Raw genomic sequence first — 113,132 nt, 5'->3', positions numbered from 1 at the left:
CGAGTCCACTGCCCAACCCGGTGGTCTTCGGCCCGGGCGCCCGAACCGCCACCGGGTCGCTCACCGGCTGCTTGTTGATGCCGGTGACCCCGACCGACTTGGCGCTGTTCGGTTCCGGAACGGCCAGATTGACCGAGAGAATCATCCCCATAAATCCGACCTTACTCGCGGCCACCACCGATATTCCCGCCGCCGGCTCCGCCCGCCCCAAGCTCCCACCCCCGTGGTTAGCAAGGGGCCCTTGTACTACCGAAAGCGATAACAAGGGGCCCTTCCTTCCACGGGGGGCGGTGGGGACGGTTGAATGTGCGCCATGGCTGTGCGAATCGACGTGGACGCGGTGCGGGGCGCGGTGGACCCGGAGGTCTACCAGGAGGCGGAGGCACTGTTGGCCGCCGACAGGCTGGGCCGGATTGTCGAGGTGAACGGCGGTGCGGTCGCGGCCGTACACACCGACAGCGGCGCGACCGCGTACGAGGTGTGGGTCGGGGTGGTTGACGGGGCGTTCAGCAGCGAGTGCGACTGCGCCGAGCCGGAGACCGATCCGGAGGAACTCTGCGCGCACGCGGTGGCGGTGACGCTCGCCGCCCTCGGTGACGGTTTCCACTGGTCGCCGACCGCGACTCCACCCTCGACGGTACGGGTCGACCCGGGAGTCCGCCGGCTCGCCGACGTCGCCGCGACCCTCCCGGTCCGCCGGTTGGCCCTGCTCGTCGCCGAGCACGCGGTCACCGACCGTCGGCTGGAGGCCCGGCTGTTGACGTACGCCGGGGAACTGGGCGTGCCGACGGAGGACGAACTGGCCGACGTACGCAAGGTGGTGGAGAGCCTGGCGGCCGAGGCGACCACCGGCCACTGGGACCTGTACGACGTGGCCAAGGCCGGTCAGCACGTCGTCGAGGAGTTGGAGGTGCTCGCCCAACGACCGCCGACCGAGGCGACCCTGCTGACGGTCGAGTACGCCGCCCGGCGCTGGGACGCGCTGCTCGGCCCGCTCGGCGAAGCCGCCGACGACGAGGAGTTCGACGAGATCGGGTCGGCGCTGCGCGCGGTCCACGTCCGGCTCTGCCTGGAGTTGCGGGCAGAGCCGGAACCGCTGGTCGAACGGTTGCTCGACATCATCGAGGCGGCCGAATCCGTCGCCTCGTGTCTCGACCGTCCGACCGACTACCTGCCGGTCCTCGGCCCCGACGGTGTGGCCGCCCTGACCGACTGACCGATCCGTGGGGCCGACTGACCGATCCGTGGGGCCGACCGACCAGCGGGGCCGATCAGGCGTCGGCGCCGGGGTTGCGCCACTTCCGGCCACTGCGGCCGATCAGGCGGTCGGCGTCGGTCGGTCCCCACGAGGCGGCCTCGTACGTGGGGATCGGGGAGTGGTCCTTGGCCCAGTGCTCGATGATCGGGTCGACGATCCGCCAGCACTGCTCGACCTCGTCGGTACGGATGAACAGCGTCGGGTCGCCGAGCAGGGCGTCCAACAGCAGCCGCTCGTACGCCTCCGGGGACTCCTCGCGGAACGTCTTGTCGTACGAGAAGTCCATGCTGGCCGTGCGGACCCGGAACGAGTGGCCGGGCACCTTCGCGCCGAAGCGCAGCGAGATGCCCTCGTCGGGCTGGATGCGCAGGATCAGCGCGTCGGCGTCCAGTTCGGTGAGCTGGTCGGTGGGGATCGGCAGGTGCGGGGGGCGCTGGAACTGCAACGCGACCTCGGTGACCCGGGCCGGCAGCCGTTTGCCCGTACGCACGTAGAACGGCACCCCGGCCCAGCGCCAGTTGTCGACGTTGAGCCGCATCGCGGCGTACGTCTCCGTACGCGACAACGGGTCAACGCCGGGCTCGTCCCGGTAGCCGGGCATCAGGTCGTTCCGGGTGCCGCCGCGGGTGTACTGACCACGTACGGCCAGGTCGGCGATGTCGCGGTCGGTGGGGAGCCGGATCGCCTGGAGCAGCTTCACCTTCTCGTTACGCAGCCCTTCGGCGTCGAACGAGGCCGGTGGCTCCATCAGGGCGAGCGCGAGCACCTGGAGCACGTGGTTCTGCACGATGTCGCGCATCGCGCCGGCGCTCTCGTAGAAGCCGCCGCGGGTGCCGACGCCGAGGGTCTCGGCGACCGTGATCTGCACATGGTCGACCCAGCTACGGTCCCAGATCGGCTGGAAGATCGAGTTCGCGAAGCGGAGCGCGAGCACGTTCTGGACGGTGTCCTTGCCCAGGTAGTGGTCGATCCGGAAGACCTGCGGCTCGTCGAAGCTGGAGTGCACGATCGCGTCGAGTTCGCGGGCCGTGGCCAGGTCACGGCCGTACGGCTTCTCGATCACCAGCCGGGAGAACGAGCCCGGCCGGGCGTGGTTGAGCCCGGCGCCGGCGAGCCCGTTGATCACCGGTTCGAACGCCTCGGCCGGGGTCGAGAGGTAGAACAGGCGGTTGCCGGCGGTGCCGCGTTCGGCGTCGAGGCTGTCGAGCGTCTCGGCGAGGCGCTTGTAGGTCTCCGGATCGTCGTAGCCGCCGGAGACGTACCTGATTCCGCCGTTGAGCTGAGGGTGGTCGCGCAGCCCTCGGCCGTTGATCGCGGAGTCAGCGAACTGCTCGTCGCTCATCGCCGTCCGCGCGACGCCGACCAGGGCGAATTCGTTCGGCAGGCGGTGGTGGCGGGCCAGGCTCGCCACCGCGGGGATCAGCTTGCGTCGGGTGAGGTCGCCCGAAGCGCCGAAGATAACCAGCGTGGCGGGTGGCGCGCTGCGTTCCTGAATGAGCTGAGGGGCCTTGTCCATGGTCCGTAAGTCCTCCGACCGCGCGAGACGGTTCGACCGCGCGACTGCCTGGATGATGTTGTGGAGAACGCTACCCACACGGCGTTAACGGATGCCGACCGCCGGTACTCCGGAAGGCCATCAGGTGACCACTGCCACAGCGGCGGTGGGCGCTCAGGTGACCGCAGCCACAGCAACAGGCTCGACCGGGGTCAGTCGATGGACGGGCGCCACTGGAACCAGCGCTGCCCGTCGCGGAAGCCGGAGCGGAGATAGAGCGAGACGGCCCGCTCACCGGAGTGCACCGTGACGTGTTCCAACTCACGGTCGCGCGCCTGCGTCAGTACGGCGTCGAGCAGCGCCGCACCGATCCCGTCTCCACGCAGCTCCGGCACGACGTACACCGACTGGATGTCACCGGTGCGCCGGTCCATCCGGGTCGGGGTGGGCACCCGCGACGCCAACATCAGCCAGGCCATGCCGGCCAACCGGTCCTCGACCTCCGCGACGAACGCCAGGTGGGTGCTGCGGTGGTCGGCCATCCAGGTGCTGAAGAAGTCCAGGAAGCTGGCCCGGTCCGGGCCGGGTTGGCCGCGTTCCTCGACCCGCCAGCGCCAGTTCAGCCGGGCCAGTGCCGGCGCGTCCTGCATCGTTGCCTGTCGCACGGTCAGCCGCATGATCCGATTTTCGCCCGACGGTGGCTGCGGATGTAAGGAAGGGCCCCTTGTTATCGCTTTTTGTATAGGAAGGGGCCCTTCCTAACGCCTGTGGGTTGACCTCACGTCGGGTGGAGATTGCACGCTGGGCGCCACCGGAAGCAGAACGCACGACGTGTTGATACTCGGCTGGCGGGACGCGTCATGGCACCTGGAGTTGGTCGGCGGGGCGAACCTCACGATGCCGCCCGCACCGCCCGCCGAGGACCCGTTGGTGCTCTATCTGGCCGGGCCGGTCGACGAGACACTGGTGGCCCGGGTGGAGCGGGCCGGTGGCCGGCGGGTGTCGCAGGGGCCTACTGGGACCGGTGGGGTGTCACGGTCGAGGACCCGACGGCTACCGGCAGGTGCTCTCCACCCGATCGTGGTCCAGTTCCTGACCCACCGTGCGGACCGACCGCGTCCACGATGGAGGAAAGTTGCGGTGCCGCACCGATGTGCACGGCTACCGGCACCAACGGATCTGTTGAAGGTCGGTGTCGTCGACCGGTTCGTCGTCCCTCCGACGCCGCTGGACATGTCCTAGTCTCGTCGACCATGACCGAGGGATCCTTCCTGACGAGCGCCCGGGCCGGCTACGACACCATTGCCGTCCCGTACGCCCAACTGTTCGCGGCCGAACTGGAGGCGAAGCCGCTGGACCGGTCAACGCTCACCGCGTTCGCCGAGATGGTTGGTGGTGCGGGTCCGGTGGTCGAGGTCGGCTCCGGACCCGGTCGGGTGGCCGCGTACCTGGCGAAGCAGGGGCTGGACGTCTCCGGTGTGGACCTGTCGCCGGAGATGGTCGCGCTGGCCCGTCGGACGTACCCCGGGTTGCGTTTCGAAGAGGGCTCGATGACCGCGCTGGACCGGGCGGACGGTGCGCTCGCCGGGCTGGTGGCCTGGTATTCGATCATCCACATTCCGCCGGCGCTGCTGCCGGAGGTGTTCGCCGAGTTCCGGCGGGTGCTCGCTCCCGGCGGCCGGCTGCTGCTCGCCTTCCAGGTTGGCGACGAGTCGTTGCACCGTACGGAGGGGTTCGGCCACACGTTCTCGCTCACCTTCCACCGGCTGTTGCCGGAGCGGATCACCGAGTTGCTGGAGCGGGCCGGTTTTGTGGTGGATGCTCAGCTCGTGCGGGCGCCGGACGAGCGCGAGAAGGTGCCGCAGGCCCACCTGCTGGCGCACAAGCCGGCGTAACCCGGCCCTCCACCGGGGTGCGGTGTCAGCGGGGTGCGGCGGCGGGGTGCGGCGTCAGCGGGGGAGCTTCGACGAAGTGCGGCAGCCGGTCGGTGGGGGTTCCACCGACCGGTGCCCTCTGTTGCGAGTACCCATCGGGCACCCGCTCGCCGTTCATGATCGCCTCCCCGGTGGCCACGTCGGGCGGTGTACCCGCAGCCCTGAGCGGTACACGCCGATCGGACGACGACGCTCGTCGGGCGGGTTGTACGAACCCCACCAACGTAAGGAAGGGGCCCTTGTTATCGCTTTTTGTATAGGAAGGGGCCCTTCCTAACGTCCGTGGGGCGGGAGGGCTGCCCCGTGAAACAGGGTTTAGTTTTCGCCGATCGGGGATCCGGGAGGAGCCGACCCAGGGGGAACGGGAGGAGTCGACCCAGGGGGAAATTGCCGCCGAGCCGGCCGAGCCCGAGGAGTGCAGCGATGGCGCAGGTCGTACCCGACTATTTCGAGCCCGAGGGCGGGGCCGTGCTCACCACCCTGCTGATTGTCCGGGACGTCGACAGGTCGCGGGAGTTCTACGAGCGGGTCCTCGGCGCGACCTGCATCCGGGAACGTGAGCCGTGCATCCTGCGCTTCCGTAACAGCTACATCGTGATCAATACGGAGGGCGGGCCGACCGACGACAAGCCGACCGTACGTGCCCAGGCGCCGGCTGACTCGCAGATCCTGAGCTGTGCGATGAACATCCGGGTCAACGACGTCCACGCCGTGTACGACCAGTGGAGGTCACGCGGCGGCGAGTTCCTCACCGAGCCGAAGGACCATGGCGTCGAGATCCGCTGCTACCTGCGCGACCCGGACGGCTACCTGATCGAGGTGGGCCAGGGGACCGGGATCCTGGAGACGATCGGCCGCGCCCCGCGCCCCGCCCCCGCACCGATCTAGGAAGACCACCTGTCCCGCGCGACGACGCGGAAGGTGGAGTAGGCGACCTGCCACCCGTCCTTGAGCAGGGACCGGCGGGCTATCTCGGTGGCGGTGAACCCCGTCTCGTCGATCAGGTGGCGCAGGTAGGCCAGGTCGCCGGAGCTGCCGAAGAAGATGAGCATCCGGCCGTTGGGCGCCAGGTGCCGCCCAGCCGCTCGGAAGAACGTGGTCATCGCCCGGTAGTTCTCGTCCGTACTGGCGGCATCAAGTTCGTCGCGCGGGGCGAACCAGCGGAACGGCGGATCGAAGACGATCAGGTCGAAGGCGCCATCGACGGCGCCATCGACGGCGCTGAAGACGTCACTGCGGCGCACCTCGACCCGGTCGGCCACCCCGTTCCGCTCGGCGTTGCGGGTGGCCGCCTGGACCGCGTACGGATTGATGTCGACCGCCACCACCCGGGTCGACCGCGACGCCGCCAGGATGGCGTTGACCCCGCTGCCGGTCCCCATGTCCAGCACCCGATCGGTGTCGCGCACCTCGGCCAGCACCGCCTCACCGAGCAGGTGGGACACGCCGGTGATCGGTTGCACCTGTGGCGGGACGACCAGCGTCCGGCCGAGATAGTCGAATGTCTGGCCCGGCCCAGACGAGGAGCCCGCCTCGGCCCGCGCCTGCGCGTACGCGCTCTCGTGCCACTCACGGACACGTTCGGCGTATGCGGTCGACATCATCGGCACGTGTACGGGGGAATCGGACGAGGGCGAGGACGGCTCGGCCATGTCCCGCACTCTAGGCATGACCCCACGCGTCCGTACACCGCCAATCGGCCGCGCGGTCAGGTGACGGCGGCGAGCTCGCGGACGACCGGGCGCGTCAGGGTGTGGCGCAGGGGCGGGTGTCGATGGTGCACGCGGTGGGGGCGGAGTCCAGGCCGACACCGTCGACCCGGAACTGGAAGCTGACCGAACCACCGGCCGGCGTCGGCCCGGCGTCGGCGGTCGGCACGAAGGTCCAGGTGGTGCCCGCCTGCGTGGCCTCGGCGCCGGTCACGTCGCGCACGCTCATCGGTGCCCGGGGCAGGGTGATCGTGACCGTCCACCGGGCCACCGGGGCACGCCCCGGATTGTCGACGGTCACCGTCATCCGGTAGCCGAGCAGGGCCGGATCCTCGATCGTGTAGCTCGCGGTCAGCGGAACCGCCGGTGGTGGTGCGATGGGTGTGGCGCCGGACGCCGGAGCGCCCGGCGTGTCCGCACCGGCCGGCGGCACGGGTGGTGCCGGCTGCGCCTCGGGCTGCCCGGTCCGTACCGCCGCCGGGCTCGCGTCGCTGCCGGGGGTTCCGGGGCCGGCGGTGCCGCCCACACCCTGCTCGGCCGGGGGTGCCACGTGCAACGGCGTCGCCCGTTCCGGCGTACGGAGGACGAGCGCGATGAGCAGCACCAGGGCGCCGAGCACCGCCGCCGCCCCGGCGACGAAGCCCACCCCGATCGGCCAGCGCCCGAGCGGTGAACCCGGTGCCTTCCGGGCCGCCTCGCCGGTGCGGTCGGCCGCAGGGGTGAACAGGTGACGCACGGCCGCCGCCGCGTCGAGCACGGTGTCGAGGATCGCCACCGCCACGGTCCGGGGTGGACCTTTCCGGACCGGCTGCGGCGGTTCGGTGAGTCGTGTCTCGACACCACCTGGTGGACGGTCCGGCGACCCGAGTCGAAGGTCACCGGTCTGCTCGTCCGGATTCACGGTCCGTACCCCATCTCGATCTTCGGATCCCCAGTTCACCCTGCGGCTGGGTGCGGCGGCGCGGGTTCGAGGTAGACCGGCAGGTGGTGATGTGCCTGCCCGGCGAAGAGCGCCACCTCGTACGCGACGTCGCCGACCTCCACCTCACCGTCGAACCGTACGGTGAGGATGGCGCCACCGCGAGTCGTGGCGATGAACAGGTACGCCCGCCGCATCTGCACGATGATCTGCCGCACGGTTCCGGTCTCGGTCTGCCGCCCGGTCGCCACGGCGAGCGCGTGCAGCCCGGCCGTCACGCTCGCGACCTGGTCACCGAGTTCGTCGTCGACCTGGTGGGAGGCGGCGAGCGGTAGGCCGTCGGGGGAGAGCACCATCGCCAAATCCGCCCCGTCGACCCGGGTGACCAGGTCGTCCAGGAGCCGGGTCAGGTTGTCGGTCGAGACCATCGGGGAAAGCACTCGTCGTTGTCCTCTCACTGCCGTCACCGGCATCGGTTTTCTGTCGTCCGTACGTCGGGTCGCTCAGGGGATCGGTCGTTTCGGCCAGGGTGGGGTTGCCGACCCGTCGCCGGCCCTATCGGCGGCCAGCATCCGGAGTCGGTTGAGCAGCTCGCTGCGGTTGGCGCAGTTGAGGCGCTGGCGCATCCGGGCCACATGGTGTTCGACGGTCTTGGCTGAGATGAAAAGCCTGTCGCCGATCTGCTTGTAGGTCAGGCCGGCCAACACCAGGTCGGCCACCTCCTGCTCGCGGTCGCTGAGTCGGCTCTCGATCGGTGCGGTGACGGCGTCCGCGACGCCGGCCGTCGAGCCGCCGGCCGAGGCGGATCCCTTGGCTCCGGTCGGTCGGCCCTGCAACATCCGGGCACAGTCGAGCAGTGCCGTCATCGCCCGCCGGTCCGCCGTCCGGATTGCCGCCTGGCCAGCCAGACGCGCGCCGTCCCAGCCCAGTCCGGCATCGTGCAGACCACGTGCCGCTCCCTCGACGCGGGCAGGATCGACCGTCCCACGCAGCACCTCCACCCAGCTCTCGGCAGCGGCAGCCATCACGGCAGCGTACCGGCTGTGACCCGCGTTCGCGGTGAGCGCCGCGACGTGTTCGTCGGCCGTACCGGGAAGTTCCGCGATGATCGCCGCGTGTAGGCCGTTCCACCGCAACGGGGTCGCCCAGAGCGGCGGCGAGCCGAGTCGGTCGAGCAACGTGTACGCCTCCCGCAGGTACGGGTCGAGCCGGTTGAGTTCACCCAGCCGGGCCGCCGCCGTCGTGATCTCGCCCAGCGGGAGGAAGCTGTACAGGTCCACCGGGTGGCGTACCAGGGCCTCGCGTGCCTGTCCCCAGGCGCGTTGCACCGCCGGCAGGTCACTGTCGCGTCGGGCGATGCCCATTTCCAGGGCACTGGCGAAGAGCAGGTCCCGTGGTTCGAGCGGGCCGGAGATCTGTCGCAGCGCCTCGGTCGCCATCGCGGTCCGGCCCCGGACCATCAGGATCCACGCCTGGAGCAGCCGGTGCCGGCGGGACATCAGCGGACCGCCCAGGCCGGCGGCGATGGCCCGGTCGAGCACCCGCTCACCGATCTCCAACTCGCCGCAGTGCAGTGCCACCAGTGCCGCGAGCGCGGCCGGGCTGTCCGGCAGGAGCACCGTACGTCCGGCCGGTTCCAGCAGCGCGGCGGCCTGCACCAGGGTGGAGAGCGCGGCGGTCGGCGGTCCGGTGAGGGTTTCGCGTACGCCCCGGGCGGTGAGCAGCGCCGCGCCGGTGAGTAGCGTCGGGGGGCCACCCGGGGCCGGGCTGACGGGACCCGGGGACCCGGCCTCGGACTCGCCGGTCCCGATCGCGCCGATCGCCGCGAACGCGGCCGACGACGGCGCGTCGGACCAGCGGTAGAGCTCCGCCCCGCGACCGAGTTGGCCCCGGTGGGCGAGGGCGGTCGCGGCCACCGTCGCCCCGTCCCGCCGGTCGCTCGGGTCGTCGGCGCCGACCAGTCGGTCGGCCAGCCGTAGGGCCGAGTCGAGGTCGCCGGCGAGCGCCGCCGCGTACGCCTGGCGTCCGGTGGTCGGACGTCCGGCCGCCGCTGCGGCGGCGAACAGGTCGGCGGCGACCAACGGCTGTTCGGTCAGCGCCTCCTCGGCAGCGGCCTCGATGGTGGCGGGGTCGCACTCGCCGCCGACGCCGGGGGTGAGCAGGGCGCGGACCAGGGGCAGGACCGGTCCACCCCGGGCGCGTTGCAGGTCGGCCAGGCGCTGCCAGACGGCGATCCGCTGGCTGGCCGGGCTGAGTGTGGTGACCGCCCGCTCGACGATCGGGGGCAGCCGGTCGTCCGGGCCGAGCAGGCCGGTGGCTCGGGCTGCGGCGAGTGTCTCGTCGACCCCGTCCGGGTCCTGGTCGAGCAGGGCGCCGAGCAGGTCGACGGGGAGGGAGAGTCCGGTCGCGACGGCGAGCAGCAGGCGTCGTACGTCGGTCGTGAGGTCGGTGATGTCGTTTCCGAAGGTCGCCACGGCGGACCGGGGCAGCCGGTGACCGGCCCCGCCCCCGTCGCCTTTGACCGGTGCCGGGGCTGGGCGGAGTTCGGCGGCCAGCCGTTCGACGAAGCGGGGTACGCCTCCGGTCTGCGCGTGTACGAAGCTCACCAGGGCGGCGTCGGGCACCTGGCCGTACAGGTCGGTGAGCCGGGTCGCGGTCCGATGTTCGGTGTAGGGCGGGAGCAGCAGCGTCGGCCGGTCCCGGCAGAGCAGTTCGGTCAGCTCGACCAGGGCGGCCGGCCGGGGCCATGGTCGGTGGGCGAGCGCGACCCGGACGGGACCGGCGGTCAGCCAGCGGCGCAGTTCGGCCAGCCGGTCGGGGTCGAGCAGGTGCGCGTCGTCGACGAGCAGTACGGCGTCGGGGTCGGGGGTCGGTCCCTGTGCCGGCCAGCCTTCGACCACCGGCTGCCCGGTCCGCCGGTAGATCTCGGCCAGTTCGTGCAGCAGGGCGCTCTTGCCGTGGCCGCCGGGGGCGGTGACGGCGACCGTGATCGGGGCGTGGGGTGCGTCGCCGACCGCGTCGAGCAGTGCTGAACCGGCTCCGTCCAGCACGAGTTCCGGGCGGATGGCGGTGTGCGAACTCAACGGTGTCCTCTCGAGGAACTACGGCCGGGGTGCTGGTCGGCCAGGTCGCGTCCGGTGCCGGACGGCTCGCCGCGTCCGGTGGCGCGCAGCCCCGTGACCCGGGGTTTCGGCAGTTTCAGCGGGGTGATCCGGATCGGCGGGCGGGGCGGCGGTTCGGGGCTGGGGTCGGCCCGGACCAGGTCGCGGCCGGGGGGTCGGCCGGCGGTGGGGCCGGTGTGGGTCCACTCGGGGTCGGGGTGGGCCGTGGTGGGACCCGGTCGGCCGGGCGCGGTGTCGTCCCGGTTCGGGCGGTGGTCGGGGGCGCGGGGTGCCGGGTGGGTCGGCAGCAGGATCTGTCCGGCGGCGACCGCGGCTCCGGTGGCGGCGCTGGATTCGGGTTCGGTGGCGACCGTGACCAGGCCGGGAAAGTGCGCCTCGACCAGTTCGGCGACGAGCGGGGTACGGGCCCAGTCACCGACGAGGAGCACACCGTCGAGCTGTTCCGTGGGCAGTCCGCTGGTCCGGACCGTCTCGACCAGGGTTTCCACGGTCAGTTGCACGGCGGGTCGGACGAGTTCGGTGAAGAGGTCCCGGGTGACCGGCACCCGGATCGGCCCGTTCGGCAGGTGCAGGCGTACGTCGGTGTCGGTTGCCACGGCGAGTCGTTCCCGGGCTCGCGCGCACTCCCGGGGCAGGTCGAGCAGCGCGGCCCGCACCTGCGGGTTGTCGAGGTGGCGGGGGCCGAGCTGTCGGCCGAGTTCGGCCCGGACGTGGTCGTCGAGCCCCCGGCCGAGGTCGAGTTCCGGTCCGCCGTACGCCTCGCCCTCGCCGGCCGTGCCGAGCACGGTGAAGCCGCCGGTGCGGGCCCGACCGACCACGGTGCTGGTGCAGCCCCGTTCGCCCAGCGTGTGCACGGCGAGGGTACGTCCGGTGAAGCCGGCCGCGACGTGGCTCTCCGCGGCGGTGACCGCCTCGGGTAGCAGGGTGACGTCGCCGTGTCCGATCTCCCAGAGGGCCGCGTGCAGCAGGCTCCGGCGGTGGTTGCCCCAGCCGGCGGGGTGGCTGACCACGGTCCGGTCGGGCGGCGTGCCTTCGCGGACGGTGACCTGGTCGATCACCCAGCCGACGAGTCCGGCGGCGAGGGTCGGCGCGGCGCAGCTCTCCCCACCGACGAGCAGCGGAACGGGGTCACCGACGCGGGCGACGAACTCCCGGGCGATCTGGCCGGGGTCGATCGGGGTGCCGCCCTCGGCCGGGTCACCGACGGTGAGTGCGCCGTTGGCGCCGAGGTGCAGCACGGCGGGGACGGTGGGGGAGTGCGGGCTGAGCCAGGTGACCTCGGCTGGGCTCCAGGTGTTGTCCCAGAGCCGGGTGACGGCGGCGGTGGTGCGGCTGCCGCCGATGTCGATCCCGAGGACGTACGCCATTGCACCTGTTTCCTTTACCCGGTTGCCCCGGAGGGCTCGTGTCGGCCGCGCGGGGGCTCGTACGGTCCACCCCGAGAGGGCCCGTACGGACTCCTCCTTTCGTACCAGAGATCCCTCCACCAATGGGACCCTAAATCTGACGGGACGGACTCCCTAAGCCCCTAATCGTAGGGGTGGCCTCCGCCCTAGTTCTGGTCGCGGCAGGACGGGGATGCGTCCCCGATGTCCGGTACGTCACCCGGTGCCTACTGTCGTTGTCAGGTCCGGTGCCCCCGTTCGCCGGACCGTCCGGCCCCGCCCACCCGAGGAGAACGCTCCATAATGGACGCCACCCAGAACCTGCACGACTTCGTACTTCGCCTGCTCACCGACGTCGACGCCCGTTCGGCCTTCGAACTCGACCCCGAGGCCACCCTGGCCGACGCCGGGCTGGGTGACCTCACCCCGGCCGACGTGCAGGACGTCATCCCGTTCGTGGTGGACACCGTCCCGCTCCAGGGCATCACCGCGCTCGCCCCGGTCAGTGACCTCGGACTGGGTGCGCTCGACGGCGGCCCGCTCGGCGTCGTCGGCCAGCTCCACGCCGTCGCCGACCAGATCACCTCCGCCGGCTACGGCAACACCGTCGACGTCAACGCCTCGGTGCTCGGCGCGATCACGGTCGACCCGACCGGCCTCGGTGCCGCCGCCTCGGTGATCCCCGGCATCGGTGCCGCGGTCAGCCCCCAGGGCCTGGCCACCGACCTCTCCGGTGTGAACGACGTGGCGGACAGCCTGGACGTGGGCGTGGTCAGCACCTCCGGCGTCACCGGCGTGGTCGGCACCGCCGAGAGCGTGGTCAACGACCCGACCGGCGCGGTCCTCGACGGCACCGCCACCGACGGCCTGCTCGGCACCGCCGACTTCGCGGTCAACACGGTCACCGGCCTCACCCACTCCCTCGGCGTGGTCGACTCGCTCGACGTCGGTGGGCTGACCGACGGCCTCACCGGTGGTCTCACCGGCGGCCTCGGTGGCGTCCCGGTCGTCGGCGACGTGGTCGACCCGCACGGCGTGGTCGGCGGCGTCACCTCGACCGTCGGCAACACCCTGGACGGCGTCGGACTCACCGGCGACCTGGGGCTCGGTGGCGACGCGCACGCCACCACCGACGCCCACTCCACGGGCGGACTGCTCGGCCTCACCGACGGTCTGCTCTGACCAGTCGCGCCGCGGCCCGGGGGTGGGCGCGGCGCGACGACCGGCCGGAGTCCGGGCCCCGCTGCGGTGGGCCCGGCCTCCGGCCCCCCTGCGACACTGCGGGTGGCCACCCCTTTCACCGGGTGTGGTCGCCCGCGGTACCGGTGGTACGACCCCTTGATAATCGCGTCGAAATCGGCACACTTGGTGCGTGATGACGCGGATTTGGCTTGACGTACTCGACGAGACCAGCCGGCTCTGCGCGGCACACGGCCGTACCGACCTGGTCGACTCGGTACGCCGCAAACGGGTGCAACTCCTCGACCCGGGGTTGCGGGTCCTCGTCGTCGGCGAGCCCAAACAGGGCAAGAGTCAACTGGTCAACGCACTGATCAACGCCCCGGTCTGCCCGGTGGGAGACGGCCGGACCACCGTGGTCCCGACGGTGGTCCGGCACTCCCCACAACCGACGGCCGCCCTGGTCCAGGCCGCCGCACCGGCACCCGGTCGACCCGCCACCGAGGCGCCGGTCCCGGCACAGCGACTGCCGCTGCCGATCGAGCAGGCCGTCGCCCGGATCAGCACCGCGGTCGCCCCCGGCGCCGGTGCCGCCGGCAGCACCCACGTCGAGATCGGAGTCCCGCGTGGACTGCTCGCCGGCGGGCTCACCCTGGTCGACACCCCCGGCGCTGACGGCCCCGACCAGGCCAGGGTCACCAACGCGTACGCCGCCATGGCCCGCCCGGACGCGGTGCTCCTGGTCTCGGACGCGACCCGGGAACTCTCCGTCGCCGAGGTGAACCTGCTGCTCCAGATCGCCCAGTCGCACCCGAACGTGATCGTGGTCCAGACAAAGATCGACCTGGTACCGGACTGGCGTACGGTGGCCGACCGCAACCGGCAGCACCTGGCCAGCGCCGGGGTGCCGGCGGTGCTGATCCCGGTCTCCGCCGCGCTGCGACTACAGGCCGCCAAGACCGACGACAAGGAGGTCAACGCCGAGTCCCGGTTCCCCGACCTGATCGGCCGGCTGCTGCGCGACCAGAACAGCAAGTCCGAGGTGCTGGCCCGGTCGGCGGTGGCGCTGCTCAGCCGTACGGTGATCGAACAGCTCGCCGCGCCGCTGCGGGCCGAGCTGGCCTCCGCCCAGTCCGGGGACAACACCGCCGCCATGGGTCGGCTGCGCGCCGCCCAGCGGGAGGTCGACGAGCTGCGCCGGTGCAGCACCCGCTGGCAGAACACGCTCAACGACGAGATGGCCGACCTGCTCTCCGACATCGAGTACGACCTGCGTGACCGCACCCGCAAGATCCTGCGCCAGGTGGACGAGGCGTTCGAGACGGCCGACCCGCAGACCGGCTGGGAACCGTTCCAGCAGTGGCTGGAGGAGAACCTGGTCGAGGCGGCGGAGGCGAACTTCGTCTGGCTCGCCCAGCGTTGCGACTGGATCGCCGGACAGGTCGCCGCCCAGTTCGCCCGCTACGGGCAGGACGCGCTGCCGGACTGGTCGGTCCAGGTTCCGGCCGACCTCGCGCAACGGCTGCCGGTGCTGGAACAGCCCCCGATCGAGCGTTTCACCCCCACCCAGAAGGTGGTCACCGCGTTGCGCGGCTCGTACGGCGGGGTGCTGATGTTCGGCCTCGCCACCAGCCTCGCCGGCATGCCGCTGATCAACTTCGTCTCGATCGGCGCCGGTGCCCTCTTCGGTGGCAAAAGCATCCGGGACGAGAGCAAGTCGCTGCTCAAACGCCGGCAGACGGCGGTACGCGTGGCCGCCCAGCGCCACGTCGACGACTTCTTCCTCCGGCTCAACAAGGACTGCCGCGACACCGCCCGACGGGTCCAGCGGATGCTGCGCGACCACTTCGCCGCGCTCACCGAAGACCTCCAGGAGGCGATCGTCGGGTCGCTGCGTACCGCCAAGCAGTCCGCCGACGCCGACGCGGCCGTACGCGACCAGCGGCACCGCCAGATCGAACAGGAGATGCGGCGGCTGGCGGTCCTCTACGAGCAGGCCCAGCGGCTGGTCTCCGGCCGCAGTGCCACCGGGGCGTCACCGCTGGGCGGGCAGCCGTGACCGCTGCCCCCCGGCTGGACGAGTCCGTACCGGCGCTGCTGCACGAGGCGCTGGCGCTCTACTGGGACAACCCGCGCGCCACCGAACGGCTCCGGCACTACCTGGACCGGTTCGCCGAACCGCTGCGGATCGCGGTCGTCGGCCCCTGGCGCTCCGGCAAGTCGACGCTGATCAACGCCTTCCTCGGCGAGGAGGTGGCGCCGGTCGAGCCGGCCGACGGCGGACCGCTGCACACGTGGTACGAGGACGGCCCGGAACCGGGCGCGACCGCGTACTCGGCCGAGGGGTCGGCCTGGGAACTGCCGGTGGTCCGCTCCACCGGGGCACTCCGGGTGGAACTGGGCGGCTGGCGGTCGACGCAGGTCAGCGAGGTGGTGGTCCGCTGGCCGACCCGGGTGCTGCGCCACACCACGCTGATGGAGATGCCACCCGTGCCGGCCGGCGGCGAGGAGGGGGACGCGCCGGCCGCGATGAAGGTGGTCCGGGACGCCGACGCGGTGCTCTACCTGACCCGGGACGGGCGCGGCACCGACCTGCGGTTCCTGCGCGCGTTGCGCGACGGGGTGGTGGGCCGTTCGGCGCCGGTGAACACGCTCCTGGTGCTCGCCCGCGCCGACGAGCTGGGCGGCGGCCGGGTCGACGCCCTGGTCACCGCGAAGCAACTGGCCCGGCGTCAGTCCCAGGACCCGGGGGTGCGCCCGCTCTGCATGGGCACCGTGCCGGTCGCCGGCCTGGTCGCGCTCGCCGGCCGGGTGCTCAGCGAGACCGAGTTCGTCGCGCTGGCCCAACTGGCCGAGCTGCCCCGCGACGAACTCGCCGCCGCGCTGCTCTCCGCCGACCGGTTCGTCGAAACCCACTTCGCCGCCGGCCGGGCCACCGGCGGATCGCACGCCGCCGCCGAGTACACGCCGGTGCCGGACGCGACCGTACGTCGGGCGCTGCTGGACCGGTTCGGGGTCTTCGGGCTGCGGTTGGCGACCACGCTCATCCGTACCGGTGCCACCACCCGGGCCGGGCTCGCCGCCGAACTGGTCCGGCGCAGCGGGCTGACCGAGCTGCGCGAGTCGATCGCCCGGTACTTCACCGACCGGCGGGAGGTGCTCAAGGCCCGGTCCGCGCTCGCCGCGCTGGAACGGGTGCTGCGGACCGACCCCCGACCGGGGACGGCGGAACTGCACGCCCGGATCGAGCAGGTGCTCGCCGCCGCGCACGACTTCCGGGAGCTGCGCCTGCTGGCCACTCTCCGCGACCCGCGTACGAAGCTCGACGGCGACCTTGCCGCCGAGGCGCACCGGCTGGTCGGCGGGAACGGCACCAGCCTGGCGGTACGGCTGGAGCTGGAGCTGGACGCCGACGGTGGGCAGCTCTGGGAGCGGGGTGTCGACGCGCTGTACCGGTGGCAGGCGCAGGCCGAGGACCCGTTGCTCCGGCCGGATCAGCGGCAACTCGCCCGGGTGGTGTTGCGTAGTGTCGAGGGGATGCTCGCCGACCTGCGCGCGGGCCGGTCACTACACTGAGCGAGCCCTGGCGCCGCCGCAGCGCCTGCCTGCCAGGGGTCGCCTCGGACGGAGTTTTCCATGCTGACCATGCAAGATGCCCTGGCGCGCCTGACGGCGTACTGGTCGGGGCAGGGCTGCCTCGTGGTGCAACCGATGAACACGGAGGTCGGTGCCGGAACCCTCAACCCGGCGACCTTCCTGCGGGTTCTCGGCCCGGAGCCGTGGCGGACGGTGTACGTCGAGCCGTCGGTCCGCCCGGACGACTCCCGGTACGGCGAGAACCCCAACCGGCTCCAGACGCACACCCAGCTCCAGGTGATCCTCAAGCCTGAGCCGGGCAACCCGCAGGAGCTCTACCTGGGCAGCCTGAGCGCGCTCGGCATCGACGTGGCCGCGCACGACGTCCGGTTCGTCGAGGACAACTGGACCTCCCCGGCGCTCGGCGCCTGGGGGCTGGGCTGGGAGGTCTGGCTCGACGGGCTGGAGATCACCCAGTTCACGTACTTCCAGCAGGCCGGCGGGGTGAACCTCGATCCGCCCGCCGTGGAGATCACGTACGGCATCGAGCGGATCATCATGGCGTTGCAGAACGTACGCCACTTCAAGGAGATCGCGTACGCCCCGGGCGTCAGCTACGGCGAGGTCTTCGGCCAGTCCGAGTATGAGATGTCCCGTTACTACCTCGACGACGCCGACGTGGCGGCCAACCGCCAACTGTTGGAGCTGTACGCGACCGAGGCGCAGCGGATGATCGACGCCGGCCTGCCGGTGCCCGCGCACACGTACGTGCTCAAGTGCTCGCACGCGTTCAACGTGCTCGACTCCCGGGGCGCGGTCTCCACCTCCGAGCGGGCCGCCGAGTTCGCCCGGATGCGGCGAATGGCCGGCGAGGTCGCCCGTCTCTGGGTGGCCCGGCGCGAAGAGCTCGGGCACCCGCTCGGTGTGGTCGAAGCGACCCCGACGGCGACCGCCCCGACGGTCACGCCGACCGGTGAGTCCGCGCCCCGGCAGCTCGTCTTCGAGATCGGCACCGAGGAGATGCCGCCGGCCGAGGCCCGTACCGCCCGGGAGCAGGTCCGGCGGGAGCTGACCGAGCGGTTGGCGGCGACGAGGCTGGCGCACGGCACGATCCGGGTGCTGGCCAACCCGCGCCGGTTGGTCGCCGTCGTGGACGCTGTCGCCGCCCGCGAAGAAGACCACGTCCGTACGGTGAAGGGCCCCAAGGCCGGCGCCGCGTTCACGGCCGACGGCCAGCCCACGCCCGCCCTGATCGGCTTCGCCCGATCGCAGAAGGTCGAGGTCGACGCCCTGGAGCGGGTCGACTTCAACGGTGTCGAGCACCTGGCGGTGCTCCGCCCCGAGGCCGGCCGGGACGCCACCGAGGTCCTCGGCGACGTGCTCGCCAAGGTGGTGACGTCGCTCCGTTCGGCGAAGAACATGCGCTGGAACGACCCGAACCTCGCCTTCACCCGCCCGGTCCGCTGGCTGCTCGCCCTCTGGGGCGACCAGGTGGTGCCGGTGGCGGTGTCGTCGCTCGCCTCCGACCGGCAGACCCGGGTGCACCGCAACGCGCCCGCGCCGACCTTCCCGGTCGCCTCGGCCGAGGCCCACCTGGGCATCCTGGCCGACGCCGGCATCGTGGTCGATCCGGACGAGCGTCGCCGGCTGATCGTCGCCGGTGCCGAGCGGCTCGCCGCCGAGGTCGGCGGGCGGCTCGACGTCGACGCCGAACGGTCGCTCATCGACCAGATCCTCTACCTGGTGGAACAGCCGACACCGCTGCTCGGCCGGTTCGACGAGAGCTACCTCCGGCTGCCGGAGGCGATCCTGGTCAACGTCATGCGCAAGCACCAGCGTTACCTGCCGGTGCGCGACGCGCAGGGCGGGCTGATGCCGTACTTCGTCGCCGTCGCCAACGGTGCCGTCGACGCCGACCTGGTCCGCGCCGGCAACGAGGCGGTGCTGCGCGCCCGGTACGAGGACGCGGCCTTCTTCTACCGCGCCGACCTGAAGGTTCCGCTGGTCGAGATGCGGGAACGGATCAGCCGGCTCACCTTCACCGACAAGCTCGGCTCGATGGCCGACCGCTCCGACCGGATCGCCGAACTGGGCCGCGTTCTGGCCGCCGCCCTGGACCTCGGCCCGGCCGACACGGCGACCCTGCACCGGGCCGCCGCGCTGGTGAAGTTCGACCTCGGCTCGCAGCTCGTCACCGAGATGACCAGCCTCGCCGGGGTGATGGCCCGCGACTACGCCCTGCACGCGGGGGAGTCGGAGGCGGTCGCCCAGGCGGTGTACGAGTCCGAGTTGCCGCGCAGTGCCGGTGACGCGCTGCCCCGAACGCTGCCCGGGGCGCTGCTCTCCCTGGCGGACCGGCTGGACCTGGTCGCCGGCCTCGCCGCCACCGTCGGGTTGCCGACCGGCAGCAGCGACCCGTTCGCCGTACGCCGGGCCTTCCTCGGTCTGCTGGCCGTGCACCGCGCCCACCCGGAAATCGCCGGTCTGAGCCTGACCGAGGCGCTCGCCGCGGCGGCCCGGCGACAGCCGGTGCCGGTCGCGGAGTCGGTGCTCGCCGGTGCGGCCGAGTTCCTGACCCGTCGGCTGGAGCAGTTGCTCACCGAGGAGGGGCAACCGGTCGACCGGGTGCGGGCGGTCCTGCCCCACGCCGCCCGGCCCGGACTCGCCGACCGTCTGCTCGCCCAGATCGACGCCCTGGTCAAGGAGGAGCAGTTCCGGGCCCTGGCCGAGGCGATCCAGCGGGCCCGGCGGATCGTCCCCGCCGGCACGGCCGCCGGCTACCGCCCGGAGGCGCTGGTGGAGCCGGCAGAGCTGCGGCTGCACGAGGTGCTGACCCAGGTACGCGACGCGTTGCCGGCCGAGCCAGACCTGGAGCGCTTCAACGAGGTCGCCGGTGCGATCACCGGTCCGGTGAACTCCTTCTTCGACGAGGTGTTCGTGATGACCGACGACCTCGACCTACGCGCTGCCCGGCTCGGACTGCTGGCGACCGTACGTGACCTCGGCGCCGACCTGCTCGACTGGGAACACCTGCGGATGTAGTCCGCCGAAGGTTGTGTTTCCCGTACCGGCGACCGGCTGGTGATGCCTGGCCGCCGGTACGGGAACCGGTTTCGCCGCCCCGGCGCGGCTGGCCGGTCTTGTCGCCCGCGAAATCCTCTTCCCGCCGTCCGGGGAGCGTGTCCTATGTGGAGGAACGCTTGGCCAGGCCGCGCGGCGGGGCCTTCATGCCGACCACGATGTCGACGATCTCGATGTACCGGGCCTTCGCACCCATCCGGAAGTCGGTCGCCGCCGCGTGGATCTCCTCCAGAGAGTCCGCCTCGACCATGGTGACCTGGTCGTAGCGCGCGTCCACCCCGCTGCACACGATGTGGGTGAGCTGTTTGGTGTACTTGCCCATCTCGCGGGCGTGGCCGGCGGAGACCTCGTGGATGCCCTCACGACCGAGGGCGAAGTACTCAGGGCTGATCTTCATGAACAGGAACGCGACGTACTTGTTCTTGTCCGCCAATTCGTGCATGGCACTCCCAACCGACGCAATCGCTGGGTAGCTACGAAATCACCGTGAGTTTATGGTTTCGTGCAGATCGTCGGTGAAAACTGTCCGCTGGCCGACTCAACCGGCACGCTGGCCAGCGGAAACATGATCCAGCGCCGCCCCGCAGCCCGCCGCGCCCCCTCGCATCGCGCCGCGCCCGCCGCGTCCCCTCACGCCGCCCCGCGCCGGCCGCGTCCCCTCACGCCGCTGGCGTGTTAGGAAGGGGCCCTTCCTATACAAAAAGCGATAACAAGGGGCCCTTCCCTACCCCTTGAGGGTGTGGCCGGCGATGGCGGAGGCGGAGATGGCGGCGGGGAAGCCGGCGTAGAAGGCGACGTGGGTGATCAGGGCGGCGATCTCGTCCCGGGTCACGCCGTTGGTGATCGCCCGGTGCAGGTGCTCGGGCAACTCCTCCGGGCGATACAGCGCGGTGAGTACGGCAACTGTTACGAGGCTGCGGTCCCTCGGACTCAACGCCGGGTCCGCCCACACCCGCGAGTAGAGCGGGTCGTCGACGAGTTCCATCAGCCGGGGAGTGAAGGCGTGGGCCGTGGCGAAGGGCGACGGGTCGGGCGTACTCACGGTTCTTCCTCTCCCGGCGCTTCGGTCGGCGTTGTCCGGCCCTGGGCCCGGCGTTCGATGCTCTGGGCGAAGAGCGGGGTCTCGCGGCTGTTGTGGTCGGCGGAGGCGACCTGACGGGTGGCGGCGGCCTGCTGGAGTGTGATGCTGTGCAGGTCGATGAAGTCCAGGAACTCGGCGGTGGTGAACGCGACCACGCTGTTGGTGTACTCGCAGCGACCCTCGTCGATCGGCTTGACGCTGAGATCCCAGATGACCTTGACCTTGGTACGCCCCTGAGTCGTGTAGACGTCGGAGAGCGACACCATCCGGCAGTGGTGGGGGCCGACGATCTCGCCGACGTAGTGCTGGACGAGGAGCCCGTCGCCGATCTGCTCCACGTTGATCGACATGGGGCGGCCGTCGTCGGTGGTGGTGTAGCCCGCGGCGATGTGGTCCGGTGGTGCGCAACGCTGGTATTCGGCGTCGGGGAGGTTGAACAACCAGTCCGCGATGTCGATCCGCTCCATCGGCGCGTTGATCACCGCGTGGTAGGTGGATTCGGACAGGACCTGCTCGTCGGGCATCGCACCTCTCCTGCGCCAGCGTGAGCGGGGAGAACGTCCCCCGTCGTCTCTGGCGATGATGGCAGCCGGGGCGTGGGCCGGGGGCGGGATCGGGGGATGCCGGTCCGGGCGGCCGGGGCCGCAGCGCGCGGCGCGCCGCCGGGCCGCAGTTGTCGGCAGGCTGGCCAGCCCAACCGCCGGGGCCGCGCCCATCGGACGGTCGGGCGGCTCAGTCGATGAGGCGGCGTTCCCACGCCCAGGCCGCGATCTCCACCCGGTTGCGGGCGCCGAGCTTCGTCTGCACGCTGCCCAGGTGTGTCTTGACCGTTCCGATGGCGATGTACAGCCGGGCGGCGATCTCGGCGTTCGTTAGGCCCCGGGCGGCGAGCTTCACCACGTCGAGTTCCCGGGGCGACAGACCCGCGTCGTCCCGGGCCGGCGCCGGGGGACTGAGGTGCTCCAGCAGCCGTACCGTGATCGACGGGCTGATCAGCGCGTCCCCGGAGACCGCCGCCCGGACCGCCTCCACCAGCAGCGCCGGTCCGGAGTCCTTGAGCAGGAAACCGCAGGCGCCGTTGCGGAGCGCCGTGTGGACGTACTCGTCGAGATCGAACGTGGTGACCACGACCACCCGGATCGGGTCGACCACACCCGGCCCGGCGAGCAGCCGCAGCGCCTCCAGGCCGTCCATCCGGGGCATCCGGATGTCCAGCAGCGCCACGTCCGGCCGTACCTGCCGGGCCAACGCCACCGCCTCGACCCCGTCGGCCGCCTCGCCGACCAGTTCCATGTCCGGCTGCGCGCCGAGGATCATGCCGAAGCCGGTCCGGACCATCGCCTGGTCGTCCGCGATCATCACCCGGATCACCGGTCCACCTCCTGCCGTATCGGCAGCAGCGCGTCGACCACCCAGCCGCCGTCGATGCCGGGGCCGGCGGAGAACTGCCCACCGATCGCCCGCACCCGTTCGGTCAGGCCGACCAGACCGTACCCGTGCTGTCCGCGCGGCCCCGGGACCCGGGGTGCCGGACCGTCGTCGCTCACCCGGACCACCAACCAGTCCGGCGTACGGCGGACCGCCACATCCACGATCGTGGCACCGGAAGCGTGCTGGCGTACGTTCGTCAGCGCCTCCATGACCACCCGGTAACCGGAGGTCGAGACCTCGACGGGTATCCCGTCCAGCTTCCCGTCCAGGTGCAGCCGGGCGGTCGGCTCCGCCGAAGTGTTGAAGCGGGCCAGCAGCGGGGTAAGGTCCGCGACCCCGGCCAGCGGTGCCAGCGGCGCGTCAGGTGCGGCGTCGGGGTCACGCAGAATTCCCACCATCCGCCGCATCGAGGTCATCGTCTCCGCGCCGGCCCGCTCGATCTGTTCCAACGCGAGCAGCACCCGCTGCGGGTCCTGCTCGGCGACAAACCGCGCGCCCTGTGCCTGGACCACGATCCCGGTCACGTGGTGGGCGATGAAGTCGTGCAGGTCCCGGGCGAACTCGGCGCGCTGCTCGGCCCGGACCGCGGCGACCGCCCGGTCCCGCCCGTTGGCCAGCAACCGCAGGTACACCCCGCCCGCGGCCGAGGCACCGGCGCAGAGCGCCAGGAACAGGACGGCGATGACAAAGGTGCTACCGCTCGTGCTGCGCATCGGCAGCGCGACGATGGCCGCGCCGAGGCCCAGCACCGCGCCGAGCGCCCAGGCGGCGGCCCCGCGCCGGGCCACCATGAAGAGCACTCCGAGCAGGCCGCAGGTTTCGGCGAGCCCCCAACTGGCGGCGCTGGGGATCGGTGGTCCGACCACCCTGGGTACCAGGGAGACGACGAGCGACGCACCGGCGAGCACCAGCGCCGCCCGAGGCAGGCGACGCGAGTTCCGCGGATGTGCGGGCAGCCACACCAGTACGGTCGCCACCGCCAGCACCACCCCGACCAGGGCCGGTGCGGCGGCGTCCGCCCGGATCAGACCGATCCGTAGGTCGAGGAGGCCGAGCACGGCCATCACCCCGAGCGCCGCGCACTGGCCCAGACGGAACCACAGGTGTTTGAATCGAGGGGTCGTCATCGTGACCCAGCGTAGCCAGCGGACGGCGGAACCCAGATCGGCCGAAAGTTAGAGCCGGGCGAGGCGGAACCCGGCTGCGGACCGATGTGCCGCCGGTCACCGGAAGGCGAAGCTTCCTGCGGAGTTGTAGAGCATCCGCTGGAGGATCGATGAGTTCGCGAAACCATGCCGTCACACCCGCACGGGAGGACCGGTCCCAGGCCGCCGTGGCTGCGGTCGACCTGGTCAAGGTGTACGGCAGCGGTGACACCGCCGTACGGGCACTGGACGGCGTCACGGTGGGCTTCGGCCGGGCCGAGTTCACCGCGATCATGGGTCCCTCCGGCTCGGGCAAGTCCACCCTGATGCACTGCCTCGCCGGCCTGGACACCGCCACCTCGGGACAGGCGCTGCTCGGCGGCACCGACCTGACCAAGCAGTCCGACCGGGCGTTGACCGCCGTACGGCGGGAGCGGATCGGGTTCGTCTTCCAGTCGTTCAACCTGCTGCCGCAGCTCACCGCCGAACAGAACATCACCCTGCCGATGGACCTGGCCGGCCAGCGCCCGGACCGTGAACTCCTCGCCCACCTGGTGCGGGTGCTCGGCATCGGCGACCGTCTGGGGCACCGGCCGAGCGAACTCTCCGGCGGGCAGCAGCAGCGGGTGGCGCTCGCGCGGGCGCTCGCGTCCCGCCCCGAGGTCGTCTTCGCCGACGAGCCGACCGGCAACCTCGACTCCCGCTCCGGCGCCGAGGTGCTCAGCTTCCTGCGCGAGTCGGTGCGCGACCTCGGCCAGACCGTGGTCATGGTGACCCACGACCCGTCGGCCGCCGCGTACGCCGACCGCGCGGTGCTGCTCGCCGACGGCAGGATCGCCGGCGACCTCCCCCGCCCCGACCACGCCTCGGTGACCGAGGCCCTGCACGCCCTGGCGGCGAACCGATGAGGGCGCTGCTGCGGACCCAGTTGGGCGGTGTGGCCCGCCGCCCGAGTCGACTGCTCCTGACCGGCCTGGCCGTCCTGGTCGCGTCGTTTGTCGTCTTCGCCGGGGTGCTGACCCAGCAGATCGTGGCCCGGACCGTGGAGGCGACCGCCGCCACCACACCGGCCGCGGCTGATCTGGTGGTGGGCGATGCCGAGGGGAACGCCACCACCGCGTCGGTCCTCCGGCAGGTGCGCGAACTTCCCGGGGTCGCCGAGGCGGCCGGCCGGATCGACACGGGCCTACAGATCGGTGGTTCGGGCGGTAGCTGGATCGGGTTGAGCGGCGACCCGGGGAGTGGCCCATTGGCGTTGGCCCGGGTGATCCAGGGCAGCTATCCGGACGCGGCGAACGAGATCGCCGTCACGCCCCGTACCGCCGAACGGATGGGGCTCGCTGTCGGCGCGGTCACCACCGCCCGGATCGAGCAGCAGGCCCCTCAGATCACGTTGACCGTCACCGGCGTGGTCGAGGCCGATCGTGACTTCGGGCAGGACGCGTACGCCCCGGACAGCTTCGTGTCGGCGCTCGGCGCCCAGGACTACGTACGGCAGATCGACCTGCGCCTGGCGCCCGGTGCCAGCCTGACGGCCGTACGCGAGCAGGTGAACGGCATCGTGGCGGCGGCCGGCGGGGATCGTCGCCCGCCGGTGCGTACCGGTGCCGAGGTGCGGATCGCCGAGGCCAAGGGGGCGGTCGACCGGCTGAAAGTGGTCTTCGTCCTGGTCGGCATGTTCATCGCGATCGCGGTGGCCGCCGCGGCGCTGGTGGCGACCTCGACCTTCCGGATCGTCTTCGCCCAGCGGATGCGGCAACTCGCGCTGCTGCGGGCGATCGGCGCGGGCCAGGGTGGCCTGGCCCGAGCACTCGCCGCCGAGGGGGCGCTCACCGGCCTGGTCACCGGTACGGTCGGCGTGGCGCTCGCGCTCGCGTTCGGGCACCTCCTGCCGCTGGTCCTGCGGGCGTTCGGCCTGACTGTGGCGTCGCCGGGAATTCCGCTGCTCCCCGCCCTGGCGGTGGTGGCCGGCGCGACCCTCATCACCCTGCTCGCGGTGCTGGCACCGGCGTTCTCCGCGGCCCGGGTCGCCCCGTTGGAGGCGCTGCGGGCGGCGAGCACTACCTCGGGTCGGCGTGACGTCGGCGTGGCCCGCTTGGTGATCGGTCTGCTGCTGGCAGCCGTCGCCGGGTTGTTGGCGTTCTGGGTGTTCAGCCACCGACCGGGGCCGAACCCGGAAAACTACAACCCCGTTTCGCTCCTGTCTCAGTTGGTCCTTTCCGGCACCCTTGCCTACTTTGCCCTGGTGGCACTGGGGCCGCTGCTGGTCCGGCCGGTGCTCTGGGTGGTGGGCTGGCCGTTGCGTCAGTTTGGTCCGGTCGGTCGGCTGGCGGTCGGCGGGATCGGCGGGGCACCCCGGCGGGCGGCGGCGGTCTCCGTGGTGGTCGCCCTCGGCGTGACGCTGATCGCCGGTGTCCTGGTCAACGGCGCGTCATTGCGGGCGCTCAGCGACCGGGACATGGCCATCTCGGCTCCGGCGGACTTCGAGGTCGTGGCCGGTACGAACGCGACCCTCCCGAACACGGTGGTCGAGGGTGCGCGCCAGCGTCCCGAGATCACGCACCTGACGCCATACCGCCGGCTCAACGGGCTGATAATCACCCGGGCCGACAGCAACGAGCCGGTGCCGGTCCCGCGCCCCGGCATGCCGACCTCCGACGCCAACGACCTCGACCTGGGCGCGTTGCCGGAGTTGCGCAAGCTCGACGTCCGATCGGGGAGCCTTGCCGACCTCGGACCGGGGCAGGTGGTGTTGACCAGGTTCGCCGCCAGTGACGTCAACGTGCGTGCCGGTGACCGGATCGTGCTGACCCGGGAGCAGCACACGGTCGAGGTACGGGTCGCCGCGGTTCTGCCCGGTATGACCCCGCTGGGCTCCAGAGTCGTGGTCGATCCCACTGACCTGGACCGGCTCGGTGCCCCGGCTGGTTACTCCGGGCTGCTGGCCGACGCGTCCGGCGCGGGCGAGGACGGTCGGACGGCGGCTCAGAAGGCGCTGCGGGAGTTGGCCGGGGGGAACGACGGGGTCGGCCTGACCGTGTTGGCCGACCAGCGGGACGAGATCAACGGGCAGATCAACGCGTTGCTCGGGGTGGCGGTTGGGCTGGTCGGGCTGACCGTGCTGATCGCCGTGGTCGGCGTCGGTGCCACCACCGCGCTTTCGGTGGTTGAACGGGTACGCGAGTCCGGCCTGCTCCGGGCCGTCGGCCTCTCCCGGGCCGGTCTGCGGATCATGCTTACCGCCGAGGCGGGGCTCTACGGTCTGATCGGCGCGACTCTCGGTTTGCTGCTCGGCCTCCCGTACTCCTGGTTGACAATCGAGGCGCTCGGCGCGAACGCGCCGCTGGAGATGCCGGTGCTACCGCTGATCGGGGTCTTCGTGGCGTTGGTCGTGCTGACCGCCGTCGCCGGGGTGCTGCCGGCCCGCCGTGCCTCCCGGGTCAGCCCCGTCACCGCCCTCGCTGCCGACGCCTGATCCGCCGTCCGGGTCCGCCCGGCTTCCATGAGCGTCAGGTGCTCAGCCCTCGACACATCGCGTGAAGGGTGGCTGAGCACCTGACGATCACGGCCTTCCGGGTGTCTGTCAGCGCCTTCCAGCTCTGGTCAGGGCATCCTCGGCCTGGGCGGCGAGGGTGGTGACCAGGCCGGCAGCGGCCGGCAGGTCGGTGATGAGGTCGACCGCCTCGCCGGCCCAGACCGGCAGCGGGGGTATCACGCCACGCGCCACGTCGTCCTGGTAGTCCCGTCCGGCCTGGGAGTCGCCGACGAGTTCTGCCTCGCGCCCGCGCCATCGATCGAGGTGCGGGTGGCCGAGGGTGCGGGCGGTGTACTTCGACGGCCATCGGGAGCCACGGACGATGTCCAGCACACTGCTGCGCTCGGTGTCCTGCCCCCGCCCTTCGACGATCTCCCTGGTGATCTCCGGAGCGACCAGGGCCTCGGTGGTGGCCTGGAATCGGGTGCCGATCACGGCTCCGGCGGCACCCAGGGCCAGGGCTGCGGCGATGCCCCGGCCGTCGGCGATCCCGCCGGCGGCCAGCACCGGCACCGGCGCCGCGAGATCCACCACGACGGGTACGAACGGCAGCGTGGACCGCCCACGCCGGGCTCCATGGCCACCGGCCTCGGTGCCCTGCGCCACGATGACATCGGCTCCCAGGTCCACGGCCTGCCTGGCCTCCTCCAGATCGGTGACCTGGATGATCAGGAGCGTCCCCGCTTGACGGACGGGTTCCACGAACGGGCTCGGATCGCCGAACGAGAACATGACCGCCGTGGGCCTGTACGCCAGCGCACGTTCCACCGCACCGACATCGATCGCCCAGGTCAGGAAGCCGACGCCCCACGGTTGGTCGGTGCCCGAAGCGACGATCGGCGCCTCGCGATCCAGCCACCCGCGATCTCCGTCACCCGCACCAAGCATCCCGAGGCCGCCGCCGCGAGAGACGGCCGCCGCCAACGCGCCACCCGCAGACCCTCCCATCGGCGCCAGCACGATCGGATGCCGCACTCCGAACAACTCCGTGAACCGCGTCGACAATGGCATTCGCCTCATCACTCCTGTGTTGTTGGCCGTCCAAGGGCGCCTGCCGAGGGTGAGTGGGCTTCACCTGTCGTGAGCCTGCTCCGGGCCCGGTTGGTTGTCATCAGGCATGGGAGTTTCCAGGGCGCGATCTGGAGTCGAACCCCATCCCTGACGCCGGCCACGAATGCCCTTCGTCGGCGTCCGTCCAGTTCCCATGATCGTTAGTTTCTCCGCCCCTCTGTGTTCGGCGTGTCGCGCGGCAGAGCATCTGACGATCATGGGGGCAGGCAAGAGACTGGCGGAGGCGGCTCGGCGGACAACGTTGGGCCACAGGCAGTAAGGGGTGTCGCACGTGGCGCGGACGTGGTTGTCGATCCGGGTGGAGTTGGTCTCCGGCAGGGGGGAGGACTGGTGGCCGCGGCCGGGGCGGGTGTTCGCCGCCGCCCGGTCGCACTCCTTCGCCCAGTTGGGCGACGCGATCGATGCGGCATTCGCCCGGTGGGACCGAGCCCACCTGCACCTGTTCACACTCGACGGTGGCGTACAACTCGCCACCACCCGGCACTGGGACGGAGATGAACCCGAGGGAACCCTCAACGACCGGGTCACCAAGCTGAGCCGGCTGAAGCCGGGCGAGCAGTTCGCCTACGTGTTCGACCTCGGCGACGACTGGGCACACCTCTGCACCGTCGCCCAGGAGCGAATCGACCCGCTCGACACCCTCGGGATCACCCCGGACGCACCACTGCCCTACTGGGGTTGGGGCGATCTCCCCGATCAGTACGGGCGGCGCTGGGACGGCGACGACGGCGAATCTGAACCGCCGAAACCACCGGCGAGATCCCTCGAAGATCTCCCGCCGCTCCTGTCGTGGTGGGGTCCGCGTCAGCGATCCGATTGATCCGGGGGCATGCGCTTCCGTGAACGTCTGCGTAAGCTCCTGCCCACTGAGCGTGTCCGGCTCGCCAGGCGGGCACAGTGGACCGGGGAGGGTTCATGAGTACGGCACAGATCGTCGCGCAGTTGAGCGCCGCGTCCCAGAAACTGGACGAGATCGAGCAGAGAGTACGCGCGGCCGTGGAGGAAACGAACGCTGCACGCGGCTTGGTCGCAAGCGCTCTCGAAGGTGGCTCCGGTCAACTCACCGGCATGTTCGACCGGATTCGCGAGGCGCTCGGCCAGGCGTCGAGCGTCACCGGCGTGACCAAGGAACACGTGCAGGCGACCATCGCCAAGGCGCAAGCCCTGGGAAACTAGACGGGGGTGGTGGCAGCACCACAAGCCAACCACCCCCAGTGGTAGCGGTGGAGTCGACCTCGGCGCGTAATGCCTCTCCTGAGTCGCGCGAACGTCGTGAAGGGGACACGTCTAAGCGAAGATTTCCGCCGGAACGTGTGAGTGCTCAATCCATTGGTTTCTGGGCGACTGCGGCAACGGCGCCATGGGTGGCGTTATCGGAGGTTGTTCCGCTGTTCCCAAAGATTCTAGGCGGGACGTTGCTTGCTGTCGCGGCAGCCGTTAGCGCTGGCAGGTCTTGGCTTGACAAGCGCGACGGAATACAGAGGGGTGAGGATGAGAGTAGATAAAAGGGTCGAGCCGACAGTTCGAAAAGCTATTCACGCCGCAGTCATACGTGACTTTCCGTTGCTGGAAGGGCAGCTTCAGAAGCTTCCTGACGACGAAGCTGTCCGTAAGGCAATCGAGCTGACTCTCGCGCTGATCTACTTTCTCATGGTGGACATTCACGAGGGCGAGCCAACTGACGCCGAGATCAGGGGCGTGGCTGCGGAGATTGCTCGGGCAGAGGCTTGGGCTCGCCCTGCGGATGCCGAGGTGACGGCGTTCCTGAGCAAGCTGATGAAGCGGGAGGCGTTCGCGCCTGAGGTGCCGGACGAGAATGTGATCATTCTGGCGTTCGTCTCGGCGGCGAACCTGCTGTCCTCCTGTCGTCGGGATGAAGAAGAGTGGTGGGACTACCTTGATCGTGCTGAGGCCGCGATCGAAGCGGCCTGAATTTCTGGTGGTCGAAAGAGGCGCACGCTCCGGGCCTGGTCCGTCGTCAGGCCCGGAGCGTTTTCAAGGCAAGATCAGAAGTCGAATTCGCCGTCCTTGACGCCGGCCACGAAGGCATCCCACTCGTCTCTGGTGTAGACGATGGTCGCCGCATCGGGCCGCCTGCTGTGACGCACGGCCACGCGCCCCGACCCGTCGGCCAGCGGACCGGCCTCCACGCAGCTAGCACTCGTGTCGGCGCTGTAGGTGCTGATGTGCCAGCCCACAGTCGGAAGGTTCTCGGTCATGACATTTCCTCCCCGATGCTCTTGATCAAGCGCGCCGAAGTGATCGGGTCGAGCGACGCTTCCCGTACTTCATCGTACGCGTCCCGGAACCGCTCGGACTTCGGCAGTTCGAAGTACATCTGTCCGGCCAGACTTTCCAGATAGCCAACCTCTGGGTAGGGGCGAGGCATCCGGAACAGCCAGAATGAGCCGTCGACGCCCGGGTGCAGCGCAACCGTTTCGGGCAGAATCCGGAGGTCAACCTGCGGGAGCCGGGTGACCTTGGTCAGGTGGGCGAGTTGCGCCCGCAGCAGACTCGGGCCACCAATCTGTCGTCGCAGCGCGGCCTCGTCGATGATCACCTCGAAGCTGATTCGGCGCGGTTCCTTCAGCACCAGTTGTCGGTCCATGCGGAGCGCGACGCCGCGCCGGATCTTTTCCTCGCTGACTTTCGGGCCTTCCGTGCAGCGGATCACCAGGTCGGCGTAGGCCGGGAGTTGAAACAGGCCGGGTACCACGGCGGCGTGGTAGGAGCAGACCGTCTCGGCGCGGGACTCCAGCCAGGGGAAGTCGATGAACGACGAGTCGACGATGTCGCCGTAATTGTCGTTCCAGCGATCGGTGCGCCAGACCTCCTCGGCCAGGCTGAGCAACTGGGCGCGGTCGGTCGCGCGGTGGAAGCCGTAGAGGTCGAGCAAGGCCAGCACGTCGCCGCGCTGGATCGGCCATTCCGCCAGCTCGTAGCGGCCCAGCGCGGACCGGTCCCGGTTGAGGTGGCGGGCGACCAACTCCAGGGTCATCCCGCGTTCCTCACGTAGCTCGCGGAGTTGTGCGCCCAACCACTGGGCGCGCAGGGTTCGGATGAAGGGCTTGTGGGGCACGGGTGCGTACACCTTTCTTGGAATGAGCGGGCTGGGAACCATTGCTCCCCCTCGACGGCGCTGGAAACGTGAGCGCTGGAGGAGGTGATGGTGGTTACCGGTCCGCTGCTTTTCCCACGGGGTGCACGCTCGTTACCGGTGACCGCGACTGTGCCACGAGCCGAGAAAGGTGACGAGGGTGGGCTTTGCGATGGGCAGTCGCCTACCGATCCTCGCCGGGCCTCTGAAGGAGTGATGAGTCCTTAACCGACTTGCCTATGTGTCTATCACGGGCGCGTTGATGATCGCGACCCCGTACCCGAATGAATTTCGACGCCGGCCGGCAACCCCGGTTGGTGGAACTTTCACGTGTTGAGCGAACGACTGACGATGGTGAAAGGGATCTTCGAATGGACAACCAACCACCGGAACAACGGTGGAAAATGATCAATAGGGCGGTGTTCGCGCCGCTTCCCCGGGAGGCCGTGGAGGCGGTCGCCGGTCCCGAGCGCGAACCCGATCTCTACGTGATCCATCTGTCAGTGGCGGCGCTCGACCTGAGGGGTGCGCTCCACATGGCCTGCGCGGTCGCCCGGTCGCTCGCCTTCCTACCCCAACTCGACATCGGCGCCACACACGTCTCCCAGGAGGACAACCAGAACGTACGGCACTGGGTCTTCTGCAACATGATCCTGCCCGGCCGTCAGCGGTGCGGACGCCGTGCGGACCACCACGGACCCTGCGACTCGGCCGGTGTCGAATGGTGATCCTGGAGGTGGCCGACGTTGTCGTCAAGGCGGCGCTGTGGGTGCTGTCCGGCCTGCTGTTCTGGCAGTGGATGCAGGAACGGCAGCGGCGGCGACGGCACGGGGCGCGGATCAGCCGGCGGATCGAGCGACTGGTGCGGAACACGATCTACGCGGCGGTGGTACGTGACCCGGCGAAGCTGACCAAGGCTTTGACCGAACTTGTGGACGGCGAGAAGGCGTCCAGAGCCGTCGACATCGCGTTCCGGGTCGTCGTCCGGGTGCTCTGGGACGCCCACCGGGGCGAGCCGAACGAGCCAGAGCTGAAGCTCCTCGCCCACGATATCGCCGCAGTGGAGACCTGGGCAGAGCTCACTCCCGAGCAGGTGCTCACCTTCCTCACCGAGACCACCGCCGAGGTGCCGTACGACCTGCGCACACTTCCCCCGGAGGAGACCATCCTGATGGCGTTCGTCGTGGCCGGCCACCTGCTCTCCGTCCACCGTGCCGCCGACGACCGGTGGTGGGACTACCTGGACCGGGTCGAGCGTCGGATCGAAGCCGGCCACCGTTAGCCGGCGTGGGTGAGAAGAATCAATCTCTGGTGAGCGGGCCTGGTGTGGCTGCCGGGAGCTTGTCGACCACGACCAGACTGGTGCCAGGGATGATCTCTTCGAGAAGTTTGCGCTGGCCGCTCTTGGTGATCCGGATGCAGCCGTCGGTGACGTTCTCGCCCAGCGTGTCGTCGTTGTACCAGGTGTGCAGTCCGATGTGGGCGCCGCGCAGACCAGCCGGCACCGCGTCCGGATCATCCGGCACCGCGCCGAGGGCGAACACGTCGGTGTTCGCGTAGACGTTGCCGACCAGGGCGGAGCGGCCGAGGACGAAGGTACGGCCGAGTGGCGTCGGGGTCTCGCGGGTGCCGAGGGTGGTCCGCCACGTCTGCACTGGTTTGTCGTCACGGAACCAGGTCAGCCGGAAGGTTTTCCGTTCCACCACGAGCTGGTCCCGCAGCGCCACGGTCTTCCAGTTGCCCGGCGGCACCCAGGCCAGGGTGCGGTTCGCCGACGGAAGCAGCACGCCCGCCCAACCGGATCGCCGCTCGACGATCGGTACGGTCAGCGGCACCCCGGCGAGGGTCGGGGCGAGGAAGGCCCGCGGTTTGCCGCCCGGGGCGTCGTACGCACCGACTTTCGCGGTGGGGTGGAGCCCCTCGCGGAGCCGTACCGTCGACATCGGATCCGGATCGGCGGGAAAACCGCCGGGTGCCGCCGCATAGTCCACCACTGGTAGGTTTGCCGGCGGCGGTATCGCGGACATCGATGGCTCGACGGTCGCCGGCGCCGTGTCCGCCGGGTCGACCGAGTCGTTCGGTGCTGGTGTCGGCGTCGTGGTCGGTGTTGCCGACGGCGGATCGGCCCGGTCGGGGCCGGTGGCCGAGCTGATCACCAGGGCCAGCGCGACCGTGCCGCCGAGCAGCGCGAGGAGGCCACCGGTGAGCAGCAGACGCGCGCGCGTCCGGGTCGGAGCCGGTGCTTCCGAAGGGACAAAAGGCACACATTCACTGTACGTGGTGAAGTTGCCCCATTGGGTAGTTCTCGTCGTTCGGTGACCGGCCGACCAGGTCGGACTCCGACCAGCAGTCGATTGTGAAAAGAAATCGCGTCAGCCACTCATCCGCCCGTTCCGTTCCTACGTACAACGTGACGGAAGAGCTTGGGTGGGAGATCGAGGAGCGTATGGCTCGGACACAGCAGATCCAGCAACCCGCCATTGCCCGGACCGTCACCACCCGCAGTGGCCCGACACGGTCCAAGGGCGCGATGGCCGTCCTCGGCGCCTCCGCGCTGGCCGCCTTCTGGGCCCTGGCCATGCTCACCAAAGCCGGTCAGGTCTTCTACGTCTACAGCTACGTCTACCTGGAGTTCTACGCCGGAGTCGTCGCCCTGGTCTCGCTGAGCATCACGGTGATGGCCGGCGTACTCGCCACCGACCGACTGGTGCTGCTGGCCCGGCACCGGGTGCTGCTCCAGTCCGCGCACCGGACCACCGGGATCATCGCGGTGAGCACGCTCGCCCTGCACATCCTCACCAAGGTCTCCAGTGGACGGGCGGCGGCGACAGACGCCGTCATCCCGTTCGTCTCACAGCGCGGGCTCTACGTCGGGCTCGGCACCATCGCCGCGTACCTGATGGTCTCCACCCTCTGGACCGGCCTGATCCGGGCCCGGTTCGTCGGGCGTGGCAAACCCTGGATGTGGCGGGCACTGCACAGCACCGCGTACGCGTCGTGGCCGGTCGCGCTGACCCACGGCCTCAACGCCGGCCGGGCGCCCGCCGCCTGGGTCACCCTCAGCTACCTGTTCTGCGTCTTCCTGGTGGTGGTCGCGCTGTTGGTCCGGCTCTCGGTCAGCCTCGGCCGCAAGCGCAAGGACCAGGGCCAGACCACCGGCTCGATCAAGCCGGTCGGCAGGACCGCACGGGACAGTGCCGAATCGCGCACCGTGCTCGCCGGTGCGACACCGGGCAGCGACGTACGGGTCAGTTGGGCCGAGCCGGCGAACGCGGGCAACCTGCGGGTGGGCCGGGCCGAGCAGGGCGTCACCCGGCGGAGTCGGACCGGAACCGCCGCCCGGTCGGACGAGACGTCCGGGCGCCGGTCGCGCCGCTTCGTCGTACCCGAGGTTCCAGAACCCGGCACCATCGGCGCGGACCCGGACACCGACGGCCCACGGTACGGCCGCCGCTGGTCGGCGCGGACCGACACCAGCACCGCCCCGACCACCCGTCGCCGCGACGACCGGGACAGCGGGCGCGACCACCTCGACGACGACCGGGGAACCGAACGGGACTACCGGCCGCGCCGGAGCGTCGAGGCGGAGATCGAAGCGGAGTACCAGCCCCGGCGCGGGGCGGCCGACGAGGAGCTGGACCGGGACTACCGGCCGCGCCGACGGGCCGACGACGACGCGGACCTGGACTACCGCCCACGCCGACGGGCCGAGGACGACGACGCGGACCTGGACTATCGGCCACGTCGCCGGGCCGAGGACGACGACGAGCGGGACTACCGTCCGCGTCGGGGCTCGGCCGAGCGGGAGCCGGTGGTCGACGACACCCCGACCCTGGTCAACCTCGACGTCCGGCGGGCGTTGCGTGCCGCCAGCAGCGAGGGTGGCACCGGATCGGGCCGTTCTGGGCGGCGTGGCAAGAAAGCCTCGGGAGACAGCGTGGACGAGGCGTACTGGCGTGAACTGCGAGGCGAGGCAAAGTGAGTCGGACCACCGTTCCACCCGTTGCCACCTTCGGCCCGGCGCGGCTCACCGCCGGGTTCAGCGAGTTCGGTCGGCTCGACCTGCTCGCCCACGAGGAGGTGCACGGCGAGGTCGACTGGCTCTCCATCGACGGGCTGATCAAGCTCACCGAGGGGATGCAACTCAAGGGGAAGGGCGGCGCGGGTTTCCCGTTCGCCCGCAAGGTCCAGGCGGTGCTCGACTCGGCGCGCCGGCAGGCGCTGGCGCCGGTGGTGGTGGTCAACGCCACCGAGGGTGAACCGGCGAGCTGGAAGGACAAGGTGCTGCTCACCCGCGCACCGCACCTGATCCTGGACGGCGCCGCGATGGTCGCGTACGCGCTCGACGCGGACGAGATCGTGATCGGGGTCGCCGACGACGGCATCGGCGAAGCCTCGCTGGCCGCCGCGCTGGCCGAACGGCAGATGCCGGTGCCGACCGGGATCGTCACCGTGCCGCACCGGTTCATCTCCGGTGAGGGCGGTGCACTGGTCAAGGGAATCAACGGTGAGGCGCACATCCCGCCCGGGGTGAAGAAGCGCGCCAGCGACTCGGGGGTCGCCGGCATGCCGACCCTGCTGTCGAACGCGGAGACGTACGCCCAGATCGCGATCGGCGCACGGCTCGGACCGTACGAGTACGCCGCGGTCGGCACCGAGGACGAGCCCGGCACCATCATGCTGACCGTGACCGGCGCGGCGAACCGGCCCGCGGTGGTGGAGTGCCCCGCCGGTACGCCGCTCGCCGACATCCTGCGTCTCTGCGAGGTGCCCGACGGGCCGGGTGTGCTGACCGGGGGTTACCACGGTCGGTGGATCAGTGCCGAGTCGGCGGCGAAGGTCCTCATCTCCCGCAAGGGTCTCGCGTTGGTCAACGGCACCCTCGGTGCCGGGATCATGATCCCGCTCGGCGAGGACACCTGCCCGCTCGGTGAGGTGGCCCAGGTGGTGCAGTACCTGGCCGGTGAGTCCGCCGGCCAGTGTGGGCCGTGCCGCCTCGGCCTGCCGGCCCTGGCCCGCTCGGTCGACCTGATCGTCGCCGGCACCGCCGCCGCCGACGTGGTGCGGGCCGCCGCCGGTGAGGTACGCGGACGCGGTGCGTGCAGCCACCCGGACGGCACCGCCCGGTTCGCGACCTCCGCATTGGAGGTCTTCGCCGAGGACCTGGCCGCACACGCGACCCGGGACGGCTGCGGCCGGCGGGTCAAGGGGGTGCTCGGGCTGCCGACCAGCCCGGAGACGGTCTCCTCCCGGCTCTCGGTGGACTGGTCCCTCTGCGACGGACACGGGCTCTGCGCGCACGTCGTACCGGAGTTCATCCGGCTCGACGGTAACGGTTTCCCGGCGTTCCCTCCCACGCCCGTGCCGACCTGGCTGGAGGCGGGCGCCCGCAAGGCGGTACGGATGTGCCCCGCGCTGGCGTTGCGCCTCACCGGCCCGAAGTAGGGGCCGTTGCCGGCGGTGCCGGTATGGGCGGCAACCCGTACCGGCACCCCTGCGACGGTGGTCCGATCAGCAGTAGCGGTTCACGTGGTCGGCCTGGTTTCGGTAGGGCGACACGTCGTTGTCTGTGGTGCTGCTGACGCCGACCGAGAAGAGGACCGGGTCGCTGCCGTGACCGGAGCTGGTGTGGTTGAGAAATGAGACCGAGCCGGTCCCAATGTTGTAGTGCACCGACTCGGTCCGGTCGTGCCAGCCCCAGGCGGCCAGGTCCTGCCACCCGCAACTGTTGAGCTGCCCGCGCGGGTAGGTGTAGTTGACGCCGTCGTAGAAACAGAACCAGCCGGCTGTGCAGTTGGGTAGGGCTGTCGTCTCCGACGGCGGTGCGAAGGCGATGATGAAGGTGCCGTCGGCATAGCTCACCTCGGTGGGGCTGATCTGCCGCCCGCCCGGATACGAGGCCAGATGCCGGTCGATCTCGCCCTGCACGGGGGACGGCAGGGCGTCTTCGGGTGGACCGGCGGTCGCCGGCGCCGCAGCGACGACGGTGGCGACGATCGTGGCGATCGCCATCGGGACGGTGACGGACCTGCTCCAGCGGCGGGGGGTGGGTGCCATTGCAGCCTCCTCGGTGTGTCGATTCCGTGGGGTGCCGGAAGGTCGGCCGGGCTGGGCGTGCAGGGCTGCTGGGGCAGCCCGTCCGGTCACCCGACCTTGGTCATATTCTGGCAAAGATGACCGTGAATGACTTGTCACGATTCACACTCATGTTTCTGCTGGTCGTCACCGCTTTGTCGGGCGTGGATCGAGGTTCTGTCGGATAACCGACGCCGCCACGAGGCGTCGTCACGCAGATCTGGTCCGGGCGGGACAGTCACAGCGGTGTCGGAGCGGACATATTCATGGTGGGAGGAACGACAAAGATCGCCACCGGTGCCGTCCGTGCACCGGCGGCGAGAGGCATCGATCCCTCGAGGAGAAGTCGGTGGGCGGCAACGGCAGCCGGGACGAGGCGTGGCACGACGCACTGCACCGGCGATTCTGGCCGGACGTGGTCCGGATGTTGATGCGTGCGTTGGGCGGCAACGAGGGCGAGGCGGAGGACCTGGCACAGCAGACCTTCATGACCGCGTGGGACCGGCGGTCACGGGTGCCGGACGAGCCGAGAGCGTGGCTCTTCGCCACCGCCAACAACCACCTGCGCAACCACCGCCGGTGGAGCCGCCGACACCCGCTGGCCCTGATCGAGATGGATGTGATGGAGGTGGTCGCCGGCGCGGCCGAGGGTGAGGAGAGCACGGTCGTCTGCGACCGGTTGGACCTCGGGCGAGTCTGGGGACAGCTCAAACCGGCCGAGCGGGAGGTGCTCCGGCTGGCGTACCTCGACGGACTCGACACCGCCGAGATCGCCCATGTACTCGGCCTCTGGCAGGCCACCGTACGCAAGCGGCGCTCCCGGGCGCTGGGCAAGCTGCGTGGCTGGATGTTGGTGGGAGACGCCGACCCGGTACTGACCGGAACCGGCCGTAGGGACACGGGGGAGAGCATTCATGGCTGAGGAGCGGGACGAGCAGACCGAGCGGCTGCTCCGACGACTCGTCGAGGCGAACGACCCGGTGCGTGGCCGGCAGGTCGCCCCACCTCGGCGCAGCGCCGCCGAACTGCGTCAACTGGTCGACCAGCGGCGGGCGGCCGGGCGGTGGCGCTTCACGGCCCGGCCCGGCGTACGGACCCGGCTGGCCCTGCCGGTCGTGGTGGTCGCGGTCGGTGCCCTGGCGCTGGTCAACGTCCTGCCCGGAGGAAGCGGCCGGCCCGCGTCGACCCGGGTCGCGATGGCGGCGGTGCCGGCCCTGCTCGGCGTGCAGTTTCCCGGCGAGGCGTCGCCGGCCGGGCCGTGGCTGCGGGAGTTGGCGGAACGGACCGCGCTGCTGGACGAGCCGCCCGGCGTCGGCCGCTACACCTACCTGCACGTGCAGAGCTGGTCGCTGGAGACGACCGCGACCGACCCGGAGGTGGCGAACGCGGTGGTCGCCCGGGACGAACGGTTGTGGTGGGCGGCGGACCGCTCCGGGCGTGAGGAGATCACCGTGCTGCCACCCCAGCCCCGGGATGGCGAACGGGCGAACTGGCTCGACGGACCTCCGGCCGACTCGCCCGAGCGGCGGCACATCGACTACCTCCCTGGTGAGCTGGCCGTGGTGGTGGAAACACCGGTGACCGATCCGGCGGGGCTGGCCGAACAACTCTCCGCGCACGAACCCTTCAGCAACGGCCCGCAGGCCGTGACCCGGGCGGTGGCCTCCATGTACCGGTACCACGAGATGCCCCCGGCGCTGCGTGCCGCCGTACTGCACGTACTGAGCGACACGAAGGGACTGGTCTACCGGGGGCGGGTGGTGGACCGGGCCGGCCGCTCCGGTGTCGCGGTCAGCGTCGACAGTGCCGCCGGTGCCACCCGGGACCTGGCCGTGCTCGACCCGGAGACCGGCGCGCTGCTCAGCTACGAGCAGTTGGCGCTGATCAGCCCGCCCCGTTCGGCCGTACGCGCACCCGCGGTGATCTCGTACGTGCTGTACCTGGCGCATCAGCGCACCGACCAGCTCAGCTGAACCGTCACCGTTGGTTCGGCCGGCGACACCGACCGGATTGACCGACGGGATCGATGGGTATCGTCGCAGTCGCCTGGGAGGGGGTCACCATGACGCAGACGTGGTCCGACACCGGACGGTCGGGGTTACGCGAAGAGGCCCGGCGTCGGCTGCGTCGCCGGCTGCTGGTCGCCACCCTGGTCGTCGCGCCGGTACCCGCCCTGGCCATCGTCCTCGGCGGGCTCGCCGCCGACCGGGACACCCCACTGGTCGACCTGCTCCTCATCGGCGCGGGCGCGATGCTCGTCACCGCCGGCCTGCTCGCCGCCGCATGGCTGGTCCAGCGACAACACGTCGATCCGCCCCTGGTCACCGGGGCGGACGCGGAGACGCGCCGGGCCGTACGCCGGGCGATCCGGACCGGGAACACCGACGACCCGAGGATCGACCTGCTCACGCGGGACCTGATCGCGCACAGCCCCCGGGAGGCGGCGGTGCCGTACCTGCTCGGCGGGCTCGCGCTGATCGCGTTGCTGTTGCTGGTGCTCAGCGACTGGGACACCGAGGACATCGTCCGTGGCCTGCTGACGGCGCCCTGCCTCGTCGTTGCCGCGTTCTTGGTCCGGGTGCGCCAGCGCCGCCTACGCGACTACCGGGGCCTGCGACGCGACTAACTCCCACCCCCACCCCCTCCTCGCCGATCCAGGGCAATCCGCGTCAGTTGAACTCTGACAACGGCGATCCGCCCTGGATCGGCGTCAGTGGTGGGGGTGCTCGCTCAGCAGCGGATGGGCATCAGCATCGAGAAGTTCTGCTCGTTCTCCGGAAGCCGCACGATCAGCGGTTTGATCGGCCCGTCCAGGTCGAGTACGAGCTGCCCCCGCCCGCCGGCGTCCAACGCCTCCAACAGGAACTCCCGGTTGACGCCGATCGGTCCCGACGTCGGATCGGCGGAACCGCCCACCGACGGCTCCTGCGCCGACCCGTCCGCGTCCAGCACCGTCAGGCTGCCGTCGACACCGATCGCCAACCGCGCGACCTCGCAGGGCACGCCGTCGTGTTCGCGTACCACGGTGGTGGTCGTAGCGGCGGCGAGCGCGGCGCGCAGCGCCGGTACGTCCACCACCACCCGTACGCCCCGGTCGCCACCGCCGAGCCGGTCACCGAGCAGTCGCCGGTAGTCGGGGAAGTCACTGTCCACCGGCCGGCCCCGCACACTCAGCCCGTCCGTGCTGACGCCGACCTCGGTGGCGCCGAGCACCACCGTGACCGAGTCGGACGCCCCCGTCCCCGAGGCGGCGAGCAGGGCGCGGGACTGGTCGACGAAGGCGACCGGGGCGAGCACCCGACGGGGTGCCCCGTCCACCTCGTGCGGCGTCGCGGTCGCCACCGCCAACCGGTACCGGTCGGTGGCGACCAGGCGCAGCACCGACTCCTCGACCTCGAACAGCACCGAGCCGAGTACGGGCAGCTCGGCGTCGTGGCCGACGGCGAACCGTACGGCGTCGAGGCCGGCGGCCAACTCCGCCCGGGTCAGCGTCAGGTGGGTGGATCCGGTCATCAGGTTCTCCTCATGGTCGAGCAGGGCGTGGACCCGGGAGAGTTCGCGACGGGCATCGGTGAGGCCGGCCTCCAACCGGCGCAGGTGGGCGTCGAGCAGGCGACGCACCACCGGCGGTTCGGACCAGTGCCGGAGCACCAGGCTGATCTCGGCCAGCGGCAGGTTGACCCGACGCAGCCGGGCCACCAGACGGGCCGGTCCGAGCTGCTCCTGGGAATACCAGCGGTAGCCGGTCTCCGGATCGACGACGGCCGGCACCAGAATTCCGGCGCCGTCGTAGAACCGGAGCGCGCTGACGGTCAGGCCGCTGGCACGGGCCATCTCCCCGATGCTGCGCATGTCGCTCTCCACGTCCGGTGATCCTGGGGGCTCGACCTGGTCGAGGGTCAACCCGGCGAATCTAGCCGGCGTGGCTGGTCACCGGCGTGGCGGCCAGTAGACGCCGAGCACGTCGTACGTGTCCGGCTGATGGCTGGAACGTCCCAGGTAGAACGCGGTGTCCCGATCCGGGCCGCAGATCCGGTCGAGGAACGCGGTGGTGAGCGCCACCCGGAGCCGATCGTCGGGGAGCCCGGCCAGCCGGTGCTGCAACGCCACGAACTCCCAGTCGCGGATCGTCTGCTGGTGCCCGGCGCAGTCGTACGCGGGGCACCGGTAGCGGTACGCCCCGACGAACCGGGGCGGGTGCAGCGGCCCGGGGTCCGGCGTACCGAACGGGTCGAGCCGGACGGCGTACCAGTCCAGCCGCCGGCGTTGCTCGACGGTCCAGCCGGGGTGCGGCACGAGCACGAGTTCGTCGACCCGGCGGGGCCGGACCAGGGCGAGCGCGGGGCCGTCGAAGTGCCGGCGGCACACCGACTCCCCGAGGTACGGTTCGAGCCACGGCTGACGCCACTGCCACCGTTTGAGGTGGTGCTCGCGAACGAGGGTGCGCGGCAGCGGTCGCCAGTTCTCGTGGCGGGAGTCGCCGGCTGTCGGGCGGGCGTCGACGCTGATGATGTCGTACGTGCCGAAGGCCGCACCCGGACCGAGTTCCTGGATCGGGATCGAGGTGAGCCGGATCCAGCCGGGGCGGAACGGGTCGGCGCTGATCCCGGCCGCGCAGACCGTCCGTTCGTACCGGTCGCCGGGTTCGGGAGCGGTCTTGACGGTGATCAGCAGGCGGAGCCGGGCCAACTGGTCGACGGCGGCTCGGGGATCGGGACCGGGTCCGGACAGCTCGCGATCGGCCAGCGGCGGTTCGGGGTGGCGCGCTCCGGGGCCGGCAAGGTCAAGCTGGGGCACGCGTACCCTCCGCCGAGCTGAGCGAATGTGGTGGTGCACCTACAACGTCACGAGCATGACATGGGTGACGGCTCCCGGTCACATGAGTGAAATCGCGGCGTACGGCGCCGAGGTGAAGGCCGGGGTCGTCAGGTCAGCACCCGGAAGGTGATCCCGGCGCGGACCAGACGCTCGGTCAGCGCCACACCCATCGCCACCGCCGGGGTCACCTGCCCGGCCCGCCGCCGGCCGTCGCCGTGCCAGCACCAGCGACACCGTCCGGTACGTGCCGGCCGAGGCGACGCCCCGTGCCCGCAGGTGACCGTCCACCGTGAGCGGTACGCCCTCGGGTAGCTGCCCGACGGTGAAGTGCACGCCCAGGTCGGCCGGGATCGAGTCGAATCCGCAGCCGTGCACGATCCGTGCCCCGTTGTCTCGCACCAACCATCGACGGCGCATGTTCCCGCCGGTTCGGGGTAAGCCCGGCCCCGAGGTGGTGCCGATGGTGTCACGCCCGTCGAAGATGGCCCTTGTCTGGACCGCGGTCGCGGTGCTGGTCGTCATCCTCGTCGTCATCGTGATCGCCCTTGCCGCCGACGGTGCCGGCGGCGGTGGGTGAGACCCGGTCGATCAGGTCACCGGCAGGTGGGCCGGCAGCGTCGGGTCGGTCGGGCCCACGGCGAGACCGCCGGGCTCGGGTGGTGGGTGGCCGAGCCGTGCTGGCGGCGTCGGCAGAGACAGGCCACGCTCCGCATCGACCTGGGGTGACCCGCGCCCGGCCGCGATCGGTTCGGTGTCATCGCCCCTCACATCACCTCTGTTCGGCGCCGACCGTTCGCGTCATCGTCGCCGATGAGCGGGTGAACCCGTCTCCTCCGGTAGGGGTGAACCGGGGCGGGCCGGGTATCCGGGGCGGGCCCGGACCGGAACGCCGGGCACAGGATCACTGCTTCGTGTCCCCGGGGGGTGGAACGGTTGCCTGAGGACCGGATCGAGGCCGGCGCCGCCGCGCCGCCGCGCCGTACCGGTGTGTCGAGGGACGGTCGCGCCGCCGCGCCGCCGCTGCTGGAGGCGAAGCTCGCGGTCGCGCCACTGCCCGGCGCGGTGGTCGCCCGGCCCCGGCTGCACACGCTGCTGGAGAACGGCTCGGCCGGCCCGGTCACGGTGGTCTGCGCCCCGGCCGGCTGGGGCAAGACGACCCTGCTCAGCTCCTGGTACCGAGCCCAGGACGAGGACCGGTCCCGGGCCTGGCTGACGCTCGAACCGACCGACGGCGGCGACCGCGTCTGGACGTACCTGCACGCCGCGGTCAGTGGCGCCGCCCCACCCGGGCCACCGCAGGCTGCGGTGTCCCCGGCCACCACCGACCGGGACTTCCTCGACCGGCTCGCCGTCGCCCTGGCCCGTCGCCCGGAGCCGGTGACGTTGGTCCTGGACGACTTCCACCAGGTCGACGACCCGACGGTGGCGAGCGGGCTCGACTTCCTGCTGCGGCACAGCGGCGACCGACTGCGTCTGGTGATCGGCGGGCGTACCGACCCGGCGCTGGCGCTGCACCGGTGGCGCCTCAGCGGTGAACTGACCGAGATCCGCGCTGCCGAGCTGGCTTTCACCGCAGCAGAGTCCGCCGAACTGCTCGCCGCGTACGGGATCAACCTGCCGCTCGACCAGGCGGACGAACTCCGCGTACGCACCGAGGGCTGGCCGGTCGGGCTGCGGATCGCCACGCTCACCCTGTCCCACCACCCCGACCCGGTTCGGTTCGTCGACGATTTCGCCGGTGACGACCAGGGCGTCGCCGACTACCTGTCGGAAGAGGTGCTCGCCGGCCTCGCCGACGAGGCGCGGGACGTCCTGCGGCGGTGCGCCGTAGCCGACCGGCTCTGCGGCGGGCTGGTCGACGCCCTCACCGATCGCCGCGACGGGGAGGAACTCCTCGCCGTCCTGGAGCGGGAGACCGGGTTCGTGATCGCCCTCGGCACCCGGCCGCCGGCCTACCGCTACCACCGGATGCTCGCCGACCTGCTCCGGGCCGAGCAGCTTCGCCGCCCCGCCGAGGAACTCCTCGACCTGCACCGCCGGGCGGCGACCTGGGCGGCGCACCGGGACCTGCCCGCGGAAACCCTGCGACACGCCCTCGCCGCAGGGGAGTGGAACCGGGCCACCGGTGTGCTCGTCGACCGCTGGCCCGACCTGGTCCCGTACGCACCGGCCCGGCCGGGTGTGCCGGCGCCGCCACCACCGCCGCCCGAGGCGGTACGCGCCGACCCGGAACTCGCCCTGGCGTACGCCGTCGACCGGCTGGACCGGACCGACCCCGCCGCTGCCGCCGACTACCTGCGTCTCGCCGAGCGGCACGAACAGTTGCTCAGCGGTCCGCGCCGGGACCGGTTCACGTTGATCACGGCCGCACTCCGACTCGCCTGGGCGCAGGTCGCCGGGGAGGTGCCGGAGGTGCTCGCCGCCGCCGCCCGGTTACGTGCGCTGGCCCAGCCACCCGGCGGTGCCGCCGGTCAGGCGACCGTGGACCTGCGGGCCCGCGCGATCGCCCGTACCGCCGCCGGTGCCGCCCAGCTCGGTGCGGGGGACCTGGCAGCCGCCGAAACCGAACTCGCCGGCGCGCTGGCAGACGCCCAGCGGGCCGGTCTGGCCCGCACGGTGCTCGCCTGCACCAGCCGGTTGGCCCTGGTCCGGGCGGTGCGGGGGGAGCTGACGGTGGCCGAGCGGGACGCCCGTTCCGCTGTCGCCACCACCGGCGACCCGGCCGGTTCGGCGCCGGTCGACCACGGTCACGCGTACCTGGCGCTCGCTGTGGTCGCCCTGCACCGGGACCGGCCGGCGGACGTCGAGACGAACCTGGCACTGGCCGGCAGCCGGGTCGACCAGGCCCGGGAACCCGCCGTCGCCGCGTTGACGGCACTGGTCCGGGCCCAGCTCACCCGGGACCGGGGCGACCTGCCCGCCAGCTACCAGCTTCTGCTCACCGGCCGCGCCCACCTGGCCGACCAGCCCCGGGCCGGCCGGCTCGCGAACTGGTTGCTCGCCGCCGAGGCCGACCTCTGCACCGCGCACGGCAACCTGGCCCGGAGCCGGGAACTGCTGCTGGCGCCCCTGGACACGGCCACCGGACCGGCTGAACCCCTCGCCGTGGCGCTGGCCCGCGCCTACCTCCAGGGCGGGGACGTGGCCGCCGCCGCCCGCACGCTCCCGGCCTGGTCCGGTCCGGCCGGCGAACCGTGGCTGCTGCCGTCACGGCTGGAGGCGGGGCTGCTTGACGCGTTGACCGCCCGTGCCGCCGGCGACCACCGCCGGGCGGCCAGGGCGTTGGAGGAGGTGCTCGCCCTCGCCGAACCGGAGGGTTTCCGCCGGGTCTTCACCCGGTCCGAGCCGCCGGCCCGTGACCTGCTCGCCGCGCACCTCGACACGGGTACGGCGTACTGGCCGCTACTCCGCGAGCTGATCTCCGTCGGCGAGGAGTACGCCGGCCGCGACGGCATCGGAGCGCAGCACCTCGGCGGGCGCGACGGCGACCGGCGTGAGCGGGGCGGCCGGCTCACGGCCTCGGTGCCCGGACTGGGTGAACCGCTCACCGACCGGGAACTCACGGTCCTGCGCTACCTGCAGAGCATCCTCTCCAACGTGGAGATCGCGAGCGAGCTTTCCGTCTCGGTCAACACGGTGAAGACGCACGTACGCAACATCTACCGCAAGCTCGACGCCACCCGTCGCCGTGAGGCGGTACGCCGGGCGCGTGAGCTGCACCTGATCTGAGGAGCGGGGCAGGCGGCGGGCGCGGGGCAGGGCGGTGTCGGACGGGGATCAGCCCTGCGCCGCCTGGTCGACCGCGGCCAGCAGGTCGGGCAGCTCGTACGAGCCGTCGTGCCGTACGCCGTTGATGAAGAAGGTCGGGGTGCCGTTGACACCGCTGCGGATGCCGCCGACGAAGTCCCGCCGAACCCGGTCGAGGTGCACGTGTCGGTCGACCTCGTCGCTCACCTCGTCCTCGGGCAGCCCGAGCTGCTGGCTGCCCATCGACAGGTGCACCGGGTCGAGCTGGTCCTGGTGCTCGAAGATCCAGTCGTGCATCGCCCAGAACTGGTTCCGTACGCCCGCCGCCTCGGCCGTCTCGGCGGCCAGTTCCGCGTACGGGTGCACATTGGTCAGCGGGAAGTGCCGAAAGACCACCCGTACCTGCTCCGGCCGTTGGCGCAGCAGTTCATGCAGCCGGTGGTACGCCTGGCCGCAGTACGGGCACTGGAGGTCGCCGTACTCCACCAGTGTCACCGGTGCCTCGGCCGGCCCACGGATGTGGTCCTCATCGGTCACCGGGACCCGTAACTTGCTCGACGTGACCTGCATCGGCGTCGTCATGCGGCCTCCCCGTCGCGTTCGGCGTTGCTGCCCCTGGTCGTTGCCATCCGCCCCGCCGTCGGCCGGGTCACGCCCGCACCCGGTGCCGGCTGTCGAGTTCCTCCAGCGCGTCGAGGATGCCGTCCGCGCCGGGGTTCACCTCCATCGGCGACACGTGGCTCCAGGCCACCCGCCCCTCCTGGTCGATGACGAACAGGGCGCGTTCGGCGCAGCCCTCAGGGTTGTAGACCCCGTAGCTGCGTGCCACCGCGCCCTTCGGCTCGAAGTCGGAGAGCAGGGGAAATTCGATCCCCTGCTGGGCGGCGAAGGCGCGGTGGGACCAGACGCTGTCCACCGAGACGCCGAGCAGTGCCGCCTGGTAGCGGTCGAACTCGGAACGGACCGCCTGGTAGAGGGTCATCTGGTCACCGCAGACCGGGCTCCAGTCCGCCGGATAGAAGACCAGGATGGTGGGCCTGTCCCGGAAGTCACGGAGGCTCACCTGCCGATCCGGTCCGGCTGACAGGGTGAACTCCGGCGCCGGTTGGCCCGGGCGGAGCGCGCCGTGGGGATCAGTCATGTCTCCCATCCTCGGCACGGAGCGGGTGACCTCGACTCACCCGGTCCGGGTGGTTCCCCGCCCCGCGCCTCCGTTCGAGGCCGTACGCGGTCGCTCCAGGCTCAGGTCCGTACGGTGATGTGGTTGTCGACGGCGGCGACGCCCGGCGCGGACCAGGCCACCCGCTCGGCCTCGATCCGCTCCGGCCAGGAGCTGACCACGCCGGTGAGCACGATCAGGTCGCCCTGCACGTCGATTCCGATCCGGTCGGCGTCGGTCCCGGTGCTGCGGGTCAGCGCGTTGACGACGAGCCGTTCCAGTTCGTCGGTGGTCGGCGCCCCGGCGGGGCGTACCTCGATCCCGTTCGTCACGCCGCGCACCCCGGCGAGCCGGCGGACCGTCTGTTCCGCTGCCCGTTTCTGGTACTCCCACCCGACCTCTCCCCGAAGCACCATCCAGCCGTTGGAGACGGTCAGGTCCAGGTGGTCGACCGGCACGAAGGCGTCCCATTCCAGTGCCCGGCTCGCGGCCAGGGCGATCTCGGCGTCGGTCCGTTCGGCCGACGCCGGCAGCCGGACCTCGATGTCGTTGGCGACCGCCCGGACCCGGTTGATCCGGTGCGCGGACCGTTCGGCCGCCCACTTCTTCGCGTAACTGTCCACCCAGCCGGTGAGGGTCACGACGCCCTCCTGCACGGTCACGCCGATCTCGTGGGGCTGGATCCTCGGTTCCCAGCCCAGTTCGTCGAGGACGTCGCGTTGGATCTCCTCGTCGCTTCGGATGATCGTCGTCGCCGAGGCCATGGTCGTTCCTCCCACGGGATAGATTGCGCACGCGACCCGGCCGGCGCCTGCCGCCGTGCCCGGTGCTGTCACGGCCGATGGTGCGATGACCCTGGGTGACTTCCCCTCACCTGGAAAAGGTGGGGTACGGCCGGGGTGGGGCGTGACAGTGCGCAACAGGTAGGGAATCATCGACTGTCGATCGGGCGGTGTGCTGGAACCAGGTGGAGGAGAGCGGATGACGACCGACGAGGTGATCTCCGGCGACCGGACCGGAACCTCGGCCGCAACGCCGGGCCGGCCGGTCGGGCCGACGCGCGGCGCTGCCCTGGCGCGACACGGGCTACGCCTGCTGCGGCACGAATGGACCCTCGCCTCGCTCGGTGGCCTGCTGCTGGCCGTACTTCTCACCTGGCCGACGGTGCGGGACATCACCACGACGATCCCGCAGGACACCGGTGACCCGCTCCTCCAGGCGTGGCAGGTCGCCTGGGGCGGACACGCGGTGCTCACCGACCCGCTCCAGGTCTGGCACTCGAACACGTTCTTCCCCGAGCGCTACACCTACGCCTACTCCGACACACTGCTCGGCTACGCCCCGTTCGGCATGATCGGCGAGGGGCCGGTCGCCGCCGTGGTCCGCTACAACATTCTGTACGTGCTGGTGCACGCGCTCGCCTTCGTCGGGGCGTACGCCCTGGTCCGGCAGTTGGGTGCGGGACGCGTCGGCGCGGCGGTGGCCGGTGTCGCGTTCGGGTACGCGCCGTGGAAGCTGGCCCAGGCAGGGCACCTGCACGTGCTTTCGATCGGCGGCATCGCGCTCGCCCTGGCCATGCTCGCACGCGGACACGGCTGGTCGTTGCGGTACGGATACCGGCCCGAGCGGCGCCGGCCCGGCTGGGCGCTCGGCGGTTGGCTCGTCGCGGCGTGGCAGATGACGCTCGGCTTCGGCATCGGTCTGCCGTTCGGGTACGTCCTGGCGCTGATCTGCGTCGCGGTCGGGGTCGGCTATCTCTGGTCCTGGTGGCGGCGCGCGGCCCGACCGGTCTTCGGTGGCCGACTGCTCGCCGCCGACCTGGCCGGCGGTCTGGTCTTCGCCACCGTCTCCCTTGTGATGGCGTTGCCCTACCTGCAGGTGGTGGAACGTAACCCGGACGGCCGCAGGACACTGGCCCACGTCGAGCAGTTCTCGCCACCGCTGCGGGGTTTCTTCACCGCGCCGCCCGAGTCCTGGCTCTGGGGGGAGCGGCACGCCGCCGCCCGTGAGCTGCTGCCGTTCGCCGGTGAGATGACCCTGCTGCCGGGGGTGGTGCTGATCGGTCTCGCCTTCGCCGGGCTCTTCTTCTCCGCCTGGCGGGTACGGCACCGGGTGCTGCTCGCCGCCGGTGTGCTGGTCAGCGTCGCGCTCGCCGCGGGTACCCGGTTCGGCGGCGACGGCGACCCGGGGTACGCCACCCTGGTGCTGCACCTGCCGGGTTGGGACGGGATCCGCACCTCCGGGCGCCTGGTCCTCTGGACCACGCTGCTGCTCGGCATCCTCGCTGCCGGCGCACTGAGCGCCGTCGGCCGTACCGAACCGGCAGGGGCACCCGACGCCGACCCTGATGCTGATGCTGATGCTGATGCTGATGCTGATGGCGGCGGTCGGCAGCCGGGGTCCGATGCGGTTCCCTCTCCCGCGTCCGCTCCGGCCGCCGAGCCGGCTCCGGAGCCCGAGCCCGAGCCGGAACCGGCTCCGGAACCGGAAGTGGAAGCGGAAGCGGAAGCGGTCCACGCTGGTCCCAGGCCGTCCATTCGGTCCGCGATACCGGCCGCCCGGGCGGGGTCGTCCCCGGTCCTGGTCACCGCGTCCGCGCGGGTGGCCACGGGTACGGGTGTACGGCGAACCGACGCCGGCTCGGGAGGCTGGCTGGTCCGACTGCTCACGCTGGTGCCGCTCGCCCTGGTGCTGATCGAGGGGATCAACACCACACCGCACGTACCGGTCCAGCCGCAGCCGGCGGCACTGCACGGGATAGACGGTCCGCTGCTGGTGTTGCCGAGCGACGGCACCTTCGAATTCACCGTCATGCTCTGGTCCACCGACGGGTTCCCGTCGATCGCGAACGGCCTCGCCTCGTTCGTACCGCCTACGCAGCAACAGATTCGGGCGTTGACGCCGAGCTTCCCGGACGCGGCGAGTGTCGCGTACCTGCGGCAGATCGGCATCCGGACAGTTGTCGTCCTGCCCGAGAACCTGAACGGGACACCGTGGCAGGATGTGCTCAACCGGGACGCGCAAGGGCTCGGGATCAGCCGTGAGGATGTCGCCGGATCGGTTGTGTTCCGGCTCGGTTGAGCGAGGCCGGGGAGGTGGGGATGGACCGGCGAGTAGCCGCGCTGTTCGGCGCGATCATCGCGGTCGGGCTCGGGCCGGCGGTCTGGTTGGGCGGCACGTTGCTCCGTACGGAACCGGCGCCGCCGGGGCCGACACCGAGCGGCTCCGCCGAGCCGACCCCCACCCCGACCCCCACCGCTGATCCGCCGACCCCGGATCCGTCGGTCACCGGGTCGCTGCTGCCGCCGGAACCGAACCGTTTCCCGGGCCGCAACGACCCCGGCGTCAGACCCCTTACGCCGACGCCGACCGGTTCACGGCCGGCGTCGGCGGGATCACCGAGCCCGTCGACGTCGCCGCCCGCTCCGCCGGCCACACCACCCCCGAGCCCGACCACCGCACCACCACCGTTGTCTCCCAGCCCGGAGCCGACGGTGGGGGAGCCGGTTCGCTAGGGCGACCGTTCGCAACCGGTCGGAAAGAACGACCTGCGGGGTGTACCGCTCGGACAACGGCGGCGGGGTCTGGGGGCGGATCAACGACGATCAGCACCAGTACGGCAACGCGGGTGAGGCGATCACTGGCGACCCGAGGGTGTACGGCCGGGTCTACCTCGGCACCAACGGTCGGGCAATCCCGGGGCGCGGACCGGCTCGGCGGCCCGGCGAATCCGTCCACGACGAATCCGCCCACGACAACGCCGACCGCCCCACCCACGACCCCGCCGACCCAGAGCGGGGCGAGTGTGACTGTTTCGCAACGTCGCCTACAACGGCGTACTGGCCCCGAACACGACCACGACGTTCGGGTTCCTGGCCAGTCACACCGGCACCAACAGGGGTGCCGAAGCCGGTCGGCTGCGCCCGTAGCTGAGTCGACCCCCGACGTGACGTGTGGTTGCCGCCCACCGATGGAACTGGTGGGCGGCAACCACACGTCGTCAGGTGCCCGGCCGGACTGTCCGGCTGGAGCGGGTGGTTCAGTTCATTCGTACGGTGGCGTTCGGCGGGGGGCTCAGCTCGACGAACTCCACGCCTTCGGACGTACCCGGGTCCGCACCCTCGCGGGCGATCATCGCTCGTGCCGCTGATCCGGCGGCCCAGCCGAGGGCGGCGCCGATGCCGGCAGCGCCGATGATCAATAGCCAGGGCAGTCCCGGTCGGCGTCCCGCCAGGGCGGCGGAGGCGGCCGTGGCACGCCGCCACGCCTCGTCCTTCACCGAACTGACCCGGTCGCTGGCTCCGTCGGCGAGGTGTACGGTGCCCCGCCGGGCGGAGTGGGCGGTGTGCCGCGCGGCGCCTCGGATGCTGTCGCCGGCAGAACCGAACGTGGACTGCAGGTGCGCCCACGCTTGATCGGCGATCTTCTCCGGCTTGCTCCGATGCGCCACCAGGTTGGTTCCGAACATCGTGGTACCTCCTCGGATGCCGAAAGCAGCGGGCACTTCGGACAGAGCCATCTGTTCGGCGCGGTTTTCCGTTGTGCCTCCGAGGTGCCCGGACAGGTTCAGTGGCAAACCCGCTGTCATGTACCAGAGTGGCGGCAGCGCCGCGTCGAGGGCGGGATTTGCCGTATGACGGGTTAGCGGATCAGGACAATCGACGTACCACGGGCGAAATCGTCATCGTCATCGTCGTCGTCATCGCCCCCCGATCCGAATCCGCAGGCCAACACGAGGGCGAGCAGGGCACCGACGCCAGCCAGGCCGAGCATCCGCTTGAGCATGGTGAGTCCTCTCTCGGTGTGCGCGCGTACCAACCGAACCCCCGACTCTAGGCGCCCCCGTCCACCCCGCCGGGGGGTAAGGAAGGGCCCCTTGTTATCGCTTTTTGTATAGGAAGGGGCCCTTCCTAACCTCGGAGCGGGGTGACGCCTCGAAGTGGGGGACGCCTCGGGGTGGGGCGACACCTGGGCGGGGTGGTGACGGGGTCTGGGGTGGGTTATGGCTGGTGGTGGGTGGGGTAGGGGTGGCGCGGGGCGGGGAACCGGGCACTCGGGCAGGAGTCGTACGTCGCACCCGCCCGCGCCGGCGCCGCCCCTGCCGGATCGGGGGATACCCTGATGGCCGGACGGTGCTGCGGCTGGCATCCTGAATTGTGAGAACATATGCTGTCGAATGACCGGATAGGGACCGTTTTGTCGGACCGGCCGCATAGATTGCCCAGCCGGAGGGGTGGCGACCGAGGCCATCCGAGGAATACTCTCGGTCGCGGCCCGCGTACTGATGAAACGCCCAGATCTGGGCGAGTGGAGGTGCTCGCGTGAGCCTGTCGATCGCAAAGTCGATCCTGCCTGGTGGAGTCGTGGAGATCGCCCCACGCGGCGAGATCGACGTCGACACCGCGTACGAGGTGCGCGAAGCAATTGTCGGCCTGCTCGCCAAGGGGCGACCGCCCCGGATCGAGCTCAACATGCGACTGGTCAGCTTCATCGACTCGGTGGGAATCAGCGCCATGGTCGCTGGTTTCCAGACCGCCGAGGTCAGCGGTGTGAAGCTGGTCGTCACCGAACCGAGCCGGTTTGTCCACCGGCAGCTTTGGGTCACCGGGTTGCTCGGCCTCTTCGGCGCTCCCGAACCGTACTTCTCCGGAACGGCACCGGCACCGGAACCACAGCTCCCCGGCGCCTGAGGCGATCCACCCACCGTCACCGGCCGCCAGGGACCACGCGGCCGGTGACGGACCCACACCCCGCCCGTGACGCATCCCGGGCCCGCCCCGCCATCGCTACCGCTTCGCGCCGCTACCGCTTCGCGCCGCTACCGCTTCGCGCCGCTACCGCTTCGCGCCGCTACCGCTTCGCAGTGGCACCGTGCTCTGCGGCGCCGTCCCCCGCAGGACCATCGTGCCCGCCGTGTATCGACCGCACTCGGTCAGTGCCGGTCGAACGCCACCAGGCCGGAGAGGTCGACCTCGGTCGCCTCGTTGATCGCCCGTACCGCCGTGACCGAGGCGTAACCGGCGGCCAGCCACGCCACGTCGGTGCCGGGCTGCACCGGCTCGTTCGACTCCTCCAGCGCGGTCCGGACGAAACCCCGGCCGGACTCGGCGACCGTCATCTGTACCTGGCCGAAACCGGCCAGTGAGCCCACGCGTACGCCGCGCAGTTCCTCGTACGGCAGGTCCGGCGAATTGACGTTGAGTACGGCCGATCGTGGCCCCGACGTCAGCCGGGGCAGCAACTGCATCGCCACCCGTGCCGCTGTCACCCAATGCCGTGCCTCGTCGCCGAACCGCCCCGACGAGGCCACCGCGGCACCGCCACTGCCGGCGGTTCCCTGGCTCGCCGAGAGTACGTCGAGCGAGACCGCCATGGCGTGGCAGCCGTTCGCGGCGGCGGTGAAGGCCGCCCCGACCGTGCCCGAGTGCAGCACCGCGCGCCCCACGTTCGCGCCCCGGTTCACCCCGGAGAGGACCAGCGTCGGTGGCGGCCCGAACGCGCCGTGAAGGGCGATCAGCGTGATGAAACCCGGCGAGCCGGCCACACCGTACGCGGGAATGCCGTCGAGTTCGTCGACCGAATGCTCCTCGACGACCACCCGGCCCTCCCGCTCGACCGCGATCATCGCCGCACTGGTGCCGCTCGCCTCCTCGTGCGGCGCTGCCACCACCACGTCGTACCCCTGGTCGGCCACGGCCCGGGCCAACCACCGGATTCCCGGCGCGGCGATCCCGTCGTCGTTCGTGATCAGCACCCGGTCCGTCATGCGGTGGTCGCCCGTCCGGCGAGGTCGTCCGGCGTCATCCGGTCCTGACGGCCCGCCCCGACCGGGGCCAGGTGGACCCGTTCGACGAGACCGGCGATCGACTCCGGCCGGCCGGTCCCGAGCCCGTGCCGGGTCACGTTCAGCGCGCCGGCCGCCGCCCCGGTACGGATCGCCAAGTGGAGGTCGCCACCGGCGGCGAGTACGGACGCCACCCCGGCGGTCATCGAGTCGCCGGCGCCACGCGGGTCGGCAACCTGCAACCGGGGCATGTGCACCTCGTACACCTCGCCGTTGACCAGGGCCAGGGCCGGCTCGTCGGCTCGGCTCACCACCACCGACTCGGCCCCGGTGGCGTGCAACTCGTAGAGGATCCGGGTCAGTTCCTCCTCGGTGTCGGAGTTGGCGAGGCCGTCCCGGAGCAACTCCTCGTGGCTCACCTTCAGGAAGGAGACGCCGCTGTCGAGTACCGCGCGCAGGTGCTCACCGGACAGGTCCGCCACCACCCTGCTGCCGTTGCCGCCCAGGTCGGCGGCGAGGCGGCGGTAGACATCCGGCGGTGCCAGCGACGGGTCGCCGGGACCGCTGAGCACACTGACCGACGCCCGCAGCCCTTCACCGAGGGTCAGGTTGTAGAGGTCGTCCAGCTCGTGTCGGGTGAGCGGGTGACCGGGTACGTCGACGATCTCGTCCCGCCGGCCGTCCCGCCGGTCGTGCACGTAGCCCCCGCTGCTGGAGTCCCGGTGCACCACCCTCAGCTCGACTCCCTCGCTGGCCAACAGTGGTTCCAGCACCTGGCCGATCTCGCCGCCGAGGCTGGCGCAGAGCACCACCGGGGTACCCAGGCAGGTGATCATGCGAGCCTGCCACACTCCCTGGCCGCCGGGATGCAGATGGATCTCCGGCTCGTCGCTGGTCTGATCGATGGTCACCGTCAGTTGTGGAGCGGGCGCGAAGACCATGACGTGGGCATTCATGCCTCCTACTTTCCCCATCGGATGGTCGACAGGTAGCCAATTCGCGAACATCGCTTGACCAATCGACCCGGTTCGGCCGCCGAACGGCGTACCGCGCGGGGCTGTTGCGAGGGTCGTTCGCGTGTTCCACTGTCCGTCATCGATCGGTGCCATGGCAGGGAACATCGAACGATGCCCACAGAGGAGTCGGCCCAAGCCCACGGAGGCGACCCGGTGACGAAGCAGGATGTCTTCCAGTACACGGTGCAGGCGAGGTGTGGCAGGGCGGAGGCGGTGCGGCTGCTCACGGACCTGGCCGCGCAGGCGGACCTGCATCCGCTGATCGTCCGGGTCCAGCCCCGGCCGCCGCGACCGGGCGCGTTGCACAGCTACACCATCTCGGACCGGCTTGCCTGGGGCCCGCTGTGGTTCCGGACCATCTACCAGGCGGACGTACTGAGTGCGACCGAGGACGAGGTGGTGACCGTCGCGAGGCAGTGGCCGAACACCACGGTGCGCAACCACGCGCGGCTGCGCTCCGACGCAGACGGGGTGACCACGATCGACGTACAGATCACCCTTGCGGCGCCGGCACCACTTTTCGCGTACGCCTTCCGACAGGCGCGGACGGCGCATTTGGCGCTCGGCGCCCGGCTCCGCGACACCCTCGACGCCACCGGTTAGGAAGGGCCCCTTGTTATCGCTTTTTGTATAACAAGGGGCCCTTCCTAACCGGGGAGCTGCCAGGCATCGGCCGACGTGTCCGCCGTACCCTGCGGGGGTGAACAGCTCGTACAACGACGCCGGCAGCGACCTGACCAGCGCGGACGCCGCAGCGTCCGCGTGGTTCGCGGCGATGCGGGCGAAGATTCACGCCGTTGCGGGCGCCCACGCGAAGCAGGGCGCCGCTGGCGTCAGCCTTTTTGTGAGCGGGGTGCGGATGCCGTCCGGCAACGGGGTCTTCACCGAGGGAACCGATCCGGACCTCCAGCAGGTCGCGGCCTTCGCCGACGAGATGCGCGGCGGAGAGCTGCCCTGGTCGATCCAGGTTCGCGGCGAGCCCGGCCCGGAACTCGCCCGGCTCGCCGCCGGCTACGGCCTGACCACCAGATCGCACAGCCCGCTGATGACCCGGGCCGCCGGGCCGGTGCCCGACGAGGTCCCGGCCGACGGCGCCCGGGTACGCCCGACGACCGGTGCGGACGCCGACGTCTACGGCAACCTGATCGCCGCCGCGCTGGGGCTGCCCCGGCCGGCGATCGCCGAGTTCGCCTCGGCGCCGCTGCTGGACGCCCCCGGCATGACCGGTTACCTGGTCGAGTGGGACGGTGTGGCGGCCGGCACCGGGCTCGGCACCCGTCTCGGTGACCAACTCGGCGTCTACAACATCACCGTCCCGCCGACGTTCCGCCGCCGTGGGTTCGCCCGCCTGGTCAGCCAGACCGTGCTGCGCGACGGGTTCACCGCCGGGGCCCGGGCCGCGTTCCTGCACAGCACTTCCCACGCGCAGCCGCTGTACGAGTCACTGGGTTTCCGTACCGTCGAAACGTGGACCTACCTGGTCCCGGAGCCACGCGACTAGCCACGACGCACGCCCACCGCTACGCCCACCGCGCTACGCCTACCGGCGTTAGGAAGGGCCCCTTGTTATACAAAAAGCGATAACAAGGGGCCCTTCCTTACCCCTCAGCCGCGGGGGGCGTACATGATGATGGCGACGCCGATCAGGCAGACGGCGGCACCGGTGAGGTCGTAGCGGTCCGGGCGGAACCTGTCGACGACAACAGCCCAGGCCAGTGACCCGGCGACGAAGAATCCGCCGTACGCGGCCAGCACCCGGCCGAAGTTCGGGTCCGGTTGGAAGGCGGCGACGAAGCCGTACCCGGCCAGTGCCAGCATCCCGGCGGCGACGAACAGCAGTCCCCGGTGTTCGCGTACGCCCTGCCAGACCAGCCACGCTCCGCCGATCTCGGCGACGGCGGCGAGCAGGAACAACAGCAGCGAACGGGCGACGGTCACAGCCGCCATTGTCGGCCGGCAGGGGTCGGGCACAGCGGTGGGGCCCGCCCCCGGACACGTCGCGCGTGTCCGGGGGACGGGCCCCACCTCCTCACCCGTGGATAAGATCAGCCGGTCAGGTGATCGTGAACGGGACGGTGACGGTCGACTGGCGGCCTTCGGCGGCGGTCGCGTTGACCCGTACGGTCGTCGCCGCGTTGCCGATCGCGTTCCAGACCTCCAGTTTCACGCAGCCGTTCGCCAGCGCCGCGAAGCCACCGGTGGCGGTCTTCACCCCGGTCGCCTGGGTGTACGTCTCGGTGCCGACGACCGGGTCGGTGGCGAAGTAGTGGTACGTCTCCACCCGGCTGTAGTTGCCGGACCCGGTGAAGTCGTACGAGACCCTCGCCTGGATTCCGGCACCGACCGCGCCGCCCGCGTCGACGTGCAGCGTGAACGCGGTCGCACCCGAGTTGTACGGGCCGGTCAGCCCGCAGACGGTGTGTATCACCGGGTTGTGCGGGGTGCCGTCCCAGTTGCCGTTGGCGGCGGTGATCGTGGTGGTGGTCGCACCGGTGCCAGCGGCACCGGAGAGCGCCCCGGCGGAGCGGACGTAGAGCAGGTTCGACCGGACCACCGGACCGGTCGGCGTCGGGGTCGGTGTGGCCGTGGGTGTCGGCGTCGGGGTGGCCGTCGGCGTGGGACTGACCGTGGGGGAGACGGTCGGGGTGGCGGTGGGGTTGCCGATGCCGCCGTTGGCGTTGCCGCCGCTCCAGGTGAAGGCGCCGGTGGTGGCGGTCTTGCCGGCGGCCACGGTCAGCGTGCGGCCGTCGGAGAAGGTCACCGTCATCGGGTTGCGGGTGATGTTCGACGCCACGTACGTCCGTACGCCGTTCTTGGTGTAGACGGCGTAGAGCGGGGTGTTCGCGGTGACCGTGGTGTCGACCTGGCCGAGGGCGGCGAGGTTGCGCAGCCAGTGGAACGTGTGCGCCCGGCTCTCGCCCTCCTCGATTGGGTACGTCGGGTTGGCCCGGAAGCTCGCGAGCGCGGCGTCGCCGTCCGCGTACGCCCGGAACGACCAGAGCACGTCCTGCCAGACCGTCGGCGGGCCCCCGTTGTTGGTGACCAGTTCGTTCCAGTTGGTGGTGACGTACGCCGGCTTGTAGCCGAGGTAGTTCGAGCCGCCGGTGATCGGGAGCATGTTGATGCCCTGGATCATCTCCGGCTCACCACTGAACCAGGTGGCGTACGCGCCACCGTCGCCCCAGACCATGCCGACCGTACGGTGGGCGAAGGCGGCCGGGAAGTTGCTGTCGGAGGAGTCGAACCAGTACTCCTGGATCGCCTGCGCCTGCGTGGTGTAGATGAACAGCCCGGCGTCGCGTACGGCGGTGTTGCCGGTGGCGAGCCCCCACTGGATCAGGGCCGAGGCGAAGTTCATTCCCTCGGAGGAGGACTCCTGGTTGTTGCCGGCCATGAACGAACCGTGCCCGGAGGCCCAGTCGTGTCCGGCGAAGATGTCGAAGTCACGCAGGAACGGGAACATCGGGTCGTTGCGGTCGGGGCTGTTCGCGTCCCGGATCAGCAGGTTGACCATGCCGCCGTACTGGCTGGTGGTGGCCCAGGTCGGGTCGAACTTGGCGAGCGTGGCGGCGGCGGCGATGTAGTAGCCGTAGTGGAAGTGGTGGTCGTTGAGTTCCAGGTCGGAGCCGTACGAGGCGGGATAGCCGACCAGCGTGCCCCACGCCTGGTCGTAGTGGAACACCCGGGCGGTCTTGCCCGGGGTGGCGGTGAACCAGTCGGTGAGCCGGTTCCGGATGGCGTTCAGCAGCAGGTCCCGCTGGGCGGTCCGGCCGAGTTGGTCGGCGATCTCGGCGAGCCGGGCGGCCCGGCCGAGTCCCTTGCCGGTCCAGTAGGTGTCGTTGCCGAAGCCGGCGAGCGGGTCACCGGTGGCGACCTGGTCGAGGTAGCCGCCGAGGGTGGCGAGGTCGGCGCCGCTGGAGGTGGCGACCGCGGGAATCTCGGGCAGCACCCCCTGGTAGCGGATGTTCGTGCTGAACGAGGCCGCGCCGACCAGTGTTTTCATCGGTCCCCGGGGGGAGATGTAGGTCTGTCCGATCGGGGTGCCGCCGCCGAGGTTCTTCCAGTGGTGCGGGTAGAGCGAGACGACGGTGCCGCTGGTGCTGCCCTCGCGGGCGGTGGTGGTGAAGGCGTACGTGGCGGTCACCATGCTGGTCGACGGGTTGAAGCCCCAGGAGACGCGGGTGCCGGTGACGTGCGCGTGCGCGTACTGGCCGTAGCTGGCGAGCAGGGCGGTCCGGTCGGCTGCGGGGCTGCTCGGGGTGGTCGGCAGGACCGCGACGGAGAAGTAGCCCCGCCCGGCCAGGGTGGAGGTGACGGTGTTGCCGCTGACCGTCCAGGTCGCCCCGGTCGGCGCGTACGCGACGTAGTCGTGTCCCCGTACGGTGAAGCCGAGCCGCCCGGCGGTGTTGGACCAGACGGTCGGTGCACTGGTCAGGCTGAGCTGGGCGTTGCCGCCGGTGACCTGGGCGTAGACGAAGGGCAGCCCGTGCCCGATGGTCGTCTTCAGGGTCCGGGTCCCGTCCGACCAGTACGGCGTGACGGTCCAGTCGCTCCAGCCGTCCACCTTGACGTCGGGTGAGTTCAGTCCGGTGACGCCGAGGGTGAAGTCGGCGCTGTAGGTGTAGTGGTATTCGCCGGGGCCGGTCGGTGAGCCGGAGATGCCGGCGGTGGTGGTGTAGGAGACGCCGAGTCCGCCGGCGACGGGGTCGTACGAGGCCGGGTGGGCGTGCAGTGGCTCGGAGTAGGCGCAGTCGAGGCGCTTGAAGAGCAGCGAGGACCACCAGTCGTTGGTGGGGACGGCGCCGGCCGGGGCGTTGGCGGTGACGTACCGCCGGGGGTTGGTGGAGAGGTCGGCACAGCCCGAGGGCGGGGCCGCGCCGGCGGGCCGGGTGGTGGCGTAGCTGCCGGCACCGAGCGGGTCGGCGCCGGCACCACCGGGTACGGCGAAGGTGAGCCCGCCGACCACGAGCGCCACCGTCGCGGCGCTTGCCAGCACTCGGCGGCGCAGCGTCTTCTGGGCCGGTCGCGGCCGGGTGTCCGGATGGCCGCCGTCGTCGGGTACGACGTGGCGGAGGGACAGGTTCATGGTGCCTCCGGTCGGGGACGGGTCGGTGCGCGGAGGTTTCGCGCACATTAAGGGGGCGTTGCGTCAGAGCATCAGAGATGGTGGCGGCTGTCAATGTCTTGCCATCTTCTTTGCGGGAGTGGTGGTTCGGTGGGGGATCTCTGTTGACAGTGCCCGACCGGGAGGGCTAACTTTGAGAGAGCGCTCTCACGACACCGGTAGGCGAGGTGGGGAGCCTCGCCTACCGGGTTACCGTGTGCTAGCGAAAGAGCGCTCTCTGCCACCCGTTGTGGGATCAGTCGCGGGGGCCGGCTCGCAGAGCACGCAATTCTGCCTGCTTCGACAATCGTTCAATCGGTATTCCCGCAGGCCATTCACAATCGGTCCGAAGTTGCCACACGAGCCAGCCATGAAAGTGTTATCCGATCAATGGCCGCACGTCGGCGCGGCCGGACGCCGGGCCGCACGGTGGGCGGACCGGACCAACGTAGACAAGATCACGCCAGGTTTTCTGTTACCCCCTGGCCTCCGGGGAGTCTCCTTATGAGGAGGGACCGCTGGTCCGCTCCGCAACTGAGCGGCGCCGAGACGACCGGAGGAGAGTCACCATGCTGGGTACCGGACCGGTGGGCTCGGATGTCTGACCTCCAGACCACCGGCCGTCACTTTGGCGCTCCGTACCCCGGTGGTTCCGCCGACCCCGCGAGCGGCCGGCGGACCCCCGCCGACCGTGCCCCCGCGAAGGTTCCCACCGAACGCTACTGGCCAGCCGCCTCGGCTCCATCGGATCGGACCGCGGTTCCGGTCAATCGCCCCTGGTCGTCGATCCCCGCCTCGGTCCGCGACCGGTCCGCGACCTCGACCGGCGGCGGACCGTCCACCGCACCGGCGGCCGGTTGGCGTGGAGGCCACCGCCGGCCCGCCGGGCGCAACGTGCTCGCCGGGGCGGTCCTCGCGATGAGCGTCGGCTGGGTGGCCGTCGTGCTCGCCGCACCCCACCTCACGCTCAGCCCAGGATGGCGGATGGTGGCTCTCTTCTGCCATCTGACCTGTCTGGTCGTGGGCTTCGGGGCGGTGCTCACGGTGGACTGGTTCAGCCTGCGCTGGCTGCTACGTCAAGAACGGATCGGGACGGTACTGACCACGGCACGGGGCACGCACCTGCTCATCTGGCTGGGCCTGGTGGGGCTGGTGGTCAGCGGCGCGGCCCTGCGTCCGGACACCTCGTCGGCGCTGGTGCAGATCAAGCTGGTCGCCGTGCTCGTGGTCGGGATCAACGGCCTGTTCCTCGGTCGGGTCAGTGACCGACTCACGGCCGTCGGCGACGGCCCGGTGCCCTGGTCCCGCCTGCTCCCCGCCGCCGGCGCGGCCACCGTCTCCCAACTCGGCTGGTGGACCGCCACCCTGATCGGCTTCTGGAACGCCCAACACTGACGCCCTCCCCTCCCCGCCGATCCGGATGCAATGCCCACAGACGTTGGTGACCGGGGCGGGGAGGGGGAGGGCGTCAGTTCACGGAGAGGTGGACGTGGTTGGTGTGGTCGCTGGAGGGGTCACCGCCGCCGTTGTACGCCTTCCAGCCACTGCCCGGTAGCCAGATCTGTCTGAACCAGATCACGTACAGCACGCCGAGGCGGCTGGCGTTCTCGACGAAGTACGCCGCCAGGTTGTTGCCGTACGTCTTGTCGCCGCCGGTGGCGATCCCGCCGAAGCCGCCCTTCTCCGCCGCGAAGTCACAGGCCCGCCCCTTGGGGTGCTCGCCCGACCCGCCGCTGCGGAAGCAGGAGACAAAGCGGGTGAAGCCGGCCGCCTTGGCCTGGTTCATCGCGTTGAGGGTGCGCGGGGTGATGCAGCCCGTGGTGGTCGGGTCGTTCGCGCTGCACGACTCCTTCGGCCAGGAACCGTCGGCGTTGCGTGGCGCCGGCTTCGCCGTGGCGGAGGTGGTGCTGGCGGTGACGCCGGCGCTGGCGCCGCCACTGCCTGCCTGGGCGAGCGCCCGTTCGGCCTGTTGCTTGCGCTTGGCCATGATGTCGAGCTGCTTGCGTTGTTCCCGGATCTCGTTCTCGATCGCCGCCTTGGCCCGCTGTTCCTGGTCGCGGACCTCGATCAGGTTTCGGAGCTGGCGGTCCTCGTTGGCGGCCACCGTGCCGAGCGACGACGCCCGGTCCAGGAAGCCGTCCGGCGAGTCGCTGTTGAGCAGGGCCGTCAGCGGCCCCAGTCGGCCGGTGCGGTACGCCATGCCGGCGAGTTCGGCGACGGTCTGGGTCCGGGTGACCAGCTCGGCCTCCAGGGTGACCAGGTGGGCGGCGAGCTGTTGTTGCCGTTTGGTGGAGTTGTCCAGCGTTGCCTGGGCGTCGAGATAGCCCTTGGCCGCGATGTCGAGTTGTTCGCGGAGGCTGGCGCTGCCGCCCTCGTCGTCGGTGTCGCCCGGGGCGGCGGCGAGCGTGCCCGGGGCGGCGGCGAGTGCGCTGGTGGGGGTGAGGGGGGTGGCCAGCACGGTGAGGATGATCGCGATCGCGGTCAGGGTCGCGAACCGTGCGGCACGTGGTCGTGGTCGTACGGGCGCCAGGAATGGCATTCGGTACACGTCCTTCCGTCAGCCGCCGACCGGGTTAGCTGACGGGTTCGGGACGGAAGATCCCTACCGCTGACGCGGATGCACCCCAATGACGCGATGGTTCCCCGGCTCGCACGTGCGATTAGGCGACGGTCACCGCAGGCGCCGGAGGGCGCCGCCCGGCGGAGACCGGAGCCGAGCCTACCGGCATGTCCAGCACGGACAGTGTTGGCGCGGCCGACGGACGCCGCAACTCGAAGTGATATGTCGGATATAACTAGAAACTTTTACCCGGTCGGGGGACAAAATTTAAGGGCCAGGTAAGCGAAGAGTGGTCATGTTTCGGCGTCTCGTAAGGACCGTGCCCGGTCAGTGGCCCCTACCAATCGGCCGGGCCGCAGTTCTCGGTCGCGCTGCCGGGCTCGACCTGGAGGGTGGCGTGGGCGATGTCGAAGTCGTCGTGCAGCGCCCCGCGCGCGGCGGCCAGCACCGCGCCGACCTCGGCGCCGGGGGAGAGCGTGAGATGGGCCGAGGCGACCTCCATGCCCGAGGTGAGCGTCCAGACATGCAGGTCGTGCACGTTGGCGACCCCGGGTACGGCACAGAGCCGGGCAGCCACCGTCGGCACGTCCAGGTGCTCCGGTGCGGCCTGCACCAGAATCCGGACCGCGGCCCGCGCCAGCCGCCCGGTGCGGGGCAGGATGAACAGGCCGATCGCCACCGCGACCACCGGATCGGCCCACCACCAGCCGGTGTTCGCGATCACCAGGGCGGCGACGATCACCCCGGCCGAGCCGAGCAGGTCCCCGAGCGCCTCCAGGTAGGCGCCGCGCAGGTTGATGCTCTCCCGCGCACCGGCCCGCAACAGCCCGAAGGCGACCAGGTTGGCCAGCAGCCCGAGGACCGCCACCACCAGCATCGGCCCGGCCAGCACGGTCGGCGGACGCGCGGCACCGAACCGCAGCGCCGCCTCGACCAGCACGTAGATCGCGACGCCGAAGAGCAGCACCGCGTTGGCCAGCGCGGCCAGCACCTCCAGCCGGTAGAGGCCGAAGGTCCGCTGCGGGTCGTCGGTGGCACGCCGGGTCGCGGTGATCGCGGCGAGCGCCATCCCGATCCCGAGTACGTCGGTGAACATGTGACCGGCGTCGGAGAGCAGCGCGAGCGAGCCGGTGGCGAGCGCCGTGACCGCCTCGACCACGGTGAAGACGACGAGCAGTCCGAGGGCGGACCAGAGCCGTCCCCGGTGCCGCTCGCCCGCGCGCATCGCCTGCGCGCCGTGGTCATGACCCGCGCCCACGCCCACACCCTCCGCCGCCGGTGCCCGCGCGACCCAACATATGCCGACATCGCAATGTGTGTGATTGGTTCGGGTCGGGGGATGGGCGGCGGTTCACCCCTCCACGCTCATCGCCGCCACGATCGGCGTCCGGGTCGCCCGCCGGGCGGGAAGCAGCCCGGCCAGGAGCGCCGCGCCGCCGGCCAGAGCCACGCAGAGGACGAGCTGAGCCACTGGTACGACCGGCAGCCCGTGCCCGTAGCTGTGGATCAGTCCGAGTGCGGCGGTCCAGCCGACGCCCACCCCGAGGACGATCCCGGCCAGGGCCCCGACCAGCGCGATCAGCCCCGCCTCGGCGAGCAGCATCCGCCCGAGTTGCCGCCGGGAAAGCCCCAGCGCCCGCAGCGTCGCCGACTCACGGGTCCGTTCGAAGACCGACAGGGAGAGCGTGTTGCTGATTCCGAAGAGCGCGATCAGCACCGACATGCCGAGCAGTGCGGCGAAGATGCCGAGCAGTTCGTCCAGGGTCGCCGACAGGGCGTTCGCCTGGTCGGCGACGCTGCTCACCCGTACCACCGGAAAGGTCCGGAGGACCCGGTCCAGGGCCTGTCGGCCGTCGGCCGTACCGACACCGGGGGCCAGATCGAGCAGGAGCTGGTTCGGCGCCCCGGGGCCGTACGCGGCGGTGAACTGGCCCCACTCGACCAGGGCGGCGCCGCCGGTCGGGGCATCGTCGTAGAGCGCCACCACGGTCAGCGCCCCAGCCGGGTCCGGTACGCCGGGCAGGCCCAGCGCGAACCGGTCGCCCACCCCGAGCCCCCGGGCCTGCGCCACCGGGCGACTCACCGCCACGGTGCCGGGGCGCAGATCGGCCAGGTCGCCGTCGGTGACCTCCGGTCGGACCGGCCCGCGCAACTGCTCCGGGGGCACCGACCAGACCCGCACCTGCCGGTCGACCGGGGCCGGCGCGAGCCGTACCTCGGCCACCGTGGCGAACGCCGGCTCGGCCCGGAGCACCCCGGCCAGCTCCGCCGGCAGCTCGCCCCGGGTGGCGCCCGGCGTACCGTCGATCCGGGTCCGGTCGAGCACGAAGTCGACCGGGAAGTTCTCGGTCAGCTCACGTCCGGTCTGGTCCCGGGCGGTCTCCAGCAGCACCGCGAACATCGACATCAGCGCCACCCCGACGGTCAGCGCCATGGTGGTCGCCGCAGCCCGGCGCGGGTTACGCCGGGCGTTCACCACCGCCAGCCGGGCCACTGGGCCGAAGAGCCGGGCCGGCAGCCAGCCGAGTACGCCGACCGCGCGCGGAACCAGCAACGGGGCGGCCACCACCGCGCCGAGGAAGACGACCATCCCGCCGCCGAGCACCAGCGGCAGTCCCGGGAAAGCCAGTGGCACCCCGACCATGATCGCCAGCAGTCCCGCCCCGGCCAGCCCGACGGCGACCAGCACCCGGACCCGGCCACGCCGGCCGGTCGCGTCCCGCAGTTCGGCGGTGGCGCTGCCGTGCAGGGCGGCCAGCGGCGGCACCCGCCCCGCCCCGAGCGCCGGTACGAGCGCGGCCAGCACCGTCACCACCGTGCCGAACCCGAGCGCCACCGCCACCGTCGGCCAGCGCACCACCGGGGCGTGCAGCGGGATGTCGGTCGCGACCAGTTCCCGCCCCCAGATCAGCCCGTAGCCGACCAGCAGGCTCATCGCCAGGCCGCCGAGCGAGGCCAGTACGCCGAGCGTCACCGCCTCCAGCAGCACCGCCACCCCGACCTGCCGGCGGGACGCCCCGACGCACCGCAGCAGGCTCAGCTCGCGTACCCGCTGGGCGGCCAGGATGGCGAAGGTGTTGTAGATGACGAACGCCGACACGGTCAACGAGACCACGCCGAACCCGATCAGCACCGCCAGGAAGCCGTCGACGTACTTGCCCGCCTGCTCGGCTAGCTGGTCCCGGAGCCGGTCACCGGTGAGCACCGCCAACCGTGGGTCACCCGTCACCCGCGCGACCCGATCGGCGAGCACCTCCGGGTCGACGTCGGGCCGGGCCCGGACCACCACCTGGGCGTACCGCTCGGTGCCGGTGAGGGAGGCCAGGTCGGGACCGGTCAACGCGGCCACCGGGGAGCCGCCGAAGAGCCGGTTCACGCCGAGGTCGAGCACCCCGACCAGGGTCAGCCGGTGCGGCGTACCGGCCTGGTCGAGCAGGCTCACCGAGGCGCCCAGGGCGTACCCGGTGGCGGCCACCGTGGTCTTGTCGACCGCGACCTCGCCGGGCACCGTGGGAAGCCGCCCGGCGGTCACGTCGTACGGGGCGAGCGACGCCACACCGGGCACCGAGAGTCCATAACCGACGTGCCCCTGCTGGGTCAGGAGCCGACCGTCCCGGTCGAGCAGGCCCAGCCAGGCGATCACCCGACCGTCCACCTCGGCCACCCCGTCGACCGCCCGGATCCGGTCCACCGTCTCGGCCGATACCAGCGTCTCGGCCGGCTCCACCACCACGTCGACGTTCCTCGCCGAGCGGGCCAGGTCGTCGTAGAAGGCGGCCCGGGCGGTGTCGCCGTAGACCAGGGTGCCGGCCAGGAAACCCACTCCGACCACCACCGCGAAGGCGGTCAGCAGCAGTCGTACCGCGTGTGCCCGCAGCCCGGCGACGGCCAGGCGCACCAGTGGCCAGTTCACGCCACAGTCTGACGTGATCACCACCACCGCCGGAAGCGGAGCGGTTGTCAGGTAGCGGACAGCGGGACGACCGGGCACCATCGAACCCGGTACCGACCGACATCAGCCGATGCCCGCCGGACTGGCGGGGGAGGAGATCGAGGATGCGAGTTCGACCCCGTACCACCGTCCTGTCCGTCGCCGTGGCACTCGCCGGCACCCTGGCGGCAGCCGCCCCGGTCAGCGCCGCCCCGGTCGACGCCGGGCGCTCGGAAACCGCGTCGACCCGGACCGGCACCCTGTTCCCCACCACGTTCGCCCTGCCGGACGGCTTCCAACCGGAGGGGATCGCGATCGGGGCCCTGCCGTACGCCTTCTTCGGTTCCCGCGCCACCGGCGCCATCTACCGGGTCAACCTGCTGACCGGGCGGGGCGAGCAGATCAACGCCGGTTCGGGCACCCCGTCCCAGGGGCTCAAGGTGGACCTGCGCGGGAGGCTCTTCGTCGGCGGCGGGAACAGCACCACCGGCGCCGCCGCGAAGGTGTTCGACGCCTTCACCGGAGAACTGCTGACCACCTACCAGTTCAACAACGTGCCGAGCTTCGTCAACGACGTGGTGCTCACCCCGGACGCCGCCTGGTTCACCGACTCGACCAACCCGGTCCTCTACAAGCTGCCACTGAACCGGTGGGGTGGCCTGCCGGACGCGGACGAGACGGTGACGCTGCCGCTGACCGGTGACATCGTCTACGGCACCGGGATCAACGCCAACGGCATCGAGACCACACCGGACGGTCGCGGCCTGCTGGTCGTACAGTCCGGCCCCGGCCTGCTCTTCCGGGTCGACCCGGCGACCGGGAAGGCCCGGACGGTCGACCTCGGTGGCGAGGTGCTGACCAACGGCGACGGGCTGCTCCGGGACGGGCGCACCCTCTACGTGGTGCAGAACCGCCTCAACACCGTCTCCGTCTTCGAACTGGACCGCACCGGCACCAGTGGACGTCTGGTCGAGCGGGTCACCTCCGCCGGTTTCGACGTACCGACCACCGTGGCCGCGTACGGCAACCGCCTCTACCTGCCCAACGGCCGTTTCACCACTCCGCCGACCGCCACCACCCCGTACACCGTCACCGCCATCCCCCGCCCCTGAGCTTCGTCCCGCTGACCCTCCTGCGGGGAGGGTCAGCGGGCGGGGTCGATGGTGGTGAGGCGCTGGGTGGCCCGGGACAGGGCCACGTAGAGGGTGCGTACGCCGGACTCGGAGTCGGTACGGATCTCGGTGGGGGCGATCAGCACGACACCGTCGTACTCCATGCCCTTCGCCTGGAGACTCGTCACCACCTGGAGTCGGGGGCCGGCGAGTGCGGCGAGCCAACCGGCGACCTCGTCCCGGCGCGGCACCGGTGTGATCACGCCGACCGTGCCCTGCACCTCGGCGAGGAGTTCGGTGACCGCCCGTACGGTCGCCCCGGGCAGTTGTGCGGCGGGCAGGGTCAGTTCGACCGGCTCGACCCCGGTGGTCCGCACCGCCGTCGGCAGGGTGAGGTCGGGGGAGACCTCACGGATCACCTTGGCGGCGACCGCGAAGATCTCCGCCGGGTTCCGGTAGTTCGTGGAGAGGGTGTAGTCGTGCCGGTCCCGGCGGCCGAGCGCCTTGTCCCGGGACTGGGCCAGTTCGCGCGGGTCGCCGGTCCAGGCGGTCTGCGCCGGGTCACCGACCACGGTCCAGGAGGCGAGTCGGCCGCGCCGGCCGAGCATCCGCCACTGCATCGGCGAGACGTCCTGTGACTCGTCGACGACCACGTGGGCGTACTCGCGGTAGTCCTCCGGGCGTTCGACGGCCTGGGCCCGCGCGGCCCGCTGTCGGTCCGCGTACGTGCTCACCTCGCGCACCCCGCCGGCGAGCAGGAACGGGTCCCGCCGCCGTTTCGCCGGCCGCATCGGCTTGCCGAGCAGTTCGTCGAGTTCGTCGAGGATGGCGACGTCGGCGATGGTCGGCCCGTCGGCGTCCAGGTTCCGGTACGACGCGCCGAGCGCCCGGATCTCCCGGTGCGAGAGGAGCCCCTCGGCGTACCTGCGCAGCCGTTCCGGCTCGCTCAGCCAGCCGAGTACGTGCCACGGGTGCAGTCGGGGCCACCAGGCGCGGATGAAGTCCCGGAATTCGCTCCGTTCGGACAGGTCGTCCTCGAAGCTGGCTTTCTCCGGCAGCCGCCCGACCGGCGCTCGCTGCACCTGCGCCCAGAGCGCCTGGAAGAGCCCGTCGATGCCGGCCCGGCGGACCTCGTTGCGCCGGGCGCCCCGGGGCAGCGCCCGGGTCCGGATCCGGTCGAGTTGGGTGGCGTCGAGCCGGAGCAGTTCGCCTCGGTAGAGCAGGCGGAGTTCGGTCGGTCCGCCCGGAACCGCGTCGTGGGTGGCCCGTTCGAGCACCCGGCGCATCCGCAGCGAGCCCTTGATCGCCGCGACCGCCGCCGGGTCGGTACGGGTGGCGACCACACCGGGGAAGAGCGAGCCGAGGGAGTGGAGGGTGGCGGTCTCCTCGCCGAGTGACGGCAGCACCGAGGCGATGTACTCGACGAAGACCCCGGACGGCCCGACCACCAGTACGCCGCCGCCAGCGAACCGGTTCCGGTCGGAGTAGAGCAGGTAGGCGGCCCGGTGCAGGGCGACCGCGGTCTTCCCGGTTCCGGGTCCGCCGGAGACGATCGTGACACCACCGGCGGGGGAGCGGATCGCCTCGTCCTGTTCCCGCTGGATGGTGGCGACGATGTCGCGCATGCCGCGCCCGGTCGCCTTGGCGAGGGAGGCGAGCAACGCACCGTCGCCCACGACCCGCATGCCGGCGGGGGCGGCGCCGGGATCGAGCAGGTCGTCCTCGATCCGGGTCACCCGTTCGTTCGCGGACTGGATCATGCGTCGGCGTACCACGCCCTGTGGGTCGGCGGCGGTGGCCTGGTAGAACGCTGCGGCGGCCGGCGCCCGCCAGTCGATCACCAGCGGTTCGGACCGCTCCCCGCGTACGCCGAGCCGGCCGACGTGCAGCACCTGCTCGTCGCGCAGGTCCAGCCGGCCGAAGACGAGCCCTTCGTGCTCGGCGTCGAGGGCGTGTCGGCGCCGGGCGGCGTGGAAGACCATCGCGTCCCGCTCGACGAGCGCGCCGAAGTTGCCCACCCGGGCGAGTTGGTAGCCCTCCTGCTCAGCCTTGGCGGCGGTCCGGCGCAGCTGGGCCAGCCGGGCGTAGACCAGGTCGAGATGCCGCTGCTCGGCGGCGATCTCCTGTTGCAGGGTGGTGAGGTCGGTCAACGTGCAGACTCCCGGGTGGTCGGTTGCGTGACGCGGCGTCCGACCCCGGCTGGCGGCCGGGCGGGCGTACGGCCGCGCAGGGTGGCCAGGTAGCGAGGGTACGGGTTGCCGTCCGGCCGCCTTGCGCCGATCGGCCGATCGGGTCCGTTCCGGCCACCGTGTCGGCTACAGCGGTGCTCCGTTTCGGGTGCCGAATCCCACCTGGGTGGGGCCGCCGTGCCCGCTGCGCGGGCGTCAGGCGTGATCCCCGACGTGGGCGCGGCGGCCCTCGCCCCGGGGTTGGCGTGGGATCCGGGCGAGGGCCCGGCGGACCACCCCGAGCAGGGCGGCGTTGACCTCGTCGGGACGTTCGAGCAGGAGCATGTGGCCGGCGCCGGGGCAGACGGTCAGTTCGGTGGCCGGGAGCGCCTCGACGATCGAATCGGAGCAGCGTGGCGGGGTGAGCCGGTCCCGGTCACCGACGAGGGCGGCGACCGGCAGGTCGCCGAGGCGGGTGAGGGTCTCCAGCCGGTGTTGCCGGCCGACCGAGGTGCGGAGCCCGCCGATCGAGACCAGTGCCGCGCGGGCCACCGCCGAGGTGGTGAGGTCGAGGTCCTCGGCGGCGCAGTCGTCGCCGAAGAGGAGCCAGCGGAGGGCCGGTCGCAGTGCCTGGAGCACCGGCCCGGGGGTGCGCAGACCACCGCAGCGCGCCAGTACGCCGGCGCCGGTGGTCTCGGCGAGCCGGACCAGCCAGGTGATCCTGGAGGGTAGCCCGTAACAGGTGTGGGTGTGTCCCTCGGCGGTGGTGGCGACGAGGACCAGACCGGCCACCCGGGCGGCGAAGTCGTCGGGGTGGCGGTGGGCGTACTCCATGATGGTCATGCCGCCGAGAGAGTGGCCGGCGAGCACCACCGGCCCGGTCGGCGCGATCGTGTCGATCAGTTCGGCCAGGTCGTCACCGAGCCGGGCCAGGGTGGCGGTGCCGAGGGCGCTCACCCCGGATCTGCCGTGCCCGCGGGCGTCGTAGCCGATCACTCGGACCGAGTCGCCGAGCGTGGCGGTCAGTGCGCTCACCTGCCGGTGCCAGGTCCGGTGGTCGAGGTTCCAGCCGTGCAGCAGCAGTACGGTGACCGGCGCGGTGGCCGGTCCGGCCTGTGTGACGTGGAGCCGGAGCCCGTCGGAGAGTGGGATCGGGGTGGTGGGCCGGAGCGGGTCGGCCGGGGTGCGCGGGGTCGGGATCTGGTCGGACACGGCTACCTCCGGGCTCCCCGGGGTGCCCTACCCGCGGGTAACAAGCGTACCCGTGATCTTCGATTGATGCTGTCGCCCGGCTCCCGTTCGCGCGGACGACCGTGGTCGCCGGAACGGACACCGAGCGGGACGCGGGTGAGGAAACCTCCAGGGGTGCAGAAAGCGACAAACGCCCCGCCCGGCGCTCGGCCGGTACGGGGCGTTCGTGTGCTGCGGGTCGACTCAGGCGGTGAAGACGCCAGCCTCGACGAGACGCTTCTCGGCGGTGTCCCAGCCGTCGCCCGGGAACGCCGTGGCCAGGCCGCTGATCTCAGCCCGGATCTTGGCGGCGTGTCCGGCGCCGGCGAGCTGCCGGACCTCCTCGACGAAGGCGTCGGAGTCGGTGCGGACGTGGACGGTCTTGCCGTTGGTCAGGTTCCGCACGTAGGCGTGCTTGCCGCCGTTGAGCGGAATCAGGTACTTGAACTCGCCGAGCACGCTCAGGGCGCCACCCTGACCGGCCTGGCCGGCGCGGACTGACGCGCGCGCGGTCTTTGAGGTGTTGCTCGCCACGGAAGTACTCCTTGCCAGACATAACGGGAGGACGGAATGCGCGACGGCAACACGCCGGACGCGCCTGGTGGCCCGGTCGCCGAAGTGGCCGGGGCCGCCGAACTGCAATTTTGGCGGCCTGGGGCACAGGACGCCGAGTGAACCTTACACGACCACGAGAGCCGGATGGCGATCGCGGCCTGTCGTGAGGAATGAACACCCACTAGCGGTACGGCTATTCCGGCATGCCAAAATTCCGATTCTCTGGCGCACCATCCGTCACAGCAGTCATCATGTGTTGCAGATCGCCTGGTGATCGAGGTCGTAGGGGAAGACGCACCTCGCTCTCCGGGAGGTCACCGTGCCAACGCGTGGCGTCGTATACGTCCACTCGACCCCGCTCGCCGTGTGTGCACACGTCGAGTGGGCGATCGCGCGCGTCCTTACCGTGCCGGTCAATCTGCACTGGACGGTTCAACCCGTCGATCCCGGCGCCCGCCGGGCAGAGTGCAGTTGGTCCGGCCGGCCGGGGACGGGTGCAGAACTGGCTGCTGCCCTCCGGCAGTGGCCGATGATCCGTTTCGAGATCACCGAGGAACCGAGCGCCGGGGTCGACGGCGAGCGGTTCATGTACGTCCCGGGACGCGGACTGTTCCGGGCGACCACCGGCGCCGCCGGTGACATCCAACTCGGCGAGGACCGGCTGCGCGAGATCATGGCGTCGGCACGGGCTCCCGAGGCACTGGCGCACGCTTTGGACAAGGCGCTCGGCACCGCGTGGGACGCCGAACTGGAGCCCTACCGGTACGCCGGTGACGGCGCCCCAGTGACGCTGCTCACCAGGGTCGGCTGACCCGTGCAGGTCCGTACTCGGTCCGGACTTGGTCAAGTTGCCCTGGTAAGGAGGGGACTGATGGGATGACGCCATGCCGATCCCCCTCCGGCGTACCCTCGCCGCGTTCGCCGTACTGGCCGCGCTGACCGCGACCGGCTGTGCCGGTCGATCCGACCAGGGCACCACCGGCGCGGACCCCGGCTGCCCAGCCGGGCAGCAGTGCGGACCCGCCACCCCGAGCACGTCAGGCGGGACCGACCCGGCGGCGCGGGCCGCCGAACTGGTCGGCCGCCTCACCGACGAGGACCTGGTCGGCCAGGTGCTGATGCCGTACGCCTACGGCAACTCGGCGACCAAGGTCACCGCCGGCTCGGCAGCCGGGAACAAGGCCCTCGCCGGGGTCGAGACGCCGGCCGAGATGATCGCCAAGTACCGGCTCGGCGGGCTGATCCTGGTCGGGTTCTCCGCCGACGACCCGACCGGCAAGAACCAGGTCACCACCAACGTCGACAACCCGGCGCAGGTGCACGAGCTGACCGGCGGTCTCCAGGCCGCCGGAGCCCAGCTACCGGCCGGTGCCGCACCACTGCTGATCGGCACCGACCAGGAGTTCGGCGTGGTCACCCGAATCGGCAACGGGGTGACCGTCCTGCCGAGCGCCATGGCCTTCGGCGCCGCCGCGGATCCGGCCCTGACCGAGAGCGCCTGGCAGGCCGCCGGCACCGAACTCGCCGCCCTCGGCATCAACGTCGACTTCGCCCCGGACGCCGACGTGCTCGGGGCGCAGAGCACCGTGATCGGCTCGCGCTCCTTCGGCGACGACCCGAAGGCGACCTCGGCTCAGGTCGCCGCCGCCGTCCGGGGCCTACAGGGAGCGGGGGTCGCGGCCACCCTCAAACACTTCCCCGGGCACGGCCACACCGCCGCCGACTCGCACGACAACCTGCCGGTGCTCGCCCAGGACCGGGCCGCGCTCGACGCCGGAGACCTGCCGCCGTTCACCGCCGGCATCGCGGCCGGCGCCGGGCTGGTCATGTCCGGCCACCTCGACGTGACCGCCATCGACCCGGGCACCTCGGCCACCTTCTCGCACAAGGTGCTGACCGACCTGCTGCGCGGAGAACTCGGCTTCAAGGGTGTGGTCGTCTCGGACGGCATGAACATGGCACCGGCCGAGGTCTACCCGCCGGGCGAGGCCGCCGTACGGGCCATCAACGCCGGCAACGACCTGCTGCTGATGCCACCGAACGTCACCCAGGCGTACGACGGGCTGCTCGCCGCCGTACGCGCCGGGACACTGCCCCGTACCCGGCTGGTCGAAGCGGCAACCCGGGTGCTCACGCTGAAGTTCACTCTCGCCGGGCGCCCCGCACCGGCGATGTCGACGCTCGACAGCGCGGCACACCGGGAAGCCGCCCGGCGGGTCGCGACGGCGTCGGTCACCGCGCTGCGCGGCACCTGCGCCGAGGCGGCGGTACGCGGGCCGGTGACCGTCACCGCCTCGAACGGCCGGGAGAAGACCGCCGCCGCGCTGACCTCGGCGCTGACCGCAGCCGGAGTGCAGGTGGTCCCGCAGGGCGGCACCGTCGTGCACCTGGTCGGCTACGGCGACGCCGCCGCCGACCTGAACGCCGCCGCCGGCGTGACCGTCGCGATGGACACCCCGTTCCTGCTGGAATCGGCGAAGTCCCCGGTGCTGCTGGCGACCTACTCGTCCAGCACCGTCTCGATGGCGGCGCTGGCCGACGTCCTCGCCGGCAAGGCCCGCCCGACCGGGCACTCCCCGGTCCCGGTGACCGGGCTTTCCCGCGCTTCCTGCACCGCCTGACCCGAACGGGGCCGGCGGTACGCGCACCAGCCACCCATCGTCGATCTGTCGAACCCCGGCGGCTGGTAGCGTTCGCCTGTCCGCCGGGTCGACCGGAGGGGGTGCGCGGGCCGTGACGCAACCGGGACCCGTGCTGTCCGTGGTCGTGCCCATGTTCAACGAGGAGAGCGTCCTCCCGCTGCTGGTCGAGCGGTTGCGGGACGTCCTCGACGGGCTCGCCGAACCGTACGAGGTGGTGGCCGTCGACGACGGCAGCACCGACGGCACGGCGACCGCGCTCGCCGCCGCCCGCGCCACCTGGCCCCAGTTGCGGGTGCTGCGGCTGCGGCGCAACAGCGGCCACCAGGCCGCGTTGGTCGCCGGGGTGCTGCGCGCCCGTGGCGACTACGTGGTCAGCCTCGACGCCGACCTCCAGGATCCGCCGGAGACGATCGCCGACATGCTCGACGCCGCCCGGCTCGGGCACCTCGACATCGTGTACGGGGTGCGCGCCGACCGGCGTACGGACACGTTCTTCAAGCGGTGGACCGCCGGGCTGTACTACCGGCTGATGCGCCGGCTCGTCGGCAAGCAGGTGCCGGCCCAGGCCGGCGACTTCCGACTGCTCAGCCGAGCCGCTGTGGAGGCACTGCGGGAACTGCCGGAACGGACCCCGGTGCTGCGGCTGGTCGTACCCTGGCTCGGTTTTCCCAGCGGCGAGGTGAGCTACCTGCGCGACAGCCGGGCGGCCGGGCGGACCAAATACCCGATGTCCCGGATGGTGGGCCTCGCCGCCGACAGCGTGACCAGCTTCTCCGCCGCGCCGCTGCGCTTCGCCACCTGGCTGGGCCTGGCCGGGGTGGCGATCTGCGGGCTGCTGGTGGTGGTCGCCGTGGTCGCCTACTTCTTCGGCGCGACGGTCAGCGGCTGGCCGTCGCTCTACGTGGCGGTGCTCTTCCTCGGGGCCGTCCAGTTGCTCTGTCTCGGCCTGCTGGGGGAGTACGTGGCTCGGATCTACACAGCCGTACAGGGGCGACCGGCGTACTTCGTCGCCACCGACACCGCCGACGGTGAACCGCCCGCCGCACCGGTGGGAGTCGGCGCATCGACGGCCGTCACGGATGCCGTGCGGGACGTGCCGGCCGGCAACGGCACCGGGGCGGCACTCGCCGACACACTGCGGTGACCGCCGTCGCCGACGGGGCGCCGGCACTCGGCACCCCGACCACCCGCCCCCACCGGGCAGCCGAGGCACTGCCCCGGTACGCACCCGCGCTCGCCGCCTTCGTCTTCGTCGTCGTCATCCTGCTCAGCGCCGACACCCCGGCCCTGGACATCGCCCGCTACACCGGGTACGCCCTGCTCGCCGTCGTGCTCCCCGGCACCCTGGTCTACCGGGCGTTACGAGCCCGGCCACACACCCTGGTCGAGGACCTCGCCGTCGGCGCCGCCGTCGGGCTGGTGCTGGAACTGGCCGCCTGGGCGGTCCTCACCGGACTCGGGCTCGAACACTGGCTGTGGCTCTGGCCGGTCGCGGTGGTGCTGCCCTTCGTGGCCGTACCCCGGCTGCGCCGGCACTGGCGGGTCACCGGCTACACCCCGGTCCCGACCGGCTGGGCCTGGTCGGTCGCGGCGATCATCGCCGGCTTCACCATCTACCTGGCCGAGTCGTTCCTCTACCGCAACCCGGTCCTCCCCCTCGGGGAGGAGCAGGCACAGTACATCGACCTGCCGTTCCAGCTCTCCATCGCCGGCGCCGCCACCCACCAGATGCCGCCGGAGGTGCCGCAGGTCGCCGGGGAACCACTGCACTACCACTGGTTCGGCTTCGCCCACATGGCGGCGGCGAACCTGGTCAGCGGAGTGGACCTGCCCACGGTCTTCTTCCGGCTGGCCGTACCGACGCTCTGCCTGCTCGCGGTGCTGCTGGTCGCGGTCGTCGGCTGGCGGATCAGCGGCCGCCCGTACGCGGGTGCGGTGGCCGCCGCGCTGATGCTCACCATCGGCGAGTTCGGCTACGAGAACGGCATCCGCCAGCTCTTCGGCACCCAGGCGACCTTCATCGTCTGGGGCAGCCCGTCGATGACGTACAGCTGGGTCCTGCTGCTGCCGCTGATCGCGGTCCTGGCCGACCGGATCGGCCCGGCCCGGGGAGTCACCGTACCGCCGCTGGGGCGGGGCGCCTGGGTGCTGGCGGTGCTGCTGCTCGCCGCCTCCACGGGAGCCAAGGCCAGCTCGGTGCCGGTGGTCGCCGCCGGGCTCGGGCTGACCGCCCTGGTCACGCTGGTGGTACGTCGCCGGCTCGCCTGGCCGGTGATCGTCGCCGGGATGCTGGCGCTCGCCGCGCAGGGCTTCGCCACCGCTATCCTCTTCGCCTTCGAGAGCCACGGGGTGACCGTCGACCCCTTCTCCGGCCTCCGGCCCTTCGTCGGCGCCGCCGCCGACCGGGGTCCCGGTGCCTCCGTCCTGCTCTGGGGCGCGGTGCTGCTGGCCTTCCTGCTCAACCTGCAACTGCGGCTGGCCGGCATCGTGGCGCTGCTGCGCCACCGCCGGTTCCGGCTCGAACCGGTGCAGGTGTTCCTGCTCGGCGGCGCGGTCATCGGCCCCGCGATCTACCTGCTGGTCGGGCACCCGGGCAGCAGCAACCAGTACTTCACCCGGGCCGGCTTCGCCTTCGGCGTGATCGCTTCCGGCTGGGGATACGCCGAACTGATCGAACGAGCCCGGCTGCACCGGCGGGGCCGGGTGCTGCTCGCCACCGGCGCGGCCGGGTTCGCGCTGCTGCTCTGCCTGATCCAGCTCAACAACCGGGCCACTGTCCACTCCGCCCCGGTCTGGGATCCGCTGCGCCCACTGCTCTGGTGGGCGGCGGCCCTCGCCGGTCTCGCCCTGCTCGTCGCCCTGGTCTGGCCGGTCCTGGCCGGTCGGTGGCCCGGACTCCGTGGTCGGGGTGCCGTCGTTTTGCTCACCGGAATCCTGGTCGCCGGGGCGCCGGGACTGGTGATGGACGCGGCGGCGGCGCATCGTTACTCCAACGGCGGCGCGTACGCGGTGGTGCCGATGCCGCAGTCGCGGGTGGCGGCGGCCCGCTGGGTGTACGAGCACAGCGAAGCCGACGACGTGGTGGCGACCAACGCGTACTGCCGCGCGGTGGTCGACGGCAGGTGCGACGCCCGGTCGTTCTGGGTCAGCGCGTACACCCAGCGCTCGGTGCTGGTCGAGGGTTGGGCGTTCACGCCCAAGCTGGTCGGGCAGCCGGACGGCCCGTACGTCCCGTTCTGGGACCAGACGCGGCTGCGGGCCAACGACGAGGCATTCGCCGCCCCGACCGAGGCGGGCCTCGCCGATCTTCGGGACCGGTACGGCGTGCGATGGCTGGTCGTGGACCGTTCCGTCGGCCAGGAGGCCGAGGTGTTGGCTCACCTGGCGGACCGCCGTTTCGACAACGGTCGACTCGCCGTCTACCAGCTCCGCTGACCGCCCCCGCTCCCTTGGAGCATCTCAGGGGCGGTGGGCGCGGAGCATCAGCGACACCCCGGGCAGCGACTTGACCGGCAGATAGCGTTCGGCGGTGATGACCGCGCGTAGGCCGAGGTTGACCAGACCGGGCAGGTCGTCGAGGTCGCTGCCGGTGGAGCGGCGGCGGCGCCAGGCGGCGACCGGACGGAGCACCACGTTCCAGCTCCACAGGTCGTCGACGACCAGACCGGCCTGCTCCAGCACCGACACCAGCGATGTCCGGTCGTAGCGTCGCACGTGCCCGACCGCTACGTCGTGGGCGGACCAGAGCCGCATGTCGCACGGTACGGCGATCAACGCGGTCCCACCGGGGCGCAACGTACGCCGGATCTCCGCCGCCGCGAGCGCGTCCTCCTCGATGTGTTCGAGGATGTCGAAGGCGACCACCAGACCGAGGCTCGTCGAGGGCAGCGGCAGGTGCCGGGCGTCGGCGCGTACCACCTGGAGCCCGCGTTCGGCGGCCACCTGGGCGCCCTCCGGGCTGTACTCCAGTGCCACGGGACGCCACCCGTGTGTCCGCAGGACCCGGGTGTTGCCGCCGCCAGCGGCCCCGATGTCCAACGCTCTACCGCCGGTCCGGTCCGGTCCCGCCCCGGCGGTGGCGAGCCGGCGCAGCGCGCGGGCGAGCAGGGCGCGGCGTTCCCGGTACCACCAGTGGGTGCCCTCGAGTGCGGCGAGCTTGCGAATCTCGGTGGCTTCCACGGGGGTAAACCCTAATCGGACACCGCCGCCCGCCCGAACCCGGTGTAAGGAAGGGGCCCTTGTTAACGCTATGCGTTAACAAGGGCCCCTTCCTTACACGGACACCGTTACAGCGGGATGTTGCCGTGGGAGCCGCGGGCAGCCGGGGCGGCGGCCAGGGCGTCGGCGATGCGGCGGCGGGTCTCCGCCGGCTCGATCACGTCGTCGACCACGCCGATCTCCAGCGCCCGGTTCACCCCACCGGCGGTACGGGTCTGCTCCTCGATCAACTGTGCCCGCAGCGCCTCCCGCTCGTCTGCCGGGGTGGCGGCGAGCTTCTTGCGGTGCAGGATGTTGACCGCCGCCGACGCGCCCATCACGGCAACCTCGGCGTTCGGCCAGGCGAAAACGGCGGTGGCACCGAGCGAACGCGAGTTCATCGCGATGTACGCGCCGCCGTACGCCTTGCGGGTCACCAGGGTCACCCGGGGCACGACCGCTTCGGCGAAGGCGTGCAGCAGCTTGGCGCCGCGGCGTACCACTCCGTCCCACTCCTGGCCGAGACCGGGCAGGTAACCCGGCACGTCGACCAGCACGATCAGCGGCACCCCGAGCGAGTCGCACATGCGCACGAACCGGGCCGCCTTCTCGGCGCTGGAGGCATCCAGGCAGCCGCCCAGGCGCAGCGGGTTGTTCGCGATCACACCGACGGTACGGCCGGCGAAGCGTCCGAGCACGGTCACCACGTTCGGCGCCCACTTGGCGTGCAACTCCACCCCGGCGGCGTCGAGCAGCGCCTTCACCACCGGCTTGACGTCGTACGCCCGGTTGGTCTCGGCCGGCATCAGCGCGGCGAGGTCGTGGCCCTCCTGACCCGCGGCCGGAATGTCGGCCGGGCTGAGCCGGCCCTGGTGACCCAGGAGCGCGGCCAGCTTGCGCGACTCGGCCAGGGCCGACTCGTCGTCCTTGGTGGTCACGTGCACCACGCCGGAGCGCCGACCGTGCGGTTCGGGGCCGCCGAGCCGCTCCATGTCGACCTGCTCACCGGTGACGCTGCGGACCACCTCCGGCCCGGTCACGAAGATCCGGCCGGCGCCGCTCATCACCACGATGTCGGTCAGGGCCGGGCCGTACGCGGCGCCACCGGCCGCCGGGCCGAGCACCACCGAGATCTGCGGCACCCGTCCGGAGGCGCGCACCATGGCGGCGAAGACCTGGCCGACCGCGTCGAGTGCCACCACGCCCTCGGCCAGCCGGGCGCCGCCGGAGTGCCAGAGCCCGAGCACCGGCACCCGGTCACGGACCGCGGTGTCGATCGCGTCGACGATGTGCTGGCACCCGACGGTGCCCATCGCGCCACCCATCCGGGTCGCGTCGGTCGCGTACGCGACCGCCGGGGTGCCGTCGATCTCGCCCCGGGCCCAGAGCACGCCCGAGTCGTCGCGGGACATCAGCAGGCGCAGGGAGCCGTCGTCGAAGAGCGCCCGGAGTCGCAACTCGGGGTCGCGGTAGTCCACGGTCGACGAATCAGCGCTGACAGAGGTGGTGGTCACGTACGCCTCCAATCACACTCCGGTCGAGTACGTCGGGCGTACCCGACCGGAGCAGGCAGTTAATCTCAGGCCCGGGTGAAGATGAGAGCCACGTTGTGGCCGCCGAAGCCGAACGAGTTGTTCAGAGCGGCGGGGATGTCCATCTGACGCGGCTTGTGCGCCACCACGTCGAGCAGGCCGTCCTCCGGGTCGTCAAGGTTGATTGTCGGAGGGACGACCCCGTCGCGCATGGCCAGGATGGTGGCGATCGACTCGACCGCGCCGGCCGCGCCGAGCAGGTGCCCGATCAGCGACTTGGTGGCGGTCAGCACCGGGTGGTCGCCGAGCGCGGAGCGCAGGCCCGCCACTTCGAGCATGTCGCCGACCGGGGTCGAGGTCGCGTGCGCGTTGACGTGCACGATGTCCGACCGGTCAAGGTCGGCGTCGGCGAGGGCGAACCGGATGGCCCGCTTGAAGCCGGCGCCCTCCGGGTGCGGCTGGACGATGTCGTAACCGTCCGAGGTGATCCCGGCACCGGCGAGCCGGGCGTAGACCTTGGCGCCACGGGCGGCGGCATGGTCGGCCCGTTCGAGGACGAGGACACCGGCACCCTCACCGAGGACGAAGCCGTCGCGGCCCTTGTCCCAGGGGCGGGAGGCGATCTCCGGGGCGTCGTTGCGGATCGACATGGCCCGCGCGGAGGCGAACCCGGCGATCGGCAGGGGGTGGATGACCGCCTCGGTGCCACCGGCCACGACCACGTCGGCGCGACCCGAGCGGATCATGTCCAGTCCGAGCGCGATCGCCTCGGCACCGGTCGCACAGGCGCTGGCGACCGAGTGGACCCCGGCCTGGGCGCCGAGTTCGAGCCCGACCCAGGCGGCCGGTCCGTTCGGCATCAGCATCGGCACGGTGTGCGGGGAGACCCGACGCGGGCCCTTCTCCTCCAGGATGTCGTCCTGGAAGAGCAGGGTCTGCGCGCCACCGATGCCGGTGCCGACGCTGACCCCGAGCCGCTCCGGGTCGAGCCCGGAGTCGGCCAGGCCGGAGTCGTCCCAGGCCTGGTGGGCGGCGATCAGGGCGATCGCCTCGGACCGGTCGAGCCGGCGCAGCTTGATCCGGTCCAGTACCTCGGACGGGTCCACGGCGAGCTCGGCGGCGATCCGTACCGGCAGTTGCGCGGCCCACTCCTGGGTGAGGTGTCCCACCCCGGAGCGGCCGGCGAGCATGGCGTCCCAGGTCGACGCGACGTCCCCGCCGAGCGGGGTCGTCGCGCCGAGCCCGGTGACGACGACGTCGGGGCGACTCATGATCAGGACTGGGCCTGGATGTAGGCGACAGCGTCACCAACGGTCTTGAGGTTCTGGACCTCGTTGTCGGGGATCTTCACGCCGAACTTCTCCTCGGCCGCGACAACGACCTCGACCATGGAGAGCGAGTCGACGTCGAGGTCGTCGGTGAACGACTTCTCCTCGGCGACGTCGTCCGGGTTCACCCCGGCTACCTCTTCGAGGATCTCGGCGAGGCCGGCGGTGATCTCGTCACGGGTCGTCATGGTGCTGGTTTCCTCTCGGTAAGTGGATCTGCGCTGGCGGACGATACCGCCTGCACCGTCCGGCGTGAGCCGGCCGGTGGGGTTCATGCGGTGCGCGGGGGGCGCGTACCGGGGGTGCGTGCGGACGCGGTGCTCAGGGGCAGCGGACGACCTGGCCGGCGTAGGTGAGGCCGCCGCCGAAGCCGAAGAGCAGGACCGGCGCGCCCTTGGGCACCGCGCGCTGCTCGACCAGCTTGGACAGGGCCAGCGGTACGCTCGCCGCCGAGGTGTTGCCGGACTCGACGATGTCCCGGGCGATCACCGCGTTCGGCATCCCGAGGCGCTTGGCGATCCCCTCGATGATCCGCAGGTTCGCCTGGTGCGGCACGAACGCGGCGATCTCCTCCGGCGCCACCCCGGCCCGCTCGCAGGCCTGGAGCGCGAGCGGCGCGAGTGCGGTGGTGGCCCAGCGGAACACCTGCTGGCCCTCCTGCTGGATGTACGGGCGCCAGCCCTCGATCCGTACCGCGTCGCTCTTCTCCGGCACCGAGCCCCAGATGACCGGGCCGATGCCCGGGGTGTCGCCGTCGTCGTCGGCGCTGACCACCGCGGCACCGGCACCGTCGCCGAAGATGATGCAGGTCGAGCGGTCGGTCCAGTCGGTGAAGTCGGAGAGCTTCTCGGCGCCGATGACCAGGGCGTTGCGGGCCGCTCCGGCGCGCAACGCGTGGTCGACGGTGCCGAGTGCGTAGGAGAAGCCGGAGCAGGCGGTGTTGATGTCGTACGCGCCGGGGGCGTCGATGCCGAGCTTGGCGGCGACCCGGCAGGCCACGTTCGGGCTGCGGTCGACCGAGCTGCAGGTGGCGACGACGACCAGGTCGATGTCGGCGGCGGTGAGTCCGGAGTTGGCCAGCGCGGTGTCGGCGGCTGCGGTGGCCATGTCGCTCACCGTCTCGTTGTCCGCGATCCGGCGGGTGACGATCCCCACCCGGTCCCGGATCCACTCGTCGTTGGTGTCGACGATCTTGGCCAGGTCGTCGTTGGTGAGCACCCGGGATGGCTGGTAGTGCCCCATGGCGACGATGCGACTCATGAGAGGTGTCCTCCGATGCGGGCGAGGGGTTGACCCGGGGCGACCGGGTCGTCGGGTGAGACGAGCCACTCGGTGAGTACGCCGTCACAGTGCGCGGGTACGTCGACCGGCCCCTGGCGGGTGGCGACCTGACCAATGACCTGACCGGACTTGATCGAGTCGCCCTCGTTGAGGCTGGTGGCGAGTACGAACGTACCGGCGCTCGGGGCGACGACCACCCGGAACTGCATGGTGGGCTCGTGACTCGGCGGCATGCCGTGGCGGGCGATCAGGTCACGGGCGGCGGGCAGGTCGTCCGGGGTGTTGAGGGTGACGATCTCCGGCACCCCGGTCGCCTTGAGTTCGCGCTTGACCAGGCCGGCGAGGGTGCCGGCCGGCGGAAGTTCGATCACTCCGGTGACCCCGAGGTCGGCGAGGGTGGCCATGCAGAGGTCCCAGCGCACGGGAGCGGTGACCTGGCGGACCAGCCGTTGGAGCATGTCCCGGCCGTGGTTGACCGCGGCCCCGTCCAGGTTGGAGAGGAGCAGGCGGGCGGGGTCGCTCGGGGTGATGCCGGCGGCGATGGTGGCGAGCGCCTGCTCGGCCGGGGCCATGTACGGGGTGTGGAAGGCGCCGGCGACCGGCAGCATCCGTACCCGGACACCGGCCGGCGGTTCGGCGGCGAGCTTCTCCAGTCGGTCGATCGCACCGGCGGCGACGATCTGGCCGGCACCGTTGATGTTGGCCGGGTGCAGGCCGTGTGCCTCGATAGCGGCGTTCACCGTCTCCGCGTCGCCGCCGAGCAGGGCGGCCATGCCGGTCGGTTCGAGTGCGCAGGCGGCGGCCATCTCCCGTCCGCGTACGCCGGCGAGCGTGATGGCGGCCTCGGCGGGCAGGACTCCGGCCAGGGCTGCCGCGCCCAGTTCACCGACGCTGTGGCCGGCGGTGAGGCTGACGTCGTACATCGGAAGGTGTTCAGCGGCGAGCAACGCGGCGGCGACCAGCAGTGGCTGGGTGCGGGCGGTGTCCTTGATCTCGTCCGCGTCGGCCTCGGTGCCGAGGTGCACGAGGTCCACCCCGGCGAGCGCCGACCACCAGCGCAGTCGCGCCTCGGTGCCGGTGAGGTCGAGCCATGGAGTGAGGAAGCCGGGCTTCTGTGAGCCTTGGCCGGGGGAGAGTACGGCGAGCACGGTTATGACTCTGCTGGATACTGGGCGGTCACGTTCTTACCGCAAGGCACTAAACCACACTACGACCTTTGTGGGATTCCTACAAAGATCAACGGCGGTGCTGTGGGTTATGGGGCCTTTGCGGTGAACGACCGTTCATGTCCGGGCGACGGTGGGCCCGGTGCCGCCGGGTCCAGCCGGCCGATGGTCAGCGCCATCCGCAACGCGAACGCGTCGCGCGGGGTCAACGGCGAAAAGCCGGTCACGTCCGCGATCCGGCGCAGCCGATAACGCACCGTGTTCGGATGAACGAAGAGTGCCCGCGACGCGCTCTCCAGCACCCCACCCGCCGCGAAGAACGCATCCATCGTCTCCAGCAACTCCCCGCCGGCCCGCACCAGCGGTGCGTAGACGTCCTGGCGCAACCCGCGCCGGGCCTCCGCGTCACCCGCGAGCGCCCGCTCCGGCAACAGGTCGGCCGCGGCCACCGGACGCGGCGCGGCCGGCCACGCCGGAGCCGCCCGGAACCCGGAGAGGGCGGCTCGGGCCGAGTCGGTCGCCTCGTCCAGGCTCGGCACCGCCGGGCCGACCACCACCGGACCCTCGCCGAAGCCACCGAGCAGCCGAGCGGTCGCCGCGATCGGATCCAGCGCCCCGCCGAGCACCAGGACCAGCCGGTCGCCGTGCACGCCGCCGATCGTCTCCACGCCGATCCGACGCGCCGCCCGGTAGACCGTGTGCAGCACAGCGGCCACCTCGCCACCCGGCGAGCGCCCCACCGCCACCGCCACCGGCGGGGCGTCCGCCCAGCCCAACGCCGCCGCCCGGCTGGCCAGTACGTCCGACGAATCGCCCCGTAGCAACGCGTCCACCAGCAGCGCCTGCAACCGGGCATCCCACGAGCCACGCGACTCGGCGGCCCGCGCGTACACCCGGGCGGCGGCGAAGGCGATCTCCCGGGAGAACTTCAGCACCACCTCGCGGAGCAGGTGTTCCTCGCCGGGCGCGGCCAACTCCGACACCTGCTCCTCGACCACGTCGATCGTCACCTTGATCAACGCGACGGTCTGTTGCAGGCTGATCGACCGGGCCAGCGCCCGCGGTGCCGAGGCGAACACCTCGTCGGACACCTCCTGCGGGCTCTCCCGGGCGCCGCCACCCTCGCGCAGCCACTCCACCAGCGACCGGACACCGGCCTGCGCGACCAGCATGACCCAGGCCCGCTGTTCCGCCGGCAGACCCCGGAACCACGGCAGGGTCTCGTCCATCCGGGCCATGCTGGCGGTGGCCAACGCCCCCGCCGCGCGTTCGATCCGACGCAGCGTGGCGGCCAACTCGCCACCATCCGCCTCCGTCACCATCCCGTCACCCTGTCACGCCACCCCCGGGGGTAAGGAAGGGCCCCTTGTTATCGTTTTTTGTATAACAAGGGGCCCTTCCTAACGTCCCGCCCGAGGAGTGTTCGCGGGGCGGGGGCGGGGTGTCCGTGCCATCATGCGGGGATGATCGTCCGTCCACCGGTGCTGGTGCCGCTGCTCGCCTCGATCACATTCCTCGCCCTGACCGGCCTGGTGCTCGGTGGCTGGGCGCCGCTGGACAGCTTCGACTCCGCGACCAGCGAGGCTTTCCGGGGGTACGGAGACCGGCATCCGGAACTGGTCGGCGTGCTGCGAATCACCACCGACATCTCCGCCACGGTGCCGTACCTGCTGATCGGCGCGGTGGCGAGTGGTGGGCTGCTGGCCCGGGGTGAGCGCCGGGCCGCCGCCTGCTGCGCCGCGCTGACCGTACTCGTGCCGGTGCTCTGGGGTTTGCTGCACTGGGGGGTGCACCACCCCAGACCACTCGACGGCTTCGTCGTGGTGCACAGCAACGGCTTCCCGAGCGGACACACCAGCAACGCCACCGCGACCGCGCTGATGGCCGTACTCCTGCTCTGGCCCTCGCTGGCGCGGACCGGGCGGGTCGTCGCGGTGTCCCTGGCGGCGTTGTTCGCGATTTTCATCGGGGTGACCCGGCTGGCGCTGCTGGCGCACTGGCCAGCGGACGTGTTCGGTGGCTGGCTGCTGGGGCTCGCCGTGGTCCCGCTCACGGTGTACGCGATCAACCGGTTCGTGCCCCGGCGGGAGGTTCCGGTGCTCGTCGGGGGGAGCGGGGCGGGTACGGCCCACCACCCCGACTCTTCGTGATCATTACCTGTCTCTCCGTCGTTTGACGGAGTCAGATCACCCACTGGTCATCGATTCGTCGGATGGCAGGAGCCCGACGGTGTGGTGGGATCGACGGATGGCCGTACAGTGCCGTACGACCGGACAGCGCGAGGCTCTACTGAACCGACGATTGACGCGCCGCCGGGATCACTCTCAGTCAGCCGTCCCGGTCTCCAGCCACGGCGACGTCGGACCCGTCAGCTTCGGCCAGTACGGTGACACTGCCCGGTACGGCTAGTAACAGCCCCAGGGTGGTTACCACCACCTATGACCTGTGTCGTCCGGGGAACCGCCCACACGGCGACGGCAATCAAGAGGAGGCCGGGATGGCGCACGGGGAGGCCGAGCACGGCTGCGCCCGCGGCGAGCAGGTGCCGCTGCGGGGAGATCCGGAGGAGTCGTCGTCTGCCTTCACCGGGAAGCCACTGCGTTGGGCCTGCGGAGCCGTCCCGGCGGGAGCCGAGCTGGCGACCGGCCCGAGTGGTTCCGGCCCAGGTGGTTCGGGCTCGATCGGTTCCGGTTCGAGCCCCGGTGCGATCGGTTCCGGTTCGGGATCGCCCGGCTCCTGCGGGAGCGGTGGGGCCCAGTCGGAGCTGTTGACCGACAACGGCGCGGTCGACGTGGTGGGCGGTGGGCTGGTGCCCCGGCAGCGCGGCGGCGAGCCGGTCGACCCGGAGCAGCAGACGGCCGGCGAGGAACTGCACCGCGCGTCCTCCTGCCAGCCGGGCCTGCCCGGTTGGGCCGGCGGCCACCGGCACGGGGCGGTGCGGCCCCGGGTACGCGGCGACCGGCGACAGCGACCGCCGGACCGTTGGTGCTGACCCGCCCCGGATTCACCGCATCATCAGGTGTGGCTGACGCCGGCGCGGCGGATCAGTGGATCACGGCGAATCACACCGGGTCGGCAGGGTAGATAGGTCCCGACGGAGTCAGCGGGTGCGGCGGCGGACCAGCAGCGAGATGCCGGCCAGGCAGATCGTGATGGCCACGACCACGGCACCGTTGAGCAGCAGCAGGTGGCGCAACTCGCCGAACATCCGACCCAGGTCCTTGCCGGGGGTGAGGCTGTCCTCCCGGATCACCCGTTCGCCACCGCCGATGCCGCCGTTGACCGAGGTGGCCTGGTTCGGCAGCGGCACCCCGGCGGCCTGCAGGGTCTCGTTCATCGAGAGGCGACCGTAGAACCAGGCGGCGCTGGCCTTGCTCTTGTCCGGCTGTTTCGCCGGACGGAACGCCCGGGGACCGCCCTTGGCCAGCGGGTAGAGGTCGTAGGTCTGCTTCGCCACGTCGTTGGTCAGCACCACGACGGTGTACTTCGGACCAAGGTCGCCGGGGGCTGGGGAGCCGGTCTGGCCGGAGCCCCGCAACCAGCTGACCTGTTCGAGCACCGCGTCGAAGAGCTCCACGTCGGCGTCGGCGCGCACGGTCAGCGCCTTGTCGATGCCGTCGCCACTGATCGTGACGGCGTTCGGAGTGGGCGCGGGGGCGGCGGCGGCCGGACTGGCGAGTCCGAGCCAGGAGCCAACCGCGACCATCAGCGCGACGACGATCGTGAGCCGGTGCCTGGTCTCTCGGATCATCGCTGACCTCCTCGCCCCGTTCGATGGATGGCCTTGATGCAGGTCACGCGCTGGTTGCTTGATCGGAACGCGGTCTGCTGCCGGGGCAGGTTCATCGCGTCCACTACAAAGACTCCGCAGAACGTCGCTCGGTTGCACCTGTTCGAGCAGTATTTGTAGCTATCTGCGATCTAGGGTCGACTGGTGACGAGCCGTTGATCGGTGGACCGAATCGTATCTTCGCGGAGGACTGCATGGGGGGCAAATTCACCCGGACCGGGGCGCTACTCGTGGCTGCCAGCGCCGCCTGCGTCTTCCTGACGGCGTCGCCGGCGGTGGCGCACAACTCGTTGACCAGCAGTGATCCATCCGACGGTGCGCGGCTCGACCGCGCACCGACCCGGCTGACCCTGACCTTCCTGGCGAAACTCGATCCCGGCGCCACCATAATCACGGTCGTCGGGCCGGATAACGTTTCGGCCGCAAATGCGGAGCCGATCTTTTCGGGCTCCAGGGTCGTGGTGGGGTTCCGGCCCGGCCCTGCCGGCCTCTACACCGTCGGGTACGAGCTTCCGTCCAGTGACGGGCACCCGGTCAAGGGGCGAATTCGGTTCACCATGACCGTCGGCGCGTCTGCTGACACCGCACCGAGCCCGACAGCACCGAGCCAGGCGCTGTCGAGTCCGGCCCTGCCACCGAGTCCGTCCGTACCCACAGTTGCGGCAGGGGCGCCGCAGCCCGCGCCTCCGTCCGAGCCCGACCTCACCCCGCTCGCCGGGACCGGACGGAACCTCGCCGGGACCGGACGGAACGCGGTGGACGAGGGCGGTCCGACCTGGTGGCCGTGGGCCCTCGGTGGGGTCGTGCTGCTGGTCGCCGGGGTCGGCGGCGGCCTACTGCGCCGCCGCCGTACCCGGGAGAGCTGAGTCCGCGGGTCCGCTCAGGGGAGGCGGACCCGGGCCGCGCGCATCCGGCTCAACGTCCGCTCGCGGCCGAGCACGGCCAGCGACTCGAAGAGAGGCAACCCGACGGTACGACCGGTGACCGCGACGCGTACCGGAGCCTGGGTCTTGCCGAGCTTGAGACCGCGCTCCGTGCCGACCTGCTCCAGGGTCGCCTTGAGCGGGTCGGTCTCCCAGGTCTCCAGCGCCTCGAAGGCCGCGATCGCGGCGTCGAGCAACTCGGCCGAGCCCTCCTTCATGGTCTTGGCCCAGGCCGCCTCGTCGATCAGCGGCGTGGCCAGGAAGAGGAAGTCGACGTTCGGCACGATTTCGCTCAGCACCGCGATCCGGGTCTGGGCCAGTTCCGCCACCGCCTCGAACGCGGCCGGGTCGAACTCCTCCTGCTGCCACGGCGGCGGGGCGATCGTCTCGGTGCCGGTCAGCCACGGCTGGCAGAGGGCGATGAACTCCGCCACCGGCAGGGCGCGGATGTACTCGCCGTTGAAGGCACGCAGCTTCTTCTCGTCGAAGAAGGCGGGCGAGGGGTTCACCTCGTCCAGCCGGAACTCGGACTCGATCACCGACCAGGGCACGATCTCCCGGTCGCCCGACGGCGCCCAACCGAGCAGCATCAGGTAGTTGCGCATCGCCGAGGCGAGGTAACCCTCGTCCTTGTACGCCTCCAGGGCGACCTTGTCCCGCCGCTTGGAGAGCTTCTGCCGCTTCTCGTTGACCACCACCGGTACGTGTGCCCAGATCGGCGGCTTGACGCCGAGCGCCTCCCAGAGGAGCTGCTGCTTCGGGGTGTTCGGCAGGTGCTCCTCGGCCCGGATCACGTGGCTGATTTCCATGATCATGTCGTCCACGACGTTCGCCAGCAGGAAGACCGGCGAACCGTCGCCCCGGGCGATCACGAAGTCCTCGATCAGCTTGTTCTCGAACGTCGGCTCGCCCCGGATCAGGTCGACCACCACGGTCGCGCCCTCGTCCGGCGTACGGAAACGCAGCGCCCGACCCTCGCCCGGCCCCAGGTTGCGGTCCCGGCAGAAGCCGTCGTACCCCTGGTACTGCGACCCGGTCCGGGCCTGGACCATCTCCCGGGTGCAGTCGCAGTAGTAGGCGCGGCCGAGACCGTAGAGCTTCTCGGCGGCGGCGCGGTGCTGCTCGGCGTTGGCGGACTGGAAGTACGGACCTTCGTAGCTGCCCCGCTCGATCCCGATCCAGTCCAGCGCGGAGAGGATCCCCTCGGTCCATTCGGGCCGGTTCCGGGCCGCGTCGGTGTCCTCCACCCGCAGCACGAAGACACCGCCCTGCTGCCGTGCGTAGATCCAGTTCTGCAGGGCCGACCGGGCACCGCCGACGTGGAACATGCCAGTCGGGGAAGGGGCAAAGCGTACGCGTACCGTCACCGCCCCAGCCTACGGCCGACCCCGTACGCCCCCGCCACCAGGTTTGCGTACCCGTGGGGGATATCGTCGCCGACGGCCCGGCGGCGACCGTCGCGCGGCAACCGGCGACGGCCGTGACCAGGGCGGGACGAGCAGGGGAGGGGAAACGTGGCGGTACGCGAGGTCTCGGCGACGCCCTCCGGAACCGACCGGGGGAAGCCGAACCCGGCACGGCGTCACCATCCACTCCGCCGGCTCGACTGGTCCGGGTGGCTCGCGCTCGGGCTGCTCACCCTCGGCCTGGTCGCGCTCGCCACCGGGTTGGTGCCGGCCGCCGACGCCAACGCGACCCTGCGCCGGATCGCCCCGATCCTGGTCTTCCTCTTCGCGGTGCTGATCCTCGCCGAGCTGGCGGCCCGAGCCGAGTTCTTCGACGTGCTGGCGGCCCGGATGGCGATCGTGGCCCGGGGCAGCTATCCGGCGCTGTTCGGGCTGAGCGTGGCGCTGGCCGCGCTGACCACGATGATCCTCAACCTGGACACCACCGCGGTGCTGCTCACTCCGGTGATGCTGGCGGTGGCGACCCGGGCCGGCATCGCGCCGCTGCCGCTGGCCATGACCACCATCTGGCTGGCCAACACCGCAAGCCTGCTGCTCCCGGTCTCGAACCTGACCAATCTGCTCGCCGCCGACCGGATCGGGCTGCCGGTCCTCGACTTCGCCGGCCGGATGGCGCTGCCGCAACTCGCCGCCCTGCTCGCCACCGCCATCTGCCTCTGGCTCTGCTACTGGCGCCGGGGGCTGCGACCCGAGCGGCGTTTCCAGCCGCCGCCGCGCTACCGCCCCCGGGACCGGGCCCTCTTTCGGGTAGCCGCGCTCACCTGCGGATTCTTCGTCCTGGGCATCCTGGTCGGGGTGCCGATCGCGGCGGTGTCGGTGGCCGGCGCGGTGGTCCTGCTGGTGGCGTTCGCCGTACGGGACCGGGCCGCGCTGCGCTGGCAACTGGTTCCGTGGCGGCTGCTGGCCCTGGTGGGCGGGATGTTCCTGATCGTCGACGCGGTCGGCCGGCTGGGCCTGTCCCGGCTGCTCAGCACCGTGGTGGGAGTCGACCCGGGCGTGGCCGGGGTGTGGCGCTCCGCCGCCACCGGCGGCCTGCTCGCCAACCTGATCAACAACCTGCCGGCGTACGTGGCGGCCGAGGCGGTGGTGCCGCTCGGGCACACCGACCAACTGCTGGGGCTGCTGATCGGCACCAACGCCGGACCGCTGGTGCTGCCCTGGGCGTCCCTGGCCACCCTGCTCTGGCTGGAGCGGTGCCGGGCGGCGGGGCTGCGCCCGCACTGGCCGCGTTTCCTGCGTACGGGTGCCTTGACCGCGGCCGTCACCATCGCCGCGGCCGTGACCGTCCTCCTACTGGAACGCTGACCCGGCTCAGCCCCGCTGCCGCGCCCCGCGCCCCCGCCCCGCGCCCCCGCCGCCGCGCCACGGCGGTGTTAGGAAGGGGCCCTTCCTATACAAAATGCGATAACAAGGGGCCCTTCCTTACCCCGAGCTCAGGGGACGGAGCGGATGTTGACGACGAGGACGCTGCCGAGCAGGGTGACGGCGGCGGTCACGGCGTACAGGGTGGGGTAGCCGCCGAGGTGCACCACGATCGGGGCGGAGAGCGCCGGGCCGAGTACCTGCGGCGCGGCGTTGGCAATGTTGATCACGCCGAGGTCCTTGCCCCGGTCGGTCGCGACCGGCAGGACCTGGGTGATCAGGGCGGCGTCCACCGCCAGGTAGACCCCGTAACCGGCGCCGAGCAGCAGCGCCGCCACCAGGGCGGCTGGCCAGACCGGGGCGGCGGCGAGCAGCAGCGCGGCCACCGCCATGATCACCCCGGACCAGATCACGAAGACCTTGCGGCGGCCGGTCCGGTCCGAGAGCCGGCCGGAGACGACGGCGGTGGCCATCATGCCGGCGGTGTAGAGCAGGATCAGGATCAGCAGTCCCGCCTCCGGGTCGCCGTGGCGCACCTTGTCCTTCAGGAAGTAGAGCAGGTAGAGCGTGCCGAGCGCGTTGCCCATCTGGACCAGGAACCGGGTGCCCCAGGCCCAGGCGAAGTCGGGGTGCCGGCGTGGGTCCACCCACATCCCGGCGAGCAGGTCCCGCCACCGCAGCGTCGGTCGGTGCGTACGCGGCAGCGGGTCGTCCGGGGTGAGCAGCGCGAACGGCAGCGCCAGCAGCAGCAGGGCGAGCGCCAACACCAGGTAGCCGGCGCCGGTGCCGGTGACCACGCTGGTGACCAGGACCGCGCCGAGCACCAGTCCGAGCGCCTGCGGGATGCCGACCCAGCCGGAGACGCCGCCGCGCTGGGCCACCGGCACCCGGTCGGGGAGCGCCGAGGTCAGCGCGGCGAGCATGGCGTTGAGGGTCAGTTGTGCCGCGACCCAGGCGAGTGCGACCCCGACGATGGTCTGCTGCCGTGCGAGCAGGAGGAACGAGCCGGCGGCGAGCAGCGCGCCGACCACCGTCCAGACGTGCCGGCGGCCGACGTCCCGGCCGGCCAGGCGGAGCACGGTACGGTCGGAGAGCGCCCCGGCGATCGGGTTGGCGAGTACGGCGGCGAGTGCGCCGAGCCCGGTCACCACCGCCAGCATTCCCTCCTTGTCGACCGGTGTGATCGACTCGACCTGTTGCGGCAGCAGGATCTGGATCGGGGTGAAGAACGCCATCCAGACGCCGAGGTTCGCGCTGAAGATCAGGGCGATCCAGCCTCGGCGTACGGGAACGGTGGGTTCGGCGAGGGCGGCGGGCAGGGTGCCTGGAACCGGCTGCACGGCGGTCACCCGGCGTCGGCGGGTGCGACGTCGACGGCTCCGGTGGGCGCGAGGGCTCCTGTGGGTGCGACGGCTCCTGTGTTGATCATGTCGCGGTACCAGGTGTAGGAGGTTTTCGGGGTGCGGCGCTGGGTGGCGAAGTCGACGTGTACCAGGCCGAAGCGTTTGGTGTAACCCTCGGCCCACTCGAAGTTGTCCAGCAGCGACCAGACGAAGTAGCCGCGTACGTCGACGCCGTCGACGATCGCCCGGTGCACGGCGCGCAGGTGCCCGTCGAGGTACGCGATTCGTTCCGGGTCGTGGCAGTGGCCGTCCGCGTCGAGGGTGTCGTCGTAGCTGCAACCTCCCTCGGTGATGTGGATCGGCGGGAGTCGGTCGCCGTACTCGTGGCGCAGTCCGGTGAGCAGTTCCCACAGCCCGTCCGGGTCGACCGGCCAGCCGAAGCTGGTGGTCGGGTAGCCGGGCAGCGGGACGAGGTCGAACGGGAGCGGATTGCCCGGGTCGGTGGGTGCGCGTACGCCGGTGGGGTTGTAGTAGTTGACCCCGAGTGCGTCGATCGGCGCGGCGATGGTGTCGAGGTCGCCGGGCTGGATCACGGCGGCGTCGGCGCCCGGGACCTCCGGGTATCCGAGGCCCAGGATCGGGTCGGTGAAGAGCCGGTTGTGCAGCGCGTGGTACGCCCCGGCGGCGAGTCGGTCGGCGTCGGTGTCGCCTAGGACCCGCACCGGTGAGTAGTCGTTGGTGATGGCGATCGGGCTGCTGGTGAGGGTGCGCAGCGCGGTGACGGCCAGCCCGTGACCGAGTAGTTGGTGGTGGGTGACGGGGAACGCGTCGAAGAGCCGCTGTCGGCCGGGGGCGTGGACGCCGAGCCCGTAGCCGTAGCTCATGTGGACGAACGGCTCGTTGAGGGTGATCCAGAGTTTCACCCGGTCGGCGAGGCGGCCGGCGACCAGGGTGGCGTAGTCGGCGAACCGGTGCGCGGTCTCCCGGGCCAGCCAGCCGCCCCTGTCTTCCAGGGCCTGCGGCAGGTCCCAGTGGAACAGGGTGGCGACGGGGTCGATGCCCCGTTCCAGCAGGCTGTCCACGAGTCGGTCGTAGAAGGCGAGGCCGGCAGGGTTGGCCGGGCCGGTCCCGTCCGGCTGGATCCGGGGCCAGGCGACGGAGAACCGGTACGCCCCGACGCCGAGTCCGGCGAGCAGGGCCACGTCTTCGGCGTACCGGTGATAGTGGTCGCAGGCGATGTCGCCGGTGCTGCCGTCGACGACCGTGCCCCGGGAGTGGGTGAAACTGTCCCAGATCGACGGTCCACGTCCATTGTCGCTGGTCGCGCCCTCTATCTGGTACGCGGAGGTGGAGACGCCCCAGGTGAATCCGGCGGGGAAGTGGGGCATGAACGCGGGCATCCACCCTCCTCGAAACGCGAAAGTTGCTCGGACTCTAGTCCTTCGGCGTGTCGTTGGGTAGGCGTCCGGTTTGGCACCAATATGCGCATAAGCTGCGAATGTTCGTACGATGTCCTCAATGGAGGCGGATAGAGATGATGCTCATTGAACGCAGCGTGCGGGTAGCAGCGAACGTCGAGGCGGTGTGGGACGTGGTCCAGCGCGCCGAGCGGCTGCCCGCCTGGCTGTCTGGCGTACGTCAGGCCGAGGTTCTCTCCGGTGAGGGATTCGGCCGGCGGCAACGGGTCCGGGTCATCCGCGGACCGGCGGTGGACGCCGAAGTGATCGCCTACCAGGCACCGACGCTGATCGCCTGGCGCGAGCGGACCGAAGGGTCCGGCGCCCGCGCCGAGGCACGGACCGAGGTGTACGTCGAACTCGCCCCCGACGGCGACGACGCCACCCAGGTACGGCTCATCATGGTGCGCTGGCCCGCCGGCCCGATCAGCGGCGCCCTGCTCCGCTGGGGTATGCGCCGGGTCGGTGCCAACATCGAAGGTTCGCTGAACCGGCTCACCGGACTCGCCACGGTCAACCCGTCCCCGGTCGTACCGGTCGGCTGACCCTTTCCCTGCTCAGGCAGGCGTTTCCCGGACCTGTTCCGGTGCGCCCTGCCGTCGGCGGCGGTGATCGGCGACCTTGTTCCGGTTGCCGCAGCGTTGCATCGAACACCAACGGCGTTGCCCCGGGCGGGATGTGTCCAGATAGACCAGGGCACAGCGCTGCCCGGCGCACATCCGCACCCGGTCGACGGTGGGGGCGCTGAAGGTACGGACCGCGTCCCGCGCGATCTCAGTGATCAACTGTCGCGCGTCGACCGGTCTCCGCCAGACGGGCGTGCCACCGGCGGAGCCGAACTGCGGCACCACCGGCGGACCGCCCGCCACTTCGTTGACGACGGCGAACTCCCGCTCCAGGCCAGCCAGCCGGGCGGCGCCCGTCGCCAGACCGGGCTCCGTCGACTCGTACGGGACCGGCTGCCCGGTCGCCGCCACCGCGATCGACCAGATCGCCTCGCGCAGTCGCTTGACCTCGGTCAGGTCGCTTGGCTGGACCGGTATGTCGTCCGGGTCGACCCCGTGGCCGATCGGATCGAGCCGGCTGAGCGCGGACCACACGACGAAGTCAGTCGGGGTGTGCAGCCGCTCGAAGCGGGCCCGGAATCCCTCGCCGCCGGTGCCGCAGGCGAGTTCCAGACAGAGTGCCCCGGCGTCGAAGCCGAAGACCTGACCGTCCGGATGGGCCAGCCTGAGTACGCCGATCACCTAACCACTATAGGCAGTTACCGGCGTCTCTCCCGCCTCCCCGCCCCTTCCCGGTGCCCGCACACATGACAAAGGACCCGTCCCGACCGGCTGGAAGAGATCCAGCGGGCGGAACGGGCCCTTCGACGTCACCACGACGGTGCCCGAGGGTGCCCCGACGAGGGGGCCCGGAGGCGGTTCGACTAGGAGTCGCCGCCGGTCTCGCCGACCGGAGCCGCCGAGATGTCGTTGATCGCGTACTTCGCCGCCGCCTCGGCCGGGACCGAAGCGGGTACTACGCCGCGGAGCGCGAGCTGCCGCAGCGCGGCGACGGTGACCGACTCCGCGTCGACGTGGAAGTGCCGGCGCAGCGCGTGCCGGGTGTCGGAGAGACCGAACCCGTCCGTGCCGAGCGAGGTGTAGTCGCCCGGAACCCAGCGCGCGATCAGGTCCGGCACCGCCCGCATCCAGTCGCTGACCGCCACCACCGGACCGGCCGCGTCCGCCAGCTTCCGCGCGATGTACGGCACCCGCTGCTCGCCACCGGGGTTGAGCAGGTTGTGCTCCTCGGCCTCCACCGCGTCACGACGCAGCTCGGTCCAGGAGGTGACCGACCAGACGTCGGCGGCCACACCCCAGTCCTGGGCCAGCAACTGCTGCGCCTTCAGCGCCCACTGCATGCCCGTACCGGAGGCCAACAGGTTGGCCCGCGGCGTCTCGCCGCCCCCGGCGCTGGTCACCGACGGCGCCGGCGCGTAGCGGTAGATGCCCTTGAGCAGCCCCTCCACGTCGACGTCGGCGGGCTCCGCCGGCTGGAGGATCGGCTCGTTGTAGACGGTGAGGTAGTAGAAGATGTTCTCCGGATCCTCGCCGTACATCCGGTGCAGGCCGTTCTCCAGGATGTGCGCGATCTCGAACGCGAACGCCGGGTCGTACGCGACGACGGCCGGGTTGGTCGCGGCGATCAGGTGCGAGTGCCCGTCCTCGTGCTGGAGGCCCTCACCGTTGAGCGTGGTCCGCCCCGCGGTGGCACCGAGCACGAAACCGCGCGCCATCTGGTCCGCCGCCGCCCAGAACGAGTCGCCGGTGCGCTGGAAGCCGAACATCGAATAGAAGATGTACAGCGGGATCATCGGCTCGTCGTGGGTGGCGTACGACGACCCGGCGGCGGTGAACGACGCCACCGAACCGGCCTCGTTGATCCCCTCGTGCAGGATCTGGCCGGTGGTCGCCTCCTTGTACGACAGGAACAGCTCCCGGTCGACCGAGGTGTACTTCTGCCCGTGCGGCGAGTAGATCTTCTGGGTCGGGAAGAGCGAGTCCATACCGAAGGTACGGGCCTCGTCCGGGATGATCGGCACCCACCGCTTGCCGAACTCGCGGTCCTTCATCACGTCCTTGAGCAGCCGGACGAAGGCCATCGTGGTGGCGATCTTCTGCTTGCCCGAGCCGCGCTTGACGTCGGCGAACCGCTCCGGCCCGGGAATCGCCAGCGCCTTGTGGGCGGTACGCCGCGACGGCAGGTAACCGCCGAGCTGCTGCCGCCGCTCGCGCAGGTACGCCAGCTCCTCGGACTTCTCACCCGGGTGGTAGTACGGCGGGAGGTACGGGTTCGACTCCAGCGCACTGTCCGGGATGTCCAGGTAGAGGCGGTCGCGGAACGACTTCAGGTCGTCCAGCGTCAGCTTCTTCATCTGGTGGGTGGCGTTGCGGCCCTCGAAGTGCGAGCCGAGCGTCCAGCCCTTGATCGTCTTGGCCAGGATGACCGTCGGCTGACCGGTGTGCTCCGTCGCCGCCTTGTACGCCGCGTAGAGCTTCCGGTAGTCGTGCCCACCGCGCTTGAGGTTCCAGATCTCGTCGTCACTCATGCCGTCGACGAGCTTGCGGGTGCGCGCGTCCCGACCGAAGAAGTGCTCCCGCACGTACGCGCCGGACTCGGCCTTGTACGTCTGGAAGTCACCGTCCGGGGTGGTGTTCATCAGGTTGACCAGCGCGCCGTCGGTGTCGGCGGCGAGCAGCGGATCCCACTCCCGACCCCAGACGACCTTGATCACGTTCCAGCCGGCGCCGCGGAAGTACGACTCCAGCTCCTGCATGACCTTGCCGTTGCCCCGGACCGGGCCGTCCAGCCGCTGCAGGTTGCAGTTGATCACGAAGGTGAGGTTGTCCAGCTCCTCACGGGCGGCCACACCGATCGCGCCGAGCGACTCGGGCTCGTCCATCTCACCGTCGCCGAGGAACGCCCATACGTGCTGGTCGGAGGTGTCCTTGATGCCCCGGTTGTGCAGGTACCGGTTGAACCGCGCCTGGTAGATCGCGTTCATCCCGCCGAGACCCATGGAGACCGTGGGGAACTCCCAGAAGTCCGGCATCAGCCGAGGGTGCGGGTACGACGGCAGGCCGCCGCCCGGGTGCGACAGCTCCTGCCGGAACCCGTCGAGCTGGTGCTCGGACAACCGCCCCTCCAAGTACGCGCGCGCGTACATGCCGGGGGAGCCGTGGCCCTGGTAGAAGATGTGGTCGCCGCCACCCGGGTGGTTCTTGCCCCGGAAGAAGTGGTTGAAGCCGACCTCGTAGAGCGACGCCGAGCTGGCGTAGGTCGAGATGTGTCCACCGACGCCGATCTCCGGGCGCTGGGCGCGGTGCACCACCATCGCCGCGTTCCACCGGATGTAGGCCCGGATCCGCCGCTCGACGTGCTCGTCGCCGGGGAACCAGGGCTCGCGTTCGGAGGGAATGGTGTTGATGTAGTCGGTGGTGGTCAGGGGCGGTACCCCGACCTGGCGCTCTCTCGCGCGCTCCAGCAGACGAAGCATGACGTAGCGGGCGCGTTTGGCACCGCGCTCGTCGATGACACCGTCAAGCGACTCGACCCATTCGCTGGTCTCTTCGGGGTCGATGTCCGGAAGCTGGCTCGGCAGGCCGTCGCTGATTACCGGGCGCTTGCGTTCCGTGGCCACAGGCGTTCCCTAGGTTGTGTGTGGGATTAGTCTCTGGCGCCATCCTGCCCTCTCATGCCCCGTTCCGTCACGCCTAGTCGCCACAGACGCGACACTCGACACATGTACCCCCCGGTAACTTGGCGGCAACATGTTTGTCAGCTAGCGCCTCCCCCGGAAGGAAGGGCCCCCTGTTATCGCTTTTTGTATAGGAAGGGGCCCTTCTTAACGCCTCGGGCAGACTGTGCGTCATGCGTACCGAAGTCATCACTGTCCGGACCGGCTCACGTCCCACCGTCCGCGACATCACCCGGGAGGCGGAGCGGTTCCTCGACGGCCAGGGCGACGGCCTGCTGCACGTCTTCGTACCGCACGCCACCGCCGGGCTGGCGATCATCGAGACCGGCGCCGGTTCGGACGAGGACCTGCTGACCGCCCTGGACGAACTGCTCCCGACCGACAACCGGTGGCGGCACCGGCACGGTTCACCCGGCCACGGCCGCGACCACGTGATGCCCGCCTTCGTGCCGCCGTACGCGACACTGCCCGTGCTCGGCGGCCGGTTGGCGCTCGGCACCTGGCAGTCGATCTGCCTCGTCGACCCGAACGGCGACAACCCCACCCGCCAGGTCCGCTTCTCCTTCCTCCCTGCCTGACGCACGCCGGCCCCTGCCTGACGCACGCCGGCCCCTGCCTGACGCACGCCGGCCCCTGCCTGACGCACGCCGGCCCCTGCCTGACGCACGCCTGACGCCGCCTGACCCACGCCAGCCCCTGCCGGACACGGGCCTGGTGCGCCCAGCGGTGTGGCTGCCCACCCGCGCGTCCCGGCCCGCCTCGCTCGAAGAGGGCAGGCCGGGACAGACAGGCCGGGACAGAGAGGAGCGGTCAGGGGCGGGAGGTCTCCCGATCAACGGTGTCGGCGACCGACGGGGCCGCCGCCCGCTGGGCCGGGGCGGCGGGCGGGTCGAGCGGGCGGTCGTACGTCTGGTGCAGCCCGGGGACCCGGTCCTCGATCACGAACGAGGCGCGGGTGTGTACGGGCGCGTCCGGCGTGCTGACGTACGGCAGCACCTCGAAGCCGGCCTCCAGCCGCTCCGTGGTGATCTTCGTCAGGACGTACCCGCGCTGGTTGTTGTAGAAGCGCAGGTGCGGGTTGATGCCGAGGAACGGGTGGTCGGACGGGACCGAGTCGGCGCCGTTCCCGCCCGAGGTGATCGACGAGCAGACCAGTTCGGTGCCGACCGTACGCGAGGTCGGGTCGGCGTAGTCGAGCTTGAGATCGCTGGCCCAGTGGGCGTGCACGTCGCCGGTGAGCACCACCGGGTTGCGTACGCCGGCGCTGAGCCAGCCCCGGGTGATCCGGTCCCGGGAGGCGACGTACCCGTCCCAGGAGTCCATGCTGGTCACCGTGGCCGGGCCGGCGTTGTTGTCCCGCTGGGCGAAGAAGACCTGCTGGCCGAGGATGTCCCAGCGCGCCGACGAGCGGCGGAACCCGTCGAGCAGCCACCGCTCCTGCGCGGCGCCGGTGATCGAACGGGCCGGGTCGACCGCCGCCGGGCAGTCCTTGTAGCCGTCGCCGCAGCCCTGGTCGTCCCGGTACTGCCGGGTGTCGAGCATGTGGAAGGTGGCCAACCGCCCCCACTGCACCCGCCGGTAGAGCTGCATGTCGATGCCGCGTGGGATCGACGTACGTCGCAGCGGCATGTTCTCGTAGTACGCCTGGAACGCCGCCGCCCGCCGCGCCGGGAACTCCGGGTCGGCGGCCTCGGGCACGTCGTCGGCCCAGTTGTTCTCCACCTCGTGGTCGTCGAAGACCACCAGCCAGGGCGCGACCGCGTGGGCGGCCTGCAGGTCCGGGTCGGTCTTGTACTGGGCGTGCCGCTGCCGGTAGTTGGCCAGGGTGCGGGTCTCCGGCCCCTGGTGGTCGCGCGGGTTGCCGCCCGGCACGGTGTACGTGTCCGGCGCGTACTCGTACTGGTAGTCGCCGAGGTGCAGGATCAGGTCCGGGTCGGCCTCGGCGAGCCGCCTGTACGCGGTGAAGTAACCGTGTTCGTACTGCGAGCAGGAGACGAACGCCATGGCGAGCGAGCCGCCGATGCTCCACGGTGCGGGCGCGGTCCGGGTCCGTCCCACCGGCGAGGTGTGCCGCTCGGCGTGGAAACGGTAGAAGTACTCCCGTCCGGGAAGCAGTCCGTTCAGTTCGACGTGGACGGTGTGCCCCGACTCGGGCCGGGCGTTGGCCGTACCGGCGCGTACCACGTGGCGGAACCGTTCGTCGGCGGCGAGTTCCCAGCGGACCGGGACCACCCGGGACGGCATGCCGCCGAGGCCGTCCTCGGCCAGCGGCTGCGGGGCGAGACGGGTCCAGAGCACGAAGCCGTCAAAATCGGGGTCACCGGAGGCGACGCCGAGGGTGAACGGGTCCTCGCGCAGGGGGCGGGCCGGGGTCGCGCCGGCCGCGGTGGGCAGGGCGCCGGTCACGGCGCCGGCGGCTCCGAGCGCGGCGCCGCTGAGCAGGAGGGTACGTCGCGAAACTGACATGCAGGCTCCCCAGAATCCGAAGGTACGGATCCCGAAAGCCTGTCGATCGATGGTTCACCCCCCGACAACCATCGACAACGATCAGCCGAACACCGCATGACGCGAACCGAAGGAAGGGCCCCTTGTTATCGCTTTTTGTATAACAAGGGGCCCTTCCTAACGCGTACTGCGCGGGTGCGCGGCGCGGCGCGGCGGGGTGGCGCGGCGGCGTGGGGGCGGGGAGGCGGGGGCGGCGGTCAGACGGCGATGTCGCGGCGGGTGAAGAGGTAGGTGCCGGCGGCGACCAGGACGGCGGTGGTGGCGAGCAGCAGCAGCGGCCCGGTGGTCTGGAGGCCGTTGACCAGCGGATCACCGTCGAGATACCAGTGGAACGGGGAGAGGTTCTGCAACCAGGCCACCCCGTCGACCTGCGGCAGGACCGCGTTGGCCAGGTACGCGAGCACCGCCACCCCGGCGCTGCCGCCGAGCGCCGCGCCGCGGCTGCCGGTGGCGGCACCGATGGCGAAGGCAAGCGCCCCGAAGGTGGCGCCGAAGAGAACCAGTTGCGCGCTGGTCGCGAGCAGTTCGCCCGCGCCGACGCCGTCGAAGCCGGCCGGACCGCTCAGTCCGATCAGGGAGAGCCCGAGTAGCCCGCCGATCAGCACCAGCCCGACCAGCAGTGCGGCGAAGCGGTGCAGGGCGAGCCGGACCCGTCCGACCGGGTGGGCCAGCAGCAGGTCGAGGGTGCCGGCCTCCTCGTCCCCGGCGACCGCGCGGGTGCCAGTGGCGATGGCGAAGACGGCGACCAGCAGCGGGACCAGCAGCCCGAACACGGCCCCGCCGAGGTAACCGGCGGCGCTGGTCAGGTCGGTGTAGTTGAACGCCTCCAACAGCCCTTCCGGGTACGCGTCCAGCGCCTGCTCCATCTCCGGTGTCTGCATCGTCGGCCAGAAAGAGGCGTACATCGCCCCGACGGCGACGATCGCGAGGGTCCAGCCGACCAGCGACCGGCGGCTGTCGAAGAGCGTCTTCGTGAACGGGTTACGCAGCAGCATGCTGCACCTCCGTACGGTTGCGGGTGTCGCCGTAGTAGTCGAAGAAGAGTTCCTCCAGGTCGGGCTCCTCGGCCCGCAGGCTCAGTACGGTGTGCCGACCGGCCGCCTTGACCAGCGCGTCGGCCCGCCCGTCGAGGCGGCAGCGCAACGTGTTGCCGGTGACGGTCACGTCGCCGACGTTCGGCAGCGACGCGAACTCGGCCACCTCGACCGGCCCGTCGAAGATGATCTCGACCTGTCGTACGGCGCGTTCGCGCAGTTCCTCGACCCGCTCGACGGTGATCAACCGCCCCTCGCGGATGATGCCGACACGGTCGGCGGTCTGCTGCACCTCGCTCATCACGTGCGACGACATGAAGACGGTCTGCCCGGCGGCCCTGGCCTCGCGCACCATGGTCACGAACTCGTGTTGCAGGAACGGGTCCAGGCCGCTGGTCGGCTCGTCGAGGATGAGCAGTTCGGGGGAGTGCATGAACGCCTGCACCACACCGATCTTCTGCCGGTTGCCCTTGGAGAGTCCCTTGATCCGGCGGCTGAGGTCGAGGTCGAGTCGGGTGGCGAGTTCGTCGATCCGGGACCGGGGCACCCCGCCGCGCAGGTTGCCGAGGTAGGTGAGCAGGTCCCGGCCGGTCTGCCGGCCGTCGACGACGAAGTCACCGGCGAGGTAGCCGATCCGGCCGCGCAGCCGTACGCCGTCCGTGCGCGGGTCGACGCCGAGGACGCGTACGTGACCACTGGTGGGGCGGATCAGGTCGAGCAGGAGGCGGATGGTGGTGGACTTGCCGGCGCCGTTGGGGCCGAGGAACCCGTACACCTCGCCCCGCTCGACCCGCAGGTCAAGCCCGGTCAGGCCACGGTTACGCCCGTACGTCTTGGTCAGGTTCTCGGTGTTGATGGCCGACTCGGTCATCGGCCTCTCCTCTCTGCGTGCTCGCCATCTTCTCGGCGTGTTCGGTTTTGAAGCGTTCGATGAACCCGGGCAGCTCACGTTCGATGAAGGCGTAGAGGTCCCGGGTGAAGACGAGCCGGTCGGTGAGGGGTGACCGCTCGCCGCCGAGTAGCTCGATGCCGCGGTCCATGAGTTCTCGGAAGATTCGGAACCGGTCGGACTCGGCGGCCCGGGTGAACGCGTCCGGGCTGAGTTCCCAGGCGATGCCGCGCCGGCCGGGGTTCGCCACCCGGCGGACGAGCTGGCCGCTCTCCAGCATCCGGATGCCGGTGCTCACCGAGCCCTTCGACAGGCCGGTTGCCTCGGCGATCTCGGTGGCGGTCGCGTGGGGCGGGTCGCAGATCAGCAACCAGCCGAGGACCTTGCCGTACGCGGGCGGCAGGCCGAGGCCGGTCAGCACGACTCCGGCATCCTCGACATAGCGGCGTGCGGGGGAGAACTCGACCACGATGCCTCACTGTTCCCAATGTTCAAAGATTTCCAAACTCACCGTACGCCCACCGCCCCGTCCCTGTCACCCTCCACCGCCCTCGGGTGTTTGGAGGGGCCCCTTCCTATACAAAATCCGATAACAAGGGGCCCTTCCTTACCTGGGTGGGGAGGGGGTGGGGAGGTCACCGGTACCGTCCTGACCATGGCGCAGACCAGCGGCACGGTGGCGGGCGAGGTGGTGCGCCGGATCCTGCACGTCTCCGACGCGATGCGGCACTTCATGGAGGCCGACCTGGCCGAACTGGGGCTCACCCCGGCGGTCGCCCGCGCCCTGCACCAGCTCGACCCGGATCGACCACTGCCCGCTCGTGACCTGGCCGAACGCCTCGACTGCGATCCGTCCAACATCACCCTGCTGGTGGACAAACTGGAGCGCCAGAACCTGGTACGCCGTCAGGTCGACCCGGCCGACCGCCGGCTGCGCACCCTCGTGGTCAGCGACGAGGGCCGACGCGTACGCGACCGCGTGGGTCAGATCATGTCCGATTCCCGGCTGCTCGCCACCCTCACCGAGGACGAGTTGGCGACCCTGCGGACCCTGATGTGGAAGGTCTCCGATGGCGGCTGCCCCGCCGAACCCCCGCTGACCTGACCGAAATCCGACCCGGCGTGCCGGGGGCCGGAGCACCGGCCGGGCCACATCGGCCGGCTGCGGACCGTGTCTGAGTGGCCGGTGATGCCATCAGTCGGTAATGCTGTCCGACGTGACCACCCCTCAAGATCTCGACGATCGGTTCCGGGAGGCGGTCGGCGGTCTGGTCGCACCGGCCCTGGTGCGCTCGGCCGACGGGCCGGTCCACGACGGCGCCACGCTCACCGGAGCGCGCGCCCTCGAACTCTTCGACGCCCAGCTCACCAGCCGACACCTCGACCTTGCCGCGCGCTGGCTGCGCAGCTTCGGTGAGGGCTTCTACACGATCGGATCAGCCGGCCACGAGGGCAACGCCGCAGTGGCCGCCGCCGTACGCCCCACCGATCCTGCCCTGCTGCACTACCGCTCTGGCGGCTTCTACTGCGCCCGGGCGGCCCAGGCCGCGATGATGCCCGCCCAGGGCGGCTCCGACGAGGCCACCGGCGCCGACGGCACCGCCACCGGCACCGGCACCGGCACCGCCAACGGTCGACTCCAGGAGGGCGTCGAGGCCGTCGAGGGAGTCGACCCGATCACGGGCGCGGCCCGGGACGTGCTGCGCGGGATCGTCGCGTCGGCGAGCGAGCCGATCGCCGGTGGGCGGCACAAGGTTTTCGGCAACGCCGCCCTCGACATCGTCCCGACCACCTCCACCATCGCCTCGCACCTGCCCCGGGCGGTCGGTGTCGGATTTGCGATAGAACGTCAGCGCCGGGCCGCCGGTGCACCGGCCCGCAACCGGTCCGGCCCGTCGGCCCGGTTGCTCACCGACGCGCGTACGGCCGCAGCCGAGTCCCGGGCCGCCTGGCCGGCGGACGCGATCGTGGTCTGCTCCTTCGGCGACGCCTCGGTCAACCACGCGAGTGCCACCGCGGCGTTCAACACGGCCGGCTGGTGCGACCACACCGGCCTGCGCATTCCGGTCCTGTTCGTCTGCGAGGACAACGGGCTCGGCATCAGCGTCCGTTCACCTGACGGCTGGGTCGCGGCGACGCTCGCCGCGAAGCCCGGCATCCGCTACTTCTCCGCCGATGGCTGCGATCTCGCCCAGACGTACGAGGTGGCGAGCGAGGCCGCCGCCTGGGTGCGCCGGCACCGCCGTCCGGCGATCCTGCACCTGACCACGGTCCGGTTGATGGGGCACGCGGGCGCGGACGCCGAGGTGGCGTACCGGCCGACGGCGGATCTGCACCGGGACCTGGCCCGGGATCCGCTGATCGGCACCGCGAAACTGATCGTGGAGGCGGGGCTGGCCAGCCCGGAGCAGGTGGTCGCCCGTTACGACGCGGTCGGCTGGCAGGTGCGCAAGGTCGCCGAGGAGGTGCTCGGCGAGGCGAAGCTGACCAGCGCCGCCGACATCGTCGCCCCGCTCGCCCCACGCCGGCCCGTACGGGTCTCGCGTACCGTCGCCGAGGCGGGGACCTGGGCGGCGGGGCCGGGTGCCGCCGCGCGGGCCAGCGCCTTCGCTGACCGGCTGCCCGAGGCGGCCGGCCCGCTCACCCTGGCCCAGACGATCAACGCGGCGCTCGCCGACGGCATGCTCGACTATCCGGCGATGACCGTCTTCGGTGAGGACGTGGCGGTCAAGGGCGGGGTGTACGGGGTGACGAAGGGGCTGCGCGACCGGTTCGGCCCGTCGCGGGTCTTCGACACGCTGCTGGACGAGACGAGCGTGCTCGGCCTGGGGCTGGGGGCGGGGCTGGGCGGCATGCTGCCGGTGCCGGAGATTCAGTACCTGGCGTACCTGCACAACGCCGAGGATCAGTTGCGCGGGGAGGCGGCCACCATGCAGTTCTTTTCGCGGGGGGCCTACCGGAACCCGATGGTGGTACGGGTGGCCGGTCTGGCGTACCAGGAGGGGTTCGGCGGGCACTTCCACAACGACAACTCGGTTGCCGTACTCCGGGATGTTCCCGGTCTGGTGCTCGCGGTCCCGGCGCGGCCCGACGACGCCGCGCCGATGTTGCGTTCCTGCCTGGCGAGTGCGGCGGTGGACGGGACTGTCTGCGTCTTCCTGGAGCCGATCGCGCTCTACCACACCCGGGACCTGTACGCCGAGGGCGACGACGAGTGGCTGGCGCCCTACCTGGGGCCGGGGGACTGGGCGGGTGGGCACGTGCCGGTGGGTCGGGCCAGGGTCTACGGCGTCGGATCTGCCGAGGACATCACGATCATCACCTTCGGTAACGGTGTCAGGATGTCTCTTCGTGCCGCCGCCAGGCTGGCCGAGGAGGGGATCGGTAGCCGGGTGGTGGACCTGCGCTGGCTGGCCCCGCTGCCGGTCGCGGACATCTTCCGGGAGGCTTCCGCCACTGGTCGGGTGCTGGTGGTGGACGAGACACGCCGGTCCGGAGGGGTCGGTGAGGGCATCGTCGCCGGCCTGGTGGATGCTGGATATGTGGGTGTTGTGCGGCGCGTTGCGTCTATTGACTCGTTTGTACCATTAGGTCCGGCTGCCCGCGAGGTGCTGGTGTCCGAAGATGCCATTACCCAGGGTGCCCGTACGCTGCTGGCACGGTAAATTCCGTTCCACTCGGTGCGCCACTTGCGCCGAGCCGAACAACTGTGTGGACTTTGCCCTATCGGCACCGAACCGGTGCCGGGTGTAGCTGAGATGAGGAGGCACGCGACAGTGAGCGCGACCGCTGGTCAGGCCGCCGACGGAGTACGGAGCCTGGCGGACCGGTTCGGCATCGAGCCGGGCATGGTCGTCATGGAGATGGGGTACGACGACGACGTCGACCAGGAACTCCGTGACGCCCTGACCGACCGTTGTGGGGAGCTGGTCGACGAGGACACCGACGAGGTGGTGGACGCCGTACTGGTCTGGTACCGGGACGGCGACGGCGACCTTTTCGAGCTTCTCGTGGATGCCCTCGGCCCGCTGGCGGACAACGGCGTGGTGTGGCTGTTGACGCCGAAGGCCGGACGTGACGGCCACGTTGAGCCGAGTGAGGTCAGTGAGTCGGCGCCTACCGCCGGCCTCCAGCAGACCTCCACGATCAACGCCGGCAAGGACTGGAGTGGGGCCCGCCTGGTCCTGCGCCGGGGAGCCAAGGCGAAGAAGTAGACCCCCGCCTGCGGAGACTCGGAGTGCCGGTCGGCGGACCGGCGCTCGGAACATCCGTGTGCCACCGTGACAGGAGCTGACACATGCCGATCGAGGTTGGCGCCGAGGCGCCCGACTTCGTGCTGAAGGACCAGAACAACCAGGAGGTACGACTCGCGGACTTCCGCGGGCGGCGGACCGTGCTGCTGGTCTTCTACCCCCTGGCCTTCAGCGGCACCTGCCAGGGCGAGCTGTCCGAGGCACGCGACAACCTCGACGAGTACGTCAACGACAACGTCCAGTTGTTGACCGTCAGCGTCGACTCGGTCTACAGCCACAAGGTCTGGGCCATGGAGCAGGGCTTCCTGTTCCCGCTCCTGGCCGACTTCTGGCCGCACGGTGGGGTGGCCCAGGCGTACGGCGTCTTCAACGACGTCCGGGGGTACGCCAACCGGGGCACCTTCGTGATCGACCGGGCGGGTGTGGTCCGCTTCGCCGAGATGAACGAACCCGGCGAAGCCCGAGACCAGGCAGGCTGGCGCAAGGCGCTGGCCGCAGCCACCGCCTGACCAGGGGCTTAGCGAGATCTTGGGAGCTTCCCCTCCATGGGGGGCGCGGGGGAGCTTCCAAGATCTCTGCCCGGGTCACCGCCTCAGGTGACCCGGACCAACGCGGCAGGGTAAGCTTGCCGCCGCCGGACGCCGCAGGTGCGGGCGTTCCGGGCGCGTAGCTCAGTGGGAGAGCACTCGCCTTACAAGCGAGGGGTCGCAGGTTCGAAACCTGCCGCGCCCACACAAACTGTCTGGCCTGCGGAAACGCTTTTGATCATGACGCCGAAATGTATACGACCATGCTCGGTGAGCACTCGCTTATCCGTCGTAACCGATTGTGCGGGGTATGGCGGGACGGGCGGTGATGGATATTCCGGCTCATGGTCATCTTGGCAAGATGAACAGCATTCGACTGAAGCAGTCAGAGTCGATCGATTCGACGACATCTTCGGGACCCTGAGCAGGGGCGGGAATATGGTCATGCGCGCGCGGGTGCGAGAACTCCTCGTACGTGAAACACCGACCACGCGCCCCGAACTCCGCCTACTGGCCGAACGAATCGGCGTCGCCTAACCCTCGTGTGTGCCCGTATCGGCACCTCCTCCGCGCCACTTCAAGACGGTCGAGCTGTGGCTTTCTCGTACCCCTGTAGGGGCAGTAACTCGCCACAGCCCAACCGGCGCACGGGCCTTCGGGGTGGGTCGATATCGATGGGTTGCCGGACAAGGCTGGAACTACCCCGCAGCGGGGTAGTTCCCGACTACGTGACCCACCAAGGGTGACCTTCGTCGTACCTTCGGTGACGGACGCGACGCCGGTGACGGTGGAGCGGTCCCGTACCCGGTGACCGGAGAACCGTGGTTCGCACTGGCGGTCGGTGTGACGTACTGGAGCCCGCACGGGACCATGTTCGGCCGCGACATGTGGCACCTGATCGTCCGGCGCTCCCGCAACGTCGTCGCCGCGCACGCCGACAACAAGATGTGCGACCGCTGCGCCGGCCCCGGCGACTGTCACCTGCTCCGGAGTGCCGAGGGTTACCTGGCCGATCCGGAGATGCTGGCCGCCGAACGCGAGGCGCTGTCATGAGCGGGCCGTCGGGTGACCGTCCCCTGGTCATCGTCGGTGACGTACTCGACCTCTCCGATGGTCTCTACCACCACGGCACCCGTGGCGATCTGCGCGCCGGTCAGGGAAAACTTCGGGTACGCGTACGCGCTCTTCCCACAGGTGCGGGGGAGTGGACCGGGCACTGGGTGAGCCTGACCGGAGTGGCGATCCTCTCCGGCGGCGCAGACGGGGCGGAGTTGTCGTTGGTCGTACACCGTCGGGCTTTGCCGGGGTGGCGGCCCGCGCAGCCTCTGGAAGTCCCCGGGTTGGTCGAGTGGTGACCGGGAGCGGGGCGACCTCGTTGGCGGCGTCACACCTGCCGCTGCGTCCGCTCTGGATCCTGCCGGATCGACGCCTACCCGTGGCCGTGCGCGGGCGCGCGACTCGATCTGACCAGCGGTTTCCGGGACCGGACCGTCAGCCTGACCCTCTTCTTCGCCGCCCAGTACGTCGACGCCCTCAACGACCTGCACACCGTCGACCCGACCCTCGGCCCGCCGCCGGACCCGCGTGTCCTCTACGAACGGTTCCTCGGCTGGGTGCCGACCAGGAGTAGACCATGAGCGGGCTGACAAGGTAACCGTGAACCTGGCTCCGGCGGCCGAGGCAGCGCTGAATGGGTCTGTTACTCCATCGGCTGTGATCGAGGAACTGGGCATGCGGGCAGGTGGCGGGGCTGCGCTCGGCATTCTGGGGCGTCCGCCTGTCCTCCTGCCGCACCTTCGTGCTGGTGTTGCTCGCCGCGACGAGCGGACGGTCACTGACCTCGTGGCGAGAGGGACGCCCGCGCCACAATCCAGATATGCGCTAGACGGTAATCGTTCACCTGGCGGTAGCTTGAGTGTCGCTTGACGACCGTCGTGAAGATCAGCATCACCATGCGCCTGTCGGTGCATTATAGATAGTCCGAAAGGGAGTAATAGTGCGTTTTTCGCCATTGCGCTCGTTTGTCGCGGCGGGCGCCGCGACGCTGATAGCGCTGGGAGCCGCGGCGGCTCCCGCTCACGCCGCCGGAACCGAGGTGCAGATCCTCGGTTTCAATGACTTCCACGGCCGCCTCGAAGCGCCCGTCGCAGGCACCGGCGGTGCCGCCCAGATGGCCGGCATGATCAAGGAGCTCAAGGCACAGAACGCCAACACTCTGCTCCTTTCTGCCGGTGACAGCATCAGCGCCTCGCCCTTCATCTCGCTGGTGCAGAAGGACGAGCCGACGATCGAGTTCCTCAAGGCGATTGGTGTGGACGCCACCGCGATCGGCAACCATGAACTGGACCGCGGCTTCGACGACCTCAACGACCGGGTTATCCCGCACAGCGACTTCCCCTACCTCGCGGCGAACGTCTATCGGGGGAGCGAGCCCGCACCCGGCCGGCTCCAGGAGTCGACCGTGTTGGAGGTCGGCGGCGTCAAGATCGGTGTCGTCGGCGCGGTGACCGTCGAGACCCCCACCCTGGTCTCGCCCGCCGGCATCCGCGGCCTTGAGGTCAAGGACCCCACCGCGGAGGCCAACCGAGCCGCCGCAAAGCTGAAGTCCGAGCAGGACGTCGACGCTGTCATCCTGCTGGTGCACGAGGGCTCGGAGAGCACCGGCAGCAACGCGACCGCGTGTGCCGGGGTTGCGGACCCGAACACGCCGTTCGGCAAGATCGTTAAGGGCGCCAGCGCCGACATCAACGTCATCCTCTCGGGCCACACACACGTCCCGTACAACTGCTCCTACGACGTACCGGGACTCGGCCACAAGCGGCCGGTGCTGCAAACTGGCAAGTACGGCGACGCGCTCGACCAGGTCAAGCTCACCATCGCCGGCGGCAAGGTCACGGCCGCCGAGGGCGCGATCCTGCCGATCAAGGGCTACGACGAGGACGCGGACGTCGCCAAGCTGGTCGCGAAGGCCAAGGCTGAGGCGGACGTACAAGGCAAGGTGAAGATCGGCGAGATTACTGCCGAGATCAAGCGAGCCGTCACGGCAAAGGGCGAAGAGGACCGCGGCGCCGAGTCGACGCTCGGCAACTTCATCGCCGACGCGCAACTCGCGGCGACCCACGCCGACAACCGGGGCGGAGCGCAGATCGCGTTCATGAACCCGGGCGGCCTGCGCGCCGACTTCCGCAAGGGCACCGACGGTACGGTCACCTTCGCCGACGCCGCCACGGTCCAGCCGTTCGCCAACGACGTGGTCACCAAGGCGTACACCGGCAAGGAAATCAAGGCGGCGCTGGAGCAGCAGTGGCAGCCGGAGGGCTCGTCACGTCCCTTCCTGCACCTGGGCGTCTCGAAGGGCTTCAGCTACGTTTACGACCCGAACGGCCCGGCCGGCAGCCGCGTCCTCGCCGACCGGATCTTCCTCGACGGCAAGGTGCTCGACCCGAACGGCACCTACCGCGTGACGGTCAACTCCTTCTTGGCCTCCGGCGGCGACAACTTCACCGCGCTCGGCGGCGGCACCAACGCCTTCGCCACCGGCGACAACGATCTCACCGTGCTGGTCGACTACTTCGGCGCGAACTCGCCGGTCACCGCCGACACCGTCGAACGGGCCTACACCGTCGGCCAGGCGGGTGCGCCGAGCGCGGGCGGCGAGAACAACGGCAGTGGCGGCGAGAACAACGGCAGTGGCGGCGAGAACAACGGCAGTGGCGGGGGAGACGAGAGCGACGGCGGACTGCCGATCACCGGCACCAACGTCACCGTCATCGTCATCGCCGGCCTGGTCCTGATCATTGCCGGTGTGGCCGCGTTCGCTGTGGCTCGGCGTCGGCGCATCCGTCTGACGGTCGAGTAGTAACGGCGCATTCTTGATCGGGGCTCCCCGGAACCGGATACGGCTCCGGGGAGCCCCGATTTGTCACGTATGGCTTTGATCGCGTTGCGGAGCCCGGACCCACATATTGGTACAGGCGGTGCGTTTTCCGGCGACGACTATTGATCGTCAAAACTGTCGTAGATCCGAATGCCGTGCCCGCTGTCCCATAGAGGACAACGATTGCTCTTCACGTCCGCCTTTCATGGTGGCACGCTTTCTCTCGGTCGGTAATTCTGTCGAGACTGGATGGTCGTGTCATGGCGAAGCGTTGGCTCATCACGGGGTGTTCGAGCGGTCTCGGTAGAGCGCTCGCGGCCCGGCTCGCGGCCGAGGGAGAGCGGGTCGTGGCGACCGCGCGACGGCCGGAGATGCTGACCGAGCTGGTTGAGCAGGGCCAGGGCAACCTGGTCGCCACCGGCTTGGACGTACGCGATCAGGCTCAGTGTGAGGCGGCGGTCGAGCTGGCGGTGGCGACCTTCGGCGGCATCGACATCCTGGTCAACAATGCCGCCTACGGTCAGTTCGGCGCGGTCGAAGAGGTGTCCGATTCGGAACTCGTCGCGCAATTCGAAACCAATGTCTTCGGGCCGTGGCGGCTCACCCGGGCGGTACTGCCGATGTGGCGGGAGCGGCACTCCGGGCACGCAATCTTCGTGGGTTCGGTCGCCGGACTGGTGCCGTTTCCGGGGCTTTCCGCGTACAACGCGAGCAAATTCGCGCTCGAAGGGGTGGCCGAGTCGTTGGCGAGCGAGGTCGCGCACTTCGGGGTGAAGGTGACGCTCCTGCAACCCGGGGGTTTCGCCACCAGCTACAGCGCCTCGCTGGTACTGCCGGGCCGACGCGTCGACGACTACACACCGATCATCGGTGGGACGCTCAGCGGGGTGCGGAGCATGAACCACGCTGAGGCGATCAACTCGCCGGAACTCTTCGCCGACGTCGTCTGGCGCCTGAGCAGGATGGAGAAGCCGCCGCTGCGGCTGCCGGTGGGCCCCGACGCCGAGCACTTCTTGAGCCCCGCCTACGCCGCGCGGATCAAGGAGTACGACGACGTCATCGAAGCCGGCCACCACACCCTCGCCTGACCTGTCGCAGACCGATGGCTGGGCGAACTGCCCCGCCGGATGTGATCACAAACGGACGGACGCGGTCGACCTCGTATCGAGGTTGGCCGCGCCCGCGTGTGTCTTTGTACCCGAAGGGCACATCACCATCGTCCGGCCGGACGGTTCCCTCGGCGGCGTTCAGCCGGTCTGATCGACCGTAGCGCGAACGCTACCGAGAGGAGTGGAGTCGTTGCGATGAGCCGAAGCCGGGAGCCGATCACCGCTCACACCATCCGTACGTCCGCCGATCTGACCTGGCAGCAGCACCAACCCGGCGGCAACTCCTGGCAGCCCGGGATCTGTCGCCAGTGCACCCCGAACGGCTGCCCCCAACTCGACTGGGCAACCAAGGTCCGTGCCTCCGGATAGCCCTCCCCGCGACCGTCCCCGGGCAGAGCGAGCGGCTACGTGCCTGGTCCGCGTACGTCGCTCGCCAGCGACGCCCACACGCTGAGGCTCGTCAGTCCCCCGGGGGCCGGAATGGTCGCCTCAGTGGTCTTGCTTCCGCCCTCGATCAGGGGCGAGGTCATGGTCACCCTGATCTTTCCGTCTTCCGCTGGCGGCAGCGTCACCGTGGCGACACCCGCCTGATCGGTCACCGCCGTCGCGAGAGGGCGGCCGTCAGCCGTCTCCACGGTGACGCCCACGTCCGAGGACGTGAGATTGAAGCACTCCTGTCCGGTGGGCGGGCAGGCCGTCAGCCGAAAGGTGACCTCAAGGGTCCGGTCGTCGTCGGTGCCGGAGCAACCGCCCGCGAACGTCAACATCGCCGCCAGTGCCGAACCGGCCCAGACCCGTCTGTCCACGGCACCCCCGTCTCCGATGAGGTGAGTACACAATGCCGCTTAGTTAAGGCGTTGTTTGGTGATCTTGTTGGTGGTTTGGCTGGGTGTGAGGGTGATTGTGTGGTGGGTGTGGGCGGGTGGTCGGG

General features: G+C 71.0%; 103 protein-coding genes, 1 tRNA gene, 1 pseudogene and 1 riboswitch (1 of these 106 running past the window's edge). Of the genes and pseudogenes, 49 read left to right on the top strand and 56 right to left on the bottom strand.

What is annotated here, in order from left to right; genetic code table 11:
• On the bottom strand, positions 1-151 hold the beginning of the coding sequence (locus tag ACIBF5_RS25900; RefSeq protein ID WP_396815470.1) for an MOSC domain-containing protein. Its footprint begins 518 nt before the window's first position; 151 of the gene's 669 nt are visible here — the first part of the coding sequence; its start codon is at positions 149-151; its stop codon lies beyond the left edge, outside the window.
• A 162-nt stretch (positions 152-313) separates the two neighbouring features.
• Between ACIBF5_RS25900 and ACIBF5_RS25895 the strand changes: the two genes are divergently transcribed.
• Positions 314-1,216, top strand: a complete 903-nt coding sequence (locus ACIBF5_RS25895) for a hypothetical protein (RefSeq protein ID WP_396815469.1) — start codon at positions 314-316, stop codon at positions 1,214-1,216.
• Positions 1,217-1,271: 55 nt separating this feature from the next.
• Here ACIBF5_RS25895 and zwf read toward each other — a convergent pair whose 3' ends face one another.
• Together zwf and ACIBF5_RS25885 are read right to left on the bottom strand one after the other, a co-directional pair.
• Entirely contained in the window at positions 1,272-2,774 is a 1,503-nt protein-coding gene (zwf, locus tag ACIBF5_RS25890; protein WP_396815468.1) for a glucose-6-phosphate dehydrogenase, read from the bottom strand.
• Between the two features lie 191 nt (positions 2,775-2,965).
• Entirely contained in the window at positions 2,966-3,430 is a 465-nt protein-coding gene (locus ACIBF5_RS25885) for a GNAT family N-acetyltransferase (protein ID WP_396815467.1), read from the bottom strand.
• A gap of 148 nt (positions 3,431-3,578) precedes the next feature.
• Between ACIBF5_RS25885 and ACIBF5_RS25880 the strand changes: the two are divergent.
• Positions 3,579-3,849: pseudogene (locus ACIBF5_RS25880) on the top strand (VOC family protein); the annotation flags it as partial.
• Positions 3,850-4,006: 157 nt separating this feature from the next.
• A complete protein-coding gene (locus ACIBF5_RS25875; protein WP_396815466.1) occupies positions 4,007-4,648 on the top strand; it encodes a class I SAM-dependent DNA methyltransferase in 642 nt (213 codons plus the stop codon).
• A gap of 25 nt (positions 4,649-4,673) precedes the next feature.
• Here the strand turns inward: ACIBF5_RS25875 and ACIBF5_RS25870 are convergent, their stop codons facing one another.
• The gene (locus ACIBF5_RS25870) at positions 4,674-4,826 is read right to left on the bottom strand and encodes a hypothetical protein (RefSeq protein ID WP_396815465.1); all 153 of its coding nucleotides are present in this window, start codon (positions 4,824-4,826) and stop codon (positions 4,674-4,676) included.
• Between the two features lie 284 nt (positions 4,827-5,110).
• On the opposite strand from ACIBF5_RS25870, the gene ACIBF5_RS25865 reads away from it, so the two are divergent.
• Positions 5,111-5,575: a VOC family protein gene (locus tag ACIBF5_RS25865; protein ID WP_396815464.1), complete on the top strand. Its 465-nt coding sequence runs from the start codon at positions 5,111-5,113 to the stop codon at positions 5,573-5,575.
• Here the strand turns inward: ACIBF5_RS25865 and ACIBF5_RS25860 are convergent.
• From ACIBF5_RS25860 to ACIBF5_RS25840, 5 genes are all read right to left on the bottom strand, one after another.
• Positions 5,572-6,339 (bottom strand): methyltransferase, encoded by a 768-nt coding sequence (locus ACIBF5_RS25860; protein WP_396815463.1) that lies wholly within the window; start codon positions 6,337-6,339, stop codon positions 5,572-5,574. The genes ACIBF5_RS25865 and ACIBF5_RS25860 overlap by 4 nt on opposite strands.
• A 94-nt stretch (positions 6,340-6,433) precedes the next feature.
• Entirely contained in the window at positions 6,434-7,297 is an 864-nt protein-coding gene (locus tag ACIBF5_RS25855) for a cellulose binding domain-containing protein (protein WP_396815462.1), read from the bottom strand.
• A gap of 35 nt (positions 7,298-7,332) precedes the next feature.
• Positions 7,333-7,743: a roadblock/LC7 domain-containing protein gene (locus ACIBF5_RS25850; protein ID WP_396815461.1), complete on the bottom strand. Its 411-nt coding sequence runs from the start codon at positions 7,741-7,743 to the stop codon at positions 7,333-7,335.
• A 75-nt stretch (positions 7,744-7,818) separates the two neighbouring features.
• Positions 7,819-10,398 carry a LuxR C-terminal-related transcriptional regulator gene (locus ACIBF5_RS25845; protein WP_396815460.1) on the bottom strand — a complete coding sequence of 860 codons (2,580 nt, stop codon included), beginning with the start codon at positions 10,396-10,398 and terminating at the stop codon, positions 7,819-7,821.
• On the bottom strand, positions 10,395-11,804 hold the full coding sequence (locus tag ACIBF5_RS25840; protein ID WP_396815459.1) for an Hsp70 family protein: 1,410 nt from the start codon (positions 11,802-11,804) through the stop codon (positions 10,395-10,397). The genes ACIBF5_RS25845 and ACIBF5_RS25840 overlap by 4 nt, the downstream gene beginning before the upstream one ends.
• Before the next feature lie 321 nt (positions 11,805-12,125).
• Between ACIBF5_RS25840 and ACIBF5_RS25835 the strand changes: the two genes are divergently transcribed.
• From ACIBF5_RS25835 to ACIBF5_RS25820, 4 genes are all read left to right on the top strand, one after another.
• Entirely contained in the window at positions 12,126-13,004 is an 879-nt protein-coding gene (locus ACIBF5_RS25835; RefSeq protein ID WP_396815458.1) for an IniB N-terminal domain-containing protein, read from the top strand.
• 193 nt (positions 13,005-13,197) lie between these two features.
• Complete coding sequence (locus ACIBF5_RS25830) at positions 13,198-15,060, top strand: dynamin family protein (RefSeq protein ID WP_396815487.1); 1,863 nt, start codon at positions 13,198-13,200, stop codon at positions 15,058-15,060.
• Positions 15,057-16,577, top strand: coding sequence for a hypothetical protein (locus ACIBF5_RS25825; protein WP_396815457.1), 1,521 nt, complete (start codon positions 15,057-15,059; stop codon positions 16,575-16,577). The genes ACIBF5_RS25830 and ACIBF5_RS25825 overlap by 4 nt, the downstream gene beginning before the upstream one ends.
• A 60-nt stretch (positions 16,578-16,637) precedes the next feature.
• Complete coding sequence (locus tag ACIBF5_RS25820; protein ID WP_396815456.1) at positions 16,638-19,619, top strand: glycine--tRNA ligase; 2,982 nt, start codon at positions 16,638-16,640, stop codon at positions 19,617-19,619.
• Positions 19,620-19,761: 142 nt separating this feature from the next.
• Here ACIBF5_RS25820 and ACIBF5_RS25815 read toward each other — a convergent pair whose 3' ends face one another.
• The 5 genes from ACIBF5_RS25815 to ACIBF5_RS25795 all read right to left on the bottom strand — a co-directional run bounded on the left by ACIBF5_RS25815 (position 19,762) and on the right by ACIBF5_RS25795 (position 23,297).
• Entirely contained in the window at positions 19,762-20,100 is a 339-nt protein-coding gene (locus ACIBF5_RS25815; protein WP_396815455.1) for a hypothetical protein, read from the bottom strand.
• Positions 20,101-20,382: 282 nt separating this feature from the next.
• The gene (locus ACIBF5_RS25810; protein ID WP_396815454.1) at positions 20,383-20,700 is read right to left on the bottom strand and encodes a carboxymuconolactone decarboxylase family protein; all 318 of its coding nucleotides are present in this window, start codon (positions 20,698-20,700) and stop codon (positions 20,383-20,385) included.
• Positions 20,697-21,263 carry a hypothetical protein gene (locus tag ACIBF5_RS25805; protein ID WP_396815453.1) on the bottom strand — a complete coding sequence of 189 codons (567 nt, stop codon included), beginning with the start codon at positions 21,261-21,263 and terminating at the stop codon, positions 20,697-20,699. The genes ACIBF5_RS25810 and ACIBF5_RS25805 overlap by 4 nt, the downstream gene beginning before the upstream one ends.
• 208 nt (positions 21,264-21,471) lie before the next feature.
• Positions 21,472-22,110, bottom strand: coding sequence for a response regulator (locus ACIBF5_RS25800; protein WP_396815452.1), 639 nt, complete (start codon positions 22,108-22,110; stop codon positions 21,472-21,474).
• Entirely contained in the window at positions 22,107-23,297 is a 1,191-nt protein-coding gene (locus ACIBF5_RS25795) for a sensor histidine kinase (RefSeq protein ID WP_396815451.1), read from the bottom strand. Before ACIBF5_RS25795 ends, ACIBF5_RS25800 begins: the two co-directional genes overlap by 4 nt.
• 149 nt (positions 23,298-23,446) lie before the next feature.
• On the opposite strand from ACIBF5_RS25795, the gene ACIBF5_RS25790 reads away from it, so the two are divergent.
• Both ACIBF5_RS25790 and ACIBF5_RS25785 read left to right on the top strand, forming a co-directional pair.
• A complete protein-coding gene (locus tag ACIBF5_RS25790; protein WP_396815450.1) occupies positions 23,447-24,223 on the top strand; it encodes an ABC transporter ATP-binding protein in 777 nt (258 codons plus the stop codon).
• On the top strand, positions 24,220-26,790 hold the full coding sequence (locus ACIBF5_RS25785) for an FtsX-like permease family protein (RefSeq protein ID WP_396815449.1): 2,571 nt from the start codon (positions 24,220-24,222) through the stop codon (positions 26,788-26,790). The genes ACIBF5_RS25790 and ACIBF5_RS25785 overlap by 4 nt, the downstream gene beginning before the upstream one ends.
• A 108-nt stretch (positions 26,791-26,898) precedes the next feature.
• On the opposite strand, the gene ACIBF5_RS25780 is transcribed toward ACIBF5_RS25785, so the two are convergent.
• The gene (locus ACIBF5_RS25780) at positions 26,899-27,861 is read right to left on the bottom strand and encodes an NAD(P)H-dependent flavin oxidoreductase (protein ID WP_396815448.1); all 963 of its coding nucleotides are present in this window, start codon (positions 27,859-27,861) and stop codon (positions 26,899-26,901) included.
• Between the two features lie 331 nt (positions 27,862-28,192).
• Between ACIBF5_RS25780 and ACIBF5_RS25775 the strand changes: the two genes are divergently transcribed.
• From ACIBF5_RS25775 to ACIBF5_RS25765, 3 genes are all read left to right on the top strand, one after another.
• Entirely contained in the window at positions 28,193-28,741 is a 549-nt protein-coding gene (locus ACIBF5_RS25775; RefSeq protein ID WP_396815447.1) for a hypothetical protein, read from the top strand.
• Positions 28,742-28,836: 95 nt separating this feature from the next.
• Positions 28,837-29,097, top strand: a complete 261-nt coding sequence (locus ACIBF5_RS25770; RefSeq protein ID WP_396815446.1) for a DUF6244 family protein — start codon at positions 28,837-28,839, stop codon at positions 29,095-29,097.
• Between the two features lie 315 nt (positions 29,098-29,412).
• Complete coding sequence (locus tag ACIBF5_RS25765) at positions 29,413-29,853, top strand: hypothetical protein (RefSeq protein WP_396815445.1); 441 nt, start codon at positions 29,413-29,415, stop codon at positions 29,851-29,853.
• A gap of 74 nt (positions 29,854-29,927) precedes the next feature.
• Here ACIBF5_RS25765 and ACIBF5_RS25760 read toward each other — a convergent pair whose 3' ends face one another.
• Complete coding sequence (locus ACIBF5_RS25760; RefSeq protein WP_396815444.1) at positions 29,928-30,140, bottom strand: DUF397 domain-containing protein; 213 nt, start codon at positions 30,138-30,140, stop codon at positions 29,928-29,930.
• Positions 30,137-31,042, bottom strand: a complete 906-nt coding sequence (locus ACIBF5_RS25755; RefSeq protein WP_396815443.1) for a helix-turn-helix domain-containing protein — start codon at positions 31,040-31,042, stop codon at positions 30,137-30,139. Before ACIBF5_RS25755 ends, ACIBF5_RS25760 begins: the two co-directional genes overlap by 4 nt.
• 347 nt (positions 31,043-31,389) lie before the next feature.
• Here ACIBF5_RS25755 and ACIBF5_RS25750 point away from each other — a divergent pair, with 347 nt between their 5' ends.
• Both ACIBF5_RS25750 and ACIBF5_RS25745 read left to right on the top strand, forming a co-directional pair.
• The gene (locus tag ACIBF5_RS25750) at positions 31,390-31,746 is read left to right on the top strand and encodes a hypothetical protein (RefSeq protein WP_396815442.1); all 357 of its coding nucleotides are present in this window, start codon (positions 31,390-31,392) and stop codon (positions 31,744-31,746) included.
• Positions 31,740-32,300 (top strand): hypothetical protein, encoded by a 561-nt coding sequence (locus ACIBF5_RS25745; protein WP_396815441.1) that lies wholly within the window; start codon positions 31,740-31,742, stop codon positions 32,298-32,300. The genes ACIBF5_RS25750 and ACIBF5_RS25745 overlap by 7 nt, the downstream gene beginning before the upstream one ends.
• Before the next feature lie 19 nt (positions 32,301-32,319).
• Here the strand turns inward: ACIBF5_RS25745 and ACIBF5_RS25740 are convergent, their stop codons facing one another.
• The gene (locus ACIBF5_RS25740) at positions 32,320-33,282 is read right to left on the bottom strand and encodes a L,D-transpeptidase (RefSeq protein ID WP_396815440.1); all 963 of its coding nucleotides are present in this window, start codon (positions 33,280-33,282) and stop codon (positions 32,320-32,322) included.
• Between the two features lie 182 nt (positions 33,283-33,464).
• Between ACIBF5_RS25740 and ACIBF5_RS25735 the strand changes: the two genes are divergently transcribed.
• Both ACIBF5_RS25735 and ACIBF5_RS25730 read left to right on the top strand, forming a co-directional pair.
• Entirely contained in the window at positions 33,465-35,000 is a 1,536-nt protein-coding gene (locus ACIBF5_RS25735; RefSeq protein ID WP_396815439.1) for a hypothetical protein, read from the top strand.
• Positions 34,997-36,463, top strand: coding sequence for an NADH-ubiquinone oxidoreductase-F iron-sulfur binding region domain-containing protein (locus tag ACIBF5_RS25730; RefSeq protein ID WP_396815438.1), 1,467 nt, complete (start codon positions 34,997-34,999; stop codon positions 36,461-36,463). The genes ACIBF5_RS25735 and ACIBF5_RS25730 overlap by 4 nt, the downstream gene beginning before the upstream one ends.
• A gap of 66 nt (positions 36,464-36,529) precedes the next feature.
• On the opposite strand, the gene ACIBF5_RS25725 is transcribed toward ACIBF5_RS25730, so the two are convergent.
• Positions 36,530-37,075, bottom strand: a complete 546-nt coding sequence (locus ACIBF5_RS25725; protein ID WP_396815437.1) for a hypothetical protein — start codon at positions 37,073-37,075, stop codon at positions 36,530-36,532.
• 367 nt (positions 37,076-37,442) lie between these two features.
• Here ACIBF5_RS25725 and ACIBF5_RS25720 point away from each other — a divergent pair, with 367 nt between their 5' ends.
• The 3 genes from ACIBF5_RS25720 to ACIBF5_RS25710 all read left to right on the top strand — a co-directional run bounded on the left by ACIBF5_RS25720 (position 37,443) and on the right by ACIBF5_RS25710 (position 39,719).
• Entirely contained in the window at positions 37,443-38,015 is a 573-nt protein-coding gene (locus ACIBF5_RS25720) for an RNA polymerase sigma factor (protein WP_396815436.1), read from the top strand.
• On the top strand, positions 38,008-39,066 hold the full coding sequence (locus ACIBF5_RS25715) for a CU044_5270 family protein (RefSeq protein WP_396815435.1): 1,059 nt from the start codon (positions 38,008-38,010) through the stop codon (positions 39,064-39,066). The genes ACIBF5_RS25720 and ACIBF5_RS25715 overlap by 8 nt, the downstream gene beginning before the upstream one ends.
• Before the next feature lie 89 nt (positions 39,067-39,155).
• A complete protein-coding gene (locus ACIBF5_RS25710; protein ID WP_396815434.1) occupies positions 39,156-39,719 on the top strand; it encodes a hypothetical protein in 564 nt (187 codons plus the stop codon).
• 104 nt (positions 39,720-39,823) lie between these two features.
• Here ACIBF5_RS25710 and ACIBF5_RS25705 read toward each other — a convergent pair whose 3' ends face one another.
• The 3 genes from ACIBF5_RS25705 to ACIBF5_RS25695 all read right to left on the bottom strand — a co-directional run bounded on the left by ACIBF5_RS25705 (position 39,824) and on the right by ACIBF5_RS25695 (position 42,310).
• Positions 39,824-40,945, bottom strand: a complete 1,122-nt coding sequence (locus tag ACIBF5_RS25705) for a MerR family transcriptional regulator (RefSeq protein ID WP_396815433.1) — start codon at positions 40,943-40,945, stop codon at positions 39,824-39,826.
• Between the two features lie 78 nt (positions 40,946-41,023).
• Positions 41,024-41,890 (bottom strand): hypothetical protein, encoded by an 867-nt coding sequence (locus ACIBF5_RS25700; RefSeq protein WP_396815432.1) that lies wholly within the window; start codon positions 41,888-41,890, stop codon positions 41,024-41,026.
• 78 nt (positions 41,891-41,968) lie between these two features.
• Positions 41,969-42,310: a hypothetical protein gene (locus tag ACIBF5_RS25695; RefSeq protein WP_396815431.1), complete on the bottom strand. Its 342-nt coding sequence runs from the start codon at positions 42,308-42,310 to the stop codon at positions 41,969-41,971.
• A 16-nt stretch (positions 42,311-42,326) separates the two neighbouring features.
• Here ACIBF5_RS25695 and ACIBF5_RS25690 point away from each other — a divergent pair, with 16 nt between their 5' ends.
• The gene (locus ACIBF5_RS25690) at positions 42,327-42,488 is read left to right on the top strand and encodes a hypothetical protein (protein ID WP_396815430.1); all 162 of its coding nucleotides are present in this window, start codon (positions 42,327-42,329) and stop codon (positions 42,486-42,488) included.
• An 11-nt stretch (positions 42,489-42,499) separates the two neighbouring features.
• Here ACIBF5_RS25690 and ACIBF5_RS25685 read toward each other — a convergent pair whose 3' ends face one another.
• The gene (locus tag ACIBF5_RS25685; RefSeq protein ID WP_396815429.1) at positions 42,500-42,679 is read right to left on the bottom strand and encodes a hypothetical protein; all 180 of its coding nucleotides are present in this window, start codon (positions 42,677-42,679) and stop codon (positions 42,500-42,502) included.
• Positions 42,680-42,835: 156 nt separating this feature from the next.
• Between ACIBF5_RS25685 and ACIBF5_RS25680 the strand changes: the two genes are divergently transcribed.
• The gene (locus tag ACIBF5_RS25680) at positions 42,836-45,640 is read left to right on the top strand and encodes a LuxR C-terminal-related transcriptional regulator (protein WP_396815428.1); all 2,805 of its coding nucleotides are present in this window, start codon (positions 42,836-42,838) and stop codon (positions 45,638-45,640) included.
• 48 nt (positions 45,641-45,688) lie between these two features.
• On the opposite strand, the gene ACIBF5_RS25675 is transcribed toward ACIBF5_RS25680, so the two are convergent.
• From ACIBF5_RS25675 to ACIBF5_RS25665, 3 genes are all read right to left on the bottom strand, one after another.
• The gene (locus ACIBF5_RS25675; RefSeq protein ID WP_396815427.1) at positions 45,689-46,240 is read right to left on the bottom strand and encodes a DsbA family protein; all 552 of its coding nucleotides are present in this window, start codon (positions 46,238-46,240) and stop codon (positions 45,689-45,691) included.
• A 67-nt stretch (positions 46,241-46,307) separates the two neighbouring features.
• Complete coding sequence (locus ACIBF5_RS25670) at positions 46,308-46,799, bottom strand: redoxin domain-containing protein (RefSeq protein WP_396815426.1); 492 nt, start codon at positions 46,797-46,799, stop codon at positions 46,308-46,310.
• 101 nt (positions 46,800-46,900) lie between these two features.
• A complete protein-coding gene (locus tag ACIBF5_RS25665; RefSeq protein WP_396815425.1) occupies positions 46,901-47,581 on the bottom strand; it encodes a BON domain-containing protein in 681 nt (226 codons plus the stop codon).
• A gap of 217 nt (positions 47,582-47,798) precedes the next feature.
• Between ACIBF5_RS25665 and ACIBF5_RS25660 the strand changes: the two genes are divergently transcribed.
• Together ACIBF5_RS25660 and ACIBF5_RS25655 are read left to right on the top strand one after the other, a co-directional pair.
• Positions 47,799-49,898, top strand: coding sequence for a hypothetical protein (locus ACIBF5_RS25660; protein ID WP_396815424.1), 2,100 nt, complete (start codon positions 47,799-47,801; stop codon positions 49,896-49,898).
• Positions 49,899-49,918: 20 nt separating this feature from the next.
• Entirely contained in the window at positions 49,919-50,332 is a 414-nt protein-coding gene (locus ACIBF5_RS25655) for a hypothetical protein (RefSeq protein WP_396815423.1), read from the top strand.
• Positions 50,333-50,856: 524 nt separating this feature from the next.
• On the opposite strand, the gene ACIBF5_RS25650 is transcribed toward ACIBF5_RS25655, so the two are convergent.
• On the bottom strand, positions 50,857-51,285 hold the full coding sequence (locus ACIBF5_RS25650; RefSeq protein WP_396815422.1) for a hypothetical protein: 429 nt from the start codon (positions 51,283-51,285) through the stop codon (positions 50,857-50,859).
• Positions 51,286-51,458: 173 nt separating this feature from the next.
• Entirely contained in the window at positions 51,459-51,602 is a 144-nt protein-coding gene (locus ACIBF5_RS25645; RefSeq protein ID WP_396815421.1) for a hypothetical protein, read from the bottom strand.
• Positions 51,603-52,138: 536 nt separating this feature from the next.
• Between ACIBF5_RS25645 and ACIBF5_RS25640 the strand changes: the two genes are divergently transcribed.
• The gene (locus tag ACIBF5_RS25640; protein WP_396815420.1) at positions 52,139-52,507 is read left to right on the top strand and encodes an STAS domain-containing protein; all 369 of its coding nucleotides are present in this window, start codon (positions 52,139-52,141) and stop codon (positions 52,505-52,507) included.
• A 242-nt stretch (positions 52,508-52,749) separates the two neighbouring features.
• Here the strand turns inward: ACIBF5_RS25640 and surE are convergent, their stop codons facing one another.
• Positions 52,750-53,583 carry a 5'/3'-nucleotidase SurE gene (gene surE, locus ACIBF5_RS25635; protein ID WP_396815419.1) on the bottom strand — a complete coding sequence of 278 codons (834 nt, stop codon included), beginning with the start codon at positions 53,581-53,583 and terminating at the stop codon, positions 52,750-52,752.
• Complete coding sequence (locus ACIBF5_RS25630; protein WP_396815418.1) at positions 53,580-54,557, bottom strand: 1-phosphofructokinase family hexose kinase; 978 nt, start codon at positions 54,555-54,557, stop codon at positions 53,580-53,582. The genes surE and ACIBF5_RS25630 overlap by 4 nt, the downstream gene beginning before the upstream one ends.
• Before the next feature lie 213 nt (positions 54,558-54,770).
• On the opposite strand from ACIBF5_RS25630, the gene ACIBF5_RS25625 reads away from it, so the two are divergent.
• On the top strand, positions 54,771-55,220 hold the full coding sequence (locus tag ACIBF5_RS25625) for an SRPBCC family protein (RefSeq protein WP_396815417.1): 450 nt from the start codon (positions 54,771-54,773) through the stop codon (positions 55,218-55,220).
• Between the two features lie 97 nt (positions 55,221-55,317).
• Positions 55,318-56,118: a GNAT family N-acetyltransferase gene (locus ACIBF5_RS25620; RefSeq protein WP_396815416.1), complete on the top strand. Its 801-nt coding sequence runs from the start codon at positions 55,318-55,320 to the stop codon at positions 56,116-56,118.
• A gap of 104 nt (positions 56,119-56,222) precedes the next feature.
• Here ACIBF5_RS25620 and ACIBF5_RS25615 read toward each other — a convergent pair whose 3' ends face one another.
• The gene (locus ACIBF5_RS25615) at positions 56,223-56,555 is read right to left on the bottom strand and encodes a YnfA family protein (protein WP_396815415.1); all 333 of its coding nucleotides are present in this window, start codon (positions 56,553-56,555) and stop codon (positions 56,223-56,225) included.
• A 115-nt stretch (positions 56,556-56,670) separates the two neighbouring features.
• On the bottom strand, positions 56,671-59,703 hold the full coding sequence (locus ACIBF5_RS25610) for a glycosyl hydrolase (RefSeq protein WP_396815414.1): 3,033 nt from the start codon (positions 59,701-59,703) through the stop codon (positions 56,671-56,673).
• 615 nt (positions 59,704-60,318) lie between these two features.
• Here ACIBF5_RS25610 and ACIBF5_RS25605 point away from each other — a divergent pair.
• Positions 60,319-61,116, top strand: coding sequence for a hypothetical protein (locus tag ACIBF5_RS25605; RefSeq protein ID WP_396815413.1), 798 nt, complete (start codon positions 60,319-60,321; stop codon positions 61,114-61,116).
• A 73-nt stretch (positions 61,117-61,189) separates the two neighbouring features.
• On the opposite strand, the gene ACIBF5_RS25600 is transcribed toward ACIBF5_RS25605, so the two are convergent.
• The 3 genes from ACIBF5_RS25600 to ACIBF5_RS25590 form a co-directional block, all read right to left on the bottom strand.
• A complete protein-coding gene (locus ACIBF5_RS25600) occupies positions 61,190-62,260 on the bottom strand; it encodes a hypothetical protein (RefSeq protein WP_396815412.1) in 1,071 nt (356 codons plus the stop codon).
• A 7-nt stretch (positions 62,261-62,267) separates the two neighbouring features.
• Positions 62,268-62,398, bottom strand: a riboswitch (cyclic di-AMP (ydaO/yuaA leader).
• 220 nt (positions 62,399-62,618) lie between these two features.
• Positions 62,619-63,539 (bottom strand): cation diffusion facilitator family transporter, encoded by a 921-nt coding sequence (locus ACIBF5_RS25595; RefSeq protein ID WP_396815411.1) that lies wholly within the window; start codon positions 63,537-63,539, stop codon positions 62,619-62,621.
• A 93-nt stretch (positions 63,540-63,632) separates the two neighbouring features.
• Complete coding sequence (locus tag ACIBF5_RS25590; protein ID WP_396815410.1) at positions 63,633-66,194, bottom strand: ABC transporter permease; 2,562 nt, start codon at positions 66,192-66,194, stop codon at positions 63,633-63,635.
• Between the two features lie 143 nt (positions 66,195-66,337).
• Here ACIBF5_RS25590 and ACIBF5_RS25585 point away from each other — a divergent pair, with 143 nt between their 5' ends.
• Positions 66,338-67,324 (top strand): SMP-30/gluconolactonase/LRE family protein, encoded by a 987-nt coding sequence (locus ACIBF5_RS25585; RefSeq protein WP_396815409.1) that lies wholly within the window; start codon positions 66,338-66,340, stop codon positions 67,322-67,324.
• Positions 67,325-67,356: 32 nt separating this feature from the next.
• Here the strand turns inward: ACIBF5_RS25585 and ACIBF5_RS25580 are convergent, their stop codons facing one another.
• From ACIBF5_RS25580 to ACIBF5_RS25570, 3 genes are all read right to left on the bottom strand, one after another.
• Positions 67,357-69,474, bottom strand: coding sequence for a HelD family protein (locus ACIBF5_RS25580; protein ID WP_396815408.1), 2,118 nt, complete (start codon positions 69,472-69,474; stop codon positions 67,357-67,359).
• A 234-nt stretch (positions 69,475-69,708) separates the two neighbouring features.
• A complete protein-coding gene (locus ACIBF5_RS25575; RefSeq protein WP_396815486.1) occupies positions 69,709-70,644 on the bottom strand; it encodes an alpha/beta fold hydrolase in 936 nt (311 codons plus the stop codon).
• A gap of 282 nt (positions 70,645-70,926) precedes the next feature.
• The gene (locus ACIBF5_RS25570) at positions 70,927-71,256 is read right to left on the bottom strand and encodes a hypothetical protein (protein ID WP_121156263.1); all 330 of its coding nucleotides are present in this window, start codon (positions 71,254-71,256) and stop codon (positions 70,927-70,929) included.
• Between the two features lie 340 nt (positions 71,257-71,596).
• Between ACIBF5_RS25570 and ACIBF5_RS25565 the strand changes: the two genes are divergently transcribed.
• The 4 genes from ACIBF5_RS25565 (at position 71,597) to ACIBF5_RS25550 (ending at position 77,354) form a co-directional block, all read left to right on the top strand.
• A complete protein-coding gene (locus ACIBF5_RS25565) occupies positions 71,597-72,088 on the top strand; it encodes a DUF3145 domain-containing protein (RefSeq protein ID WP_121156262.1) in 492 nt (163 codons plus the stop codon).
• 73 nt (positions 72,089-72,161) lie between these two features.
• Positions 72,162-73,898, top strand: coding sequence for a glycoside hydrolase family 3 protein (locus ACIBF5_RS25560; RefSeq protein WP_396815407.1), 1,737 nt, complete (start codon positions 72,162-72,164; stop codon positions 73,896-73,898).
• A gap of 112 nt (positions 73,899-74,010) precedes the next feature.
• Entirely contained in the window at positions 74,011-75,063 is a 1,053-nt protein-coding gene (locus ACIBF5_RS25555) for a glycosyltransferase family 2 protein (RefSeq protein WP_396815406.1), read from the top strand.
• Complete coding sequence (locus ACIBF5_RS25550) at positions 75,060-77,354, top strand: hypothetical protein (RefSeq protein WP_396815405.1); 2,295 nt, start codon at positions 75,060-75,062, stop codon at positions 77,352-77,354. Before ACIBF5_RS25555 ends, ACIBF5_RS25550 begins: the two co-directional genes overlap by 4 nt.
• 24 nt (positions 77,355-77,378) lie before the next feature.
• On the opposite strand, the gene ACIBF5_RS25545 is transcribed toward ACIBF5_RS25550, so the two are convergent.
• From ACIBF5_RS25545 to ACIBF5_RS25515, 7 genes are all read right to left on the bottom strand, one after another.
• A complete protein-coding gene (locus tag ACIBF5_RS25545) occupies positions 77,379-78,098 on the bottom strand; it encodes a class I SAM-dependent methyltransferase (protein WP_396815404.1) in 720 nt (239 codons plus the stop codon).
• 107 nt (positions 78,099-78,205) lie between these two features.
• On the bottom strand, positions 78,206-79,630 hold the full coding sequence (locus ACIBF5_RS25540; RefSeq protein WP_396815403.1) for an acyl-CoA carboxylase subunit beta: 1,425 nt from the start codon (positions 79,628-79,630) through the stop codon (positions 78,206-78,208).
• Between the two features lie 65 nt (positions 79,631-79,695).
• Positions 79,696-80,919, bottom strand: a complete 1,224-nt coding sequence (gene fabF, locus ACIBF5_RS25535; RefSeq protein WP_396815402.1) for a beta-ketoacyl-ACP synthase II — start codon at positions 80,917-80,919, stop codon at positions 79,696-79,698.
• A gap of 2 nt (positions 80,920-80,921) precedes the next feature.
• Positions 80,922-81,164 carry an acyl carrier protein gene (locus ACIBF5_RS25530; RefSeq protein WP_121156257.1) on the bottom strand — a complete coding sequence of 81 codons (243 nt, stop codon included), beginning with the start codon at positions 81,162-81,164 and terminating at the stop codon, positions 80,922-80,924.
• A gap of 133 nt (positions 81,165-81,297) precedes the next feature.
• Positions 81,298-82,236, bottom strand: coding sequence for a beta-ketoacyl-ACP synthase III (locus tag ACIBF5_RS25525; protein WP_396815401.1), 939 nt, complete (start codon positions 82,234-82,236; stop codon positions 81,298-81,300).
• Positions 82,233-83,405, bottom strand: a complete 1,173-nt coding sequence (locus ACIBF5_RS25520) for an acyltransferase domain-containing protein (RefSeq protein WP_396815400.1) — start codon at positions 83,403-83,405, stop codon at positions 82,233-82,235. The genes ACIBF5_RS25525 and ACIBF5_RS25520 overlap by 4 nt, the downstream gene beginning before the upstream one ends.
• Positions 83,406-83,512: 107 nt before the next feature.
• Positions 83,513-84,745: a PucR family transcriptional regulator gene (locus tag ACIBF5_RS25515; protein WP_396815399.1), complete on the bottom strand. Its 1,233-nt coding sequence runs from the start codon at positions 84,743-84,745 to the stop codon at positions 83,513-83,515.
• 141 nt (positions 84,746-84,886) lie between these two features.
• Here ACIBF5_RS25515 and ACIBF5_RS25510 point away from each other — a divergent pair, with 141 nt between their 5' ends.
• Positions 84,887-85,573 carry a phosphatase PAP2 family protein gene (locus ACIBF5_RS25510; protein ID WP_396815398.1) on the top strand — a complete coding sequence of 229 codons (687 nt, stop codon included), beginning with the start codon at positions 84,887-84,889 and terminating at the stop codon, positions 85,571-85,573.
• 347 nt (positions 85,574-85,920) lie between these two features.
• Complete coding sequence (locus ACIBF5_RS25505; RefSeq protein ID WP_396815397.1) at positions 85,921-86,415, top strand: hypothetical protein; 495 nt, start codon at positions 85,921-85,923, stop codon at positions 86,413-86,415.
• A gap of 108 nt (positions 86,416-86,523) precedes the next feature.
• Here the strand turns inward: ACIBF5_RS25505 and ACIBF5_RS25500 are convergent, their stop codons facing one another.
• Positions 86,524-87,174 (bottom strand): hypothetical protein, encoded by a 651-nt coding sequence (locus tag ACIBF5_RS25500; protein ID WP_396815396.1) that lies wholly within the window; start codon positions 87,172-87,174, stop codon positions 86,524-86,526.
• A 233-nt stretch (positions 87,175-87,407) separates the two neighbouring features.
• Here ACIBF5_RS25500 and ACIBF5_RS25495 point away from each other — a divergent pair, with 233 nt between their 5' ends.
• Entirely contained in the window at positions 87,408-88,079 is a 672-nt protein-coding gene (locus ACIBF5_RS25495; protein WP_396815395.1) for a copper resistance protein CopC, read from the top strand.
• A gap of 14 nt (positions 88,080-88,093) precedes the next feature.
• Here the strand turns inward: ACIBF5_RS25495 and gltX are convergent, their stop codons facing one another.
• Positions 88,094-89,503: a glutamate--tRNA ligase gene (gene gltX / locus ACIBF5_RS25490; protein WP_396815394.1), complete on the bottom strand. Its 1,410-nt coding sequence runs from the start codon at positions 89,501-89,503 to the stop codon at positions 88,094-88,096.
• 147 nt (positions 89,504-89,650) lie between these two features.
• Here gltX and ACIBF5_RS25485 point away from each other — a divergent pair, with 147 nt between their 5' ends.
• On the top strand, positions 89,651-90,907 hold the full coding sequence (locus ACIBF5_RS25485) for an SLC13 family permease (protein ID WP_396815393.1): 1,257 nt from the start codon (positions 89,651-89,653) through the stop codon (positions 90,905-90,907).
• 128 nt (positions 90,908-91,035) lie between these two features.
• Here ACIBF5_RS25485 and ACIBF5_RS25480 read toward each other — a convergent pair whose 3' ends face one another.
• Both ACIBF5_RS25480 and ACIBF5_RS25475 read right to left on the bottom strand, forming a co-directional pair.
• Entirely contained in the window at positions 91,036-92,313 is a 1,278-nt protein-coding gene (locus tag ACIBF5_RS25480) for an MFS transporter (RefSeq protein WP_396815392.1), read from the bottom strand.
• On the bottom strand, positions 92,310-93,707 hold the full coding sequence (locus ACIBF5_RS25475; RefSeq protein WP_396815391.1) for a GH1 family beta-glucosidase: 1,398 nt from the start codon (positions 93,705-93,707) through the stop codon (positions 92,310-92,312). The genes ACIBF5_RS25480 and ACIBF5_RS25475 overlap by 4 nt, the downstream gene beginning before the upstream one ends.
• A 134-nt stretch (positions 93,708-93,841) precedes the next feature.
• Between ACIBF5_RS25475 and ACIBF5_RS25470 the strand changes: the two genes are divergently transcribed.
• Positions 93,842-94,309: an SRPBCC family protein gene (locus tag ACIBF5_RS25470; RefSeq protein WP_396815390.1), complete on the top strand. Its 468-nt coding sequence runs from the start codon at positions 93,842-93,844 to the stop codon at positions 94,307-94,309.
• Between the two features lie 12 nt (positions 94,310-94,321).
• Here the strand turns inward: ACIBF5_RS25470 and ACIBF5_RS25465 are convergent, their stop codons facing one another.
• Both ACIBF5_RS25465 and aceE read right to left on the bottom strand, forming a co-directional pair.
• Complete coding sequence (locus ACIBF5_RS25465; RefSeq protein WP_396815389.1) at positions 94,322-95,011, bottom strand: CGNR zinc finger domain-containing protein; 690 nt, start codon at positions 95,009-95,011, stop codon at positions 94,322-94,324.
• A gap of 182 nt (positions 95,012-95,193) precedes the next feature.
• Positions 95,194-97,950: a pyruvate dehydrogenase (acetyl-transferring), homodimeric type gene (gene aceE / locus ACIBF5_RS25460; RefSeq protein WP_396815388.1), complete on the bottom strand. Its 2,757-nt coding sequence runs from the start codon at positions 97,948-97,950 to the stop codon at positions 95,194-95,196.
• Positions 97,951-98,180: 230 nt separating this feature from the next.
• On the opposite strand from aceE, the gene ACIBF5_RS25455 reads away from it, so the two are divergent.
• The gene (locus ACIBF5_RS25455) at positions 98,181-98,585 is read left to right on the top strand and encodes a YjbQ family protein (protein ID WP_396815387.1); all 405 of its coding nucleotides are present in this window, start codon (positions 98,181-98,183) and stop codon (positions 98,583-98,585) included.
• A 232-nt stretch (positions 98,586-98,817) separates the two neighbouring features.
• Here the strand turns inward: ACIBF5_RS25455 and ACIBF5_RS25450 are convergent, their stop codons facing one another.
• From ACIBF5_RS25450 to ACIBF5_RS25435, 4 genes are all read right to left on the bottom strand, one after another.
• Positions 98,818-100,473 carry an alkaline phosphatase D family protein gene (locus ACIBF5_RS25450; protein WP_396815386.1) on the bottom strand — a complete coding sequence of 552 codons (1,656 nt, stop codon included), beginning with the start codon at positions 100,471-100,473 and terminating at the stop codon, positions 98,818-98,820.
• A 236-nt stretch (positions 100,474-100,709) separates the two neighbouring features.
• Positions 100,710-101,507 carry an ABC transporter permease gene (locus tag ACIBF5_RS25445; protein WP_396815385.1) on the bottom strand — a complete coding sequence of 266 codons (798 nt, stop codon included), beginning with the start codon at positions 101,505-101,507 and terminating at the stop codon, positions 100,710-100,712.
• Positions 101,494-102,417 (bottom strand): ABC transporter ATP-binding protein, encoded by a 924-nt coding sequence (locus ACIBF5_RS25440; protein ID WP_396815384.1) that lies wholly within the window; start codon positions 102,415-102,417, stop codon positions 101,494-101,496. The genes ACIBF5_RS25445 and ACIBF5_RS25440 overlap by 14 nt, the downstream gene beginning before the upstream one ends.
• A complete protein-coding gene (locus ACIBF5_RS25435) occupies positions 102,365-102,904 on the bottom strand; it encodes a GbsR/MarR family transcriptional regulator (RefSeq protein ID WP_396815383.1) in 540 nt (179 codons plus the stop codon). Before ACIBF5_RS25435 ends, ACIBF5_RS25440 begins: the two co-directional genes overlap by 53 nt.
• A gap of 186 nt (positions 102,905-103,090) precedes the next feature.
• On the opposite strand from ACIBF5_RS25435, the gene ACIBF5_RS25430 reads away from it, so the two are divergent.
• The 10 genes from ACIBF5_RS25430 (at position 103,091) to ACIBF5_RS25385 (ending at position 112,570) form a co-directional block, all read left to right on the top strand.
• Entirely contained in the window at positions 103,091-103,540 is a 450-nt protein-coding gene (locus tag ACIBF5_RS25430; RefSeq protein WP_396815382.1) for a MarR family winged helix-turn-helix transcriptional regulator, read from the top strand.
• Between the two features lie 100 nt (positions 103,541-103,640).
• On the top strand, positions 103,641-106,100 hold the full coding sequence (locus ACIBF5_RS25425) for a thiamine pyrophosphate-dependent enzyme (protein WP_396815381.1): 2,460 nt from the start codon (positions 103,641-103,643) through the stop codon (positions 106,098-106,100).
• Between the two features lie 111 nt (positions 106,101-106,211).
• Positions 106,212-106,649, top strand: a complete 438-nt coding sequence (locus tag ACIBF5_RS25420; protein ID WP_396815380.1) for a DUF3052 domain-containing protein — start codon at positions 106,212-106,214, stop codon at positions 106,647-106,649.
• Positions 106,650-106,732: 83 nt separating this feature from the next.
• Positions 106,733-107,197 (top strand): peroxiredoxin, encoded by a 465-nt coding sequence (locus ACIBF5_RS25415; RefSeq protein ID WP_396815379.1) that lies wholly within the window; start codon positions 106,733-106,735, stop codon positions 107,195-107,197.
• A 151-nt stretch (positions 107,198-107,348) separates the two neighbouring features.
• Positions 107,349-107,420, top strand: a tRNA-Val gene (locus ACIBF5_RS25410).
• 602 nt (positions 107,421-108,022) lie between these two features.
• Entirely contained in the window at positions 108,023-108,268 is a 246-nt protein-coding gene (locus ACIBF5_RS25405; RefSeq protein WP_396815378.1) for a hypothetical protein, read from the top strand.
• Positions 108,265-108,570: a hypothetical protein gene (locus tag ACIBF5_RS25400; protein WP_396815377.1), complete on the top strand. Its 306-nt coding sequence runs from the start codon at positions 108,265-108,267 to the stop codon at positions 108,568-108,570. The genes ACIBF5_RS25405 and ACIBF5_RS25400 overlap by 4 nt, the downstream gene beginning before the upstream one ends.
• A gap of 641 nt (positions 108,571-109,211) precedes the next feature.
• Positions 109,212-111,074, top strand: coding sequence for a bifunctional metallophosphatase/5'-nucleotidase (locus ACIBF5_RS25395; RefSeq protein ID WP_396815376.1), 1,863 nt, complete (start codon positions 109,212-109,214; stop codon positions 111,072-111,074).
• A gap of 278 nt (positions 111,075-111,352) precedes the next feature.
• Positions 111,353-112,180 carry an SDR family oxidoreductase gene (locus tag ACIBF5_RS25390; protein WP_396815375.1) on the top strand — a complete coding sequence of 276 codons (828 nt, stop codon included), beginning with the start codon at positions 111,353-111,355 and terminating at the stop codon, positions 112,178-112,180.
• A gap of 216 nt (positions 112,181-112,396) precedes the next feature.
• A complete protein-coding gene (locus ACIBF5_RS25385; protein WP_396815374.1) occupies positions 112,397-112,570 on the top strand; it encodes a hypothetical protein in 174 nt (57 codons plus the stop codon).
• A gap of 35 nt (positions 112,571-112,605) precedes the next feature.
• Here ACIBF5_RS25385 and ACIBF5_RS25380 read toward each other — a convergent pair whose 3' ends face one another.
• Positions 112,606-113,007 (bottom strand): hypothetical protein, encoded by a 402-nt coding sequence (locus tag ACIBF5_RS25380; RefSeq protein WP_396815373.1) that lies wholly within the window; start codon positions 113,005-113,007, stop codon positions 112,606-112,608.
• Positions 113,008-113,132 lie beyond the last annotated feature (125 nt).

It is taken from the genome of Micromonospora sp. NPDC050417, assembly GCF_044458865.1.
In the GTDB taxonomy this organism is placed as follows: Bacteria; Actinomycetota; Actinomycetes; order Mycobacteriales; family Micromonosporaceae; genus Micromonospora_G.
The sequence above is the reverse complement of the archived record's forward strand: the minus strand, read 5'-3'. Positions and strand labels throughout refer to the sequence as shown.

Excerpts from the sequence above, each read along its gene's own strand:
- ACIBF5_RS25895 (WP_396815469.1), top strand. The coding sequence starts at position 314 with ATGGCTGTGCGAATCGACGTGGACGCGGTGCGGGGCGCGGTGGACCCG.
- zwf (WP_396815468.1), bottom strand. The coding sequence starts at position 2,774 with ATGGACAAGGCCCCTCAGCTCATTCAGGAACGCAGCGCGCCACCCGCC.
- ACIBF5_RS25885 (WP_396815467.1), bottom strand. The coding sequence starts at position 3,430 with ATGCGGCTGACCGTGCGACAGGCAACGATGCAGGACGCGCCGGCACTG.
- ACIBF5_RS25875 (WP_396815466.1), top strand. The coding sequence starts at position 4,007 with ATGACCGAGGGATCCTTCCTGACGAGCGCCCGGGCCGGCTACGACACC.
- ACIBF5_RS25865 (WP_396815464.1), top strand. The coding sequence starts at position 5,111 with ATGGCGCAGGTCGTACCCGACTATTTCGAGCCCGAGGGCGGGGCCGTG.
- ACIBF5_RS25860 (WP_396815463.1), bottom strand. The coding sequence starts at position 6,339 with ATGGCCGAGCCGTCCTCGCCCTCGTCCGATTCCCCCGTACACGTGCCG.
- ACIBF5_RS25850 (WP_396815461.1), bottom strand. The coding sequence starts at position 7,743 with ATGGTCTCGACCGACAACCTGACCCGGCTCCTGGACGACCTGGTCACC.
- ACIBF5_RS25840 (WP_396815459.1), bottom strand. The coding sequence starts at position 11,804 with ATGGCGTACGTCCTCGGGATCGACATCGGCGGCAGCCGCACCACCGCC.
- ACIBF5_RS25835 (WP_396815458.1), top strand. The coding sequence starts at position 12,126 with ATGGACGCCACCCAGAACCTGCACGACTTCGTACTTCGCCTGCTCACC.
- ACIBF5_RS25830 (WP_396815487.1), top strand. The coding sequence starts at position 13,198 with ATGACGCGGATTTGGCTTGACGTACTCGACGAGACCAGCCGGCTCTGC.
- ACIBF5_RS25820 (WP_396815456.1), top strand. The coding sequence starts at position 16,638 with ATGCTGACCATGCAAGATGCCCTGGCGCGCCTGACGGCGTACTGGTCG.
- ACIBF5_RS25815 (WP_396815455.1), bottom strand. The coding sequence starts at position 20,100 with ATGCACGAATTGGCGGACAAGAACAAGTACGTCGCGTTCCTGTTCATG.
- ACIBF5_RS25805 (WP_396815453.1), bottom strand. The coding sequence starts at position 21,263 with ATGCCCGACGAGCAGGTCCTGTCCGAATCCACCTACCACGCGGTGATC.
- ACIBF5_RS25795 (WP_396815451.1), bottom strand. The coding sequence starts at position 23,297 with ATGACGACCCCTCGATTCAAACACCTGTGGTTCCGTCTGGGCCAGTGC.
- ACIBF5_RS25790 (WP_396815450.1), top strand. The coding sequence starts at position 23,447 with ATGAGTTCGCGAAACCATGCCGTCACACCCGCACGGGAGGACCGGTCC.
- ACIBF5_RS25785 (WP_396815449.1), top strand. The coding sequence starts at position 24,220 with ATGAGGGCGCTGCTGCGGACCCAGTTGGGCGGTGTGGCCCGCCGCCCG.
- ACIBF5_RS25780 (WP_396815448.1), bottom strand. The coding sequence starts at position 27,861 with ATGCCATTGTCGACGCGGTTCACGGAGTTGTTCGGAGTGCGGCATCCG.
- ACIBF5_RS25770 (WP_396815446.1), top strand. The coding sequence starts at position 28,837 with ATGAGTACGGCACAGATCGTCGCGCAGTTGAGCGCCGCGTCCCAGAAA.
- ACIBF5_RS25765 (WP_396815445.1), top strand. The coding sequence starts at position 29,413 with ATGAGAGTAGATAAAAGGGTCGAGCCGACAGTTCGAAAAGCTATTCAC.
- ACIBF5_RS25760 (WP_396815444.1), bottom strand. The coding sequence starts at position 30,140 with ATGACCGAGAACCTTCCGACTGTGGGCTGGCACATCAGCACCTACAGC.
- ACIBF5_RS25755 (WP_396815443.1), bottom strand. The coding sequence starts at position 31,042 with ATGGTTCCCAGCCCGCTCATTCCAAGAAAGGTGTACGCACCCGTGCCC.
- ACIBF5_RS25750 (WP_396815442.1), top strand. The coding sequence starts at position 31,390 with ATGGACAACCAACCACCGGAACAACGGTGGAAAATGATCAATAGGGCG.
- ACIBF5_RS25745 (WP_396815441.1), top strand. The coding sequence starts at position 31,740 with ATGGTGATCCTGGAGGTGGCCGACGTTGTCGTCAAGGCGGCGCTGTGG.
- ACIBF5_RS25735 (WP_396815439.1), top strand. The coding sequence starts at position 33,465 with ATGGCTCGGACACAGCAGATCCAGCAACCCGCCATTGCCCGGACCGTC.
- ACIBF5_RS25725 (WP_396815437.1), bottom strand. The coding sequence starts at position 37,075 with ATGGCACCCACCCCCCGCCGCTGGAGCAGGTCCGTCACCGTCCCGATG.
- ACIBF5_RS25715 (WP_396815435.1), top strand. The coding sequence starts at position 38,008 with ATGGCTGAGGAGCGGGACGAGCAGACCGAGCGGCTGCTCCGACGACTC.
- ACIBF5_RS25710 (WP_396815434.1), top strand. The coding sequence starts at position 39,156 with ATGACGCAGACGTGGTCCGACACCGGACGGTCGGGGTTACGCGAAGAG.
- ACIBF5_RS25705 (WP_396815433.1), bottom strand. The coding sequence starts at position 40,945 with ATGCGCAGCATCGGGGAGATGGCCCGTGCCAGCGGCCTGACCGTCAGC.
- ACIBF5_RS25690 (WP_396815430.1), top strand. The coding sequence starts at position 42,327 with ATGTTCCCGCCGGTTCGGGGTAAGCCCGGCCCCGAGGTGGTGCCGATG.
- ACIBF5_RS25675 (WP_396815427.1), bottom strand. The coding sequence starts at position 46,240 with ATGACGACGCCGATGCAGGTCACGTCGAGCAAGTTACGGGTCCCGGTG.
- ACIBF5_RS25670 (WP_396815426.1), bottom strand. The coding sequence starts at position 46,799 with ATGACTGATCCCCACGGCGCGCTCCGCCCGGGCCAACCGGCGCCGGAG.
- ACIBF5_RS25665 (WP_396815425.1), bottom strand. The coding sequence starts at position 47,581 with ATGGCCTCGGCGACGACGATCATCCGAAGCGACGAGGAGATCCAACGC.
- ACIBF5_RS25660 (WP_396815424.1), top strand. The coding sequence starts at position 47,799 with ATGACGACCGACGAGGTGATCTCCGGCGACCGGACCGGAACCTCGGCC.
- ACIBF5_RS25655 (WP_396815423.1), top strand. The coding sequence starts at position 49,919 with ATGGACCGGCGAGTAGCCGCGCTGTTCGGCGCGATCATCGCGGTCGGG.
- ACIBF5_RS25650 (WP_396815422.1), bottom strand. The coding sequence starts at position 51,285 with ATGTTCGGAACCAACCTGGTGGCGCATCGGAGCAAGCCGGAGAAGATC.
- ACIBF5_RS25645 (WP_396815421.1), bottom strand. The coding sequence starts at position 51,602 with ATGCTCAAGCGGATGCTCGGCCTGGCTGGCGTCGGTGCCCTGCTCGCC.
- surE (WP_396815419.1), bottom strand. The coding sequence starts at position 53,583 with ATGACGGACCGGGTGCTGATCACGAACGACGACGGGATCGCCGCGCCG.
- ACIBF5_RS25630 (WP_396815418.1), bottom strand. The coding sequence starts at position 54,557 with ATGAATGCCCACGTCATGGTCTTCGCGCCCGCTCCACAACTGACGGTG.
- ACIBF5_RS25610 (WP_396815414.1), bottom strand. The coding sequence starts at position 59,703 with ATGAACCTGTCCCTCCGCCACGTCGTACCCGACGACGGCGGCCATCCG.
- ACIBF5_RS25605 (WP_396815413.1), top strand. The coding sequence starts at position 60,319 with ATGTCTGACCTCCAGACCACCGGCCGTCACTTTGGCGCTCCGTACCCC.
- ACIBF5_RS25600 (WP_396815412.1), bottom strand. The coding sequence starts at position 62,260 with ATGCCATTCCTGGCGCCCGTACGACCACGACCACGTGCCGCACGGTTC.
- ACIBF5_RS25585 (WP_396815409.1), top strand. The coding sequence starts at position 66,338 with ATGCGAGTTCGACCCCGTACCACCGTCCTGTCCGTCGCCGTGGCACTC.
- ACIBF5_RS25560 (WP_396815407.1), top strand. The coding sequence starts at position 72,162 with ATGCCGATCCCCCTCCGGCGTACCCTCGCCGCGTTCGCCGTACTGGCC.
- fabF (WP_396815402.1), bottom strand. The coding sequence starts at position 80,919 with ATGAGTCGCCCCGACGTCGTCGTCACCGGGCTCGGCGCGACGACCCCG.
- ACIBF5_RS25530 (WP_121156257.1), bottom strand. The coding sequence starts at position 81,164 with ATGACGACCCGTGACGAGATCACCGCCGGCCTCGCCGAGATCCTCGAA.
- ACIBF5_RS25525 (WP_396815401.1), bottom strand. The coding sequence starts at position 82,236 with ATGAGTCGCATCGTCGCCATGGGGCACTACCAGCCATCCCGGGTGCTC.
- ACIBF5_RS25515 (WP_396815399.1), bottom strand. The coding sequence starts at position 84,745 with ATGGTGACGGAGGCGGATGGTGGCGAGTTGGCCGCCACGCTGCGTCGG.
- ACIBF5_RS25510 (WP_396815398.1), top strand. The coding sequence starts at position 84,887 with ATGATCGTCCGTCCACCGGTGCTGGTGCCGCTGCTCGCCTCGATCACA.
- ACIBF5_RS25505 (WP_396815397.1), top strand. The coding sequence starts at position 85,921 with ATGGCGCACGGGGAGGCCGAGCACGGCTGCGCCCGCGGCGAGCAGGTG.
- ACIBF5_RS25500 (WP_396815396.1), bottom strand. The coding sequence starts at position 87,174 with ATGATCCGAGAGACCAGGCACCGGCTCACGATCGTCGTCGCGCTGATG.
- ACIBF5_RS25495 (WP_396815395.1), top strand. The coding sequence starts at position 87,408 with ATGGGGGGCAAATTCACCCGGACCGGGGCGCTACTCGTGGCTGCCAGC.
- ACIBF5_RS25475 (WP_396815391.1), bottom strand. The coding sequence starts at position 93,707 with ATGCCCGCGTTCATGCCCCACTTCCCCGCCGGATTCACCTGGGGCGTC.
- ACIBF5_RS25470 (WP_396815390.1), top strand. The coding sequence starts at position 93,842 with ATGATGCTCATTGAACGCAGCGTGCGGGTAGCAGCGAACGTCGAGGCG.
- ACIBF5_RS25455 (WP_396815387.1), top strand. The coding sequence starts at position 98,181 with ATGCGTACCGAAGTCATCACTGTCCGGACCGGCTCACGTCCCACCGTC.
- ACIBF5_RS25450 (WP_396815386.1), bottom strand. The coding sequence starts at position 100,473 with ATGTCAGTTTCGCGACGTACCCTCCTGCTCAGCGGCGCCGCGCTCGGA.
- ACIBF5_RS25445 (WP_396815385.1), bottom strand. The coding sequence starts at position 101,507 with ATGCTGCTGCGTAACCCGTTCACGAAGACGCTCTTCGACAGCCGCCGG.
- ACIBF5_RS25440 (WP_396815384.1), bottom strand. The coding sequence starts at position 102,417 with ATGACCGAGTCGGCCATCAACACCGAGAACCTGACCAAGACGTACGGG.
- ACIBF5_RS25430 (WP_396815382.1), top strand. The coding sequence starts at position 103,091 with ATGGCGCAGACCAGCGGCACGGTGGCGGGCGAGGTGGTGCGCCGGATC.
- ACIBF5_RS25425 (WP_396815381.1), top strand. The coding sequence starts at position 103,641 with ATGCTGTCCGACGTGACCACCCCTCAAGATCTCGACGATCGGTTCCGG.
- ACIBF5_RS25415 (WP_396815379.1), top strand. The coding sequence starts at position 106,733 with ATGCCGATCGAGGTTGGCGCCGAGGCGCCCGACTTCGTGCTGAAGGAC.
- ACIBF5_RS25400 (WP_396815377.1), top strand. The coding sequence starts at position 108,265 with ATGAGCGGGCCGTCGGGTGACCGTCCCCTGGTCATCGTCGGTGACGTA.
- ACIBF5_RS25390 (WP_396815375.1), top strand. The coding sequence starts at position 111,353 with ATGGCGAAGCGTTGGCTCATCACGGGGTGTTCGAGCGGTCTCGGTAGA.
- ACIBF5_RS25385 (WP_396815374.1), top strand. The coding sequence starts at position 112,397 with ATGAGCCGAAGCCGGGAGCCGATCACCGCTCACACCATCCGTACGTCC.